Here is a 115343-nt window from a genome sequence, read left to right as displayed (position 1 = left end):
AGGAGTGCGCCTATGAGATCCATCACTGCTGTGCCGCGCCGTGGCCTTTCGGCCACGTTCGCTGTCACCGTGGCTGGTGCCGCGGTCCTCGCCCTGACGGTGTCGTCATCGCCCGTCATGCCCTCAGCAACTGCGGCACCCGATCCATGCGCGGCCAGCGAAGTCGCTGCGACGATTGGGGCGGTAGCCACCTCAACGGCCGACTACCTCGACGAACATCCGCAGACCAATCAGGCGTTGACGGTCATCGCCAAGCAGCAGGGCGGCCCGCAGTCGCTGGCCGCCGTTAAGACGTACTTCGACGCGAACCCGCAAGCCGCCAAGGACATGCAGCAGCTACAGCAGCCGCTCGCATCTCTCTCCGCTCGGTGCAAACTGCCGCTGACACTGCCGCAGATGATGGGTCTGATGCAGGCCGCGCAGCAGGCGCAAGGAAGCCCGACCCTTCCGGCAAGTTTGCCAGGGGGCGTGCACAACGCGCCTACCGCGGGTTCGACCGGCGCAGTGTCGCCAACGCAGCCCGCGGCGGCATCGCCGGTTTCGCAGGGCACCGGGGCGCTTCCCGGCGCTGCGATCGCAGGCTTGCCCTAGCCCGGGCCAACCGCGCAGCCTTCGCAGGTAGGGGTATTGAGCTGCGTTTTCAGCCTTTCTCGCGACTCGTTGGCCCCAACACAAGAAAGTCCGCGCAGATTCTGATTAGCTCATGATGTCGGTAGCCGCCCATGGTTACGGCCTCTACCATTTCCGATGAAGGAGCTTGGCAATGATGCTCTCGGCCCATACTGCCCGACGTGCGGTAGCTGGCGCGGTGGGAACCGGCGCGATCGCTGGTGCGCTGTTCATCGGCGCCATGCCCTCGGCAATGGCGCAACCCGCACCGCCACCGCCACCGAACTGCACCGCCGCTGACCTGGCTGGTGTCGCTTCGGGTGTTTCGGCGGCGACATCTGCCTACCTCTTCACGCACCCGGACGTGAACTGGTTCTTCACCAATCTCGAGGGGACCCCGCGGGATGAGGTTCAGGCGCAGGTTGAGGATTACCTGAATCAGCATCCTCAGACCAAGGCGGATCTGCACGGAATTCGTCAGCCGCTGGTCGACATCAGGCACCGGTGCGGCGACCCCACCGACGACGGCATCGCGGACAGCTAGGCCTGCATTCGAGTGGAATTTGAGCCGTCCGGGGGCGAGGGCGGGGGCCGTACCGTGCTGATGGTCGATGACGACCCGGACGTCAGGACTTCAGTCGCGCGCGGTTTGCGGCATTCGGGGTTTGACGTTCGGGTGGCCGCGACCGGTAAAGAGGCCTTGCGGCTGTTGTCGAACGAATCGCACGATGCGCTGGTTCTCGATGTTCAGATGCCGGAACTCGACGGCGTGGCTGTCGTCACCGCGTTGCGTGCACTCGGCAACGAGATCCCGATTTGTGTGCTGTCCGCGCGGGATACCGTCAACGATCGCATCGCGGGGCTCGAAGCCGGCGCTGACGACTACTTGACCAAACCGTTCGACTTGGGCGAACTGGTCGCGCGCTTACACGCATTGCTGCGTCGGGCCGGCCATTCCGATCAACAATCGGACACGATGACCGTCGGTCCGCTGACCATCGACACCGCCCGGCGACTGGTGTTCGCCGGCGGCGAGCGGGTCAATCTGACCAAGCGTGAATTCGACCTACTCGCCGTGCTGGCGGAGAACGCCGGCGTGGTGCTGAGCCGGCAACGGCTTCTCGAATTGGTGTGGGGCTACGACTTCGACGTCGACACCAACGTGGCCGATGTCTTCATCTCCTATCTGCGGCGCAAGCTCGAACGCGAGGACCTGCCTCGGGTCATCCACACGGTGCGCGGGATCGGGTACGTCTTGCGCGACGAGCCGTGAGGCGAACCTGTGAGCCGAACATCGAGCTTTGACTAGCCTTACCGGGTGAGACTTCCGCGGCTGCTGAGATCCGCGTCGCTGCGTACCCGGGTGGCTGTGGCTTCGGCAGCCGCTGCGGCCGCCGTCGTTGCGGTGTTCACGATCGCGACATCGGTTGTGCTGGCCAATAACGATGCGGCGCAACTGGATCGCCGACTTGATTCGATCATCGACGCCAGCATGTATCCCGAGCAGCTGCGGGATCCCCGCCGTGGCGTGTTGACGACGGGCCGGTCGGAATCCAACGGTCAGGTCGTGTTCCAGCGAGGTTTCCAGTTGCCGGCGCTGCCGCCAGGCACTGAAACGGTGGAAGTCAACGGCGTCGAATATCGGGTGCGCACCCTCGCCGTCGACGAGAACGGCGGCGTCATCATGTCGATCGGAATTCGCGCTGACAGCATTCTGCTGAGCGCACGCAGGATTCCGCTGTACACCGCGGCAGGTCTGCTCACGGTGCTGATCGCCGCCCTGCTGGGGTGGATGCTCGCAGGCCCGGCCATTCGGCCGCTGCGCAGACTGACCGAACACACGAAGCAGCTACGCAAGGGCAGCGAGGAGATGCCGAAGGTGCGTGGTGTGCGTGAGGCCGAAGACCTCTCCGAGGCGATGTCGGCCATGCTGCGCCGACTGACCGCCGCGCAGCGGGCCACCACCAACTCGTTGCAGGCTGCCCAGGACTTCGCCGCCAACGCCGCCCACGAGTTGCGCACTCCTCTCACGGCAATGCGCGCCGATTTGGACACGTTGCGCATCCACGACCTGCCTGCCGAGGAGCGCGACGAGGTCGTGATGGACCTGTCCCGGGCCCAGCGACGGGTGGAGGCGATCATCACCGCGCTCGGGCAACTGGCGTCGGGTCAACTGGCGCAGGCCGAAGACCGTGAACCCATCGACATCACCGACATGCTCGACCGGGTGGCCCGGGAGAACATGCGGTTACACGGTGAGGTCGAGATCGCCGTGGAAGCCGACGATGACCTCGGCGTCATCTGGGGGTGGCCGAGCGGCCTGCGCCTGGCCGTCGACAACCTGGTGCGCAACGCGATCGCACATGGGCGGGCGACTCGCATCGTGCTGGAGGCACGACGGGTGGACGACTCGATCGTCATCGTCACGGACGACAACGGGCGCGGACTGCCGGTCGAGGAGCACAAGACGGTCCTTGGCAGGTTCTCCCGTGGCAGCACTGCGACGCCGGGCGGGTCCGGGCTCGGCCTCGCACTCGTCGTCCAACAGGCGGTGCTGCATCACGGCAGCATCGAACTGTCCAACGGCCCGCTTGGCGGGTTGCGCGCGACTTTGACCGTCTCAGCCTCGGGTGAGCAGAGCGGCTCCGGCGCGCCAGCCGAGTAGCAGCAGCGCGGTCGAAAGCGACGCCACGACAACGAAACTCGGCGCCACTCCGGCCGAGGTGAGCTTTCGCAGCAGCATTCCCACCACGATCGTGGCCAACCACACGGCCACCCCGGTCGGGACGAGCGCGGCCGGCCGCTGCCAGGCCCGGCTCAGCAACCAGCCGCCGATCGTACCGACCAGAAACGGCCACGCGGTCTCGGCGATACCGGATGCGGTCAACCCTTCGGCATGACTACGCCTGCCGATGGTGCAGAAGACGACGACGCAGAAGACGTCGGTCGCGAACGCGGTCAACGCCGGGCGGGTCTGCTCGTCGCTAACGATCGGCATAGGTCATCACATCCAGTTCCATTGGCATGACGTCGTTTTCGTCGCAGGCGATTGCCTCTACGGGTCTGTTTCGTGCCGGGCGTCGGACTCGGTGGCGTCGGGATCGATGTCAGGATCGACGTCGGGATCGACGTCGGCCTCGGTGCGGAACATGAAGAAGAACACCACCCAGCCGATCGCGGCGATGAAGATCCAGCTGACCATTCGGTAGATCAGCATGGCGGAAATCGCTGAGGCCAAGGTCATTCCGCTGGACACCAGCCCCGGCACCAGCACCGCCTCGACCACCAACAGCCCGCCGGGCATCAGCGGGATCGAAGCGACGGCGCGGGCGGCGACGTAGGCGACCACCACGCCGAGCAGCGACGGTTTTCCGCCCGCGGCGAAGCAGGCGAACAACAGCGTCGCCACCCCGGTGGCGAGCGTCATCATCGACCACACGAATGCGACGCCCAGCTGACGCCGAGTCAGGTTGACCGATTCGAGCTGGGCCAGCGTCTCGCGCCATTTGGCCAGGCCGTTGTCGGCCGGCTTGGCACGCAGATAGTTCACCCACCCCAGCACGCGGACACCGACGCCGTCGAGCAGGTCTGGACGGGACGCCACCGCCTGCGCCAGCAGGATGAGCATGATGAATCCGGCGAGGGTGAAGATCAGCGAGAACGGGTTGTGCTTGGCGCCAAGGAAGAACGCGCTGCCAAGCCCGAGCAGCGTCAGGCTGATGACCTGGAGCGCGCCCGACATGACCAGCTGCCACGATGCGATCACCGGGGTCGCGCCCCAGCTGCGCTGCTGGCGGTAAATGAACGTCGCCGACAGCACCGGCCCACCTGGCAACGTGGTGCTCAGCGAGTTGCCCGCATAGAACGCGGCCTGCGATCGCCACTGATGCACGGATACACCCGCCGAGCGCAGCAGCTTGCGCTGGATGTCACCGAAGAAGTGCATCGAGGCCATCGCCGAACCCACCGCCGCGAGCACCCACCACCAGTTCGCGGAGTACAGACTGCGCCACGCGTTGGCCAGCTGGTCGCGTACCAACGTCAGCTCGACGGACAGCACCACGACCGCGACGGCGATGATCGCCCATCGCAGCCACCAGTACTTGGCGCGCGCTGGGCGGTCCTGACCGCGGGCTTCGCGCGCCGGCGCGTCGTGCGACACGCCCTACAGGGTAAAGCGTGCGGCCACCGATTCCCCAGATACCCGATCTGGGCGGGGCGGGCCGTTACGCTGACGGCATGTCCGCCGGTCTTTCTGACGCTGACCAGGCGGTCAGCCCCCTGGTTCGCAAGGCCGCTGCGTGGTCGTGGCGCTTACTGGTCATCTTCGCCGCCGTTGTCGCGGTGCTCTGGGTGATCAAGCAGCTCGAGCTGATCGTCGTGCCGATCGCCCTGGCCACCATGGTGGCCGCACTGCTGCTTCCCGCGGTGGACTTCCTCGATCGCCTCGGCACTCCGCGTGGCCTCGCGGTCGCGTTGATGCTGCTGTCCGGCTTCGCGGTGGTCGGCGGCATCCTCACCTTCGTCGTCAGCCAGTTTGTCGAGGGGGTGCCCGCACTTGCCGAGCAGGTGGGCCAGAGCATCGAAGGTTTGGGAAACTGGCTGTCCAGCGGCCCGCTTCATGTCGGCGGCGACCAGATCAAACAGGCCCGCGAAACCGCCCTCGAAGCGCTGCGCGACAACCAGGAGCGGGTGACCAGCGGGGCCCTGGCGACCGCGGGCACCCTCACCGAGATCGTCACCGGCGCCCTGCTCGTGCTCTTCACGCTGATCTTCCTGCTGCACGGCGGACGCAACATCTTCGGCTTCGTCACGAAGGTCTTTCCCGAGAACGTGCAGCCACGCGTCCGCGACGCCGGCCGGGCAGGTTTCCGTTCGCTGATCGGCTATGTGCGCGCAACGTTCCTGGTGGCGCTCGTCGATGCGGTGGGTATCGGCACCGGCCTGGCCATCATGGGCATCCCGCTGGCACTTCCGCTGGCGTCGCTGGTATTCATGGGCGCGTTCATCCCGCTGGTCGGTGCGGTGGTCGCCGGATTCCTGGCGGTCATCGTCGCGCTGATCGCCAAAGGCTTGATCTATGCACTCATCACGCTCGGCCTGATCATCGCCGTCCAACAACTCGAGGGCCACGTGCTGCAGCCGCTGGTGATGGGGCGCGCGGTGTCGATCCATCCGCTGGCCGTCGTGCTGGCCATCGCAGCGGGTGGCATCACGGCAGGCATCGTCGGCGCACTTCTCGCCGTGCCCGCGGTGGCGTTCCTCAACAGCGCGGCGAGGGTGCTGCTCGCCAGAGATCCCGCGGCCGAGGAGGCCGCGCAGGCGGAAGGGGACGAAGCCGTCATCAATGCGGTCCCCGACGACATCGAGAAAAGTCCGGGCTGAGTCGACGGTCTAACGTGCCGTTGGCGCTGCTGACTCAGACGATGCGGATCAGCTTCTTGTTGACGAACTCGTCGATGCCGAAACGGCCGAGTTCACGCCCGAAGCCGGAGCGCTTCACGCCGCCGAACGGAAGCTCGGCCCCCTCGGCGCCGACGGCGTTGACGAACACCATGCCCGCATCGATCTTGTCGGCGACTCGCTTGGCCTGCTCGGCATCGGTGGTGAACACGTAGGACCCCAGACCGAACGGGGTGTCATTGGCGAGCTCGACGGCCTCATCCTCGGAGCCGACCCGGTAGACGGTGGCCACCGGGCCGAACAACTCCTCCTTGTATGAGTCCGAATCCGGTGAGACGTTGGTCAGCACGCCGGGCGGGAAGAACGCGCCCCGGCGCTCGCCCTCGGAAACCAGCGTCGCACCTTCGGCGACGGCGCGGTCGACCTGCTCGGCCAGCCGCTCTGCGGCGGCAAGCGACGACAACGGCGCCAGCCCCTCGGCCTTCTCCTTCACCTTCGCGGTGAACTTCGCCAGGAACTCGTCGTAGATGCTGTCGGCGACGATGAAGCGCTTGGCCGCATTGCACGCCTGCCCGGTGTTCTCGAACCGGCCGTCGATGGCGGCGCTGACCGTGGCGTCCAGATCGTCGGACGACAGCAGGATGAACGGATCTGACCCGCCCAGCTCCAACACCACCTTCTTCAGGTTGCGTCCGGCGATCTCGGCGACGGCCGCCCCCGCCCGCTCGGAACCGGTCAGCGACACCCCCTGTACCCGGGGGTCGGCGATCGCGTCGGCGATCTGTTCATTGGTGGCGTAGACGTTGACGTAGGCGCCCTGGGGGTAGCCGGCGTCGTCGAAGATCTGCTGCAGTGCTGCCGCCGATTCCGGGCACTGCGGCGCGTGCTTGAGCACGATGGTGTTTCCCAGCACCAGGTTCGGTCCGGCGAACCGAGCCACCTGGTAGTACGGGTAGTTCCACGGCATGATGCCCAGCAGCACACCGATCGAGCTGCGCCGGATCAGTGCGCTGCCGTCGCCTTCGAGCAGATCGATCGGCTCGTCGGCCAGGAACTTCTCGGCGTTGTCGGCGTAGAACTCGTAGATCGCGGCGCTGAACTCGACTTCGCCCTCGGACTGATCCAGCGGCTTGCCCATCTCGCGCTGGATGATCTTGGCCAGTTCGTCCTTGCGTTCGTTGTGCAGCGCGGCGACCTTGCGGATCAGCTCGGCGCGTTGGGCCACCGTCGTGGACTTCGACCACGTCCGGTGCGCCCCGGCGGCCGCCGAGAGCGCCGCATCGATCTGCTCGTCGGTCGCGGTCGGGTAATCCTTCACGACGTCACCGGTCGCCGGATCCACCACCGCGTACATGGGATTACTCAAGTGTCGTCAACTCCTCGTGTCGTCTAGAGCCAACCTATCGAAGGCGATCTCTTCCAGCACCGATTCGCCGATGCCCGGTTGACATCGTTTGCTTGGCGGCAGCGCCGAAACGGTGTGGACGGTTACCGAGTCGCTGCGCAAGGTCTATCTGACCGGCTAGAGCCGACCCTCGCGGCGCAACAGATCCTGGGCGCTCATTCCGCCACCGCGCCGCTTGGGCTTCTCGTCGGCAGCGTTGAGTTTCTCCGTCGCAGCGTCCGTATCTTGTGGCCGTTGGGCCGGGATGGCGGTCGTGGGATCGGCGTCCTCACTTTGCGCGGGGATCGCCGTCGTCGGTTCGTTGCCGGGGGTGGGCGGCGGTTGGCGTCGTCCGGCCCTGCCGCCCTCGGGCATCGCCCTGGTGGGTTCGGTCGACGGCCGTCTGGTCGGCGACGGCGCGGGCTGACCGGTTGGCGCGGTTCCGCGCAATTCGCCGAGCCACGACTCGATCTCACGCTCCTCGCGCGCGGGCGGGGCCGGCGGGGCAGCGGCTGCACGCGTGGCGGCCGCGGCATTGGTGACGGCGTTTCGCACCGCGTTCTTGGCGGTCGACAGCCGCGTCGTCGCAGGTTCGTCAGCAGGCGGGCGCCGACTCGGCATGCGGGTGGTTCCGGTAGTCGATGGTGCGTTCGTCCGCGGTGGGGCGGCGGCCCGCGTCGAGGTGCCGGGGCGCGAAGCACCTTCGGCCGCAGGATGTGTCGGGTCGTGCGGCGCGCGCGGACGCGCAGCGGGGACGGGTGCACCCGCACCAACCAATGCCTCGGGGTTCTCGACGGCCTCGCGAACGGCGGGCCGCTTGCGCTCGTCGGGCAGCTCGGTCTCACCGAGGCCGAGCCGCTCCTGGATCCGCTTCATCCAACGCGGCGCCCACCAGCAGTCGTCGCCGAGCAGCTTCATGATTGCGGGCACCAGGAACATACGGACGATGGTGGCGTCCAGCAGCAGCGCGATCAGCAGGCCGAACGCGAGATACTTCATCATCACGAGGTCGGAGAACACGAACGCGCCTGCGACGACCGCGAGTACCAGGGCGGCGCCGGTGATCAGCCGTCCCGTGGTGGCCGTACCGATGCGGATCGCCTCGGCGGTGGACATGCCGCGCTCGCGGGCCTCCACCATGCGCGACACCAGGAAGACCTCGTAGTCGGTGGACAGACCCCAGATCACCGCGATGATCAGGCCGATCATCGGAGCCATCAGCGGCTGCGGCGTGTAGTTCATCAGGCCGGCACCGTGACCGTCGACGAACATCCACGTCAGCACACCCATGGTGGAGCCGAGCGTGAGCGCGCTCATCACCGCCGCCTTGATCGGCAACACCACCGAACCGAACGCCAGGAACATCAGAATGGTCGTCGTGGTGATCAAAATGAGCCCCATCAACGGCAGCTTGTCGAACAAGGCGTGGATGCTGTCCTGCTCCAGCGCTGGGGTTCCGCCGACGGAGATCGTGAGTCCGCGCGGCGGTGAGATCGAGCGCAGCTCGTCGACCTTCTTCGCGGCGTCGTTGCGGTTGATCAGACCGTTCTGGATGACGCGGACCGACGCGTCGGTCGACTCGCCCCCGCGCGCCTGCCACATCTTCGAAGGATCACCGTCAGGCTCGATGAAGCCGGGAACGGTCATGGCCTTGTTGCGGACCTCTGCGACCTGTTGATCGGTCACCGGCTGTCCGTCGGTGTTCTCGATCACCAGCGTCAGGGGTTCGGTGCGGAATCCGGGGAACGTCTTGTCGAAGTCCTCCTGCGCGGTTCGGACCGAGTTGTCAGGCGGGAGGTACTTCTCGCTGATGCCGCCGAGCGCCAACTGCCCCAGCGGGATGATGAGCACGATCATGGCGATCGCAATGGGAGCGGCGAAGGCGACGGGCCGCTTCATGACGACGTTGACGAGCTTGCCCCAGAACCCCTTCTCCACCTCGGCGCGCGTCTTGGTCTTCTGCGTCTTCTCAGCCAGCCAGTTCAGCCACCACACGATCGGCGTGCGGGCGAGTGGGACGTATCGCGCGAGCACGACACCGGCGACGACCACGGCGACGAAGATGACGATGCCGAGCATCACCCAGTACAGGGCGGTTCCCAGAGTGTCCTTGGATGCGGTGATGGCGTAGGCGAGCCCGCCCAGCAGGGTGATGTAGCCGAGCGTCAGGCCGATGAGCGCGTACTGCGCGCCCTGCTCGCCGGTCTGCTTTATGCGCTTACGCGCGAGGTGCCCCAGCGCGATACCCACAGGCGGAAGCAGCAGGCCCGTCGGGATCGACGCGAGCGCGAGCGTGTTGGTGCGCGGGTTGCCCGGGTCGGACCTGATGGTGTCGGGCTGGGCGAACTTCAGCAGCCAGCGCACGCCGAGGGCATCGACCCTGGAGCCGAGAATGGCCAGCGCGGCGGGCAGCACGGTGATCGACAGGATCGCCGCCAGCATCACCGACGCGATGATCGCGTAGGTGATCGACTTCAGGAAGCCCTGCGGGAAGAGCAGCAGCGGCACCGATGACGCCACGAGGATGACCGCGGAGAACATGATGGTGCGCCCCGACGTCATCACGGAGCGGCGCACGGCCGCCTCGGTGTCGTAGCCCTCGGCGATCTCCTCGCGGAATCGGCTCACCATGAACAAGCCGTAATCGACCGCGATGCCGAGACCCATCAGCGTGACGACGGGTTGAGCAAAGAAGTGCACCGGCATGACTTCGGCGAGCAGCCGCATGATGCCGAGCGCGCCTGCGATCGTCAGGCCGCCGATGAGACCGGGAAGGGCCGCCGCGACCACGCCGCCGAACACGAAGAACAGCACGACGCAGACCAACGGAATCGCGGCCACCTCGGCGCGTTTCTGATCCTCGCCGATGGTGCCGGTGAGCTCACTGGCAAGGGGCTGCAGGCCGGCGAGCTGGATATTGCCGTCGTTGACCTTCCGCAGGTCGGGCTCGATTGCCTGGTAATTCTTCAGGATCGTGTCGTCGTCGTCACCCTTGAGTGGGACGCTGATGAACGTCGTCGACATGTCCGACGTCTTCATCTGCTGGACCGTGGGGTCCTCGCTGTTCGGGGCGCGCAGCCAGCCCACCCAGCCGACCATCTGATCCTCGTGGTCGGCCACGAGTTGGTTGAGCTCGTCGGTGGTCTTCTTCATCCACGCGGGATCGTCGACCTTTTTGCCATCCGGTGGCGTGAGGATCGCGACGACGTGGCTCGTCCGGTCGCGACCGTACGCTTCGTCGGCGGTGACCGAGGCATGGACCGACTGGCTGCCCTCGTCATAGAAGCCGCTCTGGGTGACGTGTTCGCCGAGGCCGATGCCGAAAATGCCGCCACCGACGCACAATGCAACCATGATGCCGATCACGGAGTACCGATATCGGTACACCATTCGACCCCACCAGGCGAACACCTAAGCTCCTAACTCAGTCCGCGGCGACCCGCGCAGTTCAATTGTTGACGCGCGACGTCAGTAGCGACGACAGCGGCCGGAACGGCTGCAGCCAAGCCCCTTGCTCGGGCAGCGAATCAAGGCCGATCCGCGGTAGCGGCTCCCGGAAAACACCAGGAATGTCCTCCAGGTCGACGAACACCAAGGTATCCGACGCTAGCGCCCAGCTCGCATGTTCGCGAAATCCAAGCACCTGGACTGGAACGCCATCGCGGGCGATTTCCTCCAACGGCAGCTTGAACGCCTGACCGTCGGCGGAGGCCACCAGCACGCCTGCCAGTCCCTCGCTCCTTCGGAGCGCGATGTGGTTGAGCATGTCGATGTCGACGTCACTGTCTTCATCGATCTTCGGTTTCGCGAAGACCGCGAAACCGACGTTACGCAATGCCTCCACCCAAGGTCGAACCACATCGGCGCTACCAGGTGCGATGTTCGTGAACACCGTCGCTTCGGGTTCCAGCGAGACCTCGGGACGCGACGCCGATAGTTCGGCCGTACGGGACAGCAGCCAGCGGCCGAGTGCGTCGAACCTAGGTCGGTGCGCCGCGGTGGGACGGCCACCAAGGATCGAGCCGAGGCCCATGTCCAGGTTGGGAGCGTCCCAGACCAGCAGCACCCGGCCGACCGGGTCGGCTGAAGACGCCTCGGGCGGGGAGACTTCTGCTATCCGCTGAATGTCTTCGGTGAGGCTCATCAGGACTTCTCCCAGAGCAGTTCGGTCACGACGGGGCCTGCGAGAGCCTTGCGCTCGTACTTCGTCACCGGCCGGTCGGCCGACATGGGAAGGGTGTCCTCGGTGCTCACGCGACGCAACCTCGGCTCGGCGTCACCCACGGTGGCGATGTGCTCGGCGTAACCCATATGGTCCGTCGCCGCGTGCAGAACGCCACCGGGACGCAGCCGGTCGGCGATCAGCGCCATGGTCGCGGGCTGCAGGAGCCTGCGCTTGTGATGGCGGGCCTTGGGCCACGGATCTGGAAAGAACACCCGCACTCCGGCCAGCGAGTCCGGTCCGAACATGTACTCGAGGACGTCGACGCCGTCGCCGCGGACCAGGCGGATATTGGGCACACCTTCGCGGTCGATGCCGGACAGCAGCTGAGCCAGCCCGCGGCGGTAGACCTCGACCGCAACCACATCGATATCGGGTTCGGCCTGGGCCATCGCCAGCGTCGAGGTGCCTGCTCCGCAGCCGATCTCGAGCACGACGGGAGCGCTGCGCCCGAACCACGTCTCGGTGTCCAGTGGCGGCGCGGGGCCGTCGCCGTCGCGGGCGTTCATGCCCACCTCTGGCCAGAGCCGAGCCCAGGTCGCCTGCTGGGCACCGCTGAGCGCGGTGCGGCGGGTCCTGAAGCTGGTCACCCGGGGATGCAGGTGCGACGCGGGTGGGGCGTCGGTGGCCGCCGGCTGAGCCGGCAAGCCCACACCCGCGTTACCCGAAAGCATCCGTCCATCGTCGCTCATCACGGGGGGAGTACCCGCATCGTGGTACAGATTGATACCCAACAGTTGCCTTCGGCTGCTACGGGTCGGGATGTCCACTCCCAAGGGCCACAACAAGCGCTCGCGGCACACTCTCGGAGGTGCCAACATCGTGGGTGGGGGCGGAGCCACTGACCCCCAACTGACCGGGTGCGTGGCGAGGGGACATGGAGGCTGCCAGATTTTTGTCGACGCCTTGACGCGATTCGCTGAGCAGAGCCGCAATCCGCGGTTGACACCGATTATCCGGCGCGCAGGCGCGCCAGTGTGTGTTGCGGTGCGTGGTCGACCCGGTGTCGGGCGGACGACGGTGTCCGCGGCGTTGGTCGATGCCGGCGTCGCGGTGACGGCTGGTCCCGCGGACATCACCGTGCTCGTGATCGCCGAGACGCTCAAACCCGAGGATCTGCTCGCGGTGCGTAGATCGGACACGCCCACCGTGGCCATCTTGAACAAGGCGGATCTGACGGGGTTCGGTATCGGCGGACCGTTGGCCGCCGCGCGGCGCCACGCCGAGGCGCTCTCATCTGGGTCTTCTATGGGCACGCCCACTGTGCCGATGGTCGGCCTGCTCGCCACCGCTGAGCTCGATGACGAACTGATGGCCGCACTGCGGGTGCTGGTCCACGCCCCCGCCGACCTCACGTCGACCGACGCTTTCGTGCAATCAGAACATCCGCTGCCCGGAGAGGTGAGGCGCCGACTGCTCGGCGCGCTGGATCGCTTTGGCATCGCACATGCGGTGCTGGCCGTCGAGAGCGGTGCCGACGCCGCGGCGGTGTCGGCGCTGCTGCGGCGATTGAGCCACGTCGAGGACGTGGTGGCTGCGGTGAACGCAGTCGGCGCGCCGGTGCGGTACCGGCGGGTACGCGCGGCGATCGCCGAATTGCGTGCGCTCGCAGTGCAATCCGGGGATGGACAAATCGCCGAATTACTCAGGACCGACGACACGGTACTTGCCGTGATGGGCGCGGCCGTCGAGGTTGTCGAAGCCGACGGTATGCATGTCGACCGGGATGACGGTCCGGCAGCACACCGCAGGCGCGCGGCGCACTGGCGGCGCTACGGCAGCGGACCGGTGAACGCCCTGCACCGGAGTTGTTCGGCGGATATCTGCCGAGGCTCGCTGCGCCTGTACGGGCGGTCGCCGTGAGGGGCGATCCCATCGCCGCGGCCGACGCGGTGGTGGCGGCCATCGAGCCCGGCCTGAATTCTCCAGGGGTACAGAGTCGCGACGTCGTACTGGTGGTGGGCCCGTGGCTGGCAGGCACCACCAGTTTGATCAGCGCGTTGCGTAACCGGTTGCCCGAGCACACTTTCGTCGAATCCGACGAAGTGAAACCGGGCCACGCTCCGGCCGCGGTGGTGTTCACCGTGTCCGCAATTGCACCGATGACGGAATCTGACTGTGCCCTCATCGATTTCGCGAGCAAAAACACCGATCTGGTGGTCGGGGTGGTCTCGAAGATCGATGCGCATCGCAACTGGCGCGATGTGCTCGTCGCCGACCGGTTGTTGTTGACCGAACGCGCGCCGCATTACGCCCGGGTGCAGTGGGTCGGCGCGGCGGCCGCCCCCGACCTGGGCGAGCCTCGCGTGGACGAGCTCGTGGGTCTGCTGCGGCAACGACTGGCCGATCCCGATGTGACACGCCGAAATAGGTTGCGCGCGTGGGAAAATCGTTTGATTGGGGTCATCGGGCAGTATCGCTCCAACGGTGACGGTTTCGATCGTCGGGCCCGGGTGCGCGGACTGCACGAAAAGCGTGACGCCATCCTGCGTCAACGCCGCCTGTCGAAGAGCGAGCGCACCATCGCGCTGCGCAGTCAGCTACAGCAGGCGCGCGTGCAGCTCGGGCACTTTGCGCGCAACCGCGCCACCTCCGTGCGGGGGGAGCTGACCGAGGACGCCGCGGTGTTGACGCGGCGCAGGATCGGCGGCTTCGAGCCGCATGTGCGGAGCCGAGTGCGCGACGTCGTCCAGGAGGTGGACGACGGCATCACCGCTCAGCTGGCAGACGTCGCTGCCGAGCTAAACCTTCCCGTGCCGCCGGCAGCCGCGCCGCCGCAGGCACCGCAGATCTCGGCGCCGCCGCTGAAATCACGTCGGCAGGAAACACAGTTGATGATGATCCTCGGCGCCGGATTCGGACTTGGGATCGCACTCGTGGTGACCCGGCTGTTCGCCGGGCTCGCCCCCGGCATGACCGTCGCAGGGCTGGTGGTGGGCGGTCTGGTTGGCCTGGTGTTCACAATCTGGGTGGTGGGCATTCGCGGGCTCCTCCACGACCGCGGGGTGCTCGACCGCTGGGTGAGCGACGTGATCACGGTGGTGCGGTCCGCGGTGGAGGAACGCGTTGCGACCCGGGTTCTCGTCGCCGAGACAGCGCTCGCCTCGGAGCTTGCCCACCGCGACGAGGTCGACGGCGCCACTGCTGCCGAGCAGGTCGCCGAGATCGATGCTGAGTTGCGCGCGCATGCGGTCGAGACCGCCCGCGCGGCGAAGGTCGCCGACCGCCGGCTGCCGCCACTGCTGGAAGCGATCGCCGCCGTCCGGACAGAGTTATATGGAAACGGCACAAAGAAGGCCGACTAGCTGAATCGATACACCTCTGAGATGGGCCTTCTGAATCGTTCCTGTGAGTGATCGGACATAGTCCCGATTTACCGTGGATATGTCACCCGCGTTAACCTCTGTAGTACGGGGACGACTGGATGCAGCAGCCTCTTTGACGGGTTGACGCTTCAGGTGCCTGAGTCCTGGCAGAAAACGTATACAGGAGATTTTGATGACCGCAGCGACCATTCCGGGTCTGGACACCGCACCGACCAAGCACAAGGGCCTGCTCGCCTGGGTCCAAGAGGTCGCCGAACTCACGCAGCCGGACCGGGTCGTGTTTGCCGACGGGTCTGAGGAGGAGGCGGCGCGGCTGTCCGAGCAGCTCGTCGAGGCGGGCACCTTCAAACGTCTCGACGACCACAAGAAGCCGAACTCCTATTTGGCGCTCTCGGACCCCTCGGACGTGGCGCGCGTGGAATCGCGGACATTCATCTGTTCTGAGCGCGAGATTGATGCCGGTCCCACCAACAACTGGATGGATCCCGCCGAGATGCGCGGCATCATGACCGACCTCTACCGAGGGTCTATGCGCGGTCGCACGATGTATGTGGTGCCGTTCTGCATGGGTCCCCTCGGCGCCGAAGATCCCAAGCTCGGCGTTGAGCTCACCGACTCCGAGTACGTCGTCGTGTCGATGCGGACGATGACGCGCATGGGCAAGGCGGCGCTGGAGAAGATGGGCGACGACGGCTTCTTCGTCAAGGCCCTGCACTCGATCGGCGCACCGCTGGAGCCCGGCCAGAAGGACGTGCCGTGGCCCTGCAACGACACCAAATACATCAGCCACTTCCCCGAGACCCGCGAGATCTGGAGCTACGGTTCGGGCTACGGCGGCAACGCGCTGCTCGGCAAGAAGTGCTACTCGCTGCGCATCGCCTCGGCGATGGCGCACGACGAGGGCTGGCTCGCCGAGCACATGCTGATCCTCAAGCTGATCTCGCCGGAGAACAAGTCGTACTACGTCGCGGCCGCATTCCCGTCGGCCTGCGGCAAGACGAACCTCGCGATGCTGCAGCCGACGATCGAGGGCTGGCGCGCCGAGACCGTCGGTGACGACATCGCCTGGATGCGGTTCGGCAAGGACGGCCGGCTCTACGCGGTCAATCCTGAGTTCGGCTTCTTCGGCGTCGCACCGGGCACCAACTGGTCGTCGAACCCGAACGCGATGAAAACCATCGAGGCCGGCAACACCGTCTTCACCAACGTCGCCCTGACCGACGACAACGATGTCTGGTGGGAGGGCCTCGAGGGTGAGCCCGACCACCTCATCGACTGGAAGGGCAACGACTGGGTCCTACGCGAAACGGAAAGCAAAGCCGCGCATCCCAACTCGCGTTACTGCACCCCGATGTCGCAGTGCCCGACACTCGCCCCGGAGTGGGATGATCCGCAGGGCGTGCCGATCTCGGCGATCCTGTTCGGCGGTCGCCGCAAGACGACGGTGCCGCTCGTCACGCAGGCCCGCGACTGGCAGCACGGCGTCTTCATCGGCGCCACGCTGGGTTCCGAGCAGACCGCGGCCGCCGAAGGCAAGGTCGGTACCGTGCGGCGTGACCCGATGGCCATGCTGCCGTTCCTCGGCTACAACGTCGGCGACTACTTCGCCCATTGGATCGACATCGGCAAGAACGCCGATGAGTCGAAGATGCCGAAGATCTTCTTCGTCAACTGGTTCCGCCGCGGCGACGACGGCCGCTTCCTGTGGCCCGGTTTCGGTGAGAACAGCCGCGTGATGAAGTGGATCGTCGACCGCATCGAGCAGAAGGCAGGCGGTAAGACCACGCCGATCGGGATCGTGCCGACCGCCGACGATCTGGACCTGTCCGGCCTGGATGTCGACGCGGCCGACGTCAACGAGGCGTTGTCGGTCAACGTCGCCGAGTGGCGGGAAGAAATCCCGTTGATAGAGGAGTGGTTCGAGTTCGTCGGCGAGAAGCTGCCGACCGGCATCAAGGACGAGTTCGACGCGCTGAAGCATCGACTCGCCGAAGCCGACTAGTTCACTTTTCTGCGCGACCCACTTGACACCTGTCAAGATCAGGCGTCGTAGAGTCGGCGCATGCAGATTCGCGAGCATGCCGAGGCCACCGGCGACAAGCCGGCCGTCATCATCCATCCCGCCGGGACCGTCGTCACGTTCAAAGAGTTGGAGGAGCGGGCCAACCGGTTGGCGCACCACTTCCGACACGCCGGACTGGTCGAAGGCGACACCGTCGCCGTGCTCATGGAGAACAACGAACATCTGCCGACGGTGATGTGGGCGGCGCGGCGCAGCGGTCTTTACTACACGGTGATCAGCACCCACCTCACGCCGCCCGAGGTGGCTTACATCATCGACAACAGCGGCGCGAAGGCCATGATCGGGTCGCGAGCCACACGCAAGGTCTGCGAAGGATTGGCCGAGCTGGGTGCACTGCCCGAAATGTTGTTGATCGCCGACGACGACGTCGATGGGTGGCAGCGCTACCCCGAGTGCGTGGCGGACCGGCCGAGCACACCCATCGATGACGAGGTCGAGGGCGATTTGCTGCAGTACTCGTCGGGAACCACCGGGCGCCCCAAGGGAATTCGTCGCGAACTCACCCACGCCAAGCCTTCCGAGACGCCGAACCTCGTCTCGGCCCTGCTGATGGCCATTCAGATGAATGGCGAGTCCGTCTATCTGAGTCCGGCCCCGCTGTACCACACCGCACCGTGCCTCTGGTCGATGAGCGCGCAGGCGATGGGGGTGACGACGGTGATCATGTCGAAGTTCGACCCGGAATCCGCATTGGACGCCATCGGGAAGTATCGGGTGACCAGCGGACAGTTCGTTCCGGCGATGTTCGTTCGGATGCTGAAACTTCCTGCCGACGTGCGTAATTCGTATGATGTGTCGAGTCTGCACCGCGTGGTACACGCCGCGGCGCCATGTCCGGTCGATATCAAGAAACAGATGATCGACTGGTGGGGTCCGGTTGTCGATGAGTACTACTCGTCATCGGAAGGTGCAGGTATCACCTTCATATCAGCCGAGGAATGGCTGAAACGCCCTGGCTCCGTGGGCAAACCGCTGCTTGGTATTGCGCACGTCCTCGATGAGGACGGAAACGATCAGCCGCCCGGTCAGGCTGGTCAGATCTACTTCGATCTGGGAGTCGTGCCGTTCGTCTATCACAAGGATCCCAAGAAGACGGCTGAGTCACGCGACAGGCACGGCTGGGTGACCGTCGGCGACGTGGGCTATGTGGACGACGAGGGCTACATGTTCCTCACCGACCGCAAGCATCACATGATCATCTCCGGCGGTGTGAACATCTATCCGCAGGAAGCCGAGAACATGTTGATCACCCACCCCAAGGTGCTCGACGCGGCGGTGTTCGGCATCCCCGACGACGAGATGGGGCAGAGCGTCAAGGGTGTCGTCCAAACGGTCGACCCCGCTGATGCCTGCGAGCCGTTCGGAGATGAACTACTGGCGTGGCTCCGAGAGCGGTTGGCGCACTACAAGTGCCCGCGGTCGATCTCCTTCGAGGCGCAGATGCCGCGTACGGAAACCGGCAAGATGTTCAAGCAGGAGCTGATAAAGAAGTACTCGTGACCCCTCCTCGAGTCGTAGATGTCGCGTCCGGCGTTGTCATTGCGATCGGATCGCCCTCGGACGACGCGACTTTCACGCTCACCGAGGAGGACAGTTCGGACCGTCGCGTCGTGACAGTGGCGTCGGTGCCCGACGCGCTCGACGAACTGCGGGAGCGGTGCCTGAGATGGCCGACAGCCGCCGCGGTCTGCAGCGACGTACTGCGGGCGCACGACGACGACGCGCCGGCGTCCACCGGCGTCATCACCGAGTCGCTCGCATACTCGACGCTGCAGTCCGGGGCGGAATTCGCGCGGTGGCTCGCCGAGCGGGGACCGGCGGCGCCGGTGCACATCGCGGATCCGGTGCAGGCCGAACGAGTCGATTGCACCCTCTACGTTCGGTTCAACCGGGCGCAGCGGCACAACGCCTTCTCCACCGACGCGCGGGCAGCACTGCTCGAAGCGCTCGAGGTGGCCCGCCTCGACCCGTCCGTGACCGACGTTGTGCTGTCCGGCAATGGCCCGTCGTTCTGCAGCGGTGGTGACCTGGCGGAGTTCGGCACCTTCGCCGATCCCGCCAGTGCCCATCTGGCCCGCACCCGGCACAGCCCCGCATTGGTGCTCGACGAGCTGACCACCCGACTCGGCAGGCACTGCCGCGCGGAGGTGCACGGTCAGGTGCTGGGCAGCGGGCTGGAGATGGCCGCATTCTGCGGGTGGGTGCAGTCGCGGTCGGATGCGGTCTTCGGCCTTCCGGAGTTGAGTCTGGGACTGCTTCCCGGCGCGGGCGGCACGGTGAGCATCACCCGCAGGATCGGGCGTTGGCGAACCGCCTATCTGGTCTTGAGCGGGCAGACCATCGATCCGCCGACGGCACTGCGGTGGGGTCTGGTCGACGAAATTTTGCGAATTCGGCGCGCTGATCGACCGTGAGGGTTGATGCGCGCGCCCGATTCGCACTCAGCCGGAGCGGCGCAGCGTCACCCGGTAGGTGTACTGCTCGGGCAGGAAGTGGCTGACGGACAACTCGACGGGTCGCCCCGCGGTGTCGGTGTAGAGCCGGTCCACTCGCAGCATGGGATGGCCAGGCTCACACGACACCGCGTCGGCGACCGCAGTGTCGGCGGGCGCCACCGTAATGGACTGTGCCGCTTGGGCGATCGGTTGGATCAGATGCGGCTCGAGGATGCCGATGACCGTCTGCGTGCCGACCGCGCCGTCTTGTAGCTCATGCGACGACAGCACAGCGTGCGCGACCGCGGGCGCCAGATGCACGGTCGTCAGCACGAACGGCACGCCATCGTGCAGTCGCCGGAACACGACCGAGTACACGAAGTCGTCGTCGAGTCGCAGCCGGCTGGCGGCGTCGAGGTCCACCCGTCGACGCAGGCCCGTCAGCACTTGCATCGTGGTGTCGTCGGACAGGCTCATCAGGTCTTCGATCGAGCCGAGCTGGCGCAGATAGCGTCGACCCTCCCCATGGGCGTAGGTGCCGCGCCCGGGCACGCGGTACACCACGCCCTCGGCCACGAGGTCCTGAAATGCCCGCCGCACCGTCTGTCGGGAAAGGCTGTGGCGGGCGACCAGTTCGGATTCAGTGGGCAGCCGGACACCGTCGCGGTAGCGGCCCGCGTCGATCTCTTCGCGAAGTTGTTCGCGCAGAGTCTGATACGCGGGTGGCGCCTTCACACTAGATCCCACCGCGGGCCACGAGCTGCGCCGCGATCACGTTGCGCTGGATCTCGTTGGTGCCCTCACCGACGATCATCAACGGCGCATCGCGAAAATAGCGCTCGACGTCGTACTCCGTGGAATAGCCGTAGCCGCCGTGGATCCGCACCGCATTCAACGCGATCTCCATCGCCACCTCGGATGCGAACAGCTTCGCCATCCCGGCCTCCATGTCGCAGCGATCGCCGCTGTCGTAGCGCTCGGCGGCGTATCGGGTGAGCTGACGCGCAGCCGTCAACTTGGTCGCCATGTCGGCCAGGTAGTTGCCGATGGACTGGTGCTTCCAGATCGGTTGCCCGAAGCTCGCCCGCTCCTGCGCATACTTCAGTGCATCCTCGAGCGCTGCGGTTGCCACGCCGAGCGCGCGGGAGGCGACCTGAATACGGCCTGTCTCAAGGCCTTTCATCATTTGTGCGAACCCTCTGCCGGGCTCACCTCCTAGAATCGCCGTCGCGGGCAGGCGGTAGTCGTCGAAGGTCAGCTCGCAGGACTCCACCCCCTTGTAGCCCAGCTTGGGCAGATCCCGCGACACCGTGAGGCCGTCGCCGTGCTCCACGAGGACCACCGAAATACCCTTGTGCTTGGGCGTGGCCGACGGATCGGTCTTGCACAGCAGTGCGATCAGAGCCGAGCGGCGGGCATTGCTGATCCACGTTTTGGAGCCGCTGATCACCAGATCGGAGCCATCGGCCGCCGCGACGGTGGTGATGTTCTGCAGATCCGATCCGCCGCCCGGCTCGGTGAGCGCCATCGTCGCCCGCACCTCGCCGGTCGCCATCGGCGGCAGGTACTTCTGCTTCTGCGCCTCGGTGCCGAACAGCGCCAGCAGTTTGGCCACCACGGTGTGGCCGCCCATCGCACCGGCGAGGCTCATCCATCCGCGGGACAGCTCCTGCGTCACCTCCACGTAGCACGGCATCGAGACCGGGGAGCCGCCGTAGGCCTCGGGGATCGCCAGTCCGTAGATGCCGATGCGCTTCATCTGCTCGATCCACGCCTCGGGGTATTCGTTGGCGTGCTCGACCTCCCGCACTGTGGGTTTGACCTCCCGGTCCACAAACGCGCGCACGGTCTCCACCAGCAGGGTTTCTTCTTCGTCCAACATAGGTACGGCCATATTGACACTTTGTGCGGCCTAATGCCAACATGGCTGCCGTGAGCGGCCCGTATTTCGACGACCTGGAGGTCGGCCAGGTATTCGACGCCGCGCCGTCGATGACTCTGACCGCCGGTGCTGCCGCCGTTCATCAATCGATCGTCGGCGATCGGTTGCGCCTCGCCCTCGACGGCGAGTTGGCCGCAGCCGTGACGGGTGCGCCAGGGCCATTGGCGCACCCGGCCCTGGTATGCGATGTGGCGATCGGCCAGACGACGCTGGCGACCCAGCGGGTGAAGGCCAATCTGTTCTATCGCGGGCTGGCCTTCCACCGCTTCCCGGTGATCGGCGATACGTTGTTCACCCGCACCCAGGTCGTCGGGCTGAAGCAGAACTCGACCAAGCCGGGTCGCACGCCGACGGGGCTCGCAGCCTTGCGGATGACCACCGTCGACGACGTCGGCCGACTGGTCCTCGACTTCCACCGTTGCGCGATGCTGCCGCTGAGCGACGGTGCGCCCGACACCGGCCACGCCGACGACCTTTCGACGATCGGCACCGAACAGACCCCGATCCCCGACCCGACCGCGGACTGGAACGCCGACGCGTACCGCGCCAAGGTCCCTGGGGCGCATTTCGATGCCGGGATGGCAGGCGCGGTGCTCCTCAGTTCCGCCGACATCGTCAGCGGCGCGCCAGAACTCGCCCGGCTGACATTGAATATTGCTGCCACGCATCATGACTGGCGAAGCAGTGGACGGCGTTTGGTATATGGCGGACACACCATCGGATTGGCGCTGGCGCAGGCAAACCGGCTGTTGCCCAATATCGTGACTGTGCTGGGCTGGCGGTCGTGCGACCACACCGGACCGGTCCACGAGGGTGACACCCTCTACAGCGAACTGCATGTCGAGGGGGCAGTGCCGTTGCCCGATGGCCGCGGGGGGGTGCTGACGCTGCGGTCGGTGGTCTACTCGGTCGGTGAGCCTGACCAGCAGGTTCTGGACTGGCGGTTTACTGTGCTCCAGTTCTGAGCACAATGGGGCTGTGATGTCATTGCCGGTGCCCGTTGGCGTGGTGTCGCGGGCTCGCAGTGTCGCCAACGGATTTCGCGAATTCACCGGTGCCGACGTTGACGCCGACGTCATCATCTCCGGCCGGGCTGAATTGCTCGGGCATTCACCGCACGGCCGGATCTCGGCGGGTGGCGCGACGCACCTCATGCAATGCCGTGACTCGTGGTGTGCGCTGACGCTGTCGCGCGCCGACGATATCGACGCTGTGCCCGCACTGATCGAAGACGACATCGTCGGGCACGATCCCTGGCCGGAGGTTCAGCGCTGGGTTGCCGAAAGCGACTGTGCCGACGTCACCGATCGGGCTCGCCTGCTCGGGCTTCCGGTCGCCGCGCTCGGTGAGACGCCCGCCGAACCGCCGCGCGTCTATCCGTTCGGCGCGGCTACGGCAGCGCGCAGCCCGTCCGGGCTGTTGGTCGCCGACTTGTCTTCGATGTGGGCGGGACCGCTCTGCGGACAGCTGCTGGCACAGGCGGGTGCGACCGTCGTGAAGGTGGAAAGTGCGTCGCGTCCCGACGGTACCCGCGCGGGCCCGTCGGCCTTCTTCGACTGGATCAATGGAGGAAAGCTCTCGTATGTGGTTGATTTCGATCAGCCCAGCGGATTGCACAGGCTGTTGTCCGCGGCCGACATCGTGATCGAGTCCTCACGCCCGGCGGCGTTGATCCGCCGCGGTCTCGGGCCGACGGGGATCGATCCGCGCGACGGGAGGGTCTGGCTGCGGATCACCGGTCACGGCACCGAGGGTGAGCGCGCCAACTGGGTGGCGTTCGGCGACGATGCCGCGGTCTCCGGCGGGTTGGTGTGCGGGGGTGATGACGCCCCGGTCTTCTGCGGTGACGCGATCGCCGACCCGCTGACCGGTTTGGAGGCCGCGGTGGCGGTCGCGCAGTCGCTACGCAGCGGCGGCGGTGAACTGATCGAGTTCTCGATGTCTGCCGTCGCCGCTATGTACGCCGAATTACCCAGTGCCGGCGAAACATACTGCAATGCGACGCCGCGGCTGACAGGCAAGTCATCGGCGCTGGGTGCCGACAACGAGATCGTCGAGCAGCTGATCGCCGAGAAGCTGCTCTTTCCATGCTGATTCAGCGCGCAGCTCTGCTCGACGGGAGCGTCGTCGATATTCGTGTGGACGGCCGGATCATCGCCGTCGGGCCTCAACTGACGTCGCAACCGGGCGAGCACGTCTACGACGCTGACAACGGGACCGTTATCCCGGGGTTGCATGACCACCACGTCCATCTCCGTTCGGCGGCAGCGGCGTTGACGTCGATACGAGTGGGGCCGGCCGAGGTGCACACCCGCGCCGATCTGGCGCGGGTACTCGCGGTCGCCGAGGTCGGCGCCGACGGCTGGCTCAGAGCGGTTGGGTATCACGAGGCCGTCGCCGGGCCGCTGGACCGTCGGTTGTTGGACGAGGTTTCGCCGCGGGTGCCGGTCAGGGTGCAGCATCGCAGCGGCGTTCTATGGACTCTGAACTCAGCCGGACTGGCTCAGGTCGGGCTCGGCGACCACCCCGATGGCCGGTTGCGTAGCTCCGATCACGTTTGGTCGGATGCCTTGCAGCGCAACGAAAGCGGGCTGGCCGAAGTCAGCAGGCGGCTGGGTTCATACGGAGTAACCGGTGTCACCGACGCGACACCGGACCTGGAAGTCGGAGATGTCGTCAAGCTCATGGCTGCACACCGCAGAGGTGAACTGCGCCAACGCCTGCACTGCTTGGCCCCTGGCAAGCGCATCCTGCATGACACCGATCTCGATCTCGCTGATCTTGCCGCGTGGATCGCCCAGCGCCACGCCGACGATGTCCCGGTAGCGGTGCACTGTGTGACGGCAGCGCAGTTGGTGATCACCCTGGCAGCGCTGCGATCGGCGGGCAGCCATCCGCAGGACCGCATCGAGCATGCCGCGGTGGTGCCTGACGACAGTGTCGCGGACATCGTCGATGTCGGAGTGACGGTCGTGACACAGCCGAACTTCGTTGCCGAACGAGGGGATCAATATCTGGACGACGTGCCGGTAGCCGAGCACCACGAACTGTGGCGGTTGGCTTCGCTATTGGCCGCCGAGGTGCCGGTTGCGCTCTCCACCGATATGCCTTTCGGCCACGATGATCCGTGGAAGGCGATGTGCGCCGCGGTATCTCGAACCACCGCCGGGGGAACCGTGCTCGGGGCCGACGAATGCGTGCCGGCTCGCGACGCTCTCGGGATGTTTTTCGGTTCGGCCGATGCGCCGGCGGTGCAGCGCCGGATCGCACCGGGCCAACCAGGGGACCTGTGCATTCTCGGAGCGGGACCGGCCGAGGTGCTGGGCGAACTCGACTCGGGCATGGTCGCGACCACGATTGTCGCCGGCCAGGTGATTTATGGCGGCTAGGACAGCTGATATGTAGGGATGGTTTGTCAATAGGCAGGTGAAAGCCGCCCCGGGTTGGTGCCGGGGCGGCTTTCGTTTGATCGGGTCAGTCGGTGTCGTGGCGGTCGTTGGTCGACGACGGTGGTGTCAGACTGATATACGCGGGTTGGATACCGCAAGACGATGGTTCGGCGCGAACGGTGGCTGCTCTCTAGGGACGGGCGTCACACCAGTATTGCGAGAATTCTGTTGCGGCTCATAGCTGTAACGCAGATCCAGTTCGCTTACCTCGCCCTCGACCGACCGACTCCGATCAAGTTCGGTTGGCTGCGCTTAGATCAGCGTGGCCAGCGACCAGCACCAGCCGGCCAGCTGACGGGCGACCGCGACGTTGGCCACCACGTGCGGCTTCTTGCGTTCGTTGAACCGACACCACTGCTGGTGCAAGCGCCGGTTGCCGGCGTGCCCGCGGGCCTTGAGCGCGGGGTCGACCTTGGCCCAGCGGGCCCGCATCGTGGGTCCCGGATTGCGGTAGGCCGCCCGGTGGTGCCACGCCGCCTCGATCAACAACCGTCGCACGTGAGCGTTACCCGCCTTGGTGATAGGGCCCTGGACCCGGGAGACACCTGAGGAGTACTCGGTAGGAACCAAGCCGACATACGCGCCGATCGAGGACCCGGTGAACCGGGCCCAGTCACCGATCTCCACCGACAATGCCAACCCGGTATATGCCGAGATCCCGCGCAGACAGCCCAGTCGGTCGACCGGATCAGACCATCGCGGCGAGGCCGCGACCGTGACGATCTGCTCGTCGAGACGATCCCGAGCAGCGGTCGCGGACAGCACCGCATCGAAGTGATGATCGAAGGCCGCTGTGGTGTGGGAATCATCGAAACGTTGCCGCCGCAGCCAGGTTTCGTGCACCCCATTCCAGGCTTGCCCACCCGAGTACACCCGGCCCTGGCGCAACAGCAGCTTGGACAACCGGTGCCTCACCCGCATCAGATCCGCGCGGGCATCCTCACGAGCCCGGACCAGATCCCGCACCGCCTCCACATCGGCCTCGGGAACGGCGACCGCGGTGACCTCGCCCAACCGCAGCAGCCGAGTCAAATGCGCGGCGTCACGCGCGTCGGTCTTGACCCGATCCCCAGCCGGGCGAATCAGCTTCGACGGCGCAGCGACCACGCAGTCGATCTGGGCATTAGCCAACGCTCGGGCCAGCCCGAACCCAGTCGGACCGGCCTCATAGGCCACCCGCACCGGGCCGCGCAGCCGGTGCAGCCAGTCGAGGATCTCGCCGTGATCCGGGCACAACCGTGCCCGCTCGACATGACCCGTCTCTTCATCCACGGCATGCGCAACCACCGAAAGCGCATGCACGTCCAACCCGACACTCGTACCGTTGAAACTCACCGGAGGCCTCCTGATCTGCAACTGTGGCTCTACCAGTGCGAGTGTTCACTCGTGACCGGCAACCCACGTCCGATTGCAGCTCGAGGCCTTCGGCCTCAAGTCGCCTCCATACCGTCTAGGCGGCAGCCGGGGTGAGGAATCGACGCAACAACGCGCACTGACTGTTGAAGAATGCCTGCGACACCACGGCTTTCGGGGCAATTCCATCGAAGCCGTGGAAGGCGCCCTTGACGACCTCGACTTCGCACGGCACGCCTGCGGCCGTCAGCCGCTCTGCGTACGCAAGGTCCTCGTCGTGGAAGAGGTCGAGGGTTCCCACTCCCATCCAGGCCGGCGGCAGCCCGCTCAGATCCGTCCGCCGCGCGGGCACGGCGACCTCCGGGTCGGCATCACCGAGATAGGCCGACCACCCGAACTTGTTGCTCGTCCGGTTCCACAGCCGGAGCCCGGGGTTGTCCGGTTCGTCGCGGCCCACGGTGCGGTCGTCCAGCATCGGATAGACCAGCAATTGGGCGGCCAGTGCGATGTCGCCGCGATCGCGCGCGAGCAGGGCCAGTGCGGCTGCCAGGCCGCCGCCTGCGCTGGCGCCTCCGATGGCGATGCGGCGTGGATCCACCGACGGCAGTCGCGCCAACCACGTCAATGCCGCATAGCAGTCCTCCAACGCGACCGGGTAGGCGTGCTCGGGCGCGAGCCGGTAATCGACTGACACGACTGTGGCACCGAGGGTCCGGGCGTAGCGGCGGCACAGCTCGTCGTCCTGGCCCGGATGGCCGATCACGTAGCCGCCGCCATGTATCCACAACAGCGCGGGTCCGGTGCCCGTGACACCGGTGGGCCGGTACAGCCGCACCCCGACACCCGAAGGCAGGGTCAGCGCTTCGACGTCTTTGGGTACGCGGCGCCACATTTTGCGGGTGACCAGCCGGATGACGGGCAGCGTCACCGGCGTCACCACTTGCTTGGGCGTGAGCCGAGCGATTCGGCGGAGATCTGGATGGAAGTCCGAAGACTTGTTGGCGCCCGGCACCCAACCAGTATTACGTCAGCATGGTCTCGAATGCGATCCGGTCCCCGCGGTACAGCGCGCGGACCACCTCGATCGGGTCTCCGCCCGTATCGAGCGATCGGCGGTTCAGTCGCAACATCGGCATCGCCGTCGTGGTCTCGAGCAGTGCAGCCTCGCGAGGTGACGGCAACACGGTCTCGATCCGCTCGACGGCGGAGCCGAACTCCACACCGGAATCGCGTATCGCTGCGTAGAGCGACGTCGCCGGGTCGAAGGTCTTGATCAACCCGCTGAATCGGTGACGGGCCAGGTAGGTGCTTTCCAGTCCGATGCGCTGGTCGTCGGCGAGCAGAACACGCTCGAGATGCATCACGTCGTCGCCGTCGGAAATATCAAGCGACTCAGCTATTTCCGCAGTCGCGTAGATGTCCTCCCAGGTGACGAGCAGCCGGCCTGGTGTTCGACCGTGGCCGGCCGCGCCCTCGGTGTACGACCCGAGCGACAGCCGCGCCACGAGCTTGGGGCGCGACACCACGGTGCCTCTGCCGCGGCGTTCGATGCGCCCCTCGACCAGAAGTTCGTGCAGCGCTTGCCTGACAGTCTCCCGGGACACCCCGAATCGCATCGCCAGTTCGCGCTCGGGAGGGACGGCGTCACCCTCGGCGAGGTCGGCGAGGATCCCGTCGACCCCCGTCCGCACCAGATACGGCTTGGACGGCCGATGCGGTGTGCTCATTTACGATCGGCGCGAAGCAGAATGCGTTCTGCCACTGCGAGCACGCCGTCGATGGACAGTCCCGCCGCGCCAGGCACCTTCGCGGCGTCGTCGTAGCGGCGCAATCGCAGCGCATCCGTCCACCACGGGTGGTCGACGAACGCCGGGTCGGCCCCGGCACCCCCTTGGTGGTGAAGTGAGTCGACCGACACGTCCGACAGCGTCCCGGCGTATTCGGGATCTGTCGCAACGAGGTAGCGCTTGGCCGCCACATGCGCGCCGGCCAACCAGCCAACCCGTTCGCCGAATCGGGGGGTCAGCCAACTACGGGCCATGGTGTCGTGATGGTTCTTCCAGTCGTCGCCGAACAACGGGCTGTGGCCGAGGTCGTGTAATGCCGTGGCGAGCACGAGTTCGTCGTCGGCGCCGTCCTCGGTCGCTCGGGCGGCAGCCTGCAGCGCGTGGTCGAGTTCGTCGACCGCATCCTCGTCCCACACGTCGCGCAGAGATCGCAATACACCCTCGACTTCGGAGAGAATCGCCACGAACTCAGTGTACCCGAGATTGGTCTATACCAATTCTTAACCTGTTGTTCCCCAGTGCAATACCCAACGGTCGATGGATGGTTGCACGGGGTGAGAAGGGTCGTCCGAATGCGGGTGACAATAGTCGGCGGCGGAGTGCTCGGCACCGCGCATGCCTTCGAGGCCGTGCGTCGCGGACACGAGGTCGTCCAACTGGAACGTGAGACCGAAGCCCGCGGCGCGACGGTACGCAATTTCGGTCTGGTGTGGATCTCCGGTCGCGCCAACGCCGAGCTCGCCATGACACTGCGATCCCGCGAGCTGTGGGAGCGCCTTGGCGCCAAGATTCCTGGCATCGGCTTCCGCGCAGCCGGATCGCTGACGCTGCTGCGCACACCGGGGGAAGTCGCCGTTGCCGAGGAGGTGGTGGCCCGCGCCGACGCCGAGACTCGCGGTTTCGCCATGCTTGACCCTGACCAGGTGCGCACACTCAACCCGGTACTGCGGGGGAAATACCTTGCGGGCCTGCACTGTTCCCTCGATGCCGCGGTCGAATCCCGGCAGGCGATGCCTGCGATCCGCGACTACATGGCCGCGACGGGCAGGTATACGTTCCACGCCGGGACCGAGGTCAGAGGCGTACAGGCCTCGACCGTCCTCGACGACCGGGGGCAAAGGCACGGCAGCGATCTGGTGCTGATCTGCGCCGGAGCCGCGCATGGTGGCCTGGTTCGCGAGATCGCCGGTGACCTTCCGGTGCGCCGGGTGCGTCTGCAGATGATGCAGACCGAGCCACTGGAGGAGCCGCTGACGACTGCCATCGCCGACGGCGACAGCTTTCGGTACTACCCGGGGTTCGCGGGAGAGGCATTGGATGCCCTGCGCCGCAGCGAACCTCAGGATGCGGTTGCCGAGGAGCACCATATGCAGCTGCTGTGTGTCCAGCGTTTGCACGGTGGGCTGACCATCGGTGACACCCACGAGTACCGCGAGCCGTTCGCGTTCGACGTGACAGAGGGGCCCTACGCCTATCTCGTCGACGTAGTCGAGCAATTCCTCGGCCGGGCACTGCCGCCGATCCGGCAGCGCTGGGCCGGCGTGTACAGCCAGTCCGTCGATCCCGATCAGCTGGTCTGCCGGACGACGCCCGAGGACGGCGTATGGGTCGTCACGGGGCCCGGTGGCCGCGGCATGACGCTGGGTCCCGCGATCGCCGAGCAGAGTGCCGACCTGATCGGCCTGTAGTCCCGTTCACTTCAGCAGTGGATCGCGAGGCAGACCCAGAATCCGTTCTGCGATCGTGTTCCGCGTGATCTCCGAAGTGCCGCCTGCGATGGTCATGGCCCGGTTGCCCAGGTAAGCCAACGTCAGCATCGGCGTCTGCCCGACGATGGCTGCCGAGCCCGCCAATTCCAGGCCCAGCTCGGTCATCCGCTGACCGGCCTCGGCCAGCAGCAGCTTGGTGACGTTGCCCTCGGGGCCGGGTTCGGACCCGGCGATCGCGCGGGTGACCCGGCGCAGGTTGAGGAGTCTCAACGTATGCGATTCGGCGATGACCTCACCCGCACGGCGCAGGTAATACGCGGCGGTTTCGGCGGGAGCGTTGTCGAGCAGCTTGATGAGCTCATCGGCCGAGAAGCCGCTGGTGCCACCCGAACCGCCACCGATCGAGACGCGTTCATTGCCGAGCGTGGCGCGCGCCACCAGCCAGCCCTTGTTCACGTCGCCAACCACATCGGAGTCCGGAACGAAGACGTCGTCGAAGAACACCTCGTTGAAGTGCGCGTGGCCGGTCATCCCCTTGAGCGGATTGACCGTCACGCCTTCGGCTTTCATGTCGATCGCCATCATCGTCACGCCGGCGTGCTTGGCGGCGTCGGGATCGGTGCGCACGGTCGCCAGTCCCCATTGGCACAGGTGGGCCAGGCTGGTCCATACCTTCTGCCCGGTGACCCGCCACCCACCGTCCACCTTCTTGGCCGAAGTTCGCACCGCGGCGGCATCGCTGCCCGCGCCGGGCTCGGAGAACAGCTGGCACCACATGACCTCACCGCGCAGCACCGGTTCGACCCAGCGCTCGCGTTGGTCATCGGTACCGGCCTGGGAGATTGTCAGCGTCACCCATCCGGTGATGCCCATGTCGGGCCGCTCGACGCCGCTGAACTCCTCCTCGATGACCAACTGCTCGAGCACGTCGGCGGCGCGGCCCCACGGCTTCGGCCAGTGCGGCACCAGGTATCCGGAGTCCACCAGGAAGTCGCGCTGCTTCTCGGCTGGCAGCCCGCGCAGCGTGGTGACGGCCTCGCGCGCCTGCTCGCGGTGCTTCTCGGCTTCGTCGGGCAGGGTGAACGATGCGCCGTGCGCCTGGCCGCTGCGTTGACCCTCGACGACGTCGAGCAGCGGATCGCCGGCTTCGGACATCAACGCGGCGAGCGTGCGAGCCCGGCGCAGGTAGAGATGCGCGTCATGTTCCCATGTGAATCCGATCCCGCCGTGTAGCTGAATATTGTTCTGCGAGTTGAAGATCTGTGTCCGGATAGCGTGGGATGCGGCGACCGCCGCGGCGAACCATGCGGTGTCCAGATCATCGGCGCGCGCCGCGTCCCAGGTGGCCGCGGTGGTCTCTTCCGCGTTGACGAGCATGTTCGCGGCATGGTGTTTGACCGCCTGAAAGGTGCCGATCGTGCGGCCGAACTGCTCGCGCACCTTGGCGTATTCGACGGCCATCTCCAGAGTCGCCCAACTGACGCCCACGGCTTCGGCCGACGCCAGGATCCGGAAGACGGTTCGCGCCTTGCGCGCCGCGCCGCGCAGGACTCGGTCCTCGGCGACGGCCACGTCGCGCAGGGCGACGGACCCGACGCTTCTGGTGGGGTCAAGGGACTCCTGTGCCGTGACCGTGACGCCGTCGGCCCCTGCGTCGACCACTACGACGTCCTGACCTGCGATGACGATGAGAAGATCGGCGTCAGGTGCCCCAAGGACCGCTGGGCTCTCGCCGGTCACCACCAGATCGGAGCCGATCGTCACGTTGCCCGATACGGCCAGCGCGCCGATCGTCCTGCCGTCGGCCAACCCTGGAAGCAGTTGAGCACGAAGGGAATCCGAGGCGCAGCGGTCGATGACGACCCCCGCGGCGACACTCGGCAGGAACGGGCCGGGGCACAGTTCGTGCCCCTGGGCCTCCAGCACCACCGCCAGTTCGGACAGTCCGAAGCCCGAGCCCCCGTATTCCTCGGCGATCGCCAAACCGGCCCATCCCAGGTCGGCGGCCGCCGACCAGACCTCGGCCGGGTGTGAGGACCCGCCCTCGAGCGTCGCACGGGCCGCGGCCCGGCTCTTCGCCCGGCTGAGCTGGCCAAACGCCGCGTCGGCGAGGTCTGTGTGCTCTTCTGTGATGGCAAGTGCCGACTTACTCACGATGGAGTCCTCATTCACATTTGGGTTTACATTTGACGCTCGTCACGTCACGCTAGCCCTGCGGTGCAGCTCAGCGTCTACGTGATCCGGCTCACAGACAACTTTCCAGATGCAACCGGTAGACATCTAGCGAATGTTGTCGTTTGAGAACTCCGCTGCGGGGTACAGTCGCGCAATGTCGCCACGACCGGAAACCCGGTATCCCGGACCGACGATGTGGACACGCGCCCGGTGGTTGCTGAACGCCGGCCCGTCGGACTACATGCTGGCGATGAGCGTGGCGTCGGCTTCGCTGCCCGTCGTCGGGAAACACCTTGAGCCACTTGGTGCCCTCACCGCGGCGAGCGTTTGGGGCTACCGTCATCTCCCTGACTTTCTCGGCGCGACGGCCAAGTCGTTGCTTAGCCCCGGGGATACGGAGCAAAAGCGCGCAGACAGGGACTGCACGAATGAAGTGACCGCGGCGGCGCTGCGCGGAATCGTCAACGCCAACGACCTCGATATCGAGTGGCCGGCACCCGAGAAGGTGCCGCCGCTGTGGAAACTGCGGGAGCAGCGCCGCAAAGTCCATCGCTCGTCGGTGCAGTACGGGCCGCGCCCGTCCCAGCTGCTCGATGTGTGGCGCCGCGACGATCTGCCCGCCGAACCCGCGCCCGTGCTGATTTTCGTGCCCGGTGGCGCATGGGTGCACGGCAGTCGCATGTTGCAGGGCTACGCGCTCATGTCGCACCTGGCCGAGCTCGGCTGGGTGTGCCTGTCCATCGACTACCGAGTGGCGCCGCATCACACGTGGCCCTCGCACATCACCGACGTCAAGACGGCGATCGCGTGGGCCCGCGCCAACGTCGACAAGTTCGGCGGCGACCGCAATTTCGTGACGATCGCCGGCACCTCGGCCGGTGGACACCTGGCGGCCCTGGCCGGTCTGACCGCCAACGACCCGGAGTTTCAAGCCGAACTCCCCGAGGGTTCCGATACTTCGGTGGACGCGGTGGTGCCGATCTACGGCCGCTACGACTGGGAGGACCGCTCGACGGTCGAACGGGTCAGGTTCGTCGATTTCCTGGAACGCATCGTGGTCAAGCGCAAGCTGGTCAAGCATCCCGACATCTTCCGTAAGGCATCTCCCATCGCGCGCGTGCACGCCGACGCGCCGCCGTTCCTCGTCGTGCACGGCACCGGTGACAGCGTCATCCCCGTCGCCCAGGCCCGCAGCTTCGTCGAGCGGCTGCGGGCGGCATCGCATTCGGTGGTGGGTTACGTCGAATTGCCGGGCGCAGGTCATGCGTTCGATATGATCGACGGTGCCCGCACAGGATCGATGTCGACCGCAATCGGGTTGTTCCTCAACCAGATTCATCGCAGCCGCTCCCTGATCGGGGCGAAGAAGGTCATCTAGCTGCCCCGGGCAGGGAGGTAGCTTGTGAAGAGGCTCAGCGGCTGGGACGCTGTCCTGCTCTACAGCGAAACGCCGACCGTGCACATGCACACGCTCAAGCTCGCGGTGATCGACGTCTCCGAGCTGAAGGGTCGCCATTTCGGCATTGACGAGTTTCGCCAGGTCATCCACGGCCGCCTCCACAAGCTCGATCCGTTCTGCTATCAGCTCGTCGACGTTCCTTTCAAGTTCCACCATCCGATGTGGCAGGAGAACTGCGAGGTCGACCTCGAGTACCACGTCCGTCCCTATCGAGTCGACAGCCCCGGTGGCCGCCGCGAGCTCGATGATGCCGTCGGCCGGATCGCCAGCACCCCGCTCGATCGCAGCCGGCCGCTGTGGGAGATGTACTTCATCGAGGGATTGGCGAACGGCCGCATCGCGGTACTCGGCAAGATCCACCACGCCCTTGCCGACGGCGTCGCCTCGGCCAACCTGCTGGCACGCGGGATGGACCTGCAACAAAGCCCGCAGCCCGATCGCGACTCGTATGCCTGCGAACCCCCGCCCACCAAGGGTGAACTCCTGCGCACCGCGTTCGCCGACCACATGCGGCATATCGGCCGGCTGCCGGGAGTGATGCGCTACACGGCGCAGGGCATCGGCCGGGTCCGCAAGAGTTCGATGAAGCTGTCTCCCGAACTGACACGGCCCTTCACGCCGCCGCCGTCGTTCATGAATCATCGCGTCGACGCACAGCGCAGGTTCGCTACCGCCACACTTGCCCTGGCGGACGTCAAAGAGACCAGTAAGCACCTCGGCGTCACCATCAACGACATGGTGCTCGCGATCTCGTCGGGGGCGCTGCGTCAGCTGTCACTCAAGTACGACGGACACGCCGACCATCCGCTGTTGGCCTCCGTCCCAGTCAGTTTCGACTTCTCACCGGACCGCATCTCCGGCAACCGATTCAGTGGCGTCATGATGGTGGTGCCGATCGAGCTCGACGATCCGCTTGCGCGCGTGCGGGCCGTGCACGACGCCGCGGTGGATGCCAAGGAAGCACACCACCTGCTCGGACCCGAACTTGTCAGCCGATGGTCGGCCTACTTTCCGCCAGGGCCCGCGGAACGGCTGTTCCACTGGCTGGCCGACAAGGACGGCCAGAACAAAGTGCTCAACATCCCGATCTCGAACGTGCCCGGTCCGCGTGAGCCCGGCCGCGTCGGAGGCGCACTGGTCACCGAGATCTACTCGGTCGGCCCACTCACCACGGGCAGCGGGCTGAACATCACGGTGTGGAGTTACGTAGATCAGCTCAACGTGTCGGTGCTGTCCGACGGGGCCACCTTGAAGGATCCGCACGAGCTGACCGACGCGATGGTCGACGCGTTCATCGAAATCCGCCGCGCTGCAGGACTTTCCGAGCAGCTGACGGTCATCGAATCCGCTATGGCGCCCTAGTCGCCTGACGCTTGGCGTGCACCCACGACAGGAACTCCTCGACCGCCCGGGCCGTGTAGTGCGCGCGGGGCGACCCGTAGTAGAAGTCGAATGCGTGCTGCGCATGTGGGATCTCCGCGTAGGCGACGGTCGACGTCGACACCTCGCGCAACGCGTCGGCGAATTCGCGGCCCTCGCCTACCGGGATGATGGAGTCGTCCTGGCCGTGCAGGATGAAAAATGGTGGGGCATCAGGGCGTAACCGCTTGATCGACGATGCGTCGAGGTAGGTCTGCCGGTTCGCGGCGAACGGCTTTTTTACCACGAACTTCTGCAGGAAGGCGATGAACTCCTTGCGGCCGGAACCCGTTGTGGTGAACCAGTCGTAGCGGCCGTAGATCGGCACCGCCGCAGCGACCGAGGTGTCGGCGTCCTCGAATCCCGGCTGCCACTGGGGCTCGTTGGGAGTCAGAGCGGCCAGCGAGGACAGATGACCGCCGGCCGAACCTCCGGTGATCGCAACGAAATCCGGGTCGCCGCCGTAGTCGGCGATGTTCTCCTTGATCCACGCCAGGGCACGCTTGACGTCGACGATGTGGTCGGGCCAGGTGTTCTTCGGGCTGACGCGGTAGTCGATCGACAGGCACACCCAGCCGCGCTCGGCCATATGGCTCAGCAGGGTATAGGACTGCGGCCGTCGCATACCGATCGACCAGGCACCGCCGGGTACCTGCAGCAGCACGGGCGCCTTGCCGTCGCGCGGCAGGTCGGCGCGGCGCCAGATGTCGGCTCGGTTGACCCGGCGGTGCGGACCGTACTGCACCGTGCTGGCTTTCTCGACGTAGCGCCTGCGGACGAGTTCGGTGGGCCAGACGCCGATCTGGGCGCGACGGCGCCGCGCGGGCTGCGACTGGGCGGCGATCTGCTCGTAGTCGTCCCCGAGAGCCTTCCGCAGCGGCTCTTCGAAGTGCGGTTTCGAGGCCACATTGCGGCGGTGGATGAGGTACAGCAACGCCCACGCGATTGTCGTGAGCCCCAACGCGATCCGGCCCCGGGTCCCGCGGAAGTCGCCACGCAGACCGCGCCGCAGCGCATCGAGCATCGAGACGCCCATGTACACCGGCGACATCTCCGAAGTCGGCCAGCCGAAGGCGAATACGCCAATGGTGGGGTAACCCTCGCGGGCGATCGGCTGTACACCGTTTGCGGCGTTGACGAGTTCTGCGACCGCGCGCAGCAACGTGAAGCGACGTTTACCCATGGAAGAGATCAGCCGAGTATCGGAAGCCGGCGTTCGCCGGCCAGTTCGTCCAGCGCACGCTGCATCACATGCCGCACGTGCGCGTCGATCTCGTCGATGTCGGGATCCTCGCCGAACTCGGCAACGAGGTCGATCGGTGGCAGGACCTTCATGACGATCTTGGACGGCAGCGGAATGTTGGGCGGAACCACCAGGGACAGCCCGAACGGGAAGCCGAATGAAATCGGCACGATCTTGGTGCGCGCCAGGCGGGCGATCGGCCCGAGGCGCTCGGCCAGCCAGGTCCCGCGGGTGAGGAAGATCTGTGTCTCCTGGCCGCCGATGCCGACCGCAGGGACGATGGGCACCCCGGCGTTCAGTGCGGCCTTCACGTAGCCGGTGCGGCCGCCGAAGTCGATCACGTTCTCGGTGAACGTCGGCCGGTACACGTCGTAGTCGCCGCCGGGGAACACCACGACCAGACCGCCCGAGCGCAGCGCCTCATCGGCATTCGCGTGGTTGGCGCTGATGTAGCCGATCTTCTTGAAGAAGTCGCCCGTCGGTCCGACGGACAGCATGTCGTGGCTCAGGGTGTACAGCGGACGGTCGTAGCCGTGGTGGTCGTAGAAGTCGGCAGCGAGAATCGGAACGTCCATCGGCAGCATGCCGCCGGAGTGGTTGCAGACCAGCAGCGCGCCGCCGGCCGGGATGTTCTCCAGCCCCCGCGTTTCCGACCGGAAGTACCGCTTGAGGAAAGGCCGCATGATGCCCATGACGCGTTCGGTCAGACCCGGATCCCACTTGGTGAGCTCCGACGGTTCGATATCGGTCACAGGTGATCCCCTAGCAGTAAATTGAAACGTGTTCTAGTTTACCCCGCGCGCGCCGGCGCAATCGCCGAGACAGCGACTGTTTGACGCACCGCCCCTCGGGCTACGTTATCGGCCATGGACGGCCGCGAAGTGCTTGCGGGCCGATACGAAGTACGGGGCCTGCTCGGCCGCGGCGGAATGGCCGAGGTCTACGACGCCTGGGATTTCCGGCTGAACAGGGCGGTAGCCATAAAGCTGCTGCATCCGGGCGTCAGTTCGGACGCTGAAGTGCGGCGCAGATTCGACGCCGAAGCGCGGGCCGCCGCCGCACTCAACCATCCCAACATCGTGGCCGTGCATGACTGTGGTGAACACAATGGGACGCCGTTCATCGTGATGGAGCGGCTGCCGGGCCGCACCCTGGCCGACGAGGTCGAGATGGGACCCATGTCGACGGGGCGGGTTCGGGCCATGCTCGACGACGTGCTCGGCGCGCTGGCCAGCGCGCATACGGCCGGGATTGTGCATCGCGACGTCAAGCCGGGCAACGTGCTGCTCACGCAGGGCAACACGATGAAGGTCGCGGACTTCGGTATCGCCAAGGCGAATGGAACCGCCAATACGGTGACCGGCCAGATCGTCGGGACGATGGCGTACATGAGTCCAGCGCGCGTTTCGGGCGCGCCCGCGTCAGTCACCGACGACCTGTACGCGGTCGGCGTCATGGGCTACGAAGCACTCATCGGACGGCGGCTGTTTACTCAAGACAATCCCGTATCGCTGCTTCGGGCCGTACTGGACGATCCGCCGGCACCCATCGAAGCGGTGCGGCACGATGTCGATCCTGCGCTGTCAGCTGCGATCAACGGGGCCATGACCCGCGACGGCAGCGGGTTCGACAGCGCCGATCAGATGCGCGCCGTGCTTGCCGGCGCCAAGCCGCGCCCGGCGACCAAGGTCATGGCCGCACCGATGTTCGAGTCTGAGCAATTCGTCGTGGCTCCGCGCAGGCAGCGCAGGCCGATGAGCCGGGGGCGGAAATTGCTGCTGGCGGCTGCGGCGTTCGTGGGCCTGACCGTGGCGACGCTCGCGCTGGCGCTCGATCCGTCGTCGACGACTGCGCCGCCGCCGGTCAGCAGCAGCTCTGCTGTCCCGCCTCCGCCTCCGGTCAGTTCGCCGCCGACGTCGCCGAACCCGACTCCGGTCGTCCAAGAGCCGCCGGGTCCCCCCAAGAAGAAACCGGGCGGCAGAGGCCCAGGCAACGGCAATGGCAACAAGAAGCGCTGACGTCGCGCCCTCGCACCGCGCTTGCGGGACGTTACGATCACCGGCGTGAGTGACAACAGCGAACACGCCGTCCTAGTCGAGCAGCGCGACCGGATTTTGATCATCACCATCAATCGGCCGCAGGCCCGCAACGCCGTGAACGCCGAGGTGAGCCGCGGTCTTGCCGACGCGATGGACCGGCTCGACGACGACGCCGGCCTTTCTGTCGGGGTACTGACCGGAGCCGGGGGATCGTTCAGCGCGGGGATGGACCTGAAGGCGTTCGCGCGCGGCGAGAACGTCGTGGTCGAGGGCCGCGGGATGGGCTTCACCGAACGGCCACCGGCCAAGCCACTGATCGCTGCGGTGGAGGGCTATTGCTTGGCGGGCGGCTGTGAGCTGGCGCTGGCCACCGACCTCATCGTGGCGTCGAACGAGTCGGCGTTCGGCATTCCCGAGGTCAAGCGCGGTCTGGTCGCCGGCGGTGGCGGATTGCTGCGGCTGCCGCAGCGCATTCCGCCTGCCGTTGCGATGGAACTGGCGTTGACCGGTGAGAACCTGCCCGCCACCCGCGCCAAGGAGCTCGGCCTCGTCAACGTGCTGGCCGAACCGGGGCAGGCGCTCGACGCCGCGATCGAACTGGCCGAGAAGATCACCGCGAACGGGCCGCTGGCCGTGGCGGCGACGAAGCGGATCATCGTCGAGTCGCGGAGCTGGAGCACCGAGGAGATGTGGCGCGAGCAGACCAGGATCCTGGCGCCGGTCTTCATGTCCAACGACGCCAAAGAGGGTGCCATCGCATTCGCCGAGAAGCGCGCGCCGAAGTGGACCGGCACCTGACGGTTTTCGGCAACGCCGCCGTGGGCAACCGGTAGGCATGGAACTGCCGCTACCGGACTACGACCAATTGCCACTCACCGAGCTGCGGCACCGCATCCGGATGCTCGAAGAAGGGCAGCTGCGTGGACTCTTCGAGTACGAGACGGAGCATGGGAACCGGATTCCGGTGCTGGAGTTGATGCATGCCCGGCTCAAGGAGTTGACGCACGGCGCGGAGCCGTCACCCGGTGACCCGGCGAACACCCCGGGCGCGGTACCGCCGCCGGATTGACCTCGACCACACTTCGGTGACCGCCTCGACGTCGAGGCGCGGGTCAGCGCGGTTCTGGACAGCTGACGACGACCTGCCAGGGATCGTCGGCGGCCAACGCCAATCGGCCGAGCCGCCTGGCGTAGTGCGTTGTGGTGCCGAAGTCGTCGATCCAGCCGCGTGCCCGCATCGTGAACAACCACAGCCGGTGCTCGACGGTCGCACCGATGGCGCCGTGCAATTGGTGTGCGATGGTGGTCACCGATTCGACGGCGCGACCCGTAGCGATCTTCGCGACCGTAACCGCGTAATCGGTTGCTGCGTCGTCGAATCCGAAGTCGGTCGCGGCGGTGATCGCCAGCTCCGTTGCGGCGCGGGCGCGTTCGGTCTCGCCGGCCATCTCGGCCAGCGAGTGCTGCACCGCCTGGAACTTGGACAGCGGACGGCCGAACTGGACCCGCTCGCTGGTATGGGCCACCGTCAGGTCGCGGGCGGCGTCCAGCGCGCCGATCACCTGCACGCAGCGCGCCCACGCACCGCGGCGAGTGAGTTCGTCGAAGACTTCGAGGCCTAGCCGGTGGCGCGCCTCGACATCGAAAACGAACGTGCCGCGGGGTTCGGCCGCGAGGGTGGCCGATTCCGCCGTCGGCGGATCGGTGAGCACGTCGACGTATACGCCCTCGGAGGTCCTCGCGGCGAGCACCACGGCCGCCGAGCCCGGCCACGGGACATCGTGCGCGGTTCCGGTGACGCGACCGTCGCGCAGTTCGGCTTCGGCGAGCGCCACCGTCAGCGGGCCGCTGTCAGGGACCTTCACATCGGCCTTCGCGGCCAGCCACATTGCCAGCAGGTCGGTTTCGGCGATGGGCACCGCGCCCGCGTGACCGGCAAGCACCCTCAGCACGACGGCCGCTTCCGCGGGCCCGGCATCCTCCGTGGCGGTCAACCGGCTCAGCCCGGTCTCCTCGAGGTTGCGCCACAACTCGTCGTCGAAGGTGTCGGGGAAGGCAGGTCTGCCGAGCCTGGCCTCCAATGAGCGCGCGCCGAGTTCGGCGACGAGTTGCTCCAGTTCGTTCACCGCACACCCATCCCTCGCGCCACGACGCCACGCAGCACCTCGTTCGTGCCGCCCCGCAGGGTGAACAGCGGTGAGTGCAGTCGCGCGGTGGCCAACAGCTCGGCAAGGCGCCCAGCCTCCGGTGATCGGCGGTCCAGGCGGTCAAGGAGGTCAGCGGTCAATTCGACGGAGTCCTGTTCGAAGCGGGTGCCGAGATCCTTCACCAGCGCCGCCCGGGTTGCCGCGTCCTCACCTGAGGCAAGTGCGCGGGCCACCGAGATCGACAGCTGCCGCAAGGAGATCATCCGGGCGACAAGCTCACCCACCGCTGCGGCGGTCCCGTCGTCGACATCCTCGGGCAGGGCTCCGAGAGCGGCCAGGATCAACGTCACCGTGGACAGGATCCGTTCGGGTCCACTGCGTTCGAACCCCAGTTCGGACGTGACCTGCCGCCAGCCGTCGCCGATGCTGCCCAACACGTCGGTGTCTGGAACGAACACGTCGTCGAACGTCACCTCGTTGAAGTGATGTTCGCCGCCCATCTGCACGATCGGATCGATGGTGATCCCCGGCGAGTCCAGGGCGATGAAGAACTGACTGAAGCCGGCATGCCGGTGATCGGGATCGAGCGGGCTGGTGCGGGCCAGCACGACGATCCGCTGCGCCAGGTGGGCACCGCTGGTCCACACCTTGGTTCCGGACAGCGACCAGCCGCCGTCGGTCCGGGTGGCTCGCGACTTGACCGCAGCCAGGTCGGACCCGGCCTCGGGTTCACTCATCCCGATCGCCGCGTGCAACCGGCCGGCGGCGATGACCGGCAGAAATTCGCGGCGCTGCTCGTCGCTGCCGTACGACAACAACGAGGGAGCGAACTGACGATCGGCGAACCAGTGCGCGGCGACGGGCGCACCGTGTGCCAACAGCTCCTCGGTCACCACATAGCGGTGCAGATGACTCAACCCGCGTCCGCCGTACTCGGTGGGGATGGTGAGGCCGACGAATCCCGCGTCGCCAAGCCGGGCCGAGAAATCGGAGTCCCAGCTGGCCAACCACGAGTCGACGGCCGGCGCCCAGCCGAACTTTTCGCGATCGGCGGCGAGAAACTCCCGGATGGCCGCCCGTATTTCAGCCAGCTCCGAGTCATTGGCGCACAGCGCATCGAATTCAGTCACCGACTATGACAGTAGTGACCCCTGCCGCAGCAGGAATTGTCATGTCCTTGCCGCGGGCGGGCAGACATACTCGGAAACCGTGAGCGAGCCATCACACCGCGACCGGTTGCGCGAACTGCTCGATGCCGTCGTCGACGCCGACAACACCGACGTCGGCGAGATGGCGCGTAGCAGTTACGCGTCTGAGTTCCATTTCTCGCGCGAGGTGCGGAGGCTGACGGGCGAGTCGCCGGCCGCGCTGCGGCGGCGCATCATGCTCGAACGCGCGGCTTGGCGGTTGCGCCGGGGCGAGTCGGTGTCCGCGGTGGCCGCAGACGAGGGCTGGTCGTCGGCGGAGGTGTTCTCCCGGGCATTCAGTCGCACCTTTGGGACACCGCCGTCACGCGCGGCCGACATCGGATTCCGCTTGCCTGCTCCCAACGGCTTGCACTTCCATCCACCGCATTCGCTCTGGCTTGACAGCGACAGCGAGACAGGTGATTTCGAGCGTCCTGATATCTCCGCACTGATGGTGGCCCACGACGTGGCCGACACCACCTCCCTCATCAGCCAGGCGGCTGCGCTGTCCAAAGAGCAGTGGTCCGATGAGATTTCACCCGGACAGCAGGTGCTCGAATGGGATGGTCCCGAACCCAGCGTCGGCGCGGTCCTCGGGGCCATCGTGTGGACCAAGGAGGTCTGGCTCGCGACGATCGAGGGTCGTGACTTTCCCGAGCGCGCCGCGACACAACCCGGCGCGAGCACCGCGGAGCAGTTAGCCGGTCACCACTCCGCCATCGCAAAGCGCTGGAGCGCAATGGTTTCGGAGTACTCGGCGGCCGGCCGACTGGGTGACACCGTCATCGACGCCCTGTGTGATCCACCGGAGTCGTTTCAGCTGTACGGCATCATCGCCCACGTCCTGACCTACTCGGCACATCGTCGTGGACTCGCCCGCGCGATGCTGGCCCACCATGGGATCCACACCGGACACGGTGACCCGCTCGAATGGATGACCACGGCGCGCGAAAGGGAATGAGCATGGCAACCCTCTACTACACCGCATCGAGTCTGGACGGCTACATCGTCGACGAATCCGACAGCCTCGACTGGCTGACGTCACGCGAGATCGATCCGGACGGTCCGTTCGGATACGACGAGTTCATCAAATCCGTTGGGGCCCTGGTGATGGGATCGTCGACCTACGAGTGGTTGGTGCGCAACCAGCCCGGAGAGTGGATGTACGAACAACCCTCGTGGGTGCTGACTCACCGACCCCACATCATCGTCGAGGGGCATCCGGTGCAGACATTCGAGGGCGACGTGCGCCAGTTGCACTCGACGTTGGTCGCCGCCGCGGCGGATATGGATGTGTGGGTGATGGGGGGCGGCGACGTGGCCGCACAATTCGCGGCTGCCGGCCTCGTCGACGAGATGATCGTCAGCTACACCCCGTGCTCGTTGGGCGGCGGTTCTCCGGTACTGCCGATGCGATCAGAGTGGGAGTTGATCCAGGCCGGGGTCAACGGCGAATTCGTATGTGCCCGGTGGCGTAAGGCTCAGCCGACGGAAGCTGAATTGTCGGACGGCAACCCGTAGCGCTGCACGAATTCCCTTGACTTGATGAGGAACTCGAGCTGAGCCGCCACATCTTTCAGCGGATCGACACTGCGCGTCGACCGGCACAATACGACGGCTCCCTCCAGGGATGCGATGCACATGGTGGCCAGCGATGCGGCGTCGGCGTCGGCGAAGCCATCGGAGACGAAGGCCCGGGTGAGCGCGTCGCGCCACAGACTGAAGATGCTGCCGGCGACGGTGGTCAGTTGTGGTTCTTCGTCGGCCGACCCGATGGCGGCGGCGACCACCGGGCAGCCAGCGGTGAAGTTGCTCTCGACAAGGAGTTCTTCCCAGAACACGACGAATTTCCTGACCAGGAACATGCCACCGTTGGTAGCGGCTTCGTCGATGACTTCGGTGATTGCCTCGCCGGCGTACTGCAGCGCCTCGGTGAGGATCTGGTTCCTGCCCTCGGGGAAATGGTGGTACACCGAGCCGCGGGGTGCGCCGCTGCGCGCCAGCACCTCGTCGATCGTGACACCCGCGGCTCCACGTTCACGCAGCACGTCGGCGGCGCTGATCAACATGCTGGTGCGGGTCGACCCGCGCTTGGTGGCGGGCTTGGTGGCGCTGGACAGAAGAACCTCCGACGGTGCGATCAGGCGGCGCGGGTCTGCGGAAGCTGCGATTGGCGCCAGCCAAAGTTGCCCGAGCTCACTCGGATGAACGGTCGCCGGGCGTGCACCTCGTGAACGAAACGACGGCCCGCGAGGTTGACCTCAACGATCCACATGGCGTGCCTCCCTGCCTATGACGAGCATCATAAAAGAGAGAACACACGAACGCGACAATTGTATTCCGCATCACAGCCGATTCATCGGTAAACGCCAGATGAACGTGTGTAATTGCCTGGTTATCGGTCTCGCAAGCGATGAGCGGCGGTATCGATGCCAGATAAGGACTATGGTCTGTCGCATAATTCGAGGCCCCGGCTGGCTCGCACCTGCTGAAGCCAGCCGGGCCGTCGATCTAGTCCTCGGGGGTGTATCCGAAGGGCAGCAGCACGCTCTTGGGCTCGACGTACGCCTCGATGCCTTCGGGTCCGTTCTCGCGGCCGACGCCGGAGTTCTTGTAGCCGCCGAACGGGGCGCAGGGGTCGAACGCGTACATGTTGACCGCATAGGTGCCGGTGCGGATCTTCTTCGCGATCTCGATCGCCTTCTTGTTGTCCGTCGTCCACACGCTGCCGGCAAGGCCGTACACCGAATCGTTTGCGATCCGGATGGCGTCCTCTTCGGTGTCATACGGGATCACCGCCAGCACGGGTCCGAAGATCTCTTCCTGCGCGATCGTCATCGAGTTGTCGACATCGGCGAACACCGTCGGCTGGACGAACCAGCCGCTGTCCAGTCCTTCGGGGCGTCCGCCGCCGGTGACGATCCGGGCACCCTCTTCGACACCCTTCTTGATGTAACCCTCGACGCGCTCACGCTGCTTCTCGGAGATCAGCGGGCCGATCGCGGCGTTCGGGTCGTCGGGAAGGCCGACCGGCATGGCGGCGATGAAGTTCGAGAGCTTCTCGACGACTTCGTCGTACCGCGAGCGCGGCGCCAGGATGCGGGTCTGCGCGACACACGCCTGCCCGCTGTTCATCACGCCCGAGAACCCGAGCATCGGAAGCGTGGAGTCCAGGTCGGCGTCCTCGAGGATGATGGCCGCCGACTTGCCGCCGAGTTCGAGCGTGCACGGCTTGAGCTTCTCTGCGGCGATCTTGGCGATCTCCTTGCCGACCGCCGAGCTGCCGGTGAACGTGAACTTGTCCAACTCGGGGTTGGACGTCAGCGCGCGTCCGGTGTCGGGGCCGCCGGGCACGATCGACAGCACGCCCTCGGGAAGGCCCGCCTCGGCGAAGATCTCGGCCATCGCGAACACCGAAAGCGGCGTCTCCGCTGCGGGCTTGAGCACGACGGTGCAGCCGGCGAGGAAGGCCGGGCCCAGCTTGTTGGCCGCGAGGAAGAAGGGAACGTTCCACGCGGTGACGGCGCCGACGACACCGATGGGCTCGCGCACGACGAGCGTCTGGCCGTAGACGCCGTCGCGGATGTCCTTCCATGGGAACTTGTCGGCGGCACCGGCGTAGTACTGGAACGCCGACATCGCGGCGCCGTACTGCATCATGTCGACGATCGTCTGCGGCTGTCCGGTCTCGGCGGCCAGCAGGTACTTGAGTTCGTCGGCGCGCTCTTCCATGCCCTTGATGGCAGCGGCGAGAATCGCGGCCCGCTCCTGCGGCGCCATCTGCGGCCAAGGCCCCTCGTCGAATGCCTTGCGCGCGGCCGCGCATGCCGCGTTGACGTCAGCTTCGGTGGCCAGCGGCACCTTGCCCACCACCTCGCCGGTGGCAGGTGAACGCACCTCGATGACCTCCGAGGAGGCCGGTTCGACCCACTTGCCGCCGATGAAGAGCTTGTCCCATTCGGTCTTGAAAGCGACGGTCTGTGTCATGACCGTCACACTACCTACGAACCCGCAAAAGTAGAACCTGTTGCAGTCGGCGGCCGCAGGACCAGCACCACATTGCTGACTCCGAACTCCCGCAGTACCGGGACACGCACCATCCACCACGCCCATCGCGGGTGGTAGCGCGGGAATGCGGCGAGCAGCGCGCCGGTGGCGGTCGCCCATTGCAGTCCGTCGGCTGCCGAGACCGCGAACAGTGACGAGCCGTAGTTGTTCTTCGGCGGATGACCGTGCTTTCTGGTGTAGTGCCTGGCGGCTCGCTGACCGCCGAGGTAGTGCCATAACCCGGTTTCGTGCCCGCCGAACGGGCCCAGCCACACCGTGTACGACATGACCACCAGCCCGCCGGGTTTGGTGACGCGCAGCATCTCGCCGCCCAACCGCCACGGCTCGGCGACGTGCTCTGCCACGTTGGAGGACAGGCAGACCTCGACGCTGTCGTCCGCGAACGGCAACGCGGTCCCCGACGCTCGCACGTAGGTGGCGGTTCCCTCGTTGTGTAGGGGTCCGGCGTGCATCTCGGCCGGGTCGGGCTCGACCCCGACGTAGGTGAAACCTGCGCGGGCGAAAGCAGCGGCGAAGTAGCCCGGCCCACCGCCGACGTCGAGCAGGGTGCGCCCGGTCGGCGCGGCCCCGTGCTCTGCCCGCCACAGGTCGATGATCAGGGCCGCGGTGTCCTCCGCGAGCGCTCCGTAGAACCGGGCCGGATCGGGCTGTTCGTAACGGAACTCCCGCAACAGCCGCAGCGATCGCGACAGCGTCGCCCGACGGGCGAAGAGGTCGGTGACGGCCATCGGAGGGAACGGTAGCCCTAAAAGGAGCAGCTAGGGTGAACGGGATGTCCGACCGAGGTGTTCGCTCCGTGCTGCTTCTGTGCTGGCGCGACACCGGTCACCCCCAAGGCGGCGGCAGCGAGACGTACCTGCAGCGCATCGGCGCACAACTGGCCGCCTCAGGGGTGCAGGTGACGCTGCGGACCGCGCGCTATCCGGGGTCCGCGCGACGCGAGATCGTCGACGGGATCCGGGTCAGCCGCGGCGGAGGCTCCTACTCGATCTATATCTGGGCGGGATTGTCGATGGTGCTCGCCCGCGTCGGGTTGGGTCCGCTGCGCAAGGTGCGCCCCGACGTGGTGATCGACTCGCAGAACGGCATCCCGTTCCTGGCGCGGCTTGCCTACGGACGCCGCGTCGCCGTGCTGGTGCACCACTGCCATCGCGAGCAGTGGCCCGTCGCCGGTCCGGTGATGGGACGCTTCGGATGGTTCGTGGAGTCCAAACTGTCGCCCTGGCTGCACCGCCGCAATCAGTACGTCACGGTGTCTCTGCCGTCGGCGCGGGATCTGGCCACGCTCGGCGTGCACCCCGCCAGGATCGCCGTCGTGCGCAACGGTCTCGACGAGGCCCCGGCGGCCACCCTCACCGTACCGAGGTCGACGACTCCGAGGGTGGTGGTCCTGTCACGCCTGGTGCCGCACAAGCAGATCGAAGACGCACTCGAGGCGATCGCCGAACTACGCCCGCAGATACCCGGCGTGCACTTGGACGTCCTTGGCGGTGGTTGGTGGGAACGGCGGCTGGTCGAGCACGCCGAATTGCTCGGCATCTCCGACGCCGTGACGTTCCACGGACACGTCGACGATGTCATCAAACATGATGTCCTGCAGAGGTCTTGGGTCCATCTGCTGCCGTCGCGTAAGGAAGGCTGGGCGCTGGCCGTGATCGAGGCCGGCCAGCACGGCGTGCCCACCATCGGTTACCGATCCTCGGGCGGGTTGACCGATTCGATCGTCGACGGGGTCACCGGCCTGCTCGTCGATGATCACGGCGGTCTGGTCGACGGACTTTCGCGGCTGCTGACCGATCCGGTGCTTCGCGAACAGCTCGGCGCCAAGGCCGCGGTGCGTAGCGGTGAGTTCTCCTGGCGGCAGAGCACCGATGCGATGCGCACCGTGTTGGAGGCTGTCAATGCCGGGACCTCGGTCAGCGGCGTCGTCTAGCGCGACGGCACCCGTCCCTAACGTTCACGGTCGTCGAGAGTGGGCTCGGTGCACGCTTTTCTTGGAGACAGTGTGCGGGTAACCCACGTTCGGCGAGCGAGGAGCCCCATTAGTCCACCAAGGAGCAGCGCCAGCCAGGCGAGGTGTGCGGCCAGCACCAGAGGGCGTCCCGGCGCCTCGGGAAAGTCACCGCCCACTCGATAGACGGTGAGGTCGTCGTCGTGGTAAGCGACCGGAAGCGCCAAAGCATCTGCGGCAGCACCTGATTCGACGACCACCCAGCCGACTCCAGCGTCAGCCAGCTGGTCACGGTCGGCGCCGCTCAACAACATCTGTTGGACGGTGCGGGCGCGTTCACCCTCGCCGGGCACCGTGACACCGCCGATCGTCAGGTCGCCGGTCGACAGCACGTCGGCCCGCACCCAGCGCGGCAACGGGTCGAGCACCGGCGCATCGCCTGCCCACTCGAAACGCCGCATGCTGTCAACGGGGAGGACGGCGACCGGACCCGGGTCGTCGTCGACCATCGCCGCGGCCGCCGCCCAACCCGCCGGGTACACCACCGGCGTGACCTTGCCGCCCACGCCCCAGGCCAGATCGGGCAGCGTGGCGATCAGCGCGGCGCAGCAGACGACCGCGGTCGCCGCGGCCGGAAGTCCCGGCAGTTTCTGCCGCAGTGTGACGACCGCGGCGGTACCCGCAAGTGCGTATCCGGGGACCGCCAGCGCGACCCACTTCTGCGCGTCACGCAGCACGCCGAGTCCGGGCAGTGCTCGCACCGTCGCCTCGACGGCCGCCAACCCCGGACCGGTGGCCATCGCCGCGGGCACCAGCACCGCGACGGCAGCCAGGCACAGCAGCGGCACCGCCGCCGGCCGGCGGGTCGCCACCGGGAGTCCCAACAGAACGATGCCGAGCAGGACAACCGCCGCGACCACAGCGAAAATTGTTGTGCGAGAGCTCGGTACGGCCTCGCTGTTCCAGATCCCACCGAGGCTGGCGAGTGTTCCCAGCGTTCCGAGGCCGGGCTCGGCCCGTGCCGCGAACGCCGCAACCCCCTCGGACTGTGATGGCGCCAACGATCTTGCCACGATCGCGGCGGTCAGCCACGGCAGCGCCGCGATCAGTGCGGTGCCGAGCGTCACCGTCGCGCACCGCCATCGCGGCCATCCCGCACCCGGCGCGAACACACACGCCAGGGCGACGGTCGCGGCGAGCATCAGCCCGGTCGGCGTCAGCCCGGCCAAGGCGATCCAGAACACCAGGACACCCACATCGGCCCAGCGTGGTTCCGGCTCACGCAGCCGCAGCATCGCGGTGGCCACCCACGGCAGGCATCCGTAGCCGACGATCAAGCTCCAGTGCCCCTGCAGAAGCCGCTCCGCGACGTAGGGGTTCCAGATCGCCAGCGTCGCCGCAACGCACTGCCCGGCCCTGCCGGCGTCTGGCAGTACCGACGCGGCCAGGCGCGCCGCACCCCACCCGGCCAGCCACAGTCCGACGGCGAGCAGCAGCTTGACCGCCACCCCGCCGTCGATGACCGTCGAGATCAGCGCCACCGCGAAATCCTGGGGCAGCGCCCGCGGTGCGGCCTCCGCGAGCCCGAGCGCCGCGTCCGACAAATATGAGCGCGGCGTGGACACCGCATCGCGAAGCAGCAGATAACCCGGCGCGAACAGCGGCGCCGTCACAGCCAGGGAGAGCACCAGCGCGTAGGCGGGCGCAATCAGCGATCGCGCCCCTGCGGGCGCGGCGAAACGCGCGGTCAGACCGGTCTGTCCGGCGGCAGATCGGTCGGCTTCTGCGCGGGCAGTTTCTCGGTCTTGGCCTCGGCTCCGGGCACCTTCAGCCCCTGGGTGTCGAAGAAGCTGTGGTCAGCCTCGTCGAGCCCCGGGTCGATCAGCGCGGACTCCGCCCGCAGGCTGAACGATCCCAGCAGCGCGCCGCCGACCAGCGACACCAACCCGATGGCAATGAAGGTGATCGGCAGGATGCGGCCCCACAGCCCCACCCGGTCCCGTTCATCTCTGGCGCTGGCGACCTGAGTTTCGACCGTCTCCTCGGTGAAGCCGACCTTGTAGTCGACGAAGGTCACCTCGGGCTTGAGCGGTTCCCGCGCGTAGTAATGATTGCCGTGGTCTTCCCTCTTGACGATGGTGCCCGACACCGGATCCACCCAGAACGTGCGCTGCGCGGCGTAGTAGCGCGACATCGTGATCCGCTCGTCGGGTTCGCCGGGGATTCCCCACATCGCTGCGGACGCGGTGACCTCGCTGTCGGCGTCGTCGTCGAGCAATGACGAGTAGGAGATCGGTTCGACCAGCTTGCCGTCGGAGTCGTAGCCGACGTTCTGGCTGAATCGGTAGGTGGTCAACCCGTTGACGTCTTCCTCGCCGTCGTAATTGGCGTCGAACGGCTTCTGCGCGATCGGGTCGAAAACGGGATACGTCCGCTTCTCGGTGTCGAACGGGAATCGGTAGGTGAGCCCCTCGTGCGGCAGCGCGATGTTGGTCGGCGGCTGGTCATCGTCGATGGATCGCGGTTTCTGTACCGCACCACCCGGATTGCTCTCGCTGGACACCGCTTCGGCCGTCTCGCGGTTGACGGTGACGGTGTCGACCATCGCGAGCAAAAGGCCGTCGTCCTGCTGCTGATCGGTGCGGCGCAGCGTGCTGCCGACCTGAAGGGTCACCACGTCCGCGTTCGACGGTGACTCGACGGAAAGCTGCTCCTGCAAAGCCAGCGGCACGTCGCGGTCGACGACGAACTTCTCCCGGTTCAGCGAGCCCGGATCGAACGCCGTCCCGGTGCCATCACTGATCAGCGTCGCGTCCAGGTTCAGTGGAACCTTGGCGATCTTGCCGAGGGTATAGGTGGACAGCAATAGCGCGGCGATCAACAAGCCAGCACCGAGCCCCATGATGCCGCAAGCCGCAATACGGAGCGCCACTGCGCGGTTCAAACCGTGCCTCCTTCACCTGCGGGAGTCCCGCAAAACCCGTTCGACCCTAACAGCACAAGTTAAGTTGGTTGTTCACTCCGAGTGCAGCCGGTCCAAGCCGCCCGAGTACCCGTATTCAGCGGCTTTCGCTCCTCCCGGCACACTGATTGTCGTGACGGATTCCAGCGCCTCCGACGCGCCGGCCGACAGCGCCGACAACGCTGTCGGTGGAACGCGTGGGTTCCTTCCCGCCGTCGAGGGGATGCGGGCCTGCGCGGCCATCGGCGTCGTCGTCACCCACGTGGCTTTTCAGACCGGCCACACCGGTGGGATCGCCGGCCGGTTCTTCGGCCGGTTCGACCTCGCTGTCGCGGTGTTCTTCGCGCTGTCTGGCTTCCTCTTGTGGCGCGGCCACGCCGCCGCGGCCCGAGGGATGCGGCCGGTTCCGCCGACGGGTCACTACCTGCGATCCCGGATCGTGCGCATCATGCCCGGCTATCTGGTCGCGGTCGTTGTCATCTTGTCGCTGCTGCCGGAAGCGAAACCCGACCTCACCGTCTGGCTGGCCAACCTGACGCTGACCCAGATCTACGTGCCGCTGACGCTGACCGCCGGACTCACCCAGATGTGGAGCCTTTCGGTCGAAGTCGCGTTCTATCTCGCGCTGCCGGTCCTGGCGCTGCTGGTGCGACGGGTGCCGGTGGCCGCCCGGATACCGGTCATCGCGGCCACGGGCGTCGCCAGCTTGGCCTGGGCCGTGTTGGTCGAGGCGAGCCCGTTCTCCGCGCCCTACGGTGTCAACCCGCTGAACTGGCCGCCTGCCTTCTTCTCCTGGTTCGCCGCCGGGATGCTGCTGGCCGAGCTGACCGTCACGAGCGTCGGATGGGCGCACCGATTGGCCCGGCGCCGGGTGTTGATGGCCGGTGTCGCCGTCGTGGCGTTTGCGATCGCGGCCTCACCGCTTGCCGGCCCCGAGGGGCTGACTCCCGGCACCGTCAGCCAGTTCATGGTGAAGATCGCGATGGGTGCGGTGGTCGCCGCAGCGCTGATCGCCCCGCTGGTGCTCGACCGGCCCGACACCTCACACCGCCTGTTGGGCAACGCGACGATGGTGACGCTGGGTCGTTGGTCCTACGGTCTGTTCGTCTGGCACCTGGCGGCGCTGGCGATGGTGTTTCCGGTCATCGGTGAGTTCGCCTTCAACGGGCATATGCCAGTTGTGCTGGTACTCACCGTGGCGTTCGGTTTCGCGATCGCGGCCGTGAGCTACGCGTTGGTCGAGTCACCATGCCGAAACGCCTTGCGGCGCTGGGAGAGACGAAACGATCCCACGCCGCTCGACAGCTCGGTTAACGACGCGACTGAGCCTGCCGCCGCGAGATGATCTCGGCACGGACCGCGGAGCGGCGGGCCTTTCCCGCGTCGTCGCGCAGTGGGGTGTCGCTGAACTCCACCTCGCGGGGCAGCTTGAAGCCGGCGAGGCGGTCGGTCAGGAACGCGATCACCGCGGCCTCGTCGAGTCCGTTGCCCTGCACGATCGCGTAGGGCACCTGACCCAGATCCTCGTGCGGTACGCCGACCACCAAGCAGGACAACACATCCGGGTGCGCAGACAGCGCCGACTCGATCTCGGCGGGGTAGACGTTGCGCCCGCCGACGGTGAACATATCCACCCGGCGATCGTTGAGATAAAGGAAGCCGTCCTCGTCGAAGTACCCCAGGTCGCCAAGTGAATCCCAGCCGTCGCGCTGTTTCGCGGTGGCGCCGATGTACCGGTAGGTCGGTGCGCTTCCCGGTGATCGGCGCAGGTAGATCTCACCGCTCACCCCGGGCGGGCACTCGTTCCCATCGTCGTCGAGCACCTTCATCTCACCGGCGACCACCACACCGACCGACCCCGGATGGGTCAGCCACTGATCGCCGGAAATGAACGTCAGCGCCTGTAACTCGGTGCCGCCGTAAAGTTCCCAGACCACTTCAGGTCCGAGGATATCGATCCACGCCCGCTTGATCACCGGCGGGCACGGTGCGGCCAGGTGCCAAAACCGCCGGATCGACGACAGGTCGTAGGACTCCTGCCCGGCCCGGTACACCGGCAGCAGGCGTTGCATGATCGTCGGGACCGTTGCCAGGAACGTGACCCGGTGGTCGGTGACCAATTGCAGGAACTCATGCGGGTCGAACCGCGGCATCAGCACCATGTGATGGCCCTGCACCAGGCCGATGGCGAACGTCGTGAACCCGGTGTTGTGCGACAGCGGCACCGACAGCAGATTGACGTCGCCCTCCTGCGCGCCAAGCGGATACCCCGCCGCAGCGGGGAACCGACTGTCGCCGCCCGCCTCGATCAGCTTCGGCCGTCCGGTGCTGCCGCCCGATGCCATGGCCTTGAAGACCGGCGACACCATCTCGGGCAGCGGCTCATCGGAAAGCGCCGGATCGGGCATGAAATCGCCTGCCAGGCTGGGCGTCACGCCGTTCGGATCGTTGCGCCCGACGAGCAGGGCCGGCCGCCGCAGCTCGAGCAACGCGGCCAGCTCGATGTCGGGCAGCCGGGCGGACAACGGCTGCGGGACCGCACCGAGCTTCCAGGTGGCCAGCACCGCCTGCGCCCACTCGATCGAATTGGGCATGACAATGGTGACGTAGTCCCCTTGTCCCACACCGAGTCCGGCGTAGGCCCGCGCGAGCCGGTTGGTCGATGCGTCGAGTTCGCGACGCGAAAGCGTGCGGCCGGCACAGGTGACGGCCGGGGCATCGGGATCCGATTCGGCGAGGGTCCAGAACTGGGTCGGGATGGGTGGAACCGGCGACGGGCGGGCCATCAGTAGGCGCCCTGCGCCTCGAAGATCTTGCGCGGATTGTCAACGAGCATCGCGGTGAGTTGTTCGTCGGTGACGCCACGCTCCTTCAGCGCCGGGATGACGTCGTTGTGGATGTGCAGGTAGTGCCAGTTCGGCATCACCAACGGCACCATGTCTTCCGGCAGCCAGTCCATGAGGCACGCGGCGTCGTGGGAGAGCACCATCTTGTCGGCGTGGCCGCGCTCGCACATCTGCGCCACAGTGTTGACGCGGTCCTCGAAGCCGAGAAAGACGTCGACCCCGAATCGGTCCATGCCGATGTAGGACCCTGCGCCGATGAGCTCGGTGAGGTAGCCGAGGTCGGTGCTGTCGCCGCAATGGCCGATGACGACCCGACTCAGGTCCACGCCCTCCTCGGCGAAGATCCTCTGCTGTTCGAGACCGCGACGCGTCGCTGCGTGGGTGTGTGTCGAGATCGGCACGCCCGTGCGCCGGTGCGCCTGCGCCACCGCCCGCAGCACCCGTTCGACGCCGGGCGTCACGCCGGGCTCATCGGTGGCGCATTTGAGGATCGCCGCCTTGATGTCGGTGCCCGCTATCCCCTTTTCGATATCGCTGACGAACATGTCCACCATCGGTTCGCCCAACGGTGTTTCGGGTCCGCTGAAGTGGAAATACATCGGCACGTCGTTGTAGGTGTAGACGCCCGTCGCCACGACGATGTTGATGTCGGTCTGCGCTGCGATCTGGGCGATGCGTGGAATATAGCGACCGAGACCGATGACGGTGAGGTCCACGATGGTGTCGACGCCCCGCGCTTTGAGTTCATTGAGTCGCGTGACCGCATCGGCCTGACGCGTGGTCTCGTCGCCCCACACTTCGGGATAGTTGGCATGGATTTCGGGGGATAGCACGAACACGTGCTCGTGCATGAGCGTGACGCCCAGGTCGGTTGTCGCGATGTCTCCACGGGCGGTATTCAGCTGCGGCACATAGCCGATGCTAAGGCTCGGCCGGGTCCGTGGCTATGAATCGGTCGTGATCGATGTCGACAGCGGAGGCCGCCAGCATCGCCACCGAGATGAGAGCAAGCAACTGCACCCCTACGGAGTGGCCGACGTATCCGTCGACAGATCGCCACGGATTCTGGCTGAGCACCGCCCCCGCCAGGATCAGCCCGCCCGCGGTCGTCGTGACCGTGACGGTGTCGCACAGTCGCTCGCGGTTGCGCAGCAAATAGCGCACGCCCAGAGCCGTGGCGACCACGACGATGCCCGCCACCCCCGAGATGACCGCACCGACCGCGAGGGCCGCGGCGCTTGTCGGCCACCGGCCCGGCCGCCACGGGCGCGCGGGGTCGTCCGGATCGACGCGGCGGCGCGCGGGCAGGAAGGCCAGCAGCGCGAGTACCGGTAGCAGTGCGAGGCCGCCGATGAGCCCGATCCGGTAGGGCGTGTTCGACGCGAAGGTGAGTGTGACGGATCCCTCGGTGCCCGGTGGCAGCACCCAGCCCTGCTGCCAGCCGTTGACGGTGACCGGAGTCAGTAGCGTGCCGTCGGTGCCGTGCGCGATCCAGCCAGGGTTCACGCTTTCGGGAACGACCAGCACCCGCGACGCCTCCGATGGCGCGATGTTCATCTCGCGGTGATCAGCACTCCACGATTCGATGTATGTCAGAACCGTTGCCGCCGAATGAATTCGATCGGCCAGCGGACCGTCGAGCTGAACGCCGTCGGCGGTGAACGCGGTCCCGGGGCTGATCAGCAACTCCTGCGCTCCGGCGGGCAGCACGATAGGCCCGGCCTGGCACGGTTTGGCTGCCACGGGCTCGCCGTCGAGCAACGCGGCCACCGTCGTGTTGATCGAGGTCTGGATGAACTGTCCGGCGACACCGATGATCGGGCCACGGCCGCAGGGCAATTCGATGGTTCGGTCGCGATTGCGCGCGGCATCGGCCGCGGCGATCGGGACGCCCCGTGGGTCCAACGCTGTCACCTCGGCGAGGCCCGGTGGCTTCAGCTGGTCGAACCCGAGCGCCGTGCGGTCGATGATGTCGTTCCAGTCCAGGATCGAAATCTTAACGGTGTCCGTGACGCGCGGTTTGAGGTCGAGCGTCTGCGCTCCGCCGCCGTCGGCCAGCCGCCGCACCTGCGGCCCGGCGCCGAGGTCGACGGCCACCAGAGTCGGATGTGCAGGCAGCTCAGAGGAACTGGGGGACACCCGCACCGCGGCCACCTCGCGCGGGGTGGGCAGCTTCAGGGTGAGGGTGGGCGGGGACTTGTGCTGTACGACGCCTTGACGCGCTGTCCACGCCGTGTCGGGGTCGCCGTCGGCGGCGGCGTATGCCGAACCCAGAACATCGATCGGGTCCGCATCGCCGGTGGCGATTGCGCTGCCGGGCGCACGGACCAGGTCCGCGAGATTGGGACCTTGACGTGCCCGCACCCACACGGTCGGCGTCACCGCGATCGGTTGCGGGACCGTGAGCGTCCGGCTCAGGTTCACCGGCTCTTCCGGCGACAACGCCATGGTCGCGGCGCAACGAATCCCGTCAGGACTCTGCGCGCAGCCGGGCCTGCCCAAGAGTTCGGATCCCAGATCCCATTGCGCAACAGATGAACCCGCCGGTGGTCCCGGTACAGAGACGGTATGGCGCAGGTTGACCGGGTGGGCGAACCCGTTCGCGTCGTACTGGGTGACGGCGAAATCGGTGATACCGAACTGAACGCCCGGCGATCCGTCATCGGTGGCCACGGCCGTGATCCGCACCCACGGCGACTCCCCGTACGGCAGCGCAGCGGTCAGCGGCTTACCGGCTTCGTCGAAACGCAGCGTGCTGGTGCCGTTGACAGTCGACACCTCGATGCGGCGGACCTGCGCGCCGACGGCGGTCGCGCTCGGGGTGACAGTGATGGTGGCGTTGGTGACGGGGTGGTCGAAGTCGACCTGAAGCCACTGTCCGATCGCCGACTGCAGCGCGTTGGACACCCAACTCGTCGACGAGTCGGCGTCGACGGCGGCGGCCGGACCGGTCGCGGGTGCCACGTTGGGCAGAGCGGTTGAATCCGACGCCGAACTCGACACGGAGACGCGCCCGCCCAACCACTGCCCGTAGACGGTCTCGGTGCCTGGAGTCGGATAGTCCATCACCCGGTTGAACGTGTTTCGCGGATCGTCCGGTGAACGGATCGCCGACGAATGGTCGTCGACGCGGCCGTAGTCGGTCTCCCTGGCGAGCGGGGTGTCGGTGACGATGACCCCGCTGCCCGTCGGAACAGGCAGGCCCGCCTCCTGCGCGTCCCCCGTCAGCAGCATCGGCCCCAGCGGCGGCTGTCCGAGCAGGCGGCGTCGCTCGTCGAGGCGCAGCAGCACCTCCGGTGCACCGTCCACGCGGGCCATCGCATCGGTGTCGGTGAGGTAGGGCGTCACCGGCACCGCTGGCGCGGCCGCATTCACTCGGTAGATCTCGACGGCCGGGTAGCGCGGACGGAGGCCGCTGTCGGTGATGAATCCGGAAAGCGTGCCGGGGCCGACCGGTTCGCCGAACTGGGCGACCCGCTCCAAGCCCGGCGATCCCTCGATCGCGCGGTGCACCAGGATCGGTCGCGCCGACCGCGACGTCTCCGGATCGAGGTCGTTGCGCACCACCACGTACGAGATTCCTTGCCGGGCAAGGGTATCTGCCAGACCCATCGACGGTCGGCCGGCGGCGAACAGGCGTTGCACCGAATCCAGCGACCGGATGGTTTCCGGCGGCGTCAACGGAATCGAGTCACGTACGCCCCACGCGCTGTCGCCGAGCACCTGCAATGGCTCGTCGTGGCTGCTGCCCCACACCTGGGTGGCGAAGGGCGCGCCCGGCGCCACCAGCACACGTCCGGAGTCGTTGTGCTCGTCGAGCCAGTCGGCGGTGTCGTGCCAGTACTGCGGGATCGCGTCGAACCCACCCGGCGGCGTGAGCCTGCCCGTCCACGCCAGTGAGGTCGCGGTGGTCACGGCGACCAGTACGACAATGCCGACCGCCACCCGCTTGTCGCGTTCGGGATGGGCGAACGCATCGCGCCACACGGCACGCGGTGCACTGCCCGGCAGCGGGATGCGGCCCAACAGATGCGCCAGACCCAATGCGATCGGCAGTCGGAGCAGCGGTTCGAGTTTGTGGATGTTTCGCAGCGGAGTGCCGTCGGCGTCGAGGAATGCTTGAACTTCAAGGGCCACAGGCGATCCCAGACGACCCGAATAGCCCAGGGCCAGCACCGAGACACCGAACAGCAGGATGGTGATGAGTCGTCCGCGCGCGGGCATGGACTGCATGGCCAACCCCGCCAAACCGGCGGCCGCCACCAATGTGGTTGCGAGCACCGCCACCGATCCCGTCACCAATGAGGCGCCCGCTGTGGCGTTGGGCGCGACGAACGGCGTCCAGACGTCGGTGCCGCGCAGCATCTCGGTCAACGACATCCACCGCGTCGTCACGCCGGAGGATTCGATGAAGTCGAGGAACGGCGGACTGACCCGGCCGAGCAGCACCAGCGCGACGACCCACCACAGCACGGCGAGCACGATGCAGATCGCCCACCAACCGGTGAAGCGCCACCACAACCGGTTCGGTTTGTGACACAGCAGCCAGATCGCGGCCACCAGGCAGGCGGTCAGAGTTGCGACCGCGTTGACAGCGCCCATCAGCGCGATGGCCACCGCCGACCGTGCGGCCAGCACCCGCACCGAGCCCGTGCTTGTTCCCACCCCTCCGGTCCCGCCCGATCCGCGCAGCGCGAGGATCACCGGCAGCAGCACCCACGGCGCCAGCATCATCGGCAGCGTCTCCGACGAGATCGCACCGAGGGTGGTCAGCACCCGCGGTGACAACGCGAACGCCACCGCGGCGATGACCCGGGACGTGGGGCTGCCGATGCCCCGGCCGTCGTTCAAGGCCTCGGCGACGCGCAGGAACCCCCAGAAGCCGATCACCAACAGCAGCGCCCACCAGAGCCGCTGGGTCACCCAGTCGGGCAGCCCGAGCATGTCACCGGCCAGGAAGAAGGTGCCGTGCGGAAACAGATAGCCGTACGCCTGGTTCTGCGCCTGACCGAACGGCAGCTCGCTGTTCCACAAATTGAAGGCGCGGGCAAGGAACCGCGCCGGGTTTGCGGTCAGGTCGAGCTTGGTGTCGGGTGAGATCTGTCCTGGTGACTGGGCGAACGTCAGGATCAGCGCCGCCGCAGCGACCACCCAGAGCCAGCGCCGCGAGTGGGGGCACCTCCCGCCCGAAGGGCAGGGGGACGGCGTCTCGTTAGGTCCGGTCGCCGTACTCAACCCTGTTGAGCACCGACGATGCCGGGTCGCCGGCCTGCAGCGGAGGCTTGTTGTCTTGCTGCACCATCAGCGTCACCCCGAATACGGCGGCCGCACCCAGCAGCAGGCCGACAACGATGCTGGCGGCGGCGGGCACGAGAAACCGATCCATCCGGCCAAAGTAGCAGACAATATTTGTCTCCCCCGCCGTCGAGCCTCGTCTTCGCCCACCTCGGGAAGGGGGATCGAATGCGGATTCGTTTCCTACTAGTGTCGGGGCCCATGGTTTCAATTGGATCGGGGCTGCGAACGCTATGCGCCGCCGTGGCGCTGCCCGCGCTCGTGTCCGCCTGCTCGACGGCCGCGGATCAGGCGGCCCCGCACCCGGAGATGGCAGCGACGGCGGTGCCGCAGGCGCCCGTCCTCATCCCGGCTCCCGCCTGCGGCCAGGGGCCGGAGCTGCTGTCGCAGATCTCGACTCGCGACAAGCTGGCGCAGCTGTTGATGGTCGGCGTCACCGACGCCGCCGACGCCCGAGCAGTGGTCGAGAGCCAGCACGTCGGCGGCATCATGATCGGCAGTTGGACCGACTTGTCGATGGTGTCTGACGGCTCGCTGGTCGACATCGCCAACTCGGCGGCCCCGCTGCCCCTGGCGGTCAGCGTCGACGAGGAGGGTGGCCGGGTATCGCGGCTGGCCTCGGTGATCGGCCCCCAGCCGTCGGCGCGGGTGCTGGCGCAGACTCAGACGCCCGAGCAGGTGTACGCGATCGCGCTGCAGCGAGGCCAGGCGATGCGCAGTAAGGGCATCACGATCGACTTCGCTCCGGTGGTCGACGTCTCCGACGCCCCGGATGACACCGTGATCGGCGATCGGTCCTTCGGCGCGGACCCCGCTGTGGTCACCGACTTCGCTGGCGCGTATGCCCGCGGTTTGCGCGATGCGGGACTGTTGCCGGTCCTCAAGCATTTCCCGGGGCACGGGAACGGCTCGGGTGACTCCCACACCGGGGCCGTGACGACGCCGCCGATCGCTGACCTGCAGAACTCGGATCTGGTTCCGTACCGCACGCTGAATGCGCAGCTGCCGGTCGGCGTCATGATCGGCCACATGCAGGTCCCTGGGCTGACCGGCAACGAACCGGCCAGCCTCAGCCCGAGCGCCTACGCGCTGCTGCGCTCCGGTGGCTATGGCGGCCCGCCGTTCAACGGCCCGGTTTTCACCGATGACCTGTCATCGATGCAGGCGATCTCCGATCGGTTCGGGGTCGCCGAGGCGGCGCTGCGCGGATTGCAGGCCGGCGCCGACACCGCACTGTGGGTGACCACCGGCGAGGTGCCAGCCGTGCTGGACCGGCTGGAGCAGGCGGTCGCGGCGGGTGAGCTGTCGATGCCCCAGGTGGACGCGTCGGTGCTGCGGATGGCGGCGGTCAAGGGGCCCAACCCACGTTGTTGACGCCCACCGCTCGCTTATTGCTTACTCTTGAGTAATGGCAGGTGGGACCAAGCGGTTGCCGCGCGCGGTGCGCGAGCAGCAAATGCTCGACGCCGCCGTGCAGATTTTCTCGGTGAACGGCTATCACGAGACGTCGATGGATGCCATCGCCGCCGAAGCCAAGATCTCCAAGCCCATGCTTTACCTCTACTACGGCTCCAAAGAGGAACTGTTCGGTGCGTGCCTGGACCGTGAGTTGTCCCGATTCGTCGAAGACGTGCGCAACAAGATCGACTTCACCCAGAGCCCGAAAGATCTGTTGCGCAACGCCGTACTGGCGTTCCTCACCTACATCGACACCAACCGCGCATCGTGGATGGTGCTCTACAACCAGGCCACCAGCTCGCAGGCGTTCGCACACACCGTGCGTGAGGGCCGGGAGCGGATCGTCGACCTCGTCGGCCGACTCCTGCAGGCGGGCACCCGTCATCCAGAACCCGACACCGACTTCGACATGATGGCCGTCGCGCTGGTGGGTGCGGGCGAGGCCGTGGCCGCGCGAGTGAGCACCGGCGACGCCAGTGTCGACGAGGCCGCAGAGTTGATGATCAACCTGTTCTGGCGGGGATTGAAGGGCAAGCAGTCCGAAAAGGACGCGCCCGCCGTCACCGCGATCTAGAGCGCGGCCACCGAACCGATCAGATGGGGATCTCCGCTCGATGCATGGCGCAGCGTGAGGTTCCACCCGTCGGCGACGCGATCGACGTAAAGCCCGGCGCGCGCCGGTAGCACCACGGGTTTGACGAACCGAACCGAGTACTTCACCGCATCGGGCAACTGACCCTCGATGTTCGCCAGAACTGCTGCAGCGCTGAACATCCCGTGCGCAATCACCGTCGGGAAGCCGAACAGCTTGGCGGCGATCGGGTTGGTGTGGATCGGGTTGTGGTCACCGCCAACCGACGCGTAGTGACGGATCTGACCACCCGTGATGCGCAGCATCGCGTTCGGGGGGCCCAGCTTCGGCTTCTTCTGCGGCGGCGGCTTCGGCTCGTCGGAGAGGCTGGTCTTCTGTTGGTGCAGGAACGTCGTCACCTGCTGCCAGGCCTTTTCGTTGCCGACGCTCACGTCGGTCACGATGTCGACGAGCAGACCGCGCCGGTGCTCACGCAGGTTTTGTGCGTGCACCTTCGCCGAGACGGTGTCGGTCACCGCGATCGGGCGGTACTGCGTGATGTGGTTCTCGATGTGCACCGAACCCATTGCGGCAAAAGGGAAGTCGAAACCGGTGACCAGCGACATGACCGTCGGGAATGTCAATGCGAACGGATACGTCAGCGGTACGGCGTCACCGAATCGCAGTCCGGTCACCGCCGCATACGCCGCGACATTCGCGCTGTCGATCGGCAGATCCTCGACCGTCAGCGTGCGGTCCGGCAGTGTGTCGCTGCGCGGCACGAACGGCATCGCACCCGCCGCCGCACGCAGCAGGTTTCTCATTCCCGATGGCTGGGTCACCCTAGGCTCCCAGCATGGCCTGGCCGCACACCCGAATGGTGTTGCCGGTGACGGCATTGGATGCGGGGCTCGCGAAGTAGGCGATGGTCTCGGCGACGTCGATCGGCTGGCCGCCCTGGTTCAGCGAGTTGAGCCTGCGTGCCACCTCACGGGTTGCCAGCGGCATGGCCTCGGTCATCTTGGTCTCGATGAAGCCGGGGGCGACGGCGTTGACCGTGATGCCCTTGTCGGCGTACTCGGCAGACAGCGCGTCGGTCAGCCCGATCATGCCCGCCTTGGTGGCCCCGTAGTTCGTCTGGCCGCGGTTGCCCGCGATGCCGGCCATCGAGGACAACCCGACCACCCTGCCACCCTCGCCGATGGTCCCGTTGCCAACCAGGCCTTCGGTAAGCCGAAGCGGGGCAAGGAGATTGACGGCGACCACGGAGTCCCAGCGCGCTTCGTCCATATTGGCGAGAAGCTTGTCGCGGGTGATGCCCGCATTGTTGATGAGGATGTCGAGCGTCGACCCGTGGTAGTTCTCGCGCAGGTGTTCGGCGATCTGTTCGACGGCGTCGTCGGCTGTGACGTCCAGCGTGAGCGCGGTGGCGCCCACCTTCGATGCGACCTTCCCCAGATCCTCGTGGGCGCCTTCGACGTCGACGGCGATCACGCTGGCGCCGTCACGGGCGAACACCTCGGCGATGGTGGCGCCGATGCCGCGCGCCGCACCCGTCACCAACGCGATCTTTCCGTCCAGCGGGCGGTCCCAGTCCGCGGGCGGCGCCGCGTCGTCCGCACCGACCCGGAACACCTGGCCGTCGACGTAGGCGGACTTCCCCGACAGCAGGAACCGCAGCGTCGACTCGAGCCCGGTCGCCGCCGGCTTCGCACCGGCCGCGAGATAGACCAGGTTCACGGTGGCGCCGCGCCGCATCTCCTTGCCGAGCGAGCGCGTGAATCCTTCGAGCGCGCGCTGCGCGATCCGTTCTCCCGCGCTGCCGGCATCCTCGGGCGTGGTGCCGATGACGACGATCCGGCCCGACGGGCCGAGGTTGCGCAGCAACGGAGTGAAGAATTTGTACAACCCCTTCAGTGCCACGGGTTCGGTGATGCCGGTGGCGTCGTACACGAGCCCGCCGAACGAGTCGGCCCAGCGGCCGCCGAGGTTGTTGGAGACCACGTCGTAGTCCTCGGAGAGCGCGGCGCGCAGTGGCTCAACGACGCGGCCCTCACCGCCGATCAGCAGCGTGCCCGCCAAGGGCGGGTCACCCGCCCGGTAGCGACGCAGCGTCTCGGGCTGTGGGACGCCGAACTGCTTGGCGAGGAAGGACCCGGGCGCCGAGTGGACGATTTGCGAGTACAGATCGGTAGCCATGGGGACGAACTTACTCCAGAGTAAGAAGGGTGGGTACTATGGGGCTCATGGCCAGTGATACCCGTCGAAAGGTCGCCATTCTCGGCGGCAACAGAATTCCTTTCGCAAGGTCGGATGGCGCCTACGCCGACGCCTCCAACCAGGACATGTTCACCGCCGCGCTGGATGGTCTGATCGACCGCTACAACCTGGCGGGCGAGACGCTGGGTGCGGTCATCGGCGGTGCGGTGCTCAAGCACAGTCGCGACTTCAACCTGATGCGCGAGTGCGTGCTTGGCAGCTCGCTGTCGGCGTATACGCCGGCGTTCGACATTCAGCAGGCCTGCGGAACAGGTCTGCAGGCCACCATCGCCGCCGCGGACGGAATCGGCGCGGGCCGCTATGAGGTGGCTGTCGCGGGCGGGGTGGACACCGCCTCGGACGCACCGATCGCGTTCGGCGACGATCTGCGGCGCGTGCTGCTCGGGCTGCGGCGCAGCAAGTCCAACCTCGACCGGCTCAAGCTGGTCGGCAAGCTGCCCGCCTCCCTCGGCGTGGAGATCCCCGTCAACAGCGAGCCGCGCACTGGAATGTCGATGGGTGAGCACGCCGCGATCACCGCCAAGAACATGGGCGTCAAGCGCGTCGATCAGGATGAGCTGGCCGCCGCCAGCCACCGCAACATGGCTGCCGCGTACGACCGAGGGTTCTTCGACGACCTCGTCACCGGATTCCTCGGTGTGTACCGGGACAACAATCTGCGGGCGGATTCGTCGGCTGAAAAGCTGGCCGGCCTCAAACCCGTGTTCGGCGTGAAGAGCGGCGACGCGACGATGACCGCAGGGAATTCGACCCCGCTGACCGACGGTGCGTCCGTGGCACTGCTGGCGACCGATGAGTGGGCCGTGGCTCATGGAATCGAGCCGCTGGCGTACTTCGTCGACGGCGAGACCGCGGCCGTGGACTACGTCAACGGCGAAGACGGCCTGTTGATGGCGCCCACTTACGCGGTGCCGCGGCTGCTGGCGCGAAACGGTCTGAGCCTCCAGGACTTCGACTACTACGAGATCCACGAGGCGTTCGCATCGGTGGTCCTGGCCACGCTGGCGGCGTGGGAATCCGAGGAGTACTGCAAGGAGCGGCTCGGCCTGGACAAGGCGCTGGGCAGCATCGACAGATCCAAGCTCAACGTCAACGGTTCGTCGCTGGCGGCGGGCCATCCGTTCGCAGCCACCGGCGGGCGGATCGTCGCGCAGTTGGCCAAGCAACTGAAGCTGAAGAAAGAAGAAAACGGGGGAGAGACGGGCGGTCCGGTGCGCGGTTTGATTTCCATTTGCGCAGCTGGCGGTCAGGGCGTCGCGGCAATTCTCGAGGCCTGAGGAACAATTTCGTCACGCGTGTAACGGTGCAGCGGGAGGTGTCGATACACCGGATAGCTCCGTGTTGGCGTCTGACCCCCCGACCCGACGTCAGCACGGGGCTCTAAATTTTGCGCCCGCCTAGGAGTTGGGCGGCGGATCCTTTTTGGCCTTGATCGGCCCGGCCGCCGGGGGCGGAGTGAACAGGCCCCCACCGAGGCTGCCGCGAGCGGTTTTCACCGCGACCAACCCCCATGTCCCCAACAGGGCGAGGTAGGCGATCGCGGCGGCCACCCGGAAAGCGGGCAGCCCGGTGCGGTTCGCCAATTGCGTCGTGCCGGTGACGAACGTGCCCACCGGGAACGTCAGGCTCCACCAGGTCAGCGCGAACGGCATCCCGCGCCGCAGCGTACGGACCGTGAGTTCGGTCGCCAGCACGATCCACAACATCGCGAACCCCCATACGGGCACACCGAACAGGACCGCGAACACATTCATGCCGCTGGCCAGTTCCGGCGGGACGGCCAACGCCGCATTCGCGCCGAGCAGGCCCGCGGCGGTGATGCCCTGACCGAGCGGGCCCAGCACGATCCACAGCGTCGGCACCCGGGTGGTTCCCGACGTGCCGTACAGGGCGAGCCTGCTCCAGATCATCGAGATGATGATCAACGCCGCGATGAGTGACAGGCCGAACATCGCGTAACAGCCGTACAGCATCGTCGTGCGGCCACTGCCCGGCGCCATGTGCGGGATCAGCAGTGCCCCTGACGCCGCGGACACCATCGGCGGCACCACCGGCATCAGCCAGCCACCAAAGGCGGCGTCCGGTTCGACGTTGATCTGGGTGAACATCAGGAACGGGATGGTCGCTGCGGTGAACAGACCGCCGAGGGTGCCCGTCGTCCACAGAAACCACGCAAGGTCCACGGCGATGCGCTCACCGATCAGATCCTTGCCGATCAACAAGGCACCCGAGCCGACCGTCAACAGTGCCATCGGTGCGGCGCCGTAGAAGTGCGCCATCTGCGGGTTGCGCGCGTGGCCGCGCGAAGCCGACGGATGCCGAATTCGCTGCACCGTCACCGCAATGACGAGCACGACGAGCAGCACCGCCGCCACCACCCATACGACGCGTGCGAACACATGCAGCCCGGGAATGTGGACCGGCAGCGTGGCACCGGCGGTGGCCACGATGCCGGTGCCCATCACCGACGCGAACCAGTTCGGGCCGAAGTGTTGTAGTCGGGCGAGTTCGGTCGTCATGGCCGCAGTATCTGCGGACACCTCATCGACGCAACCGCAGGCTCGCCGCTGACGTTGAGACTTAAATGGGAAGCATGGATATCAGCCTCAGCATCGTGGGACTGTCTGCGGGAGCCGCATCCCCGGTGGACTCGTTGGTCGGCAACCTCACCAGAATCCGTGACGAGGGCTTCCGCCGGGTCTGGATGGCCCAAATGCCGTGGGACGCTGACCTCACGACTGTGCTCGGCATCGCCTTCCGCGAAGTCGAAGGCATCGAAATCGGTTCTGCCGTAATCCCGATCCAGTCTCAGCACCCGATGCAGCTCGCTCAACGCGCCCTGACACTCAGCCTGATCAGCGGCGGCCGGTTCAAGCTGGGCATCGGAATGAGTCACCGGATGGTGACCGAAGGAATGTGGGGCGTCTCCTGGGATCGGGCGTTGCGCCAGATGCGCGAATACCTCGACGGCCTGCAGCCGCTACTGGCCGGTGAGCCCGCGGATGCCACGGGTGAGTTCTGGACGGCCCGGGGTGCGCTACAGGTTCCCGCACCAGAGCCCGAGCTCTACATTGCTGCGCTCGGCCCGCAGATGCTGCGGCTCACCGGCAGGCGCACAGCCGGGACGCTGACGTGGATGACCGGGCCCAAGACATTGGCCGAACACGTGGTGCCCACACTGCGCGGCGCGGCGGCCGAGGCCGGACGTCCGGAGTCCGCGGTGCGGGTCGCGGCCGCGCTGCCGATCAGCGTCACCGACGACGTCGACGGTGCCCGGCGGCAGGCCGCCAAGGAGTTCGCGGTCTACGGCACCCTGCCGTCATACCGCGCGATGCTCGACCGCGAGGGCTACGCCGGGCCCGAAGACGCGGCGATCATCGGTGACGAGGAAACGGTGTCTGCCCGCCTCGACGAATTGAGCGCCGCGGGTGTCGACGAGTTCACCGCATCGGTGTTCGATGCCTCTGCCGAGGGGCGGGCACGCACCAGGGCGCTGCTGCTCACGAAGGCCCGTTGAGGGCAACCTCGGCGACAAAAATTGGCCTGGTGTGACCATGATCACAAGCGTAGGATCGATTGCACGACGGGTTCGGGAGTGACTAATCCGAAGAGCCGGCACCAAGGTTGCAAGCCGGACGCGCGAGACCAATGAGACGCACCTAGATGTCCTCCCGAACCCGCCCTAATTTTCAGACATGAACCGCAAGACGCCCCCGGGAAGAGTCCGGGGGCGTCTTGGTTCGAAGCGGCTAGAAGGCCGCCTCGTCCAGCTCCATCACATCGTTGTCGAGATTCTCGACGACCTGGCGCGTGCTGGTCAGCAGCGGCAGCATGTTCTTCGCGAAGAACGACGCCACGCCGACCTTGCCCTCGTAGAACGCGCGATCGGCACCGCTTGCGCCGTTGTCGAGCGCCTCGATCGCCACCGCGGCCTGCTTGGTGAGCAGCCAGCCGATCACCAGATCGCCGACGCTCATCAGGAAGCGCACCGAACCCAGGCCGACCTTGTAGAGCTCGGTCGGGTTCTCCTGTGCGGCCATCAGGTAGCCGGTCAGCGAGGCCGCCATGGCCTGCACATCCTCCAGCGCGGTCGCCAGCAGTGCACGTTCGGCCTTGAGTCGGCCGTTACCGGACTCGTTCTTGACGAACTGCTCGATCTGCCCTGCCACGTGGGCCAGCGCCGCACCCTTGTCGCGGACGATCTTGCGGAAGAAGAAGTCCTGCGCCTGGATGGCGGTGGTGCCCTCGTACAGCGAGTCGATCTTGGCGTCGCGGATGTACTGCTCGATCGGGTAGTCCTGCAGGAAGCCAGAACCGCCGAAGGTCTGCAGGCTCTCGGTCAGCTTGGCGTAGGCCTGCTCCGAACCGACACCCTTGACGATCGGCAGCAGCAGGTCGTTGACCCTGACCGCCAGCTCGGCGTCGACGTCGTGCACGGTCTTGGCCACCGCGGAGTCCTGATAGGTCGCCGTGTAGAGGTACAGGGCGCGCAGACCCTCGGCGTATGCCTTCTGGGTCATCAGCGAACGCCGCACATCGGGGTGGTGCGTGATGGTAACGCGCGGAGCCGTCTTGTCGGTCATCTGCGTCATATCGGCGCCCTGCACGCGCTCCTTGGCGTACTCGAGCGCGTTGAGGTAGCCGGTCGACAACGTCGCAATAGCCTTGGTGCCCACCATCATCCGAGCCTGCTCGATGACGTCGAACATCTGCGCAATACCGTCGTGCACTTCGCCGACGAGCCAGCCGACGGCGGGAGTGTCGTGCTGGCCGAGCGAGAGCTCGCAGGTGGCAGAGACCTTGAGGCCCATCTTGTGCTCGACGTTGGTGACGAACACGCCGTTGCGCTCACCGGGCTCGCCGGTTTCGGGATCGAAGTGGAACTTCGGCACGAAGAACAGCGACAACCCCTTGGTGCCCGGGCCAGCGCCTTCGGGGCGGGCCAGCACCAGGTGCATGATGTTCTCGAACAGGTCGTCGGAGTCGCCCGAGGTGATGAAGCGCTTGACGCCGTCGATGTGCCAGGTGCCGTCGGCTTGCTGCACGGCCTTGGTGCGGCCTGCGCCGACGTCGGAACCCGCGTCCGGCTCGGTCAGCACCATGGTGGCGCCCCAGCCGCGCTCGGCGGCCAGCACGGCCCACTTCTTCTGCTCGTCGGTGCCGTTCTTGTAGAAGATCTCGGCCATGCCCGAGCCCATCGCGTACATATACGCCGCCGGGTTCGCGCCAAGGATGTGCTCGATCAGGGCCCACTGCAGCGAGCGGGGCATCGGCATGCCGCCGAGTTCCTCGAGCACGCCGACCTTGTCCCAGCCGCCGTCGAACATCACCCGCATCGACTTCTTGAACGACTCGGGCAGTGTCACGGTATGGGTCTTGGGGTCGAACACCGGGGGATTGCGATCCGCGTCGGCGAACGATTCGGCGATCGGCCCAGCGGCCAGTTTCGCCATCTCTCCGAGCATTTCGCGGGCGGTGTCTACATCGATGTCGGCGTAGTCGCCGGTACCGAGAACCTTGTCGAGCCCGAAGACCTCGAAAAGGTTGAATTCCTGGTCACGGACGTTGCTCTTGTAGTGGCTCACTGTGTCCTCCTCGTCGAGAATGCCACTTGTGGTTGGGTACTTGGGCTAAGTTACCCACCAGTAACTGGACCGAACTATACCGTTCAGTAACTTCAACACAAAGCAGGCGAGAGCAATTTCTGTTGGCTAAGCAACCCGGTGGTTGGTCGGGACCCTAAAAGCGCTGTTGACACGTGGTTTCCCGGCGATTTCGGGCCACTGTGAATCTCGTCACGGGACGGCCGGTTAGGGTGTTGGCGTGCTACGAGTCGCGGTGTGGGGAACAGGGAACATGGGGGCTACGGCGATTCGGAGCGCGGTCGCGTTTCCCGGATTGCAATTGGCGGGTGTGATCACCTCGTCGCCGGACAAGTCCGGTAAGGACGCGGCTACGTTCGCCGGGTTGGATCAGCCGACGGGTGTCGACGCCACCACCGATGTCGAAGCGGTCTTGGCGGACTGCGACGCGGTGGCCTACATGGCATCCGGCGACATCCGGCCCGACGACGCGGTCAATGACATCGAGCGGTGCCTGCGCGCCGGTTCGCATGTCGTGACGCCGTCGCTGTACTCGCTGTATGACCCGCGTTCTGCGCCGCCGGATTGGGTCGAGCGGTTGACCCAGGCCGCCGAAGAGGGCGGCTCGACCCTGCTGGTCAGCGGCGTCGACCCCGGCTGGGGTAACGATGCGCTGGCGGTTATCGCCGCGGGATTGTGCACCCGGATCCAGTCGATCCACTGTCAGGAGATCTTCGACTACTCCACCTACAACCAGCCCCATGCGGTCAAGGTGCTGTGCGGTTTCGGCGGGTCGATGGATGACGTGCCGATGATGCTGTTGCCGTCCATCCCGACCATGGTGTGGGGCGGCAACCTCCGGCTCATCGCCCGCGGTCTCGGCCTGGAACTCGACGAGATCACCGAGGAGATCGAGCGCCGACCGCTCGAGGAGTCCGTCGACACCGTGATGGGCCGGTTCGAGAAGGGCACTCAGGGTGCCTTCTGGTTGAAGGTGATCGGGAAGTCGGGCGGTCGCGAGCGGATCGTCATCGACCACATCACCCGCATCCATGAATCCTGTGCGCCCGACTGGCCGTATCCCGACGAGGGTGTGGGTGACCACCGCGTGATCGTGGACGGCGACCCCCAGCTCACCATCACCAGTCGGGCCGACGTTCCTGGCGGCACGCGCGCCGACGGCGGCAACACCACCGCGGCCAACCGACTGCTCGGTGCACTGGACTGGCTTTCGACCCAGAAGCCCGGGATCTACGACGGTCTCGACGTGCCACTGCAGACGGGTCGTCCCGCCGAGGTCGAAGCACAGCGCTGGGCCGACTGACTCAGCCCTCGTCCGACGCGGGCATCTGATCGGCCAGGTACTCGGCAAGCAACCTGATCGTCGGATAGTCGAACACCGCCGTCGCGGTGATCGTGAACGCGCCACCGAACTGGCCGAACAACCGGTTCCGGAGTTCGACCGCCATCAGTGAATCCGTACCCAGATCCAGGAACCGGCTTGCTGCGGTCGGCGGTTGCGCAAGGCGGAGGAATTGCTGCACTTCACGCTGAAGGAACTCGGTAAGGAAATCGGCGCGCTGCGCGTCGGGTACCTCGTGCAGCTGCCGGAGCAACTCACTGTCGCCGGTCGATTCTGCTGCGGCACTGGGCAACACGTGGTCGAGAATCGGTGGACGAGAACCGGCGAGCACCTTCGCGGCGCGCTCCCAGTTGGCTTTTATGACGGTAGCCTGTCCCGCTCCGTGGGCGACGATCTCACCGAGCGCGGCCAGCGCGGCCGTGGGCTCCAGCGGAACAAGCCCCTGCGCACCGAGATTGGCGCGGGCCGCCTGTGAACTGGCCATGCCACCCCTGGCCCATGGGCCGAAGTTGACGCCAGTCGCAGGTAGGCCTTGCGCCGCGCGCTGCGCAACGAGGCCGTCGAGCAGCGCATTGGCCGTCGCATAGTTGGCCTGGCCGGGCGAACCGAGCACACTGGACACCGAAGAGGACACGACGAAGAAATCGAGATCGTCGTCACGTGTCAATCGATCCAGATGCCAAGCGCCGAATGCTTTGGGCGCCAATGCCGTCCGGAACCGCTCGACGGTCTGCTGCGACAGCAGCGCGTCGTCGAGCACGCCCGCCAAATGCACCACCCCGGCCAGCGGCGGCAGTTCCGTACGAATTCTCGCCAGCAGTTCGCCAACCTGGGTCTCATCGCCGACGTCGGCTGCGAAGATGTGGATGCGGCAGCGGTAGCGCTCTGCGGTGTCGGCGATTGCTCGCTCCGCGTCCGCATCGGGCGCGCGTCGGCTGGTCAACACGATGTCACCGGCCCCGAGTTGTGCGAGATACGACGCCATATGCAGACCGATCGCACCGAGTCCACCGGTGATCAGATAGCTCCGATCAGTCTGGGGCTGTAGCGGATTCGGCATTTGCAGCACGATCTTTCCGATGTGCCGAGCCTGCTGCATCCGCCGGAACGCGGTCCTCGCCTCTGTCAGCGGATAGATCTCGGCATGCAACGGAGTCCACACACCGTCGGCCAAGCCCTGGGAGACTTCGGCCAGCAGAACCCGAATGCGCTCGGGATCAGCCACAATGGTCCCGTCCAGCGCAACGACCCCGTAGTCGATGTCGGGACGTACGGCCGCCATCTGCTCGTGCGTCCAGATGTCCCGCTTGGCGATCTCGGCGAACCGGCCGTTCTTGGCAATGGCCCGCACCGTCGCGGCGACGAAGCCTTCGTTGGTCAAGCTGTTGAGTACGACATCAACACCGGAACCGCCGGTGTCCTCCAGGATCTGGTCAGCGAAATCCACACTGCGCGAGTCATATACGTACTGAACGCCCATCTTGCGCAGCATCGCGCGCTTGTACGTGCTTGCCGTCGCGAATACGGTCGCACCACGCTCCTGCGCCCATTGGATCGCGGCCAGACCGACACCGCCGCTGGCGGCGTGGATGAGCACCCGGTCGCCGGGCCGCAGCTGCGCCCAGTCGAACGCGAGCCGGACCGTCAACGCAGCGGCGGGAATAGTTGCCGCTGCCACCGGCCCCACCCCATCGGGCACCGGCGCCATCAACTGGGCCGGCACGTTCACCCGGCTGGCGAACGCACCCTGCATAAAGCCCATGACGCGTTGACCGATCGTCAACCCTGTGACGCCGGAGCCCAACTCGGTGACCACGCCAGAGAAGTCACCGCCGATCAGCCCGGGGTCGCCGGGGTAGAGGCCGAGCACATTGAGCACATCGCGGAAATTCAGGCCTGCGGCCTGAACCCGGATCTGTACCTCGCCCGGACTCGGTGGCGATACTTTCGTCTCTACAAGGCGCAGGTTGTCGATCGCGCCGCGCTCGGTCGGGGCCAGGACATAGTCAGTCGTGCGAGGTATGGCGAGGTGCCCGCTACGCGACCATGGCAGCAACCGGGACGCCAGGAACTTTCCCTGTCGCAGCGCGAGTTCGGGTTCTTCCACGGCTGCGCCCAGTAGGTCGACCAGCGCACTCACTGCCTTGTCTGACCCGTCGTGATCGACCAGCCGGCAGCGCAGTCTCTGCTCCTCGTTCATGATGTTGCGCCCGAGGCCCCACAGTGCCGCCTGCACGGGGTCGACGTGCTCGCCCGATTCGGTCGCCACGGCCCGTTCGGTGATGATCCACAGTCCGTCGGGAAGCAGTACTGCCTCGTCGGCCTGCAGGGCGTGCACGGCGCCGAGTAGGCCGGCGATCTCGGCCTCCAGCCGCGCGGCACCCTCTTCGCTCGATTCTTTCTCACCTGGTTCGGCGCTGCGCCACACGACGCCCGAGATCGGCTCGCCGCGCCCCTGCGCCTGCGCGAACAGCTGCTTCCAGTGCTCCGGATCGGTCGTGCGGTCGGTCGAAATGCAGCCCGGCAACCCGGCCGCCAATTTGTCGAATCCGGCAATCAACCAGGTGCCGTTGGCATTTGCGGCACTGTCTTTGGGCGGGGGAGGCACTTCGTGCCAGCCGAGGGTGTAGAGCAGCCGGGTTGCGTCGCCGCCGAGTCCGCGCAACAACGCTTCGCGTGGCGCGCGCTTCACCGTGAACTCGCGAATTCCACCGAGATGGCGGCCGTCGCGATCCACGAAATCGAGATCGAAGACCTGCGTCTCGCTGTCGAGACCACCGGCCTGCCATTTCGCCCGGCAGTAGAAGCGTCGCGGCATCCGCTCCCGAAGTATCACCTTGCCGTAGCGCAGCGGCAGGAACAGTTCGGGTATCGCCCCTTCCTCGGTCGCTGCCAGAAGCGCCGGGAAAGCGGGGAACGCAATTCCGGTGCACAGGTCGAGAAGTACGGGATGCACCGGCTCGGTTCCCAGATGTTCGGCGAGCTCATCGCCGATGGCGACATCGCCGATCGCCTCACCTTCACCGACCCAGAGCGATTTCAGCGATGTGGACCACGTGGGTCCCCAGGCCAGCTCCATGTCGGCGAAGGTCTCGAACAGCTGCTGCGGACGCGTGCGATTCAACCGCTCGATCGCCATGTCTATAGGGTCCACGGTGTCTGCAGCGTCGGCCAGCATCCCATCTTCGTCATCGATACCGGTGACGACGGTGCCATCGGCGTTCAACGACCACTCGGCATCGCGAACACCGTAGGGCCTGCTGTGTACCTTGAAAGTCCAGCCGCTGCCATCCTCGAGTGGATGCAATGTCAGCTGTATCTCCCGGGAATCCTTCTCCCTCAGGATGATCGGCTCGTAGAAGAAGACCTCTTGCACCCGCGCAGGTGCCTCGGCTGCGGCCAGAGCCATCGCGGCGTACGTGGCGCCCGGGACGACAACGGTGCCGTAGATGACGTGATGGGCGAGCCACGGCTGCGACTTGACCGACAGCCGGCTGGTGTAGACGGCGTCACCGGAGGCGAGATCCTTTGCACTACCTAAGATTCCGGATACGGGGCCGCCATTGGTGCTGATGCCGGAAGTTTTGGGCCAGAAGCGACGGCGCTGGAACTGATAGGTGGGCAGTTCGACTTTTCGGCGTGATCCCTGATGTAGGGCCGTGAACTCGGGACGGTGCCCGGACACATAGCTCGCTGCCAGCGCCTCGGCGATCTGCCGCCGCGCATCGACGCCCTTGCGCAGCGAGACGATCGCACGCGGCGCGTCCGACGATTCGGGCCAGGCCTGCAGCGCAGCTGCGGTCAATACCGGTTGGGGCCCGATCTCCATCACCACGGAGCAGCCGAGCGCCGCCAGGGTGCGTACGCTTTCGGTGAACTGCACGGGCTGACGTGAGTGCCGCCGCCAGTACTGCGCGTTCAGCGGGGTTTCCGCCGTGAGGACCGCGCCGGTCCGGTTGCAGACCAGCGGACGGGTGGGCGTGGCGAACTGCAGCTTCGCTGCGAAGGCCTCGAATTCGCCGAGCACCGGCTCGAGCAGTTCCGAGTGGAACGCGTGACTCGTCTCCAGCCAGGTGCAGCGGAATCCGTCGCCGCTGGCTGCGGCGACGATCTGTTCCAGATCCTCGCCGGGACCCGAGAGCACCGTGTTTCGGCCGTTGTAGGCGGCGACCGAAACCCGGTCGAACTTGTCAGCGGCGTGCTCCACCTGCTCGGCGTCGGCGAACACCGCCACCATCCGACCGCCCTCGGGCAGACTGCCGAACAGCCGGCCGCGTTCGGCGATCAACCGCGCACCGTCCTCGAGGCTGAACACTTCCGCGACACACGCGGCCGCGTACTGGCCCACACTGTGCCCGAGCACCACGTCGGGCTCGATGCCCCACGACTGCCACAGCCGGGCCAGGCCCATCTCGACGGCGAAGAGAGCAGGTTGGGCAATAGATGTGTGGCGCAGTGCTTTTCCGGCATCACCTCCGACGGCCCCATCGTTGTCGAACACCACGTCCAGCAGTGGGCGCTGCAGTATCGGATCGACGGCTTCCGCGCACCGTCGCACGGTGTCGGCGAATACCGGTTCGGTGTCGAACAACTCGCGTGCCATCCCGGGGTACTGGCTGCCCTGCCCGGTGAACAGCCATGCCGTAGTGGGTGGGTCAGTGCACTCGCCGCGCATCGCGCCCGGACGCAGCCGGTTCTCCACCAATTCGGTCAGGTGCTCCGAGGCCTCCCGGACCGAACTCACGACCAGCGCGGCCCGGTGTTCGAAATGGGAACGTCCCACGCCGGCCGTCGAGCACACGTCGGCGATGTCGACGTCTGGGTTGGCGTCCAGCCAGGCCCCGTACCGCCGTGCCACCGCGACCAAACCCTGCGATGACCGCGCCGACAGGGGCAGCACGCTGGCGGTCGCCGCGACATCGTGTGCCGGGCATTCGCCGACTCCGTCAGCGGTGGGATCCTCTTCGCGCGAGCACTCATCGGCGGTTGCCGGTGCCTCCTCGATGAGCACATGCGCATTCGTGCCGGTGAATCCGAAGGAACTGACCCCGGCACGTCGCGGCCTGCCGTTGGTCAGCCACGGAGTCGGCGTGTCAACGACGCGCACAGCCAGGGAGTCCCACGGAATATGCGGTGACGGATTCTCGAAATGCAGGTTCTGCGGCAATACCTCGTTCTCCAAGGACAACACGACCTTGACCAGACCGGCGATCCCCGCTGCAGATTCGAGGTGCCCGATGTTGGTCTTCACCGATCCCATCAGCAGCGGTCGGTTCGGGTCACGGCCGGCGCCGTACACGGCCGCGGCCGCCTGTACCTCAATCGGGTCGCCCAGCGCGGTGCCGGTCCCGTGCGCTTCGAGGTAATCGATGTCACTGCCGCTGAAACCGGCACGTGCCAGGGCTGCGCTGATGAGCCGTTGCTGTGCACCACCGTTGGGCACCGTCAGACCACTGGAAGCGCCGTCCTGATTCACCGCGCTGCTCCGGATGACCGCACGAACCCGGTCGCCGTCGCGCTGCGCATCGCTGAGCCTCTTGAGCACCAGGATCCCGCATCCTTCACTGCGGACATAACCGTCAGCGGCGGCGTCGAAGGTCTTGCATCGACCATCGGGGGACAACATCCTGGCACGCGATGCGGCGATGATGGACGTCGGGCTCAGCAATACGTTCACGCCACCGGCCAGCGCCAGATCGCAGTCACCGGAGTGCAATGCCTGGCACGCCTGGTGAACGGCCACCAGCGACGAACTGCATGCGGTATCCACCGCCACCGCCGGACCTTCCAGCCCAAGCGCAAAGGCAACCCGGCCCGAGATGGCGTTGAGCGCATTGCCCGTGATGAAGTGGGCCTCAATGGTGTCGACCGAGTCAGTCGAAAGCAGCTGCGAATACTCGTTGGCGGCCACCCCTACGAACACGCCACTTCGACTGCCGCGCAGGGATGTTGGCGCGTATCCGGCCCTTTCCAGGCCCTCCCAGGCAATTTCGAGCATCAGTCGCTGCTGTGGATCCATCCACAGCGCCTCGCGCGGGGAAATGCCGAAGAACTCCGGATCGAAACCGCCGATCTCCTCGAGGTATCCGCCGCAACGGGTATAGATCTTGCCCGGTGTCGCCTGATCCGGGTCGTAGAACTCGTCGATGTCGAAGCGATCATCGGGGATCTCCCGGATCGCATCGACGCCCTCGGAAAGCAGCTCCCAGAACGCGTCGGGGTCGGGTGATCCCGGAAAACGGCACGCCACCCCGATGATCGCGATCGGTTCATCGACCGATGTTGTGGTCATCGAGGCCGGCTGGACCACCGGCCTGGCGGCTGCTTGTTCGGTGAGACCCAGCACGTCGCGGAGCAGGTAGTCCGCCATGTCGGTAAGACCTGGATAGTCCATCGCGAGCGTCGCAGGCAGCTGCTTGCCCACCGCATGTTCGAGCCGTCGCCGAAGTTCGACGGCCATCAGCGAATCCATGCCGAGGTCGAAGAATCCGGCCTCCTCGCGGATTTCCGCCGCGTCGATCAGCGTCACCTCCGCGACGGTATTGCGCAGGTGTTCCAGGACGAGCTTCTTGCGCTGCTGCACCGGAGCGAGCGTGAGCTGTTCGACCAACCGAGTGGTCTCCGGCGATCCCGACGACGAGGGCGCCGAGTCGGGTACCTCGCGCGCCAGCTCCGCGAGGAACGACCGCGGCCCCATCTGCAGGTAGATCGGCAGGAAGCGGGCCCAGTCCACCCGCGCCACCACGGCTTGTGCTGTCTCCTGCGACGAGGAAGACGCCATGAGGTCGGCCATCCCCGCCAGCGCGTCAGCGGGCGGCAGTGTGCGGACCCCGCGCCGATCCAGTTGCGCACGGGCGTCCTCGTCGGCCATGCCCGCCGACCACGGACCGAAGTTGACGCTGAGCCCGCGGACACCCTCCTTGCGCTGCCGCCAGGCCAACCCGTCGAGGAAGGCGTTCGCTGCGCTGTAAGCGGACTGGCCGAAGCTGCCCCATACCGACGAGATCGATGAGGTGCTGAGGAAGAAGTCCAGGTGCATGCCCCGGGATACTTCGCTCAAATGCCAAGCACCCCAGACCTTCCCGGCGAATACCCGCTCCACCTCGGCGTCGTCCAATGAGCTCAGCGGCGTGGTGCTGTTTTCGCCTGCCGCATGGACGATGCCGGCTAGCGGTGGTAGTTCGGCCTGCATGGTGCCGAAGAGGCGAGCGACGTCGTGTGGATTGGCAACATCAGCCGCGATGACCCGAAAGTCGGTGCCGTGCTGTGCGCTCAGTGCATCGATGCGCCGTTGCACTGCGTCACTGGGGGAGCGTCGGCTGGTCAACACCAGATGGCGGGCACCGTGCGCAGCGAGGTATCCGGCGATCTCCAGGCCGAGTGAACCCAGTCCTCCGGTCACCAGATACGTTGCGTCGTCGCGTAATTCCAGCGGTGTGGCAATCGGCTGCCCGGTTCGTCGAACCAGCCGGGGTACATAGACCCTTTCATCACGTGACGCAACTTGGTCTTCGTGGCGGGGTGTCCCCAACAACTGGGTGATCAACCGCGACCACTGGTCGGCACGGCTTTCAGGGTGACGTCCGGACAGATCGGCCAGTCCGCCCCACACTTGGGGGTACTCCAGGGCGGCGGCGCGACAGAATCCCCACAGGCAGCTCTGCACTGGGGACACCGTGTCTGCGCTGGTGACCCTTTGTGCGCCTTGGGTTACCACCCAGATAGGTCTGCGGAGTTCGGCGGCTGCTGCAGCGCGGAAGAGTCGCCGTGTTCCGCCAAGGACTCGGTGTTGCATCCGCAACAACGACCCGATCGATGGTGCAGTGTCTGCGTCCAGAGCCGCGACGTGCAGGATGCGCAGCTGCGGCTCGTCGGTGACCGCAGCGCGCAACGCGGCTTCGAGTCGTTGCTCGTCGGGGTCTGACAGTGGCAAGCCGAGAAAACGGTGACGGTGGCCATGGGCGGTCAGTGCCTCGACCAGTGGCTGAACTGTCTCGTTGTCATCGCCGATCAGCAGCCAGGCAGATCCCTCGCCGACTTCCACCTCAGAGACGGCCGCAGACTCCTCCCAGCGTACCTCGTACCGCGCGTCCGCGATCGACTGTGCATTGCGTTGTTGGTTATGTTGCGCAGCAAGCCTATTCAGCACGTCAGCGGTCTGTTGATTGCCGCTCGAACCGTCTAGAAGGGTAGCGAGCTCCTCAATTCGGCCGTCTTCGAGGAGTTGGACGGCTTCGGTACGCGTCGCGTTGATCTGGGTCGGTGCAACCCGCTTGTCCCGAAACCAGTACCCACGACGCTGGAACGGATAGGTGGGCAGGTCGAGCTTGTGGGCCTGTCCCAGCGCAAGCGCGCTGAAGTCGGGCCGGTGGCCGGCGACGTATGCGTTGGCAAGGGCTTCGGTGATCTGGCGGTGGTCGGCGCCATTGCGTCGCAGCGATGCGATCGCTCGTGGCGCGGTCGCGAGGTCAGGCCATGCGCGCAGAGCGGACGCGGTGAGTACCGGTTGCGGACCGACCTCCAGTAGTACTGCGCAGCCGAGATCAGCGAGCGTGCCCACGCTCTTGGCGAACTCGATCGGCTGTCGCGCGTGCCTGCGCCAATAGGGGCCGTCGAGCTTGGCGTTCCGGCCCAAGGCGGCGCCGGTACGGTTGCAGATCAGCGTCCGTTGTGGCGCCTTGAAATCGAACTGGCGCGCGTAGGACTCGAATTCGTCGAGCACCGGATCCAGCAGCGCCGAGTGGAAGGCATGGCTGGTTTCCAACCAGTCGCAACGGATACCTGCGGCCTTCAACGCGGTGACCGCCGAGTCCAGATCCTCTGCCGGTCCCGACAGGACGGTGTTGGCACCGTTGTAGGCGGCCACCGACAACCGCGGGAACTCATCGGTGCAGCCTTCGACCCGCTCGGCGGCGGCAAAGACCGCGACCATCCGACCGCCGGTCGGCAGGCCACCAAAAAGGCGGCCCCGCTCGGCGATCAACAACGCGCCGTCCTCGAGGCTGAACACGCCCGCGACGCACGCGGCGGAATACTGGCCGACGCTGTGACCCAGCACCACGTCGGGTTGGAAACCCCACGACTGCCAGAGCCGGGCGAGGCCCATCTCGACGGCAAACAAGGCGGGTTGGGCGTACTCGGTGCGGCGCAACGTGTCGTCGCCGTTCGCGTCGAATATGACGTCCAATAGGGGTCTTTCGACCACATCGGCCACCGCGTCCGCGCACCGGGTCATGGTCTCGGCGAAGATCGGCTCGGTCTCGAACAACTCCCGGGCCATACCGGCGAACTGGCTACCTTGCCCTCCGAACAACCACGCCGTCTTGGGCGTGTCAGCGCAATCCGCTCGCACCAAACCCGGGGCCGGCCGGTCGTCGGCGAGCGCATCGAGCAACTCGCGCGCAGATTCCGTCGAGTTCACCACCAACGCGGCCCGGTGTTCGAAATGGGATCGCCCCGCCCCGGCGGTGAAGCACACATCCGCCAGCGTCGCGTCCGGATTTGCGATCAACCAGCTGCGGTGTTGATTCGCGCTCTCTATCAGGGCGGGCGGGGTGTGCGCCGATAGCGGAAGCACCATGAACCGTCGCCCGTCGGGCGGCGTTGTGGGCACCGAAACCCGTTCCAACTGAGGAGCTTCGGAGATGATGACGTGGGCGTTGGTACCGGAAAACCCGAACGAACTGACTCCTGCAATCCGGGGCCGACCGCTTCGTTCCCACGCGGTGGCCTCGTCGACCACCCGCACCGGCAGCCGGTCCCACGGAATGTGTGGCGACGGCTTGGTGAAATTCAAATGCTTCGGCAATTCCTGGTGCTCGAGCGACAGGATGACCTTGATGACACCTGCGATCCCCGCGGCGGCCTCCAGGTGCCCGATATTCGTCTTGACCGAACCGATCAACAGCGGCTGGCGGGCGTCGCGTCCGTTGCCGAGCGCCGCGGCCGCGGCCTGGACCTCGATCGGATCGCCAAGCGATGTCCCCGTCCCGTGTGCCTCCAGGTATCCGATGTCGCCGGCTGCAATGCCGGCGCGGTGCAGCGCCTCGGTGATCACTTTTTGCTGGGCGACACCGTTCGGCACCGTCAAACCGCCCGACGCGCCGTCTTGATTGATAGCGCTGCCCCGGATCACCGCCCGGATCCGGTCACCGTCGCGGATTGCGTGTTCAAGCCGTTTCACCACGATGACACCGCAACCCTCGCCGCGCACGTAGCCGTCCGCGGCCTCGTCGAATGTCTTGCACCGGCCATCGGGCGCAAGCATGTGTGCCCGGGAAAAGGTGATCATCGTCTGTGGACTGAGCAGGACGTTCGCACCGCCTGCCAGCGCGAGATCACATTCCCCGAGCCGCAGCGCTTGGCAGGCCTGATGGATTGCCACCAAGGACGAGCTGCACGCGGTGTCGACCGTGATCGCCGGGCCCTGCAGTCCCAACCGATAGCTGATTCGGCCGGCCCCCGCGGCTGCCGCGGTGCCGATCGCCATATAGGCTTCGATGTCCTCGTCGGGCAGCTCGTTCGATGCCATAGCCAGGTAGTCATGGGTGGACAAACCCACGAATACCCCGGTGTTGCTGTTGGCCAAGGCCGTTGGCGCGATACCCGAATGCTCAACCGCCCGCCAGGCCGTCTCCAGCAACAGTCGATGCTGCGGGTCCATCAGGGTGACTTCGCGCGCCGTCACCCCGAAAAACGGTGCATCGAACCCCGCTACATCATCAATGAAGCCGGCCCGGCGGGTGACGATCTTGCCGGGCGTATCGGCATCCGTGCTGAAGAACTCCTCGGCATCCCATCTGTCGTGTGGCACCTCAGATACGGCATCGCGGCCCTGCTGCAGCACGTCCCAGAACTCGTCTGTATTCGCCGCTCCAGGTAGGCGCGCCGCGTAGCCGATTATCGCAAAACCCGGTTCCGACTCAGTCGGATGTCCGGCAGATGTCATGCGGTTGTCCTCCATGCGTTGCCTGGTGATCTGCGATCCTTCGCGGGAGACCCTGTGTATGCCCCTGGATCAATCCGCGAGGGGCACGCCTCGCCGGGGCAGTATGGCACTTAGTTGTAGGAGCCCGGGTGCCTCCGACTGGCGGGGACTTCAAAACCTTAAACTGTCAATCATCACCCAGCTATTCGGGGCCGTGCGCCGATGCGGGTTGTATGGGTCCGTACCAGCTACGGTGTTCGCCGCAGCGGCTATGTTGATCGCCACGAGAGCTGCCGGACCGCAGCTGCTAGACCCGGGAGAAAATATTGCGCATCGGGAAGATTTCGATCGGCTCAATTGAAGATTGGTCACTGAGCCCTGGCCCGGTCACCTCCTGGCACCCGACACCCACGTCTGCAGAAAAGGCGCGAAATGCGCCGGTCAGTTCTGTACCCGTCAGCTATATGCAGGAGCAACACCTTCGCGGCCATTGCGAGCAGGCCGCGTCGGGGCTCGAATATTCCCGTCAAATCATCGCTACTTGCGAAGTGGCCGGCCAGTGCGATATCGCGGCTATGAATCAGGCGCTCAACGCATATCTGCGGCGCCACGGCACCTTTCGCAGTTGGTTCGAGTACCGCGGCGAAGGAGATGTCATCAGGCACACCCTCGAGGATGCCGCCGATATCGAATTCGAGCCCATCGATCATGGTCAGATGGGCATCGAAGACCTTCGCAAGCACATCGTGGCGATACCCACTCCACTGGAATGGGGTTGCTTCACCTTCGGGGTCATTCAAAGCGAGAATCACTTCACGTTCTACGCCAGCGTGGATCACGTCCACGGGGACGCGGCGTTGATTGGGATCACCATGCTGGAGACCCACGGAATGTACAACGCGTTCAAGTCAGGCGACGAGCCTCTTCAGTTGCCTGATGCGGGCAGCTTCGACGATTTCTGTATCCAAGAACGCCTGGCTACGTCAGCCCTCACCCTTGATTCGCCGGAGGTACGCGCGTGGATTGAACTCGCCGAGAACAACGACGGAAGCTTGCCCGAATTCCCTTTGCCACTGGGTAATCCGATGGATTTGGCTCCAAGCGATCTGGTCGGGGAAGTCCTCATGGACACCGAGCAGACGGCACGATTCGAAGCGGCCTGCACAGCCGCCGGTGCCCGGTTCGTCGGCGGCCTGTTCGCGTGCCTCGCGATGGTCGAACACGAGTTCACGGGCGCCCCCACATATTTCGGACTTACTCCAAGAGATACCCGCAGATCGTCGGACAACTTCATGACCCAAGGCTGGTTTACCGGGTTGGTGCCGATTACCGTCCCGATCGCCGCGACATCTTTCGCGCAGGCCGCGTGGACGGCGCAGACTTCTTTTGATTCGGGTCAGAGTATGGCGAAGGTGCCGTATTACCGGGTATTGGAATTGGCGCCGTGGCTGGACAGACCCCGTCCGAACTTTCCGGTATCGAACTTCTTCCACGCAGAGGCCGCCCCGCTCAACGCGGTGCTCGCGGCAGCTGACTTGGGCCTCGCCGACAATATCGGGATCTACTCCGACGGCAGATACTCCTACCAACTGACCACCTATATTTTTCGGTACGAGGGCGGCACGGCAGTGGGAATCATGTACCCCGACAATCCGGTCGCTCAGAAATCAGTTGCCCGATATACGGAAGCGATGAAATCCGCCTGTGTGCGGGTCGCCGATAGCGGAAATTGGTGACACGGTGCATCGGCGTGGCACCGAATTGCGTGGCCTGATATGCGACGGCTAGCCGACCTCGTGGTGCGGTGGCCCCTGGCGGTGATAGGGGTCTGGCTCGCGATTGCGATCGCACTGCCCCTGACGTTGCCGAGCCTCAACGAGATGGCTCAGAGGCATCCGCTTGCGATCCTGCCAAGCGACGCTCCGTCAAGTGTCGCCGCGCGACAGATGACTGAGGCATTTGAGGAATCGGGCACGGACAACCTCCTGCTCGTGGCGCTGATCAACGAGAACGGGCTTCGACCCGCCGACGAAAACGCCTACCGCAAGCTGGTCGATGCGCTGCGCGACGATGTGACGGATGTCGTGATGTTGCAGGACTTCGTCAGCACCCCGCAATTGCGTCCGATCTTGACGAGCGAGGACAAGACGACCTGGGTGTTGCCGGTCGGCCTCGCGGGCGAGTTGGGTACGCCGCGGGGCTACGACGCCTTCAACCGAGTTGCCGACGTCGTCAAACACAACGTTTCCCTTGCCGCCGGCGCGAATCTGACCGTTGCGCTCACCGGACCCGCGGCCACCGTTGCCGACCTCACCGACGCAGGCGAACAGGATCGCCTGCCGATCGAGCTTGCGATTGGCGTCCTGGTACTCCTCGTTCTGCTCGTGGTGTACCGCAACCCGATCACCATGCTGCTGCCGCTGGCGGCGATCGGGGTGTCGTTGGTGACGGCCCAATCCATCGTGGCCGGATTCTCCCAAGTCACCGGACTGGGCGTTTCCAACCAGTCGATCGTATTTCTGACCGCGATGATCGCCGGCGCGGGAACGGATTACGCGGTCTTCCTCATCAGTCGCTATCACGACTACCTGAGGCTCGGGTCGGACTACGAAGAAGCGGTCAAGCGGGCGCTGATCTCGATTGGAAAGGTGATCACCGCATCTGCCGCGACGGTAGGCATCACCTTCCTCGGTATCAGCTTCGCCAAAATGGGGGTCTTTTCCACCGTCGGTGCGTCCTCGGCCATCGGCATCGGTGTGGCATACCTCGCCGCCCTGACCTTGCTACCGGCCATTCTGGTGCTGGCCGGGCCACGCGGGTGGGTCAAGCCACGGCGCGAACTCACCGCCCGGTTCTGGCGACATTCGGCGATACGCATCGTGCGGCGGCCCAGGACCCACCTGGTTGCCAGTGTGCTCGTCTTGGTCATCCTTGCCAGCTGCGCGACCCTGGCGAACTACAACTACGACGATCGCAAGGCCCTGGGACCCTCGGTTCCGAGCTCGGTCGGGTATGCCGCGCTCGAGCGCCATTTCAACGTCAGCCAGGCCATCCCCACCTACATCCTCGTCCAGTCGCCGCACGACCTGCGCACACCGCGGGCTCTCGCGGACCTGGAGCAGATGGCACAACGAGTCAGCCAACTACCGAACATCGCGCTGGTCAGCGGCATCACCCGACCGTTGGGGGTGGTGCCGCAAGAGTTCAGGGCGACCTATCAGGCGGGGATCGTCGGCGATCGGCTCGCGGTCGGCTCCGCCCAGATCGGCGACAACACCGAGGACCTCAACCGACTCGCCAACGGGGCCAACACGCTGGCCGACAGCCTTGGCGAGATCCGCGCTCAGATCAACCAGATCGCGCCCAGTCTCCAGGGCCTCATCGACGCATTTTCTTCCATGAGAGGCGAACACGGTGGGGACAAGTTGGTCAGAGATGTCGACACCGCTGCCAAGCTCGTCGACAGCATCAATTCACTCGGCAACTCCATTGGCTTGAACTTCACGACCGTCACGGACATGTTCGCCTGGGTGGGTCCGGTGCTGCTGGCGCTGAATGGCAACGCGATCTGCGACGCCAATCCCTCATGCAGCAATACCCGAACCCAGTTCCAGAAAATTGTCGCCGCCGAGAACGACGGGAGCGTCGGCCGGATCAATCAGCTGGCCCGACAGCTGCAGGGTTTCGAGGATCGACAGACACTCAACGCGACCGTGAACCAACTCAACCGTGCGCTCGCACAACTCCAAGGCGCGATTCAATCCATGGGTCTGGACCAGCCCGGCGGCTTCCAGGCGGGCGTGACCGACCTTCGGCAAGGAGCCGACCGCCTCGCCAGCGGGAGCCACGAAGTCGCTGGCGGAGTCGACCAACTCGTTGCTCAAATCAAGCTCATGGGTGCCGGACTTCGCGAGGCGTCGGCGTTTCTGCGGACGATGAAAAATGATGCCTCGGACCCGTCGATGGCCGGGTTCAATGTTCCGGCCCAGGTGCTGGATCTGGACGAGTTCAAGAAAGCCGCGCAGATGTTCATCTCGCCCGACGGCCATACCGTGCGGTACCTGGTTCAAACCAAGCTCGATCCCTTCAGCACCGAGGCCATGGATCAAGTCAATACGATCGGCGACACCGCCTCTGGAGCCCAACCGAACACCACGCTGGCTGACGCATCGATAACGATGGGTGGGTTCCCCGCCGCACTTCGGGACACGCGCGACTACTACGAGCAGGACATCCGTTTCATCATGCTCGTGACCATCGTCGTCGTGCTGCTGACCTTGATGGTGCTGCTGCGCGCGGTGGTCGCCCCGCTCTACCTGGTTGCCTCCGTGGTCATTTCGTATTTCGCGGCAATCGGTCTGTCCGTCCTGGTGTTCCAATACCTACTCGGTCAGCAATTGCATTGGAGTGTGCCCCCGCTGGCGTTCGTGGTTCTGGTCGCAGTCGGTGCCGACTACAACCTGTTGTTCGTGTCGCGCATGCGCGACGAGTCGCCGCGCGGCATGCGATACGGCGTCATCCGCACCCTGACGTCGACCGGGGGTGTAATCACCGCGGCAGGGTTGATCTTCGCCGCGTCGATGAGCGGTCTGCTGTTCTCCAGTATCAGCACGGTCGTGCAGGGCGGTTTCGTGATCGGCGTCGGTGTCCTGCTGGACACCTTCCTGGTCCGGACCGTCACGGTGCCCGCCGTGGCTACATTGGTAGGACGGGCCAACTGGTGGCCGTCACGGTTGAGCTCGCAGCGGCCGGATTAAGGAAGTGGGATTGAAGAGAGTTCTCGCATTCGCTACCGCGCTGATCACCTTCGGCGGCGCAGGATGTTTCGGCTTCGGTATCGCGGCGGCCGACGAACCGCCGCCCACGCCGACGCAAACGGACGGGTCACCGCCGCTGGGGACGCCGGGCAGGGGCTACGCACTCGGCGGAGCACACGTTCTTGGCATTCCCTATGACGAATACATCATGCGCACGGGTGCGGACTGGTTCCCCGGTCTGGACCGGCAGATCGTCGACTACCCCGCAGGACAGGTCCAGGGCCACACCCTGGAACGGATGTTTCCCGGTGTCGGTCGGCTCGATGATGGCTTTCCAGGTCTGGGTCTCGACGGCCCCAGCGTCGGCGAGTCGGTCGACGAAGGTGCGCCCAACCTCATCGAAGCGATCCGCGCCGGCGGTCCCGGCACCGCGATCGGCCTGTCCGAAGGTGCGATGGTGCTCAATGAAGTGCAGGCTCGGCTCGCGTACGACCCGGCCGCTCCGCCGCCGGATCAGTTGAGCTTTGCGATGTACGGCGATCCGGTGGCACGCCACGCCTTCGGTGAGAGTTTTCTGACGCAGATGTTTCCTGTCGGCGGCGTCGCTCCGTCACTCGATTACCGAATCCCCCCTCCGGTCGAAAGCCAGTACGACACCTACCATTTCGTCTCCGCGTACGACAGCATCGCCGACTGGCCGGACAGGCCGGACAACTGGCTGGCACTCGCCAACGCAGTGGTGGGACTCGCGACCGGACACACGGCGGTGGCGTTCACCGACCCGAGTATGGTGCCGCCGCAGAACATTCGAACGAGCGTCAACTCCAGGGGCGCGAAAACGACGACGTACTTGATTCCAGAGGAACACCTCCCGCTGGTGCTGCCCTTCAAGTATCTCGGGGTGCCCAAGGAGACACTGATGAAACTCGACGCGATCCTGCAGCCCTACGTGGACAGGGGATATTCGCGAAGCGACGATCCGTTGACCGCTCCGATCACGGTGGATCCGGTGAACGGTTATGACCCGGCGGCGGTCACCGCACCGGCCACCCAGGCCGCCTTCGGCGGCGCCGCCGACCCGATCTCACAGCTCATGTCTGGCTTCCAGTACATGTTGAACAACCAGCCCCAGCCTTGACGTCGGCCTAGGAGCCCAGAACTCCGACGACAACCAGCACGCAACCGACGGCTGCCAACAGTGCTGCCACATCGCGTCTTCTTCGCGAGCGAAGCCAGTCGTGCAGCGACGTCATCGCCGCCTGGGTCCGGCCCGGCGCCACCAGATACCCGAGCAGCGGGATCTCGACGAACGCAAAAGCCACTGCATTGAACGTCAGCAGGGCACCGACCTGCGTGGCTGCCGCAGCGCCTGAGGCGGCGATGACCGCCAGCGCGGCAAGGTAGTCGATCGACGGCAGCGCGATGCCAAGGCCCGCTGCGGCGCCCACCCACGGCGAACGGCCGTCGGCGAGGCGGCGAGCCCACGCCGTGAAACGGTGGCCATCGGGTCGCGCGGGCCGGACTGCGATGACCGCGGCGGTCAGCAGCGCGAGCACCCCGATCACGACCTGGACCCTGGGCAACGTGAACTGCTCGGGACTCACCGCGGAGCGCGCGACGAACAGCACCACCAGACCTACGGTGACCCCCATCGCGAAGCCGCCGCACAAGAACGCGAACAGCTGCAGCAGCGGTCGCGGACGGTTGAGCATCAGTACCGTCATCCCGACCCGAAACGGCTCGAAGCTGACGGCGACAGCCATCACCAGCAGGGTGATCCACATCGGGTGCCAAACCTACCGCCCCGGGTCGGCTGTCCCGCGGTGCCGGTTCGCGTGTGAAAATGGAATCGATGAGCGAAAACGATCTGAGCCCCACGTCGTTGCGGGAGGCGTTCGGGCATTTTCCGTCCGGCGTCATCGCGATAGCCGCCGAGGTCGACGGTGTTCGAGTGGGTCTGGCGGCGAGCACGTTCGTCCCCGTGTCGCTGGACCCGCCGCTGGTGAGTTTTTGCGTGCAGAACTGTTCGGAGACGTGGCCCAAGCTCAAGGACCTACCCCACCTGGGTATCAGCCTGCTCGGTGAATTGCACGACGCCGCGGCGCGCGCACTGGCGGCCAAGACCGGCGATCGGTTCGCCGGCCTCGAGACGCACTCGCGGGAATCAGGCGCGGTCTTTGTCGGGGGCACCAGCGTGTGGCTGGAGAGCACGATTGAACAATCGATCCCGGCCGGCGATCACACCATCGTCATCTTGCGGGTCAGGGACATCACCGTGCATGACGATGTGCCACCGATCGTGTTCCACCGCAGCACATTCCGTCGCTTGGGCGCCTGACCCTCAGGGGCGCGCTGCCAGCTCCTCGCGGTAGCCGTTGATGCGCGCCTCGATCTCCTCGGCGTCGTCGTCGCGGCCCTCCTTACGGGCCAACTCGGCGCGACTGGTGAGCTCACGAATCGCTGTGCGGATGTCGTTGATGCTGTGGGGTTCCCGCAGACTCATAGCGCCGCCTTTCAGTCGATGATCGGCCGCATTCCTTGAGGCTACCCGCGGGAGCGCCTAACCTAACCCCGCTTGAACAGCTTGTTCCCGAGCCACACCACGGGGTCGTACTTGCGATCGGCGGCACGCTCCTTGAGCGGGATCAGCGCATTGTCAGTGATCTTGATGTGCTCGGGGCACACCTCGGTGCAGCACTTGGTGATATTGCAGAAGCCGAGGCCGTTCTCCTCCTGCGCCTGCACCGAGCGGTCGTGCCGGGTGTCCAATGGATGCATGTCGAGCTCGGTTTGCCGCATCAGATACCGCGGGCCCGAGAAGGCCTTCTTGTTCTCCTCGTGGTCGCGCACCACGTGACAGGTGTTCTGGCACAGGAAGCACTCGATACACTTGCGGAACTCCTGTGACCGGTTCACGTCCTCCTGCATCATCCGGTACTCGCCGGGCTGCAGGTCCTTGGGTGGCGTGAACGACGGTATCTCCCTGGCCTTCTCGTAGTTGAAGGACACATCGGTGACGAGGTCTCGGATCACCGGGAACGTGCGCAGAGGTGTGACCGTGATGGTTTCGGTCGGATCGAACGTCGACATCCGCGTCATGCACAGCAGCCGTGGCCGGCCGTTGATCTCGGCCGAGCACGATCCGCACTTGCCCGCTTTACAGTTCCATCGCACGGCGAGGTCACCGGTCTGCGTCTGCTGCAGCCGGTGAATGATGTCGAGCACCACCTCGCCCTCGTTCACCTCGACCGAATAGTCCTGCAGGTCGCCGCCGCTCTCGTCGCCGCGCCACACCCGCATATTCGCTTGGTAACTCATCAGGCTCTCCTTGCCGAATGGTTGGCGAGCTCCTCGGATGTGAAGTACTTCTCCAGCTCTTCGACCTCGATGAGCTCGAGCAGGTCTTCGCGCATCGGGATCTGGTCCTCGCGGGTGATGGAGACATCCGGAACGACGCCCTCGGCCCCCCCGGTTTGGCTGGCACGACATACCAGCAGCGTTTTACGCCACGTCGAATCCATCGATGGATGGTCGTCGCGGGTGTGCCCGCCCCGGCTTTCGGTGCGCTCCAGCGCGGCCATGGCGATGCATTCGCTGACAATCAGCATGTTGCGCAGATCGATGGCCAGGTGCCAGCCGGGATTGAAGTGCCGGCCGCCCTCAACGCGGACGCGCTTGTAGCGTTCCCTCAGTTCCTTGAGCTTGTCGATCGCGTCGGACACCTCGTCGGCCTTGCGGATGATGCCGACCAGCGTGTTCATCGAGTCCTGCAGGTCAAGCTGCAGTGTGTAGGGATTCTCCGATGCGTCGCCGTTGGACGGGCCCTCGAACGGCGCGAGAGCCAGCTTGGCCGCGTCGTCGACGGCCGCCTCCGACACTTTTGGCCGGTCGGCGAGGGAGCGTACGTAGTCCGCGGCGCCCATCCCCGCGCGTCTGCCGAACACCAGCAGGTCGGACAACGAGTTGCCGCCGAGGCGGTTCGATCCGTGCATACCGCCCGAGCACTCACCTGCGGCGAACAGTCCGGGAGTCTTCGCCGCACCGGTGTCGGGATCCACCTCGACACCGCCCATCACGTAGTGGCACGTCGGCCCGACTTCCATGGGCTCCTTGGTGATATCCACCTCGGCGAGCTCCATGAACTGGTGATACATGGAGGGCAGCCGACGTTTGATCTCCTCGGCGGGCAGCCGCGACGCGATGTCGAGGAAGACGCCGCCGTGCGGGGAATTCCGACCGGCCTTGACCTCAGAGTTGATGGCACGGGCCACCTCGTCGCGCGGCAGCAGGTCAGGGGTCCGGCGTGCGGAGTCGTTGTCCTTGAGCCACTGGTCGGCTTCTTCGATGGACTCGGCGTACTGGCCCTTGAAGACCGGCGGGATGTAGTCGAACATGAACCGCTCACCCTCGGAGTTCTTCAGCACTCCGCCGTCACCGCGCACACCCTCGGTGACCAGGATGCCCTTCACGCTGGGCGGCCACACCATGCCCGTGGGGTGAAACTGGACGAACTCCATGTTGATCAAGGTCGCGCCGGCCCGCAGTGCCAGGGCGTGCCCGTCGCCGGTGTACTCCCACGAGTTCGAGGTCACCTTGTAGGACTTGCCGATGCCGCCGGTTGCCAGCACCACCGCGGGCGTCTCGAACAGGACGAAGTTGCCACTCTCGCGCCAGTAACCGAACGCGCCCGCAATCCTGTCGCCGTCCTTCACGAGGTCGGTGATGGTGCATTCGTGGAAGACGCGGATGCGCGCCTCGTAGTCGCCGAACTCGGCCTTGTCCTCTTGCTGTAGCGAGACGATCTTCTGCTGCAACGTGCGGATGATCTCCAGACCCGTGCGGTCGCCGACGTGGGCGAGGCGGGGATAGGTATGGCCGCCGAAGTTGCGCTGGCTGATCCGCCCGTCCTTGGTGCGGTCGAAGAGCGCACCGTAGGTCTCCAGCTCCCAGACGCGGTCCGGCGCCTCCTTGGCGTGCAGCTCGGCCATGCGCCAGTTGTTGAGGAACTTCCCGCCGCGCATGGTGTCGCGGAAGTGCACCTGCCAGTTGTCCTTGGAGTTCGCATTACCCATCGCGGCGGCGCATCCACCCTCGGCCATCACGGTGTGCGCCTTGCCGAACAACGACTTCGTGATCACGGCCACCTTCATGCCGCGTTCCCGCGCCTCGATGACCGCACGCAAACCCGCGCCGCCGGCACCGATCACGACCACGTCGTACTCGTGCCGCTCTAGCTCACTCATCAACTCTCACTTCATCTTTCGAAACTGGGCTATGGAATGTCATGGAATGATCGGCAGATCTTTGAGACCCAACGAGACGCTCATGATGTAGAAGTCGGTCAGCATCAATGTGCCGAGCGTGATCCACGCGTACAGCTTGTGCCGGGTATTCATCCTGCTGATTTGTGTCCACATCCAGTAGCGCGCTGGGTGTTTCGAGAAATGCTTGAGGCGCCCACCGACGACGTGCCTGCAGGAGTGGCAGGACAGCGTGTACACCCAGAGCATGATCACGTTGACCCAGAGGATCAGGTTGCCGATGCCGAATCGGAATCCGCTGTCGGGGAACATCGCCAACACCGCGTCGTAGGTGTTGATCACCGAGATGATGCCCGCGATGTAGAAGAAGTAGCGGTGCGTGTTCTGGATGATGAGCGGGAAGCGTGTCTCACCAGTGTATTTCGCGTGCGGTTCGGCCACTGCGCACGCGGTCGGCGACTGCCAGACCGAGCGATAGTAAGCGCCGCGGTAGTAGTAACACGTCAGCCGGAACAGGAGTAGGAACGGCAGCGAAAGCGCCGCGTACGGCAGGAACCAGACGTCGGGCAGGAAAGTGCCGAAATGGGCTGCGCCTGCAGGGCATCCGGACCCGGTCGCCGCGTCGTAATTGACCACGCATGGCGAATAAAACGGCGTCAGGTAGTTGTACTGCTCGACGTAGAAGTGGTCCTGCATGAACGCCCGCGCCGTCGCGTAGATGACGAACGCCGCGAACCCGAGGTCTGTCCATATGGGCGACTTCAACCAGTTGTCCGTGCGCAGGGTGCGCTGCGGAATCTGGGCACGGCCCGGCGAGAAGACGCCGGTCGCCTTGCGGTCGGCGGTGGGTGCGCTCACTATTGCCTTTCGGTGGTGATGTGTCCCGGTCGGTCCGCGCCTAGCGCGTACCGCCGAGACCCTCGTCGTCGACATCGCGCCAGAAGTCGGTGTCGTACGCGGTGTCGGGGATCGGAATTCTCTCGCCGGCATGGTGGTGGTGAACCACCCCGCGAGCGAGCTCCAGTTCCTCGGCGTCAATGTCTAGGCGGTCGATGTCGTTGAGGATCCGTTCGGCGTCGTTGACGATCCGACGCGTCGCAGGGCTGTCGCCGTACCTCGACGCCAACGATGTGACACACCGCCGAAGGCTTCCGATTAGCTCGTGCAATTCGGCAAGTTCGGTTGTGCTGGACAATTGACCTCCTTGGGCTGAAGGGTGTCAGGCATCACGTTACGACACCTGTTGCTAGTCACATCATGCAGTACGTAGTGAGACGGATCACGTCTGAAGCGGAGGTTTGCCAAATGCCTGACCAGGAACTCAAGCAACGAGCCGAATCATTGCTCGCGCTGCACCAGGCCGGGAACCCGGTGGTACTGCCGACAGTGTGGGATGCCTGGTCGGCCAAGCTGGCCGTCGATGCGGGGTTTGCCGCCCTCACGATTGGCAGCCACCCGCTGGCCGACTCCATCGGCAAGGAGGACGGGGAGGTGATGTCGTTCGACGATGTCCTGACTCGGGTGGCGCAGATCACGTCAGCGGTCGACGTGCCGATCTCGGTCGACATCGAGTCCGGATACGGCGAATCGGCCAGCCGCCTCATCAATGGGCTCCTTCAGGCCGGAGCCGTCGGGCTGAACATCGAAGACTCCGTGCACAAAGAGGGCAAGCGCCTGCGGTCGTCTGCCGAGCACGCCGAGTTGGTCGGGGCGCTGCGCGAGGCCGCCGACGAATCGGGTGTGCACGTGGTCGTCAACGCACGGACGGACCTGTTCCTGCGTGCCGACGGCGACGAGTCCGATCGCGTGGATCGCGCGATCGCACGCCTCACCGAGGCCGCGGCCGCCGGCGCCGATTCGCTCTACCCGGTCGGCCGTCACGAACCGGAGACGATGCGCCGCTTGACCTCTGAGCTGCCGTTGCCCGTCAACGCGATCGCGATTCCCGATCAGGACGACCCCGCGTCGTTCGGACCGCTCGGCGTCGGGCGGATCAGCTTTGGTCCATTCCTGCAGCAGGCTCTGTCAGGGAGTGCCAGGCAGATGTTGCAACGCTGGGCATAGCATTCCGCGTGTGTCGAGCGACGACGAGCCGAACTGGCAGGACCAGAAACCGGTGGTGTGGTCGGGCGGTGTGGCGGCGCTGCTCCTGGTGGCGCTGCTCATCTTCGCCGTGATGCGCACCTCGGATTCGTCGAAGGTGCCAGAAACGGTGCCGATCCCTACGTCATCGGCGACTCCGTCGACGTACACCACGTCGTCGACGTCGACCACCAGCTATACGGTGCCGAGGATCCAGACGAGCGAAGAAAACCCCGTCAACCCCGTCACACCCGTCACCCCCGGTCCCGGCTGACGCTCACAGCGGGTGATCGCCGACGGTGAGCACACCGTGATGGCCGCTTCACACGAGGCGACATTGCGGCAATATCGGCTGCTTAGCCTCGGCGCATGCGGTCTTCAAAGAACGTCGTGGTCGTCGGCCACGGCATGGTCGGGCACCGATTCGTCGAGGCGCTGCGCTCGCGCGACAGTGCCGGTGAATGGCGGGTGACCGTCCTGGCCGAGGAGGCGGACGCCGCCTACGACCGCGTCGGTCTCACCGGGTACACCGAGCACTGGGATCGCGGGCTACTGGCGCTGGCCGGCAATTCCTATCCCGGCGACGACCTGGTGGATACGCGGTTGGGCAGCCGGGTGACCGGCATCGACCGGGACGCCAAGTGGGTGCTGACCGCCGACGGCGAGCGGATCGACTACGACGCGCTGGTGCTCGCCACCGGCTCCTATGCGTTCGTTCCTCCGGTCCCCGGGCGCGACCTGCCGGGCTGCCACGTGTATCGCACGCTCGACGATCTCGACGCGATCCGCGCAAGTGCCAAACGGACGCTGGATGCGGGCGTTCCGGTCGGGGTCGTCATCGGCGGCGGGCTGCTGGGTCTCGAGGCCGCCAACGCGCTGCGATCGTTCGGGCTGCGGGCGCATGTCGTCGAGATGGCGCCCCGGCTGATGGCCCAACAGCTCGATGAGGCCGGCGGGGCCCTCCTCGGTCGGATGATCGGCGAGCTGGGCATCTCCGTGCACACCGGCGTCGGCACCGCCGGCATCGCACCGGCACAACGAAATCGGCCCCTCCGCCGGTCCGCCGACAACGACTCGATGCGGGTGACGCTGAGCGACGAGTCGTACATCGACACCGGCCTTGTCGTCTTCGCGGCCGGTGTGCGGCCACGCGACGAACTGGCAATCCAGGCCGGACTGGCGATCGCCGATCGTGGGGGCGTGCTGACCGATCTATCCTGTGCCACAACCGATCCCAACGTCTATGCGGTCGGCGAGGTAGCAGCGATCAATGGCCGCTGTTACGGCCTTGTCGGGCCTGGCTACACGAGTGCCGAAGTGGTCGCCGACCGGCTGCTCGGCGGCGGGGCGGAGTTCGGCGAGGCCGATATGTCGACCAAGCTCAAACTGCTCGGGGTCGACGTGGCCAGCTTCGGTGACGCCATGGGCGCTACCCCGGACTGCCTGGAGGTGGTGGTCAACGACGCGGTCAACCAGACCTACGCCAAACTGGTGCTCTCCGACGATGCGAAAACGCTTCTGGGCGGCATCCTGGTGGGCGATGCCTCCTCCTACGGAGTGCTGCGGCCGATGGTCGGCGAAGAGCTGCCCGGCGATGCGTTGGCACTCATCGCACCGGCGGGATCAGAGGGTGGCGGGGGACTGGGAGTCGGTGCGCTGCCGGCCGCTGCGCAGATCTGTTCATGCAACAACGTCACGAAGGGTGATCTCACCGAAGCCATCGCGGGTGGCTGCTGCGATGTATCGGATTTGAAGAAGTGCACGCTGGCCGGTACCTCGTGCGGTTCGTGCGTTCCCCTGCTGAAACAACTGCTGGAGGCCGAGGGCGTCGAACAGTCCAAGGCGTTGTGCGAGCACTTCAACCATTCGCGCGCAGAGCTCTTCGAAATCGTCTCCGCAGGACCCTCAGAGTCGGTTCGAACGTTCTCGGGTCTGATCGAGCGCTTCGGCACCGGAAAAGGTTGCGACATATGCAAACCCGCTGTCGCGTCTATCCTGGCATCCACGAGCTCCGAGCACATCCTCGACGGTGAGCAGGCATCGCTGCAGGACAGCAATGACCACTTCCTTGCCAATATCCAGAAGAACGGTAGCTATTCGGTCGTGCCGCGGGTGCCCGGTGGAGACATCACTGCCGAACAGCTGATTCTGATCGGCGAGATCGCACGGGATTTCGATCTTTACACCAAGATCACCGGCGGCCAGCGCATCGACCTGTTCGGCGCGCGGGTCGACCAATTGCCCGAAATCTGGCGACGGCTCGTCGACGGCGGGATGGAGTCGGGCCACGCCTACGGCAAGTCGCTGCGCACGGTCAAGAGCTGTGTGGGTAGCGACTGGTGCCGCTATGGGCAACAGGATTCGGTGCAGATGGCCATCAATCTCGAGTTGCGCTACCGGGGCCTGCGCGCACCGCACAAGATCAAAATGGGTGTCTCGGGCTGCGCGCGTGAATGCGCCGAGGCGCGCGGCAAGGATGTCGGTGTCATCGCGACCGAGACCGGGTGGAACCTTTACGTCGGCGGCAACGGCGGCATGACACCCAAACATGCCCAGCTGCTCGCGAGCGACCTCGACGACGAGACTCTGCTCGCCTACATCGACCGGTTCCTGATGTTCTACATCCGCACCGCCGACCGGTTGCAGCGCACCGCGCCGTGGGTGGAGGGCCTCGATGGCGGGCTGGACCACCTGCGCGATGTCGTCTGCCACGACTCCCTCGGGTTGGCCGACGAGTTCGAGGCGGCGATCGCCCGCCACATCGAGGGTTACGCGTGTGAGTGGAAGGGCGTGCTCGAGGATCCCGCGAAACTGTCCAAGTTCGTCTCGTTCGTCAACGCCCCCGATGTCGCCGACCCAACCGTTGAGTTTACCAAGCGGTCGGGCCGCAAAGTTCCCATCGGACTACCAAAGGTGCCCCAAAAGTGACTCTGCTCAACGATGTTGACGTGTGGACCACGGCCTGCGCCTATGACCGTCTGATGCCGTGCCGTGGTGTCGGCGTGCTGCTGGCCGATGGCACCCAGGTGGCGTTGTTCCGCCTGGATGACGGCACACTGCGCGCGGTGGGCAACATCGATCCGTTCTCGGGGGCCGCGGTCATCTCGCGCGGCATCGTCGGTGACCGGGGTGGGCGCCCGACTGTCCAGTCGCCGATCAAGAAGCAGGCCTTCAGCCTCGATGACGGTGTCTGTCTCGACGATGCGGACGTCGCGCTGCCGGTGTACCCGACGCGGATGACGGACGAGGGTGTGGTCGAGGTCGGCGGTTAGGCGGCTTTCGTCAGCCGCGCGCGGCGGAATCTGCTCGCTATCAGCCGCACCATCGCCGGGTGGCTGCCCAGCGGATCAGATACCGCGTCGGCTCCGCTGTTGCGCAGCCGGTCCTGAAAAACCCCGTCCGCCAACAGATATGACGCCACCACAACACGCCGGGCGCCTCGACGGCGCAGCGTGGCGACCGCATCGCAAACCGGAGGCTCACCCGTCGCGGCGAACGCCAACTCGACGCGTGAGCTGCTGAGTGCCGACACCCAGGCCGCCATCTTGTGCAGATCGCTGCGAGCGGCCGGATCTGACGTCCCCGCCGCGGCCAGGACGACGGAATCCCCTGGACGCCAGTTACTTTCGATGAGGCGATCGCCGAGCACACGGGCCACCTCGGGACTCGGTCCGAGGGCATCGGCGACCGTGACGCCGGCACGTCCGCTCGCAGCGACATGCGCGGGGATGTCGGTGTTGACGTGGTATCCGCGCGACAGAAACGCCGGGACGACGACGGCGGGCCCCGTCAGCCCACGGAGGACTTCGGCAGGTGTCGGACCGAGCACGTCGACAAATGCCACATGCACTCCGCACCCCACCACGGCCGCGACCCGGTTCGCCAGCGAACCGATCATCTCCACGCCGGTGCTCTTGCGAGTGCCGTGCGCGACGAGGACATAACTCATCGTGCGTGCGCCAATTCCTCATCGACGGCCAAGCGGTAGCCCCGCTTGACCACCGTCGACACGATGTTCTTGTCCCCCAGGGCGGTTCGGAGTCGCAACACCGCAGTCTCGACGGCGTGCGTATCGGTCCCGCTGCCGGGTAGCACCGAAAGCAGCGCATTGCGCGATACCACCGCGCCGGGATGATGCGCGAGCGCTCGGATCGTCGCCATTCCGGACGGCGACACTGCCTTGACCGCGCCGTCGACGAGGACACACGTGCCGCGGATCTCCAGTACGTGGCCCGCCACGCGTGTGGTGCGCGCGCATAGCAGTGGGAGCTCGTCGGTGATGTGGCGGGCCAACGCGCCCAACCTCATTCGCTCCGGAGCCGATGTGGGCACACCGAGGCGGACCAGCGGCCTGGCGGTCACGGGCCCGACGCACATCGCGTGCACGCTGCTGCGTAATGCGGCAAGCAGCCTGTCTTCGACACCAAGCTCGTTCGCCCGCATCAACACCGACGCGACCGCAGGCGCGGAAGTGAAACTGACAGCGTCGAACTTCTCGTCCGCGATACCCATCACCAGTTGATCGAAATCGCCGCCACGGGGCGCGGGATGCCAGCGGTAGACCCGTATCGGCACCACTTCCGCACCGGCGGCGCGTAGTTCGTCGAGGAACTCGGGGAACGGATCCCAGTCGTCGGTGGCGCCGTGCAGCTGGACCGCGATGCGCTGTCCGGCAATGCCGCCCTCGACGAGGTAGTGGAGCACCTCCCTCGACGACTCCGACTCGGGTGACCATTCCTCGGGCAGTCCCGCGGCGCGTAGTGCACCCGTCGCCTTGGGGCCGCGCGACACGATGCGTGCCTTGCCGAGGGCGGAGATCAGGTCGTTGGCCAGCCCCCACCCGTCGGCTGCCGCGACCCAGCCGCGGAATCCGATGCCGGTGGTGGCGATCACGATGTCGGGCGCTACGTCGATCAGTGCTTCGGTGTGCGCGCGCAACGCGTCATCGTCGGGCAGCGGCACCATCGTGATCGCCGCCGCGCTGGTCACGGTGGCGCCACGACGTTGCAGCAGCGCACCCAACTCCTCGGCGCGACGGGCGGAAGTCACCGCCACCCGGAACCCGGTGAGCGGTGCCCAGTCAGGCTCACTCATTGCACCTGTGTATTCAGCTCATGTTTCCGGGTGATTACTTGGCCATTGCCCGGACGTGTCAGCGCGCGTCGGCAGTGCATAACGCCAGCCTAAGGGCCGTCTGTTGCCCGAGAATGCTCCGCGGTGACCCCATCGTGAAATTCCGCTCACCTCCCGGCAGGGTCGGGTGTGAGCTGCGCCGTCACCAGACGTCGCCGTCGCGCCAATCGCAGGTCATCTCGGCGGTGCGGTCCAGTTCCATGCCGTCGGGTAGGTCAACAGGCAGGACGAACAGGCAGTTGTCGTCGTCGGGTGTGCGGGTCACCCCGTCGGGTGTCAGCACCGACGTCGGACCCTGCCACGGCAGCCAGCCGCGCGCCGGGTAGATGTGCCGACCGGCCTCGGAGGCACTCAGTGCGCCCAGCTGATACGCGCCGCGCAGCACCTGCTCCGCGGCATCCATCACGGCGGTGGCAAGGCCCTGGCCTCGCCGGTCTTCACGCACCGCGACACCCTCGAGGTAGCCGCAGCGCAATGCGGTATCGCGGTACAGCAGCCGTCGCTGCACCACCGCTGCGTGCGCGATCAACGCGCCGTGGTCGAAGATCAGCGCATGCATGCCACCGAGGGCATGCTCCCAATCGGCATCGGTGAATTCCCCGCCGAACGCATCGACGACCATCCGCCGCGCATCGTCACGCGTCTCGTGGTCGAGATCGGAAGTGTGGATCAGGCGGGCGCTGTGCACGCGAGGAACCGGGTCCTCGCGAACTTGTCCAGCGGTGGAACTGCGCGCATGCACACTGCCGTTCTACCAGCAGGCGAGATTTTATGCGGTGCCTTCGAACGGGCGACGCGGTCGCGACCAGTGCATGCGCACCGTCTGGCCCGGCCGGATCTGGGCGACCCGGTCGATGTCGTCATCGGCCACCACGCCGATCACCGGGTACCCGCCGGTGACGGGATGGTCCGGACCCAGGATCACCGGAAAACCGTTCGGCGGCACTTGAATTGCCCCGCGGGTGGCCCCCTCGCTCGGCAGTTGGCGATCCGGCCACCGGTATTCGAGCGGCATGCCGACCAACCGCATCCCGACGCGGTCGCTCTTGTTGGTGGCCAGCCAGTTCGTACGGACCAGCACGTCGGGATCGGTGAACCAGTCGTCGCGAGGCCCGGGCACCACCATCAATTCGAGCACGTCGTCGGAGATCGCGGCAACGGGTGCCTGGTCCAATTCGGGGAACTCGTCGCTGTGCACACCGATCGGCAGCACGTCACCCGGCGTGAGCGGCAGCGGCCCGATCGCCGACATGACGTCGTATGAGCGCGACCCGAGCACTGGCTCGACGTCGATGCCACCGCGTACCGCCAGATAGGTTCGCAGCCCCGAATGCGGGGCGCCGAGCTCGATCACTTCACCGTCGCGCGCGTAGTGAATGCTGTTCGTGCCGAACGGCACTCCGTTGATTGCCGGATCGGTGTCAGCTCCGGTGACGGCGATCGCGACGCCCTTCTTGTCACCGCCACGGACCCGCACAGTCAGGCCGCCGAACGTCACCTCGATCGTGGCGAGCTCGCCCGGGTTCGCCACGAGCCGGTTGGCCAGGGTGTGCGAGCGGCGATCTGCGGCACCGGATCGGCTCACGCCCATGTGGGCGAGGCCCGGCCTGCCGAGATCCTCGATCAGCGCCAGCGGACCGGAACGCAGGATCTCCAGTGTGGCGCTCATGATTGCACCGCCCGGAACTGCACCCACATACCCGGCGTCAACAAGGCCGGGGGGTCACGATCGACATCCCACAGTGCCGCCTGTCCCTGCGCGGTGCGTCCGATCAGCTGCCAGCCGCCGGGAGACTCCCTGGGGTAAACGCCGCTGAACTCGCCCGCGAGGCCGACCGCTCCCACCGGGACTTTGGTCCGTGGCTCGGCTCGCCGTGGCACTTCGAGTCGGCTGTCGCCTCCGACCAGATACGCGAAACCCGGTGCGAAACCGCCGAATCCGACACGCCACGGTGTCCCGGTGTGCGCCGCGATCACCTGGTCGACGGTCAGATCGGTGAGCCGGGCGACGTCCTCGAGATCGGGTCCGTCGTACACGACGTCGATCTGGACTTCACCGGCAGCTGCCGTCGAATCCGATACCGCGGTGACGTCCAGCTTGCCCAGTCGCTGCCGGGTGGGTGCCTGATACTGGGCGCCCGTCAGCTTCATCAGCACCGTGCGCGACGCCGGAACGATGTCGAGCACACCGAGTAGGTCGGCGTCCCGGATCGCCGCCGACCACGCCAGCACCTCGTCGGTGTTGTCGAATTCCAGCAGCAGGGCACGATCCCCGTAGTCGCGGATCACCATGCGACCCATGGGACCCGCACCGTTTGCGTTGGCGTCCATCACATCCGCTGTCGCGCTCATGGCATCAAAATTACCCGCGAGTAGCAACGGCGAATCATCCTTTATGAGCCTTGCCAGAGGAGCCTTAACGAAGCCTCACACGGCGGGCTGATACGTCGGCTCCCTGCGCTTGATGTACGCGATCACTCGGTAGGTGACCGGCAACACGACGATCTCGACGACGGTCTTGTACACCCAGCCCAACGCGACGTAGGTGATGAAGTCGCCCCACGTGCTGATGCCTATCGCCCCCGCGGCGATCGCGCAGAACACCACGGTGTCAGCGAACTCGCCGACGATCGTCGAGCCGATCAGCCGGGCCCACAGATGCTTCTCCTTCGTGCGGGCCTTGATCTTCACCACGACCCACGCGTTGAGTGTCTGTCCGACGATGAAGCCGGCGAGACCCGCGATGATCAACTGCGTGAACGGCTTGACGACGGCCTCGAACGCCGCCTGGTTGGTGTAGAAGTCCGCCGCGGGGAGGTAGGCGGTGAGCCAGAACGTGAACGCCGCGATGGCTTCCATCACGAAGGCGATGTAGATGGCCCGCCGGGTCGCCTTGAAGCCGTACACCTCCGACAGCACGTCGCCGATCACGTACGTCAGCGGGAACACGATGAACCCGCCGTCGGTGATCAGCGACCAGTCTCCGATGATCGGCCCGAACGCGATGCCCTTGGTGGCGGACACATTCGAGATCAGCACAAGGCCGGTGAAGATCGCGACCAGTGTCGGATAGTAGGCCGAACCCGTCAGCGCGAAACCCCGGTGTTCAGACTCGGTGCTGGTGGCGGTCACCCGAACATCTTGTCAGGCGATCGCTCCCGCGATGAGCGCCGGCAGCTGCTCGGCCACCACCGGATACGACAGTGGTGAGGCGAAGGCGATGGCGCCCGCGAGTTCCTTGCCGGTGAACGCGTTGCGCCGCCGATTGATCGCCGGATCGGCAAGCAGCGCGGCCCGCTGCTCGTCGTTTTCGGTGGACCAGACCAGCACATCGGCCGAACTGAGATCGTCGGCGACGGCGAATCCCATCTGCGTGAGGAATTCGCTACGCCAAGCGGGGGACATCACCGTCGGGCCGTCCGGCCCCAAGGTGCCTTCCAGCAGCAGGATCTTCTTGCCGGCGAACTGCGCGTTGTTGGTAGCCGCCGCGGCGAAGCGCTCATCGACGGCGGCGATGAGCGCCTGCATCTCGTCGTGCTTGAACACCGCTTGGCCGATGGCGCTCGCCTGCACCTTCCACGGTTCGAAGAATGCGTCCTGACCGGACTGTGCGACCGTCGGGGCGACGGCCGTCAGTCGGTCGTAGGTGTCGCGGTCGAGGCCGGCATTGGTGGCGATGATCAGGTCGGGTCGCAACGAGGCGATCTGATCCACCGGAATCCCGTCGACGAGGTTGAGCACCACCGGTTGTGCACCGCCGAGTTTTGGCCGCGCCCAGGGCCAAACACCGAATGGCTCGCCGCCGAACCAGTCGGTCACCGCGATCGGGATGACGCCGACGGCGAGCAGTTCGTCCTGCCCGGTGAGACCCGCGCTGACCACCCGTTCGGGCGGCGCAGGGATTTTGGTTTCACCGAACACATGTTTGACGGTGACCGAGCCGTCGTCGGCGACTTCACCCGGCTCTGACCCGCAGGCTGCCGCCAGCGCCGCCGCCCCGGCGCTCAACGCCAGGAAACTCCGTCGGGACAACGAAGCAGGCACCCGGCGAGAGTAGCTAACTCACTTACAAACCGCCGAACTTGGATGGGCTCAGATTGGCGGCGCCTCGCCGTACGACGAGGACGAGGACGACGACGTCAGGACGTCGCCGCGATTGAGCTGAGCTCTTTCGATTCCCTTGATCAGCACGCCCACGTTCTCGCCGGTCGTCGCCTCATTCTGCTGTTTGCGGAACTTCTCGATGGCGGAGACCGTCACGCCGGGGCCGCCGTTGATATGGACGGCGTCGCCGACGCGTAGCGTTCCGGTTTCGACTCGGCCGGTCGCGACCACGCCCCGATTGCGGATGGCGAACACGTCTTCGACGGTCATCTTGAACATCAGTGTTGCGCCAATCTCTTGTTGACCAGCCGGGTGAGCCAGCCGGGGGAGAAGCGGGAACCGGCGGCCAGCGCTTTGGTCTGCGGCCCGACGGGGAAGTGCACCTGGTGGATGGCTCGGCGCAACTTCGACGGTTCGGTCGCGGCCACGATGGCATCGGCGATGTCCTGGGCGGTCAACCGAATGCCGAGCGACTCGGTGGTGCCGGTCTTGAGGTCCTGGGTCATCGCGGTCTGAACGTACAGCGGCCACATTGCTATCACCCGGATCCCATACCGCTCCCACTCGAGGTCCAGTGCCTCGGTGATGCCGCGTACGAAGAACTTGGTCGCGCTGTAATTCGCGAGTTCGGCCTGGCCGTATATCGCCGACGCGGATGCCAGGTTGACCGCCAGCGCGTTCGGCGTGGATCGCAGATAGGGAAATGCGGCGTGCAGCCCGTTCGTCACGCCCTTTACGTTGATGTCGATTTCCTTGAGGTGGCCGCCGATGTCCATCTCCTCGAACCGGCCGGCGCGCAGTATGCCGGCGTTGTTGATCATCACGTCGAGCCTGCCGCCTGCCGAGTTGGCGAACTCGCCGACTCGCTGCGCCATTTCGTCGGAGTCGGTGACGTCGAGGTGTCCGACGACCGCCTTGGCGCCGAGCCGGTCGATCTCGTCGGCCAATGACTTCAGGCCGACCTCGTCGATGTCGAAGCCGCCGACGGTGAATCCTCTACGAGCGAAGTTCAGGGCGGTCGCCCTGCCGATCCCCGCTGCGGCTCCGGTGATGAATACAGTCTTCTGTTCTGCGGTCATATGAACGGCATACCCGCTTCTCAGGACAAGAGCAGGGACACGCCGAGGCCGGTCATTGTGATGGCAATCAACCCGTCGAGGATCCGCCAGGTGATCGGGGTGGCGAATAGGCCGGAGAGTCGACGAGCCCCGAGTCCGAGGCAGACGAACCACACCAGGCTGGCGGTGACGGCCCCGACGCCGAACAACCAACGTTCTTCGCTGTGCTCGTTTGCCAGCGTGCCGAGCAGGACCACGGTGTCGAGGTAGACGTGAGGATTGAGCCACGTCAGAGCGAGGCAGGTGACCAGCACCTCGAGCAGTCGTGCAGGGCCCTTCTCCGACGGGGTCAGCGCGGACGGCCGCCAGGCGCGCCGCGCCGCAAGCAGGCCGTAACCGATCAGGAACGCCGCGCCGCCGAACCGTGCGACATCGAGGGCGCCCGGATGTGCGGCGATGAGGGCTCCGATGCCTGCGATGCCCGCGGTGATCAGCAGAATGTCGGACACGGCGCACACGGCGACCACCGCCAGTACGTGTTCGCCGCGGATGCCCTGGCGCAGTACGAACGCGTTCTGCGCGCCGATCGCCACGATCAGCGTCAGCGAGGCAAGGAAGCCAATCACCAGGGGTGAGTTCATGTAATAGACGGTAGAAACCCACCTGGCATTAGTACAGCTAATGATTCTTAATTCACATTAGCAGAATTAATGTTCATCGGGCCCATGTAGCATCCTCGAGTTACTGACGTTCGCTGCGGATCGTGTCCACTGACGCAGGTAGCAGCCTGGTTCTAGCAGTGACGATCGCCTCGCGTGTGGCGCGCGACGGCTCGTTCGTCGGTGAATCGGCCTGTCGGTTTCGACGCAGTGGCGTAACCAAGGGCAACCGCACCCGGAACGTCGTCCGGCCCCCTTGGGATTCGGCCGAGATTGAACCCGCGTGGGCCTCGACGATCGACGCGGCGATCGCCAGCCCCAACCCGAAGCTGCCGGCCTGCCGTGACCGGGACTTGTCCGCGCGGACAAACCGTTCGAAAAGGTGCCCGATCATGTCGTCGGGGATCCCTGGGCCGTCGTCGATGACGGTCAGTTCGGCGAATGCCCTGTCGTCATCGGCGCGGACGGTGACAACGCCGGTCGTCACTGTGGTGCCGGGCGGTGTATGTACACGCGCATTCGACAGCAGGTTGGCCAGCAGCTGGTGCAGCCTTGAGCGGTCCCCTCGCACCGGGACCGCGTCTTCGGGCAAGTTGAGCAGCCACTGGTGCGTCGGTGCGGAAACTGCTGCGTCGTTCACAGCGTCGACAGCGATGTCGGTGAGATCGAAATCGACGGTCTCTAGGTCCTGCCCCTCGTCGAGGCGGGCGAGCAGCAGCAGGTCGCTGACCAACGAATTCATCCGGTGCGCTTCGGCTTCGATTCGGGCCAGCGAATATTCGGTGGTCTCGGGCAGCACGGAACTGTCCTGGCGTGTCAGCTCCGCATACCCCTGGATTGCTGCCAACGGCGTGCGCAACTCGTGGCTTGCATCGGTGATGAACTGTCGCATTCGTCGGTTGGAGGCCGCCGCTTCGCCCAGCGAGCGTTCGAGGTGGGCGAGTAGCCGATTGAGGGTGTCGCCGACGAGCCCGACCTCGGTGCGAGGGTTGGTGTCGGTGGCAGGCACTCGTGGGGTGATCGCGTGTTGCTCCTGGTTCAGGGGCAGGACGGCCACCTCTGCTGCGGTCGCTGCGACCCGACCCAGCGGGCGTAGTGCGAACCGCACGATCATCAACGTGCCCAGCGCGGTACCCAGTAGCGCCAACACCGTCGCAGCGACGACAACCGCGGTCTCCCGGGTGACCGCCTGCTGCGTCGGCCGTAGTGATACGCCGTTGACGAAGAACTCGCCGGGATCGCCTGGGCGACTGTCGATCAAGTAGTCGCCAAGCCCAGGCAACTCGATGGTCCGCGAACCGCCATCTCCCCATGATTGTTCCGCGACCTTCCTGAGTGCCGCTTCCGGGACCGGCTGCGCCTCTCCGTCCTGGAACAGCGCCGAATCCACAATGCGGCCGTCTTGAATGAGGGCCGCGACATTACCCGGCGCCTGACCGATCAACTGAGTGAGCGGTTTCATCGCCCCGGGCGGCGGCAGCGTGCCGTCCGGCCGCGGAGTCGATCGATACTTGGCCGCCGAATAGCTGTAACCATTTGCAGCTGCGGACAATTGGGTATCAGTGATGTTCGTCAACGTGTTTCGAAGCGTGAGCACCGAAAGGGCCCCGACTACCAGTAGAGCCGCCATGACGACGGCCGACACGCCCAGCACGAGCTGGTGTCGAAGGGGCCACGTGCGCCAGCCTCTCGACGCGTGCATGACGGTCATTGAATGGGCTGCAACATGTAGCCAACCCCGCGGACGGTTTGAATCATGGGCTTCTGATCGGCATCGATCTTCCTGCGCAAATAGGAGACATACAGGTCGACGACGCTCGAACGTCCGCCGAAGTCGTAATTCCATACCCGCCGCAGCACTTCCTGCCGGCTCAGTGCTCGCCGCGGGTTTCGCATCATGAATCGCAGCAGCTCGAACTCGGTGGAGGTGAGCGCAATCGGAACTCCGGCACGGCGGACCTCCCGGCTGGCTCCGTCGAGCTCAAGATCGCCGACCGTTATGCGTTCCTGGTCATCTGGAGTCATGTACGCCGACCGGCGCAGTAGGCCACGCAATCGGGCCACCAGTTCCTCCAGGCTGAACGGTTTGGTCATGTAATCGTCTCCGCCTGCGGTCAGACCGGCGACCCGGTCGCGAACCGAGTCCCGGGCCGTGAGGAACAGAATCGGTGTGTATGTCGCCGACTGGCGGAGTCGCTCCAACACCCCCAAGCCGTCCACATCGGGAAGCATGATGTCGAGGACAACGACATCGGGCACGTTCGCTTGATACAGGGCGAGCGCTTCCTGGGCGTCGTGTGCGACGGCGATGTCCCAGCCTTCGTACTGCAACGCCATACGCACCAAGTTGGTCAGCGCACGTTCGTCGTCGACGAGCAGCACCCGGATAGGCGATCCGTCCGGCCGCTGCATTCGTGGCAGCTGTCCGAGGATCGCCTTGCGAGGTGTTCGATCGCCGGCCATTGACGACGTCATGCCCCCATTGTTGCCACGCCGCAGCCGGGTGTCAGGGTTCACATAGAAGATTCACAGAAACCGGCTGTGTGCACGAGCCTGATCTTGATAGTGCGGCTGCGGCGTTCGGTCGGCAACAGTCTCCTCATCCCGTGCATATGAAACTCCTATGCGTGTCGCGACGAGTCGCCACGGGATCCCGACAATGAGAACACGACGTTCGAACGGCTGCCATCAGCTCGCGGCATTCGTTCCCGCTCACGTGCAGACGGTGGGCGTAGTGAGCGAACGCGCCAGAGCAATGGCGTTGGGGAACAGCAGTGCCTGGAGCGACGGTTATCTCAGATGTCGCGAGTTGGACTACGCGGCAAGAGGATTCATCAAAGGGACCGGGAGCCTTAAAGATATGCGGTTCCTATGAGTCATCTGACATGTATGACGGCCGGGCATAGGTTGGAAAGTGTTCGAAGACAAAGCTATTCATGGCGTACGGCGACTGAGGTATTTACTCGCCCGAACCATGTTGTAGCGCAACCTATATCGCGACAACAACAAAGGATAGATCAATGAACAAGTGCATTCTTGCGATCGGTGCGGCTTTCACGATGACAGCGGTGGGGTTGGCATCAGCGACCGGAGCGGTCGCAGCGCCGTCGGGAGGTGGGTCAGCCACCGACGTTGTCAACGAACTGCGTGCGCAGGGTTACCGGGTGAACCTCAACGGGACGAGGGGCGGGCCGCTGGCCAATTGCTCGGTCGAACGTATCCGTGAGTCGTCCGGAAGTGCAGCGATCAACACGGTCTTCGTGGACCTGTCGTGCCCCGCCGAGTACACGAACGACTAGCCATAGCGCTCACGGTGCATGGAATCCGGGCAGTACCTGGAACGACAGCCCCAAACAGCCCATGAAACGCGGGTAATCTGCTTCGATTGCGACGGACCTGCGCAGAAGGGCGACGATGACGACCCACCTCCCCGATTCGGCTGTGGGGCAGCAGACGGTGAAGAAGGTCACCCGCCGTCTGATCCCGTTCCTCGTGCTGCTCTATTTCATCAACTACCTCGATCGCGTCAACATCAGCTTCGCCGGGCCCAACGGCATGAACGAAGACCTCGCGATGAGCGCAAAGATGTTCGGGTTCGCATCGGGCATCTTCTTCATCGGCTACCTGCTGCTGGAAGTGCCGAGCAATATCGCTCTCAACAGGTTCGGCGGCCGCCGTTGGATCGCGCGCATCATGCTGACGTGGGGAATCATCAGCACTGCAATCGCATTCGTGCCCAACTTCGAAACCCTTGTCGTCCTTCGGTTCCTGCTCGGCGTTGCGGAAGCGGGTTTCTTCCCGGGAATCATTCTCTACCTCACTTTCTGGTTCCCGGAAAGACACCGCTCCAAGGCGGTCTCGTTGTTCATGGTGGCCGTGCCGGTATCAACTGCCATCGGATCCACCCTGTCCTCGTTGGTCATCGATTGGGGACACGGCATCTTCGGCCTCGAAGGTTGGCGCGTCATGTTCCTCGTCGAGGGCATCCCCGCCGTCATTCTCGCGTTCGTCTGCTGGTTCTACCTGACGGATCGACCGGCCGAGGCCGGGTGGCTCAACGCCGACCAAAAGGACTGGCTGGAAACGACACTGGACTTCGAGCGGTCGCTGGCTGAGAGCGGCCAGCACTGGCCGCTGAAGAAGGCACTCAGCCACCCGAGGATCCTATTGCTGGCATTCATCTACTTCGGAATCACCTACGGCCTGTACGCGGTCGGGTTCTTTCTGCCGACGATCGTTGCCGGTTTCCAGGAGCAGTACGGCACGCATCTGAGCATCATCGAGCGCGGACTCGTGACGTCGGTGCCCTATGTCGTTGCCGCCCTGGTGATGGTGCCCTGGGCGCGCCATGCTGACCGCACCAACGAACGGGTATGGCATGTGGCGATCCCCGCGATCGTCGGGGCGGTGTCCATACCGGCCGCGCTCTACATGAGCGATCCCTACCTGGCGATGGTCGCGGTCACCCTGTCCACCTGTTCGGTCATGTGTGCCCTGCCGGTGTTTTGGGCGCTGCCCTCGACCTTCCTCACCGGAGTGGCCGCGGCAGGCGGCATCGCACTGATCAACTCGCTGGGGAACCTCAGCGGATTCGGCGGCCCCTACATCACCGGATGGCTGAACGATCTGACCGGCAACGCCAAGGCGGCGATGTGGGTGGTCGGCGTCATGTCGTTGGCCGCTGCGGTCGTGGTCGTATACCTGGGGCACACGCCGAAGCCGCAAGAACAGCGAGAACAGCCACGCTAACGAGCTTGCGCAGGCGAATCCTTTCTGAAGACAAGGTCTTTGAAGTCTGCGGGACATGACACCTCGCACGCCACAAACCCACCCGCAAATACCACCCGTCAGGGGGATGAAGGGCGCAGGTGGCCGCTCGATGCTTGTTGCAGTATTCGACGACCACAGATGCTCCTGCACGCTCACATGAGCGCGACTTGTGGTTGCGGATACACCGTTTCGCAACTCGCGACGCGGCGGTCTGTACTAGTCGTTACTGCGCATTGGAGGCGCTATGGGAAGAAACCATCGCGATCCCGTTGATCACTACCGCACAACACACCAACACGCGGGCGAGACATTCATCGACGGCTATTGTTGGCCGGGTCTCCTTTCCATTGCGCTCGGCGTAATTTCAATGGCCGGCTGTGTTGCCTCGGTTGCCTACAACCAACGCGAATACACCATGATGACCGCAGTCGTCGCAGTTCTGGCGATCGTATTCGGCATACTGTGGATCGTGCTCGAGCATCGTCGGGTGCGTCACATGGATATCCGTTGGCTGGCCGAACATTCCGATCAAGCCGGGCGAGCGGCAGCGTCGACGTCTAACCGAGACTGAAAAGAGCCCAGCAACGTGAACCGGCAGGTTCCAAGCCTGGGCGAAGGTCCCCGAAGTGGGGGATTCGCGGGGTGAACGGGACCGAAAGGTCTATCACGATCGAAAGATTCGGCACTACCGTGCATACATGACGGTGGCAGTGGTTGCAGGGCCTGTGCGAGTTGTCCTCGTGGACGATCACGAGATCGTAATCGAGGGCCTCAAGGCGATGCTCGCCTCGTTCCATACAAGAGTGCGTGTGGTTGGTGCGGCCGTCGGTGTGGAGAATGCGCTCAGCGTTATTGCCAACCTCATGCCCGATGTCGTTTTGTGCGATGTCCGGATGCAGGGTGCAAGCGGATTGGATCTGTGTCGGTCAATCCGGGAACGAGATCCAGAGCGCAAAGTGATCCTGCTATCGGTGTACGACGACGAGCAGTATCTATTCCAGGCGCTGCGTGTCGGTGCGGCCGGGTACTTGCTCAAAGGAATCACCAGCGACGAACTGGTTCGTCAACTCGAGTACGTACGCGACGGCTCGACCGCGATCGACGCCGGTCTGGCCGCGCGAGCCGTCGACACCGCTGCGCGTCTGCAATCGAACGAGTTCTGGCCGGGCGCCCGGCAGGGGCTGACTCAACGGGAGAGCGAGATCCTGTCATACGTGGTCACCGGCCTGTCCAACCGTGGGATTGCCAACAAGCTGGTGATTGGCGATGAGACGGTGAAGAGCCACCTGCGGTCCATCTACCGCAAGCTCGGCGTCAGCGACCGCACCAGCGCGGCGGCCACCGCACTACGGGAGGGCATCTACAGGTGACGACATCCGGAGCGCGCGCCATGCGCGGCCTGGTCGACCCCGATCGCGAGGTCGCCCTCCTGCTCGACATCGTGGCCGCAACCTCCAGCGGACCTGGGTTGGAGGTCATGGCGGCCGCGGCTGCGCGGATGATCATTGCGGCGACCGCATCGGATGTCTGCTTCGTGCACGTACTCGACGACACCGAGGGGTCCCTGACCCTGGTGGGTGCGACGCCACCGTTCGACGAGCAGGTCGGCCGGATCCGGCTGCCGTTGGGGTCAGGCGTCTCCGGGTGGGTGGCCAGCCATCGTCAACCGGTGGTCATCACCGACAACAAGGAAGCCGACCCTCGCTATGTGCCGATCGGATCATTGCGCGGATCGGACTTCACCTCGATGGCATCGGTTCCGATGGAGACCGAGCCGGGCGGCCTTGTGGGCGTCCTCAACGTCCACACCGTCGAGCAGCGTAATTTCACGGCGCGTGACGTCGAGTTGCTGCTGGTCATCGGGCGGCTGATAGCCGGCGCACTGCATCAGGGCCGGCTGCATCGACAGCTGAAGGCCCGCGAGCGAGCACACGAGAACTTCGCCGAGCAGGTGATCGAGGCCCAGGAGGTGGAGCGGCGCCGCCTGGCGGGTGACATCCATGACGGCATTTCGCAGCGGTTGGTGACGCTCACGTATCGGCTGGACGCCGCAGCCCGCGCCGTCGACGAGGAAAACTCCGCGGAGGCGGCCGAACAGATCGCGAAGTCCCGTGAAATGGTCGGACTGACGCTGGAGGAGGCGCGCTCGGCTATCAGCGGCCTTCGGCCACCGGTTCTGGAAGACCTCGGCCTGGCCGGCGGGCTGGCAAGTCTGGCGGCTTCGATCCCGCAGGTCGACCTGAAGCTCGAGCTTGCCGACGATCGGCTGCCCGAACACATTGAGGTCGCGTTGTATCGCATCGCCCAGGAGTGCCTGCAGAACGTCGTCAAGCATTCGCACGCCAGTGTTGCGAGCTTGCGGTTCTCGGTGTGCGACCACGTCGCACGCCTCGAGGTCGCCGACGACGGGGTCGGTTTCGATACGGGCCAATCCACCGTCTCTGGGGATGGTCTCCGCGATCGTGTGGCCAAACCCGCCGGCTACGGAATGTTGTCGATGACTGAGCGGGCCGAACTGGTAGGTGGTCAACTGTCCATACAGTCGAGCCCTGCCTCGGGCACCACGGTTACCGTGAAGGTTCCGTTGAACGCCGCGCTGCCGGCCTGATAATCCGGCCCGAATGTGGGGCTGCCGCAGCGAGATCAACCGTGTTGAACACATGGCACGTCGGCGGCGAACCGACGTAGCCAGGTGAACCAGTCCGGCATGCCCGCGCCCGTCCTGGCGCTGATCGGAAGGATCATGGCGGTCGGGTTGACCTCGCGGATGTGTCCGATATAGGTGTCGATGTCGGCCTCGAGATAGGGGGCCAGGTCAATCTTGTTGAGCAGGACCACATCCACCGAGCGAAACATCACCGGGTACTTGAGCGGCTTGTCCTCACCCTCAGTGAGGGAATAGACCATCGCCTTGGCATGCTCGCCGACGTCGAACTCGGCAGGGCAGACCAGGTTGCCGACGTTCTCGATGATGACCAGGTCGAGCTCGGGCAGATTCAGACCCTGCAGCGCCCTGTTGACCATCGGCGCATCCAAGTGGCATTCACCGCCGAAGCCGTTGTTGGTGTTGAGCAGAGAGATCTGTGCCCCTCGGCCACCCAGCTTGGCCGCGTCGAGGTCGGTTGCGATATCGCCTTCGATCACCCCGACGGCGATCTCGCCCCTGAGTTCGTCGAGTGATGCGGCGAGCACCGTTGTCTTGCCCGAGCCCGGTGAACTCATGAGATTGAGGGCGCGAATCCCATGTTGCTCGAACGCATTACGGTTGAAGTCTGCGCGGACATCATTTTCGGCGAATATCGATTCGAGCACGTCTACCCGCGCAGAGCCGGTCTCGTAGCCGCTGTGGTCCCCGTGGTCGTGGGCCTGGTCGTGGCTTTCGTGCTCATGGGCGTGCACCGTGCCGTCGTCGTGCCGATGAAATCTACCCATGCTCATCACCTTTCATGAAACTTGGCACGTCACGTCACATCGAGCGACGTCACCTGGAACTCCTCGCCTTTGACCACCTCGACGTCGGCACTCTGGCATTTCGGACAGCACACGGACCACCGTGAAGCGATCTCCGACCGTTGTGCACACGAGCGGCACTGCACCTCGGCAGGAACCAGCTCGAGTTCCAGCTGTGCGTCGGGCATGCACTCGTGTTCGCGGACCAGAGTCCAGCAGAAGGACAATGAATCGGGTACCACTTGACGCAGAGCGCCGACCTGGACGTGCACGACATCGACATGCCGATCGGCGGCATAGGTCTTGACGACGCCGGCGATCGCACGGCACAGCGACAGCTCATGCACTGCTTCGCACCGCCGTCTCCATGTTGGACTCTCCTCGCCCTCGTCGTCGCAGGTACTGCGAATGGGCGCTCCACACAAAGCTATCGCTGCGCGGTGGTCATCCACGGCGGAATGACAGGCAGAAAAACGCAGTCTTGTTGTGCGAAATTCTGATTGTCGGCCCGGCGGAATTTGGCTAGCGTGATCGCAACCCGCGCGGGAGCCCACACCCGCGCACGGTCGCCGTGATTGCCTGACCGGAAAGGAAGGCATATGTGCCTCGGAGTTCCCGGCCAAGTGATCGACGTCTGGGAGGCTGCGGGCACCCGCATGTCCACCGTTGACTTCGGTGGCAACACCAAGACCGTCTGTTTGGCCTACCTGCCGGACATGCAGGTGGGGGAATACACAATCGTGCATGCCGGATACGCGATCAGCCGCCTCGACGAGAAATCGGCGATGGAGACGCTGAAGATGTTCGACGATCTGGGTCTCCTCGACGACCTGGACGGTCATGCGTCCAGCGCATGAGCCGTCATGAAAGTCCCTGAGCGCCAACGGTAGTGGCCGCGTCAAGCGTCGGAAATAGCGGACCACTCCGCGTCGCTCCGCTGGTATGCGGCGACGCGTAGTGCGGCGTCCGCGACCGCGGTCGGAGTCAGTCCGAGGTGCGCGGCGACGTCGCCACCTGGGCCGCTCTCGCCGAACCGCTGAATGCCGACGACGGCATCGCGGGGTCCGGCAATCGCGCGCCACCCGATCGGCACGCCCGCCTCGATCCACACCACAGGCACATCGGGCAGCTGGTGCCGCCCGTTCCGCACAGCCTCGTCGAAGCGTTCGCGCCACATCACCGAGGCCACAGTGGCGGTCACACCCCTGGCCGCCAGCACGTCAGCGGCATCGAGCGCAAGGGCAACCTCGGATCCGCTGGCCGCCAGCACCACATCCTGGTGCCCAGCCTGGGCGCGGACGACCCGCGCGCCGTGGCTGCGAATCTCGTCGAGTCCAGCGCCCCCGAGGATCGGGAGATCCTGGCGGCTCAACACCAGTGCGGTGGGACCATCGACATTGGTCACCGCCAGCTCCCAGGCCAGCGCCGTCTCGGCGGCGTCGGCGGGGCGCAATACGGTCAGACCTGGTATCAATCGGAGCGATTCGAGCTGTTCGATCGGCTGATGAGTAGGTCCGTCCTCGCCAACGTGCACCGAATCGTGGGTGAACACGTAGACCACCGGCTGCTTCATCAGCGCAGACAAGCGCAGCGCCGGTCGCAGGTAATCAGCGAATACCAGGAATGTGCTGCCGAACGGCCGAAGCCCGCCGTGCAGCGAGATTCCGTTCATCACCGCGGCCATCGCGTGCTCGCGGATTCCGAAATGGATGGTGCGTCCGGAGTAATCGCCGGGTCCGACGTCCCCGCCGGGGATGGCCGTATTCGTCGACCCCGCCAAGTCCGCAGAGCCACCGATGAGTCCCGGGTACACGGTCGCGAGCGCGTTGAGGGCCGCACCAGACGCCTTGCGGGTCGCGGTTTTGCCACCGGGGACCGCTCCATCAGAGAGCGGGGTCAGGGCGCGGAGGTCCTCGGGTCGGGGCGTGGCGTCGAGGGGATAGTCCGCGCTGAGCTGTGCGTGATCGGCCTGCCACCGAGCGTGGGTGTCTGCCCAATCGGCATGTGCCGCAGCACCCTTCACGGCGACGGCGGCGGCGGTAGCGCCGACCGCGACCGGCACGTGAAAGCTCGCCGCCGGCCAACCAAGCCGTTCGCGCATCGCCGCAAGTGTCTCTGCGCCCAGTGGACTGCCATGAGCCTTCGAGGTGCCTTCTACCCCTGGCGCGCCGTAGCCGATCGTCGTGTGCACCGTGATGAAGGTTGGCCGATCCTCGGATTCGCACGCGGTGGTGAACGCCTGGTCGAGCGCCGCGATGTCGTTACCGTCGTCGACGGCGAGGATCTGCCATCCGTACGACGCGAAGCGTGCCGCTGCGTCGTCGGCGCAGCTCTGACTTGCTGGACCGTCGATGGTGATGTCGTTGTCGTCGAAGATGACGGTCAGCTTCCCGAGCCCCAATCGACCAGCCAGAGACGCCGCCTCATGCGAGATGCCCTCCATAAGGTCACCGTCGCCGGCCAGTACCCAGGTTCGGTGGTCTACGACGGTGTGTTCTGCCGTGTTACACCGAGCGGCCAGCATCCGCTCGGCCAGCGCCATGCCGACAGCATTGGCCAACCCCTGTCCGAGAGGTCCCGTTGTCGTCTCCACGCCGGGGGTGTGGCCGAATTCCGGGTGTCCAGGTGTGCGGGACCCGAGTTGGCGAAAACGCTGCAGCTGGTCGATCGGCATGTCGTAGCCGAATACGTGCAGCAATGCATACAGCAGCATTGAGCCGTGGCCGGCCGACAGGATGAACCTGTCGCGATCCGGCCACTGCGCATCGGCGGGGTCGTGTCGGAGGTGGCGCGACCACAGCGTCCAGGCGATCGGGCTGGTACCCAACGGCAAGCCCGGATGACCGCTGTTGGCCGCCTCGACACCGTCGGCCGCCAAGAACCGCAGCGTGTTGACCGCCAATTGATCGATTTCGGCTGTCCACGTTAGCGCTTCACTTGATGCGGTGGTCATTTCGGACACGCTAGGTAATATCGGGCGCCATTTATCCCCCGAAGCGGGGGATATATCGGGTTAACGGCGAATCAGTTCAATTCTTTCGGCGGTTTCGCGGAATTTTGTCGCGCGACTTTCGAATGCTCGATTGCTTAGGCTGGCTGCCTGCATTGAGGCAACAATTTAGGGCACAAAGAAAACAAAGGAGATACGTGACCATTCGGGTTGGCGTTAACGGCTTCGGTCGAATCGGACGCAACTTCTACCGGGCCCTGGCGGCGCAGCAGGCCGAGGGCAAGAACACCGACGTCGAGATCATTGCGGTCAACGACTTGACCGACAACGCCAGCCTGGCGCACCTGCTGAAGTTCGACTCGATCCTGGGCCGTTACCCCGAGGACATCAGCCTCGAGGGCGAGGACACCATCGTGATCGGCAACACCAAGATCAAGGCACTCGA

Annotated in this window: 96 protein-coding genes; 43 read left to right on the top strand and 53 right to left on the bottom strand. The window is 65.8% G+C overall.

Annotated features, from left to right (window positions below):
- Window positions 1–12 precede the first annotated feature (12 nt).
- The 4 genes from CSQ99_RS03755 to CSQ99_RS03740 all read left to right on the top strand — a co-directional run bounded on the left by CSQ99_RS03755 (window position 13) and on the right by CSQ99_RS03740 (window position 3274).
- On the top strand, window positions 13–591 hold the full coding sequence (locus CSQ99_RS03755; RefSeq protein ID WP_099037706.1) for a hemophore: 579 nt from the start codon (window positions 13–15) through the stop codon (window positions 589–591).
- Between the two features lie 172 nt (window positions 592–763).
- Window positions 764–1153, top strand: a complete 390-nt coding sequence (locus CSQ99_RS03750; protein ID WP_099037705.1) for a heme-binding protein — start codon at window positions 764–766, stop codon at window positions 1151–1153.
- A 60-nt stretch (window positions 1154–1213) separates the two neighbouring features.
- Window positions 1214–1882: a response regulator transcription factor gene (locus CSQ99_RS03745; protein WP_176560863.1), complete on the top strand. Its 669-nt coding sequence runs from the start codon at window positions 1214–1216 to the stop codon at window positions 1880–1882.
- A 45-nt stretch (window positions 1883–1927) separates the two neighbouring features.
- Window positions 1928–3274: a sensor histidine kinase gene (locus CSQ99_RS03740; RefSeq protein ID WP_099037703.1), complete on the top strand. Its 1347-nt coding sequence runs from the start codon at window positions 1928–1930 to the stop codon at window positions 3272–3274.
- Here the strand turns inward: CSQ99_RS03740 and CSQ99_RS03735 are convergent.
- Together CSQ99_RS03735 and CSQ99_RS03730 are read right to left on the bottom strand one after the other, a co-directional pair.
- Entirely contained in the window at window positions 3230–3607 is a 378-nt protein-coding gene (locus CSQ99_RS03735; protein WP_099037702.1) for a DUF3054 domain-containing protein, read from the bottom strand. The genes CSQ99_RS03740 and CSQ99_RS03735 overlap by 45 nt on opposite strands.
- A 57-nt stretch (window positions 3608–3664) precedes the next feature.
- Window positions 3665–4771 carry a lysylphosphatidylglycerol synthase transmembrane domain-containing protein gene (locus tag CSQ99_RS03730; RefSeq protein WP_099037701.1) on the bottom strand — a complete coding sequence of 369 codons (1107 nt, stop codon included), beginning with the start codon at window positions 4769–4771 and terminating at the stop codon, window positions 3665–3667.
- A 77-nt stretch (window positions 4772–4848) separates the two neighbouring features.
- On the opposite strand from CSQ99_RS03730, the gene CSQ99_RS03725 reads away from it, so the two are divergent.
- Window positions 4849–5994, top strand: a complete 1146-nt coding sequence (locus CSQ99_RS03725; RefSeq protein ID WP_099037858.1) for an AI-2E family transporter — start codon at window positions 4849–4851, stop codon at window positions 5992–5994.
- Between the two features lie 34 nt (window positions 5995–6028).
- Here CSQ99_RS03725 and CSQ99_RS03720 read toward each other — a convergent pair whose 3' ends face one another.
- The 4 genes from CSQ99_RS03720 to trmB form a co-directional block, all read right to left on the bottom strand.
- Window positions 6029–7366, bottom strand: coding sequence for an NAD-dependent succinate-semialdehyde dehydrogenase (locus CSQ99_RS03720; protein WP_099037700.1), 1338 nt, complete (start codon window positions 7364–7366; stop codon window positions 6029–6031).
- A gap of 168 nt (window positions 7367–7534) precedes the next feature.
- A complete protein-coding gene (locus tag CSQ99_RS03715) occupies window positions 7535–10807 on the bottom strand; it encodes an MMPL family transporter (RefSeq protein WP_099037699.1) in 3273 nt (1090 codons plus the stop codon).
- A gap of 37 nt (window positions 10808–10844) precedes the next feature.
- Window positions 10845–11540, bottom strand: a complete 696-nt coding sequence (locus CSQ99_RS03710; RefSeq protein WP_099037698.1) for an NYN domain-containing protein — start codon at window positions 11538–11540, stop codon at window positions 10845–10847.
- Entirely contained in the window at window positions 11540–12310 is a 771-nt protein-coding gene (gene trmB / locus CSQ99_RS03705; protein ID WP_176560862.1) for a tRNA (guanosine(46)-N7)-methyltransferase TrmB, read from the bottom strand. The genes CSQ99_RS03710 and trmB overlap by 1 nt, the downstream gene beginning before the upstream one ends.
- A gap of 295 nt (window positions 12311–12605) precedes the next feature.
- On the opposite strand from trmB, the gene CSQ99_RS03700 reads away from it, so the two are divergent.
- The 5 genes from CSQ99_RS03700 to CSQ99_RS03680 all read left to right on the top strand — a co-directional run bounded on the left by CSQ99_RS03700 (window position 12606) and on the right by CSQ99_RS03680 (window position 19441).
- A complete protein-coding gene (locus CSQ99_RS03700) occupies window positions 12606–13481 on the top strand; it encodes a hypothetical protein (RefSeq protein ID WP_245908662.1) in 876 nt (291 codons plus the stop codon).
- A complete protein-coding gene (locus CSQ99_RS03695; RefSeq protein WP_099037697.1) occupies window positions 13478–14923 on the top strand; it encodes a hypothetical protein in 1446 nt (481 codons plus the stop codon). Before CSQ99_RS03700 ends, CSQ99_RS03695 begins: the two co-directional genes overlap by 4 nt.
- Window positions 14924–15116: 193 nt before the next feature.
- Entirely contained in the window at window positions 15117–16946 is a 1830-nt protein-coding gene (locus CSQ99_RS03690; RefSeq protein ID WP_099037696.1) for a phosphoenolpyruvate carboxykinase (GTP), read from the top strand.
- Window positions 16947–17006: 60 nt separating this feature from the next.
- The gene (fadD4, locus tag CSQ99_RS03685; protein ID WP_099037695.1) at window positions 17007–18527 is read left to right on the top strand and encodes a fatty-acid--CoA ligase FadD4; all 1521 of its coding nucleotides are present in this window, start codon (window positions 17007–17009) and stop codon (window positions 18525–18527) included.
- Window positions 18524–19441 (top strand): enoyl-CoA hydratase/isomerase family protein, encoded by a 918-nt coding sequence (locus CSQ99_RS03680; protein WP_099037694.1) that lies wholly within the window; start codon window positions 18524–18526, stop codon window positions 19439–19441. Before fadD4 ends, CSQ99_RS03680 begins: the two co-directional genes overlap by 4 nt.
- Window positions 19442–19468: 27 nt before the next feature.
- On the opposite strand, the gene CSQ99_RS03675 is transcribed toward CSQ99_RS03680, so the two are convergent.
- Window positions 19469–20197: a GntR family transcriptional regulator gene (locus CSQ99_RS03675; RefSeq protein WP_099037693.1), complete on the bottom strand. Its 729-nt coding sequence runs from the start codon at window positions 20195–20197 to the stop codon at window positions 19469–19471.
- 1 nt (window position 20198) lies between these two features.
- Window positions 20199–21356, bottom strand: coding sequence for an acyl-CoA dehydrogenase family protein (locus tag CSQ99_RS03670; protein ID WP_099037692.1), 1158 nt, complete (start codon window positions 21354–21356; stop codon window positions 20199–20201).
- Between the two features lie 29 nt (window positions 21357–21385).
- On the opposite strand from CSQ99_RS03670, the gene CSQ99_RS03665 reads away from it, so the two are divergent.
- From CSQ99_RS03665 to CSQ99_RS03655, 3 genes are read left to right on the top strand one after another with little or no spacing between them, the layout of a single operon-like run.
- The gene (locus CSQ99_RS03665; RefSeq protein WP_176560860.1) at window positions 21386–22369 is read left to right on the top strand and encodes a MaoC family dehydratase; all 984 of its coding nucleotides are present in this window, start codon (window positions 21386–21388) and stop codon (window positions 22367–22369) included.
- Window positions 22370–22385: 16 nt separating this feature from the next.
- Window positions 22386–23498 (top strand): CoA transferase, encoded by a 1113-nt coding sequence (locus CSQ99_RS03660; RefSeq protein WP_099037691.1) that lies wholly within the window; start codon window positions 22386–22388, stop codon window positions 23496–23498.
- On the top strand, window positions 23492–24793 hold the full coding sequence (locus CSQ99_RS03655; protein WP_099037690.1) for an amidohydrolase family protein: 1302 nt from the start codon (window positions 23492–23494) through the stop codon (window positions 24791–24793). The genes CSQ99_RS03660 and CSQ99_RS03655 overlap by 7 nt, the downstream gene beginning before the upstream one ends.
- 312 nt (window positions 24794–25105) lie before the next feature.
- Here the strand turns inward: CSQ99_RS03655 and CSQ99_RS03650 are convergent, their stop codons facing one another.
- The 4 genes from CSQ99_RS03650 to CSQ99_RS03635 all read right to left on the bottom strand — a co-directional run bounded on the left by CSQ99_RS03650 (window position 25106) and on the right by CSQ99_RS03635 (window position 28451).
- Complete coding sequence (locus tag CSQ99_RS03650; protein ID WP_218014575.1) at window positions 25106–26188, bottom strand: IS110 family RNA-guided transposase; 1083 nt, start codon at window positions 26186–26188, stop codon at window positions 25106–25108.
- Between the two features lie 115 nt (window positions 26189–26303).
- Window positions 26304–27218 carry an alpha/beta hydrolase gene (locus CSQ99_RS03645; protein ID WP_099037688.1) on the bottom strand — a complete coding sequence of 305 codons (915 nt, stop codon included), beginning with the start codon at window positions 27216–27218 and terminating at the stop codon, window positions 26304–26306.
- Window positions 27219–27228: 10 nt separating this feature from the next.
- Window positions 27229–27933 carry a GntR family transcriptional regulator gene (locus CSQ99_RS03640; RefSeq protein WP_099037687.1) on the bottom strand — a complete coding sequence of 235 codons (705 nt, stop codon included), beginning with the start codon at window positions 27931–27933 and terminating at the stop codon, window positions 27229–27231.
- Window positions 27930–28451, bottom strand: coding sequence for an HD family phosphohydrolase (locus CSQ99_RS03635; RefSeq protein ID WP_425437773.1), 522 nt, complete (start codon window positions 28449–28451; stop codon window positions 27930–27932). The genes CSQ99_RS03640 and CSQ99_RS03635 overlap by 4 nt, the downstream gene beginning before the upstream one ends.
- 114 nt (window positions 28452–28565) lie before the next feature.
- Here CSQ99_RS03635 and CSQ99_RS03630 point away from each other — a divergent pair, with 114 nt between their 5' ends.
- Complete coding sequence (locus tag CSQ99_RS03630) at window positions 28566–29681, top strand: TIGR03364 family FAD-dependent oxidoreductase (protein ID WP_176560859.1); 1116 nt, start codon at window positions 28566–28568, stop codon at window positions 29679–29681.
- Window positions 29682–29687: 6 nt separating this feature from the next.
- On the opposite strand, the gene CSQ99_RS03625 is transcribed toward CSQ99_RS03630, so the two are convergent.
- Window positions 29688–31856: an acyl-CoA dehydrogenase family protein gene (locus tag CSQ99_RS03625; RefSeq protein WP_099037853.1), complete on the bottom strand. Its 2169-nt coding sequence runs from the start codon at window positions 31854–31856 to the stop codon at window positions 29688–29690.
- Window positions 31857–32031: 175 nt separating this feature from the next.
- On the opposite strand from CSQ99_RS03625, the gene CSQ99_RS03620 reads away from it, so the two are divergent.
- Window positions 32032–33255 carry an alpha/beta hydrolase gene (locus CSQ99_RS03620; RefSeq protein ID WP_099037685.1) on the top strand — a complete coding sequence of 408 codons (1224 nt, stop codon included), beginning with the start codon at window positions 32032–32034 and terminating at the stop codon, window positions 33253–33255.
- Between the two features lie 24 nt (window positions 33256–33279).
- Window positions 33280–34698, top strand: a complete 1419-nt coding sequence (locus CSQ99_RS03615; RefSeq protein WP_099037684.1) for a WS/DGAT/MGAT family O-acyltransferase — start codon at window positions 33280–33282, stop codon at window positions 34696–34698.
- Here the strand turns inward: CSQ99_RS03615 and CSQ99_RS03610 are convergent.
- A complete protein-coding gene (locus CSQ99_RS03610) occupies window positions 34685–35938 on the bottom strand; it encodes an alpha/beta hydrolase (protein ID WP_099037683.1) in 1254 nt (417 codons plus the stop codon). The two genes, CSQ99_RS03615 and CSQ99_RS03610, sit on opposite strands and share 14 nt — an antisense overlap.
- A gap of 8 nt (window positions 35939–35946) precedes the next feature.
- Window positions 35947–36690 carry a lysophospholipid acyltransferase family protein gene (locus CSQ99_RS03605; RefSeq protein WP_245908684.1) on the bottom strand — a complete coding sequence of 248 codons (744 nt, stop codon included), beginning with the start codon at window positions 36688–36690 and terminating at the stop codon, window positions 35947–35949.
- 174 nt (window positions 36691–36864) lie between these two features.
- On the opposite strand from CSQ99_RS03605, the gene CSQ99_RS03600 reads away from it, so the two are divergent.
- The 3 genes from CSQ99_RS03600 to CSQ99_RS03590 are packed head-to-tail and all read left to right on the top strand — an operon-like array spanning window position 36865 to window position 39106.
- Window positions 36865–38016 carry a serine/threonine-protein kinase gene (locus CSQ99_RS03600; RefSeq protein ID WP_099037681.1) on the top strand — a complete coding sequence of 384 codons (1152 nt, stop codon included), beginning with the start codon at window positions 36865–36867 and terminating at the stop codon, window positions 38014–38016.
- A gap of 36 nt (window positions 38017–38052) precedes the next feature.
- Window positions 38053–38835, top strand: a complete 783-nt coding sequence (locus CSQ99_RS03595; RefSeq protein WP_099037852.1) for a crotonase/enoyl-CoA hydratase family protein — start codon at window positions 38053–38055, stop codon at window positions 38833–38835.
- Window positions 38836–38872: 37 nt separating this feature from the next.
- Window positions 38873–39106, top strand: a complete 234-nt coding sequence (locus CSQ99_RS03590; RefSeq protein ID WP_099037680.1) for a DUF8129 domain-containing protein — start codon at window positions 38873–38875, stop codon at window positions 39104–39106.
- Window positions 39107–39149: 43 nt separating this feature from the next.
- Here the strand turns inward: CSQ99_RS03590 and CSQ99_RS03585 are convergent, their stop codons facing one another.
- Together CSQ99_RS03585 and CSQ99_RS03580 are read right to left on the bottom strand one after the other, a co-directional pair.
- Complete coding sequence (locus tag CSQ99_RS03585) at window positions 39150–40163, bottom strand: acyl-CoA dehydrogenase family protein (RefSeq protein ID WP_099037679.1); 1014 nt, start codon at window positions 40161–40163, stop codon at window positions 39150–39152.
- A complete protein-coding gene (locus tag CSQ99_RS03580) occupies window positions 40160–41314 on the bottom strand; it encodes an acyl-CoA dehydrogenase family protein (protein ID WP_099037678.1) in 1155 nt (384 codons plus the stop codon). The genes CSQ99_RS03585 and CSQ99_RS03580 overlap by 4 nt, the downstream gene beginning before the upstream one ends.
- Before the next feature lie 79 nt (window positions 41315–41393).
- On the opposite strand from CSQ99_RS03580, the gene CSQ99_RS03575 reads away from it, so the two are divergent.
- Together CSQ99_RS03575 and CSQ99_RS03570 are read left to right on the top strand one after the other, a co-directional pair.
- Window positions 41394–42332: a helix-turn-helix domain-containing protein gene (locus CSQ99_RS03575; protein WP_099037677.1), complete on the top strand. Its 939-nt coding sequence runs from the start codon at window positions 41394–41396 to the stop codon at window positions 42330–42332.
- Between the two features lie 2 nt (window positions 42333–42334).
- Window positions 42335–42892 carry a dihydrofolate reductase family protein gene (locus CSQ99_RS03570; protein WP_099037676.1) on the top strand — a complete coding sequence of 186 codons (558 nt, stop codon included), beginning with the start codon at window positions 42335–42337 and terminating at the stop codon, window positions 42890–42892.
- Here the strand turns inward: CSQ99_RS03570 and CSQ99_RS03565 are convergent.
- The 4 genes from CSQ99_RS03565 to CSQ99_RS03555 form a co-directional block, all read right to left on the bottom strand.
- Entirely contained in the window at window positions 42853–43440 is a 588-nt protein-coding gene (locus CSQ99_RS03565; protein WP_099037675.1) for a TetR/AcrR family transcriptional regulator, read from the bottom strand. The genes CSQ99_RS03570 and CSQ99_RS03565 overlap by 40 nt on opposite strands.
- A 71-nt stretch (window positions 43441–43511) precedes the next feature.
- A complete protein-coding gene (locus CSQ99_RS31660; RefSeq protein WP_281258449.1) occupies window positions 43512–43646 on the bottom strand; it encodes a hypothetical protein in 135 nt (44 codons plus the stop codon).
- A 236-nt stretch (window positions 43647–43882) separates the two neighbouring features.
- Window positions 43883–45358, bottom strand: coding sequence for an aldehyde dehydrogenase (locus tag CSQ99_RS03560; RefSeq protein WP_099037674.1), 1476 nt, complete (start codon window positions 45356–45358; stop codon window positions 43883–43885).
- Window positions 45359–45372: 14 nt separating this feature from the next.
- Complete coding sequence (locus tag CSQ99_RS03555) at window positions 45373–46167, bottom strand: class I SAM-dependent methyltransferase (RefSeq protein ID WP_099037673.1); 795 nt, start codon at window positions 46165–46167, stop codon at window positions 45373–45375.
- 44 nt (window positions 46168–46211) lie between these two features.
- On the opposite strand from CSQ99_RS03555, the gene CSQ99_RS03550 reads away from it, so the two are divergent.
- The gene (locus CSQ99_RS03550; RefSeq protein ID WP_099037851.1) at window positions 46212–47372 is read left to right on the top strand and encodes a glycosyltransferase family 4 protein; all 1161 of its coding nucleotides are present in this window, start codon (window positions 46212–46214) and stop codon (window positions 47370–47372) included.
- Window positions 47373–47389: 17 nt separating this feature from the next.
- On the opposite strand, the gene CSQ99_RS03545 is transcribed toward CSQ99_RS03550, so the two are convergent.
- Both CSQ99_RS03545 and pgfA read right to left on the bottom strand, forming a co-directional pair.
- Entirely contained in the window at window positions 47390–49099 is a 1710-nt protein-coding gene (locus tag CSQ99_RS03545; protein ID WP_245908682.1) for an MmpA family trehalose lipid delivery protein, read from the bottom strand.
- A 38-nt stretch (window positions 49100–49137) separates the two neighbouring features.
- On the bottom strand, window positions 49138–50334 hold the full coding sequence (gene pgfA / locus CSQ99_RS03540) for a cell envelope lipid trafficking protein PgfA (protein WP_099037672.1): 1197 nt from the start codon (window positions 50332–50334) through the stop codon (window positions 49138–49140).
- Window positions 50335–50575: 241 nt separating this feature from the next.
- On the opposite strand from pgfA, the gene CSQ99_RS03535 reads away from it, so the two are divergent.
- Complete coding sequence (locus CSQ99_RS03535) at window positions 50576–51697, top strand: acyltransferase family protein (RefSeq protein ID WP_176560873.1); 1122 nt, start codon at window positions 50576–50578, stop codon at window positions 51695–51697.
- On the opposite strand, the gene CSQ99_RS03530 is transcribed toward CSQ99_RS03535, so the two are convergent.
- The 4 genes from CSQ99_RS03530 to CSQ99_RS03515 are packed head-to-tail and all read right to left on the bottom strand — an operon-like array spanning window position 51663 to window position 58584.
- On the bottom strand, window positions 51663–53138 hold the full coding sequence (locus tag CSQ99_RS03530) for an AMP-binding protein (protein WP_099037670.1): 1476 nt from the start codon (window positions 53136–53138) through the stop codon (window positions 51663–51665). The genes CSQ99_RS03535 and CSQ99_RS03530 overlap by 35 nt on opposite strands.
- On the bottom strand, window positions 53138–54109 hold the full coding sequence (locus tag CSQ99_RS03525; RefSeq protein ID WP_099037669.1) for a phosphotriesterase family protein: 972 nt from the start codon (window positions 54107–54109) through the stop codon (window positions 53138–53140). The genes CSQ99_RS03530 and CSQ99_RS03525 overlap by 1 nt, the downstream gene beginning before the upstream one ends.
- A gap of 10 nt (window positions 54110–54119) precedes the next feature.
- Window positions 54120–58433: an alpha-(1->3)-arabinofuranosyltransferase domain-containing protein gene (locus tag CSQ99_RS03520; protein ID WP_218014574.1), complete on the bottom strand. Its 4314-nt coding sequence runs from the start codon at window positions 58431–58433 to the stop codon at window positions 54120–54122.
- Complete coding sequence (locus tag CSQ99_RS03515) at window positions 58411–58584, bottom strand: DUF2613 domain-containing protein (protein WP_099037667.1); 174 nt, start codon at window positions 58582–58584, stop codon at window positions 58411–58413. Before CSQ99_RS03515 ends, CSQ99_RS03520 begins: the two co-directional genes overlap by 23 nt.
- 110 nt (window positions 58585–58694) lie before the next feature.
- Between CSQ99_RS03515 and CSQ99_RS03510 the strand changes: the two genes are divergently transcribed.
- On the top strand, window positions 58695–59867 hold the full coding sequence (locus CSQ99_RS03510; RefSeq protein WP_099037666.1) for a glycoside hydrolase family 3 N-terminal domain-containing protein: 1173 nt from the start codon (window positions 58695–58697) through the stop codon (window positions 59865–59867).
- A gap of 34 nt (window positions 59868–59901) precedes the next feature.
- A complete protein-coding gene (locus CSQ99_RS03505; protein WP_099037665.1) occupies window positions 59902–60525 on the top strand; it encodes a TetR/AcrR family transcriptional regulator in 624 nt (207 codons plus the stop codon).
- Here the strand turns inward: CSQ99_RS03505 and CSQ99_RS03500 are convergent.
- Window positions 60522–61364 (bottom strand): MaoC/PaaZ C-terminal domain-containing protein, encoded by an 843-nt coding sequence (locus CSQ99_RS03500; RefSeq protein WP_176560858.1) that lies wholly within the window; start codon window positions 61362–61364, stop codon window positions 60522–60524. The two genes, CSQ99_RS03505 and CSQ99_RS03500, sit on opposite strands and share 4 nt — an antisense overlap.
- Window position 61365: 1 nt before the next feature.
- Window positions 61366–62721: a 3-oxoacyl-ACP reductase gene (locus CSQ99_RS03495; protein WP_099037663.1), complete on the bottom strand. Its 1356-nt coding sequence runs from the start codon at window positions 62719–62721 to the stop codon at window positions 61366–61368.
- A 38-nt stretch (window positions 62722–62759) separates the two neighbouring features.
- Here CSQ99_RS03495 and CSQ99_RS03490 point away from each other — a divergent pair, with 38 nt between their 5' ends.
- Entirely contained in the window at window positions 62760–64079 is a 1320-nt protein-coding gene (locus CSQ99_RS03490) for an acetyl-CoA C-acetyltransferase (protein WP_176560857.1), read from the top strand.
- Between the two features lie 120 nt (window positions 64080–64199).
- Here CSQ99_RS03490 and CSQ99_RS03485 read toward each other — a convergent pair whose 3' ends face one another.
- Complete coding sequence (locus CSQ99_RS03485; RefSeq protein ID WP_099037662.1) at window positions 64200–65321, bottom strand: TDT family transporter; 1122 nt, start codon at window positions 65319–65321, stop codon at window positions 64200–64202.
- Window positions 65322–65395: 74 nt separating this feature from the next.
- Here CSQ99_RS03485 and CSQ99_RS03480 point away from each other — a divergent pair, with 74 nt between their 5' ends.
- Window positions 65396–66319 carry a TIGR03564 family F420-dependent LLM class oxidoreductase gene (locus CSQ99_RS03480; protein WP_099037661.1) on the top strand — a complete coding sequence of 308 codons (924 nt, stop codon included), beginning with the start codon at window positions 65396–65398 and terminating at the stop codon, window positions 66317–66319.
- Window positions 66320–66551: 232 nt separating this feature from the next.
- Here CSQ99_RS03480 and CSQ99_RS03475 read toward each other — a convergent pair whose 3' ends face one another.
- A complete protein-coding gene (locus tag CSQ99_RS03475) occupies window positions 66552–68387 on the bottom strand; it encodes an acyl-CoA dehydrogenase (RefSeq protein WP_099037660.1) in 1836 nt (611 codons plus the stop codon).
- A 238-nt stretch (window positions 68388–68625) separates the two neighbouring features.
- Here CSQ99_RS03475 and CSQ99_RS03470 point away from each other — a divergent pair, with 238 nt between their 5' ends.
- Window positions 68626–69708 (top strand): NAD(P)H-dependent amine dehydrogenase family protein, encoded by a 1083-nt coding sequence (locus CSQ99_RS03470; RefSeq protein WP_099037659.1) that lies wholly within the window; start codon window positions 68626–68628, stop codon window positions 69706–69708.
- A 1-nt stretch (window position 69709) separates the two neighbouring features.
- Here CSQ99_RS03470 and CSQ99_RS03465 read toward each other — a convergent pair whose 3' ends face one another.
- Window positions 69710–80695 carry a type I polyketide synthase gene (locus CSQ99_RS03465; RefSeq protein ID WP_099037849.1) on the bottom strand — a complete coding sequence of 3662 codons (10986 nt, stop codon included), beginning with the start codon at window positions 80693–80695 and terminating at the stop codon, window positions 69710–69712.
- Between the two features lie 305 nt (window positions 80696–81000).
- On the opposite strand from CSQ99_RS03465, the gene CSQ99_RS03460 reads away from it, so the two are divergent.
- The 3 genes from CSQ99_RS03460 to pe are packed head-to-tail and all read left to right on the top strand — an operon-like array spanning window position 81001 to window position 86569.
- Entirely contained in the window at window positions 81001–82410 is a 1410-nt protein-coding gene (locus CSQ99_RS03460) for a condensation domain-containing protein (protein WP_099037658.1), read from the top strand.
- A gap of 39 nt (window positions 82411–82449) precedes the next feature.
- Entirely contained in the window at window positions 82450–85431 is a 2982-nt protein-coding gene (locus CSQ99_RS03455; protein WP_099037657.1) for an MMPL/RND family transporter, read from the top strand.
- Window positions 85432–85441: 10 nt separating this feature from the next.
- Window positions 85442–86569: an acyltransferase PE gene (gene pe, locus CSQ99_RS03450; RefSeq protein WP_099037848.1), complete on the top strand. Its 1128-nt coding sequence runs from the start codon at window positions 85442–85444 to the stop codon at window positions 86567–86569.
- A 7-nt stretch (window positions 86570–86576) separates the two neighbouring features.
- Here the strand turns inward: pe and CSQ99_RS03445 are convergent, their stop codons facing one another.
- Entirely contained in the window at window positions 86577–87215 is a 639-nt protein-coding gene (locus CSQ99_RS03445) for a GAP family protein (protein WP_099037656.1), read from the bottom strand.
- A 68-nt stretch (window positions 87216–87283) separates the two neighbouring features.
- On the opposite strand from CSQ99_RS03445, the gene CSQ99_RS03440 reads away from it, so the two are divergent.
- A complete protein-coding gene (locus CSQ99_RS03440) occupies window positions 87284–87769 on the top strand; it encodes a flavin reductase family protein (protein ID WP_099037847.1) in 486 nt (161 codons plus the stop codon).
- A gap of 3 nt (window positions 87770–87772) precedes the next feature.
- Here CSQ99_RS03440 and CSQ99_RS03435 read toward each other — a convergent pair whose 3' ends face one another.
- From CSQ99_RS03435 to CSQ99_RS03415, 5 genes are all read right to left on the bottom strand, one after another.
- Window positions 87773–87934 carry a hypothetical protein gene (locus tag CSQ99_RS03435; protein WP_099037655.1) on the bottom strand — a complete coding sequence of 54 codons (162 nt, stop codon included), beginning with the start codon at window positions 87932–87934 and terminating at the stop codon, window positions 87773–87775.
- A gap of 62 nt (window positions 87935–87996) precedes the next feature.
- Complete coding sequence (locus CSQ99_RS03430; protein ID WP_099037654.1) at window positions 87997–88749, bottom strand: succinate dehydrogenase/fumarate reductase iron-sulfur subunit; 753 nt, start codon at window positions 88747–88749, stop codon at window positions 87997–87999.
- Entirely contained in the window at window positions 88749–90674 is a 1926-nt protein-coding gene (locus tag CSQ99_RS03425) for a fumarate reductase/succinate dehydrogenase flavoprotein subunit (RefSeq protein WP_099037653.1), read from the bottom strand. Before CSQ99_RS03425 ends, CSQ99_RS03430 begins: the two co-directional genes overlap by 1 nt.
- 39 nt (window positions 90675–90713) lie before the next feature.
- The gene (locus tag CSQ99_RS03420; protein WP_099037652.1) at window positions 90714–91550 is read right to left on the bottom strand and encodes a hypothetical protein; all 837 of its coding nucleotides are present in this window, start codon (window positions 91548–91550) and stop codon (window positions 90714–90716) included.
- 40 nt (window positions 91551–91590) lie between these two features.
- Window positions 91591–91887, bottom strand: a complete 297-nt coding sequence (locus CSQ99_RS03415) for a hypothetical protein (RefSeq protein ID WP_099037651.1) — start codon at window positions 91885–91887, stop codon at window positions 91591–91593.
- 110 nt (window positions 91888–91997) lie between these two features.
- Here CSQ99_RS03415 and CSQ99_RS03410 point away from each other — a divergent pair, with 110 nt between their 5' ends.
- The 4 genes from CSQ99_RS03410 to nirD all read left to right on the top strand — a co-directional run bounded on the left by CSQ99_RS03410 (window position 91998) and on the right by nirD (window position 96046).
- Window positions 91998–92756, top strand: coding sequence for an isocitrate lyase/PEP mutase family protein (locus CSQ99_RS03410; protein ID WP_099037650.1), 759 nt, complete (start codon window positions 91998–92000; stop codon window positions 92754–92756).
- A gap of 10 nt (window positions 92757–92766) precedes the next feature.
- Window positions 92767–93048, top strand: a complete 282-nt coding sequence (locus tag CSQ99_RS03405) for a hypothetical protein (RefSeq protein WP_099037649.1) — start codon at window positions 92767–92769, stop codon at window positions 93046–93048.
- Window positions 93049–93143: 95 nt separating this feature from the next.
- Window positions 93144–95702, top strand: a complete 2559-nt coding sequence (nirB, locus tag CSQ99_RS03400) for a nitrite reductase large subunit NirB (RefSeq protein ID WP_099037648.1) — start codon at window positions 93144–93146, stop codon at window positions 95700–95702.
- Complete coding sequence (nirD, locus tag CSQ99_RS03395) at window positions 95699–96046, top strand: nitrite reductase small subunit NirD (protein ID WP_099037647.1); 348 nt, start codon at window positions 95699–95701, stop codon at window positions 96044–96046. Before nirB ends, nirD begins: the two co-directional genes overlap by 4 nt.
- Here nirD and CSQ99_RS03390 read toward each other — a convergent pair.
- The 12 genes from CSQ99_RS03390 to CSQ99_RS03335 form a co-directional block, all read right to left on the bottom strand.
- Window positions 96043–96723: a sirohydrochlorin chelatase gene (locus CSQ99_RS03390; protein ID WP_099037646.1), complete on the bottom strand. Its 681-nt coding sequence runs from the start codon at window positions 96721–96723 to the stop codon at window positions 96043–96045. The genes nirD and CSQ99_RS03390 overlap by 4 nt on opposite strands.
- Window positions 96720–97868 carry a uroporphyrinogen-III synthase gene (locus CSQ99_RS03385; protein ID WP_099037645.1) on the bottom strand — a complete coding sequence of 383 codons (1149 nt, stop codon included), beginning with the start codon at window positions 97866–97868 and terminating at the stop codon, window positions 96720–96722. Before CSQ99_RS03385 ends, CSQ99_RS03390 begins: the two co-directional genes overlap by 4 nt.
- Before the next feature lie 181 nt (window positions 97869–98049).
- Window positions 98050–98595, bottom strand: a complete 546-nt coding sequence (locus CSQ99_RS03380; protein ID WP_099037644.1) for a GNAT family N-acetyltransferase — start codon at window positions 98593–98595, stop codon at window positions 98050–98052.
- An 81-nt stretch (window positions 98596–98676) separates the two neighbouring features.
- The gene (locus tag CSQ99_RS03375) at window positions 98677–99576 is read right to left on the bottom strand and encodes a 5-oxoprolinase/urea amidolyase family protein (RefSeq protein ID WP_099037846.1); all 900 of its coding nucleotides are present in this window, start codon (window positions 99574–99576) and stop codon (window positions 98677–98679) included.
- Window positions 99573–100259 (bottom strand): 5-oxoprolinase subunit B family protein, encoded by a 687-nt coding sequence (locus CSQ99_RS03370; RefSeq protein WP_099037643.1) that lies wholly within the window; start codon window positions 100257–100259, stop codon window positions 99573–99575. The genes CSQ99_RS03375 and CSQ99_RS03370 overlap by 4 nt, the downstream gene beginning before the upstream one ends.
- 75 nt (window positions 100260–100334) lie before the next feature.
- Entirely contained in the window at window positions 100335–101039 is a 705-nt protein-coding gene (locus CSQ99_RS03365) for a queuosine precursor transporter (protein WP_099037642.1), read from the bottom strand.
- Window positions 101040–101051: 12 nt separating this feature from the next.
- The gene (locus CSQ99_RS03360) at window positions 101052–101951 is read right to left on the bottom strand and encodes an ABC transporter substrate-binding protein (RefSeq protein WP_099037641.1); all 900 of its coding nucleotides are present in this window, start codon (window positions 101949–101951) and stop codon (window positions 101052–101054) included.
- Between the two features lie 48 nt (window positions 101952–101999).
- Entirely contained in the window at window positions 102000–102290 is a 291-nt protein-coding gene (locus CSQ99_RS03355) for an EF-Tu/IF-2/RF-3 family GTPase (RefSeq protein WP_099037640.1), read from the bottom strand.
- Window positions 102290–103090, bottom strand: a complete 801-nt coding sequence (locus CSQ99_RS03350; protein WP_099037639.1) for an SDR family oxidoreductase — start codon at window positions 103088–103090, stop codon at window positions 102290–102292. Before CSQ99_RS03350 ends, CSQ99_RS03355 begins: the two co-directional genes overlap by 1 nt.
- A gap of 20 nt (window positions 103091–103110) precedes the next feature.
- Window positions 103111–103710 carry an L-lysine exporter gene (lysE, locus tag CSQ99_RS03345; RefSeq protein ID WP_099037638.1) on the bottom strand — a complete coding sequence of 200 codons (600 nt, stop codon included), beginning with the start codon at window positions 103708–103710 and terminating at the stop codon, window positions 103111–103113.
- A gap of 100 nt (window positions 103711–103810) precedes the next feature.
- Window positions 103811–105430, bottom strand: coding sequence for a sensor histidine kinase (locus CSQ99_RS03340; protein WP_099037845.1), 1620 nt, complete (start codon window positions 105428–105430; stop codon window positions 103811–103813).
- 5 nt (window positions 105431–105435) lie between these two features.
- A complete protein-coding gene (locus CSQ99_RS03335) occupies window positions 105436–106203 on the bottom strand; it encodes a response regulator transcription factor (protein ID WP_099037637.1) in 768 nt (255 codons plus the stop codon).
- 545 nt (window positions 106204–106748) lie between these two features.
- Between CSQ99_RS03335 and CSQ99_RS03330 the strand changes: the two genes are divergently transcribed.
- The 5 genes from CSQ99_RS03330 to CSQ99_RS03310 all read left to right on the top strand — a co-directional run bounded on the left by CSQ99_RS03330 (window position 106749) and on the right by CSQ99_RS03310 (window position 111106).
- Window positions 106749–107027 carry a hypothetical protein gene (locus tag CSQ99_RS03330; RefSeq protein WP_099037636.1) on the top strand — a complete coding sequence of 93 codons (279 nt, stop codon included), beginning with the start codon at window positions 106749–106751 and terminating at the stop codon, window positions 107025–107027.
- A gap of 115 nt (window positions 107028–107142) precedes the next feature.
- Window positions 107143–108477 carry an MFS transporter gene (locus CSQ99_RS03325; RefSeq protein ID WP_099037635.1) on the top strand — a complete coding sequence of 445 codons (1335 nt, stop codon included), beginning with the start codon at window positions 107143–107145 and terminating at the stop codon, window positions 108475–108477.
- Between the two features lie 265 nt (window positions 108478–108742).
- Window positions 108743–109069, top strand: coding sequence for a protein UsfY (gene usfY, locus CSQ99_RS03320; protein ID WP_099037634.1), 327 nt, complete (start codon window positions 108743–108745; stop codon window positions 109067–109069).
- Window positions 109070–109196: 127 nt separating this feature from the next.
- Entirely contained in the window at window positions 109197–109868 is a 672-nt protein-coding gene (locus CSQ99_RS03315; protein WP_176560856.1) for a response regulator, read from the top strand.
- 20 nt (window positions 109869–109888) lie between these two features.
- Entirely contained in the window at window positions 109889–111106 is a 1218-nt protein-coding gene (locus CSQ99_RS03310; protein WP_099037633.1) for a GAF domain-containing sensor histidine kinase, read from the top strand.
- Between the two features lie 35 nt (window positions 111107–111141).
- On the opposite strand, the gene hypB is transcribed toward CSQ99_RS03310, so the two are convergent.
- Both hypB and CSQ99_RS03300 read right to left on the bottom strand, forming a co-directional pair.
- On the bottom strand, window positions 111142–111930 hold the full coding sequence (gene hypB, locus CSQ99_RS03305) for a hydrogenase nickel incorporation protein HypB (RefSeq protein ID WP_099037843.1): 789 nt from the start codon (window positions 111928–111930) through the stop codon (window positions 111142–111144).
- 29 nt (window positions 111931–111959) lie between these two features.
- Complete coding sequence (locus CSQ99_RS03300; RefSeq protein WP_099037632.1) at window positions 111960–112295, bottom strand: hydrogenase maturation nickel metallochaperone HypA/HybF; 336 nt, start codon at window positions 112293–112295, stop codon at window positions 111960–111962.
- Between the two features lie 252 nt (window positions 112296–112547).
- Between CSQ99_RS03300 and CSQ99_RS03295 the strand changes: the two genes are divergently transcribed.
- The gene (locus tag CSQ99_RS03295; protein WP_099037631.1) at window positions 112548–112805 is read left to right on the top strand and encodes a HypC/HybG/HupF family hydrogenase formation chaperone; all 258 of its coding nucleotides are present in this window, start codon (window positions 112548–112550) and stop codon (window positions 112803–112805) included.
- Between the two features lie 41 nt (window positions 112806–112846).
- Here CSQ99_RS03295 and tkt read toward each other — a convergent pair whose 3' ends face one another.
- A complete protein-coding gene (tkt, locus tag CSQ99_RS03290; protein ID WP_099037630.1) occupies window positions 112847–114901 on the bottom strand; it encodes a transketolase in 2055 nt (684 codons plus the stop codon).
- Window positions 114902–115095: 194 nt separating this feature from the next.
- Between tkt and CSQ99_RS03285 the strand changes: the two genes are divergently transcribed.
- A partial coding sequence (locus CSQ99_RS03285) for a glyceraldehyde 3-phosphate dehydrogenase NAD-binding domain-containing protein (RefSeq protein WP_245908659.1) occupies window positions 115096–115343 on the top strand: 248 nt, incomplete at its 3' end.

This window comes from Mycobacterium neglectum (assembly GCF_002591975.1).
GTDB lineage: Bacteria > Actinomycetota > Actinomycetes > Mycobacteriales > Mycobacteriaceae > Mycobacterium > Mycobacterium neglectum.
Note: the sequence above shows the minus strand (reverse complement) of the source record. Positions and strands in the feature narration are given on the sequence as shown.

Bases quoted from the DNA above. Each gene is read 5' to 3' on its own strand.
- CSQ99_RS03755 (WP_099037706.1), top strand. From the start codon at position 13: ATGAGATCCATCACTGCTGTGCCGCGCCGTGGCCTTTCGGCCACGTTC.
- CSQ99_RS03750 (WP_099037705.1), top strand. From the start codon at position 764: ATGATGCTCTCGGCCCATACTGCCCGACGTGCGGTAGCTGGCGCGGTG.
- CSQ99_RS03745 (WP_176560863.1), top strand. From the start codon at position 1,214: ATGGTCGATGACGACCCGGACGTCAGGACTTCAGTCGCGCGCGGTTTG.
- CSQ99_RS03735 (WP_099037702.1), bottom strand. From the start codon at position 3,607: ATGCCGATCGTTAGCGACGAGCAGACCCGCCCGGCGTTGACCGCGTTC.
- CSQ99_RS03725 (WP_099037858.1), top strand. From the start codon at position 4,849: ATGTCCGCCGGTCTTTCTGACGCTGACCAGGCGGTCAGCCCCCTGGTT.
- CSQ99_RS03720 (WP_099037700.1), bottom strand. From the start codon at position 7,366: ATGTACGCGGTGGTGGATCCGGCGACCGGTGACGTCGTGAAGGATTAC.
- CSQ99_RS03710 (WP_099037698.1), bottom strand. From the start codon at position 11,540: ATGAGCCTCACCGAAGACATTCAGCGGATAGCAGAAGTCTCCCCGCCC.
- trmB (WP_176560862.1), bottom strand. From the start codon at position 12,310: ATGAGCGACGATGGACGGATGCTTTCGGGTAACGCGGGTGTGGGCTTG.
- CSQ99_RS03690 (WP_099037696.1), top strand. From the start codon at position 15,117: ATGACCGCAGCGACCATTCCGGGTCTGGACACCGCACCGACCAAGCAC.
- fadD4 (WP_099037695.1), top strand. From the start codon at position 17,007: ATGCAGATTCGCGAGCATGCCGAGGCCACCGGCGACAAGCCGGCCGTC.
- CSQ99_RS03670 (WP_099037692.1), bottom strand. From the start codon at position 21,356: ATGGCCGTACCTATGTTGGACGAAGAAGAAACCCTGCTGGTGGAGACC.
- CSQ99_RS03665 (WP_176560860.1), top strand. From the start codon at position 21,386: ATGGCTGCCGTGAGCGGCCCGTATTTCGACGACCTGGAGGTCGGCCAG.
- CSQ99_RS03660 (WP_099037691.1), top strand. From the start codon at position 22,386: ATGTCATTGCCGGTGCCCGTTGGCGTGGTGTCGCGGGCTCGCAGTGTC.
- CSQ99_RS03655 (WP_099037690.1), top strand. From the start codon at position 23,492: ATGCTGATTCAGCGCGCAGCTCTGCTCGACGGGAGCGTCGTCGATATT.
- CSQ99_RS03640 (WP_099037687.1), bottom strand. From the start codon at position 27,933: ATGAGCACACCGCATCGGCCGTCCAAGCCGTATCTGGTGCGGACGGGG.
- CSQ99_RS03630 (WP_176560859.1), top strand. From the start codon at position 28,566: ATGCGGGTGACAATAGTCGGCGGCGGAGTGCTCGGCACCGCGCATGCC.
- CSQ99_RS03620 (WP_099037685.1), top strand. From the start codon at position 32,032: ATGTCGCCACGACCGGAAACCCGGTATCCCGGACCGACGATGTGGACA.
- CSQ99_RS03610 (WP_099037683.1), bottom strand. From the start codon at position 35,938: ATGGGTAAACGTCGCTTCACGTTGCTGCGCGCGGTCGCAGAACTCGTC.
- CSQ99_RS03605 (WP_245908684.1), bottom strand. From the start codon at position 36,690: ATGGGCATCATGCGGCCTTTCCTCAAGCGGTACTTCCGGTCGGAAACG.
- CSQ99_RS03600 (WP_099037681.1), top strand. From the start codon at position 36,865: ATGGACGGCCGCGAAGTGCTTGCGGGCCGATACGAAGTACGGGGCCTG.
- CSQ99_RS03590 (WP_099037680.1), top strand. From the start codon at position 38,873: ATGGAACTGCCGCTACCGGACTACGACCAATTGCCACTCACCGAGCTG.
- CSQ99_RS03570 (WP_099037676.1), top strand. From the start codon at position 42,335: ATGGCAACCCTCTACTACACCGCATCGAGTCTGGACGGCTACATCGTC.
- CSQ99_RS03565 (WP_099037675.1), bottom strand. From the start codon at position 43,440: ATGTTGATCAGCGCCGCCGACGTGCTGCGTGAACGTGGAGCCGCGGGT.
- CSQ99_RS31660 (WP_281258449.1), bottom strand. From the start codon at position 43,646: ATGTGGATCGTTGAGGTCAACCTCGCGGGCCGTCGTTTCGTTCACGAG.
- CSQ99_RS03560 (WP_099037674.1), bottom strand. From the start codon at position 45,358: ATGACACAGACCGTCGCTTTCAAGACCGAATGGGACAAGCTCTTCATC.
- CSQ99_RS03555 (WP_099037673.1), bottom strand. From the start codon at position 46,167: ATGGCCGTCACCGACCTCTTCGCCCGTCGGGCGACGCTGTCGCGATCG.
- CSQ99_RS03550 (WP_099037851.1), top strand. From the start codon at position 46,212: ATGTCCGACCGAGGTGTTCGCTCCGTGCTGCTTCTGTGCTGGCGCGAC.
- CSQ99_RS03535 (WP_176560873.1), top strand. From the start codon at position 50,576: ATGCGGGCCTGCGCGGCCATCGGCGTCGTCGTCACCCACGTGGCTTTT.
- CSQ99_RS03530 (WP_099037670.1), bottom strand. From the start codon at position 53,138: ATGGCCCGCCCGTCGCCGGTTCCACCCATCCCGACCCAGTTCTGGACC.
- CSQ99_RS03515 (WP_099037667.1), bottom strand. From the start codon at position 58,584: ATGGATCGGTTTCTCGTGCCCGCCGCCGCCAGCATCGTTGTCGGCCTG.
- CSQ99_RS03510 (WP_099037666.1), top strand. From the start codon at position 58,695: ATGGTTTCAATTGGATCGGGGCTGCGAACGCTATGCGCCGCCGTGGCG.
- CSQ99_RS03505 (WP_099037665.1), top strand. From the start codon at position 59,902: ATGGCAGGTGGGACCAAGCGGTTGCCGCGCGCGGTGCGCGAGCAGCAA.
- CSQ99_RS03495 (WP_099037663.1), bottom strand. From the start codon at position 62,721: ATGGCTACCGATCTGTACTCGCAAATCGTCCACTCGGCGCCCGGGTCC.
- CSQ99_RS03490 (WP_176560857.1), top strand. From the start codon at position 62,760: ATGGGGCTCATGGCCAGTGATACCCGTCGAAAGGTCGCCATTCTCGGC.
- CSQ99_RS03485 (WP_099037662.1), bottom strand. From the start codon at position 65,321: ATGACGACCGAACTCGCCCGACTACAACACTTCGGCCCGAACTGGTTC.
- CSQ99_RS03480 (WP_099037661.1), top strand. From the start codon at position 65,396: ATGGATATCAGCCTCAGCATCGTGGGACTGTCTGCGGGAGCCGCATCC.
- CSQ99_RS03465 (WP_099037849.1), bottom strand. From the start codon at position 80,695: ATGACATCTGCCGGACATCCGACTGAGTCGGAACCGGGTTTTGCGATA.
- CSQ99_RS03455 (WP_099037657.1), top strand. From the start codon at position 82,450: ATGCGACGGCTAGCCGACCTCGTGGTGCGGTGGCCCCTGGCGGTGATA.
- CSQ99_RS03445 (WP_099037656.1), bottom strand. From the start codon at position 87,215: ATGTGGATCACCCTGCTGGTGATGGCTGTCGCCGTCAGCTTCGAGCCG.
- CSQ99_RS03440 (WP_099037847.1), top strand. From the start codon at position 87,284: ATGAGCGAAAACGATCTGAGCCCCACGTCGTTGCGGGAGGCGTTCGGG.
- CSQ99_RS03435 (WP_099037655.1), bottom strand. From the start codon at position 87,934: ATGAGTCTGCGGGAACCCCACAGCATCAACGACATCCGCACAGCGATT.
- CSQ99_RS03430 (WP_099037654.1), bottom strand. From the start codon at position 88,749: ATGAGTTACCAAGCGAATATGCGGGTGTGGCGCGGCGACGAGAGCGGC.
- CSQ99_RS03425 (WP_099037653.1), bottom strand. From the start codon at position 90,674: ATGAGTGAGCTAGAGCGGCACGAGTACGACGTGGTCGTGATCGGTGCC.
- CSQ99_RS03410 (WP_099037650.1), top strand. From the start codon at position 91,998: ATGCCTGACCAGGAACTCAAGCAACGAGCCGAATCATTGCTCGCGCTG.
- nirB (WP_099037648.1), top strand. From the start codon at position 93,144: ATGCGGTCTTCAAAGAACGTCGTGGTCGTCGGCCACGGCATGGTCGGG.
- CSQ99_RS03390 (WP_099037646.1), bottom strand. From the start codon at position 96,723: ATGAGTTATGTCCTCGTCGCGCACGGCACTCGCAAGAGCACCGGCGTG.
- CSQ99_RS03385 (WP_099037645.1), bottom strand. From the start codon at position 97,868: ATGAGTGAGCCTGACTGGGCACCGCTCACCGGGTTCCGGGTGGCGGTG.
- CSQ99_RS03375 (WP_099037846.1), bottom strand. From the start codon at position 99,576: ATGAGCGCCACACTGGAGATCCTGCGTTCCGGTCCGCTGGCGCTGATC.
- CSQ99_RS03370 (WP_099037643.1), bottom strand. From the start codon at position 100,259: ATGAGCGCGACAGCGGATGTGATGGACGCCAACGCAAACGGTGCGGGT.
- CSQ99_RS03355 (WP_099037640.1), bottom strand. From the start codon at position 102,290: ATGTTCAAGATGACCGTCGAAGACGTGTTCGCCATCCGCAATCGGGGC.
- CSQ99_RS03350 (WP_099037639.1), bottom strand. From the start codon at position 103,090: ATGACCGCAGAACAGAAGACTGTATTCATCACCGGAGCCGCAGCGGGG.
- lysE (WP_099037638.1), bottom strand. From the start codon at position 103,710: ATGAACTCACCCCTGGTGATTGGCTTCCTTGCCTCGCTGACGCTGATC.
- CSQ99_RS03340 (WP_099037845.1), bottom strand. From the start codon at position 105,430: ATGCACGCGTCGAGAGGCTGGCGCACGTGGCCCCTTCGACACCAGCTC.
- CSQ99_RS03335 (WP_099037637.1), bottom strand. From the start codon at position 106,203: ATGACGTCGTCAATGGCCGGCGATCGAACACCTCGCAAGGCGATCCTC.
- CSQ99_RS03330 (WP_099037636.1), top strand. From the start codon at position 106,749: ATGAACAAGTGCATTCTTGCGATCGGTGCGGCTTTCACGATGACAGCG.
- CSQ99_RS03325 (WP_099037635.1), top strand. From the start codon at position 107,143: ATGACGACCCACCTCCCCGATTCGGCTGTGGGGCAGCAGACGGTGAAG.
- usfY (WP_099037634.1), top strand. From the start codon at position 108,743: ATGGGAAGAAACCATCGCGATCCCGTTGATCACTACCGCACAACACAC.
- CSQ99_RS03315 (WP_176560856.1), top strand. From the start codon at position 109,197: ATGACGGTGGCAGTGGTTGCAGGGCCTGTGCGAGTTGTCCTCGTGGAC.
- CSQ99_RS03310 (WP_099037633.1), top strand. From the start codon at position 109,889: ATGCGCGGCCTGGTCGACCCCGATCGCGAGGTCGCCCTCCTGCTCGAC.
- hypB (WP_099037843.1), bottom strand. From the start codon at position 111,930: ATGGGTAGATTTCATCGGCACGACGACGGCACGGTGCACGCCCATGAG.
- CSQ99_RS03295 (WP_099037631.1), top strand. From the start codon at position 112,548: ATGTGCCTCGGAGTTCCCGGCCAAGTGATCGACGTCTGGGAGGCTGCG.
- tkt (WP_099037630.1), bottom strand. From the start codon at position 114,901: ATGACCACCGCATCAAGTGAAGCGCTAACGTGGACAGCCGAAATCGAT.